At 72.1% G+C, this 110943-nt stretch carries 113 protein-coding genes, 1 pseudogene and 1 riboswitch (1 of these 115 only partly in view); of the genes and pseudogenes, 68 read left to right on the top strand and 46 right to left on the bottom strand.

Translation table 11 applies throughout. From position 1 onward, the window contains the following. On the bottom strand, positions 1-1310 hold the 5' portion of the coding sequence (locus ACLJQM_RS41405) for an ABC transporter ATP-binding protein (protein ID WP_410635792.1). The gene continues 361 nt to the left of window position 1, outside the view; the window shows 1310 of its 1671 coding nt (coding positions 1-1310); it begins with the start codon at positions 1308-1310; its stop codon lies off the left edge, out of view. 53 nt (positions 1311-1363) lie between these two features. Further along, positions 1364-2227, bottom strand: a complete 864-nt coding sequence (locus tag ACLJQM_RS41400) for a hypothetical protein (protein WP_247023128.1) — start codon at positions 2225-2227, stop codon at positions 1364-1366. A 44-nt stretch (positions 2228-2271) separates the two neighbouring features. Here ACLJQM_RS41400 and ACLJQM_RS41395 point away from each other — a divergent pair, with 44 nt between their 5' ends. Both ACLJQM_RS41395 and ACLJQM_RS41390 read left to right on the top strand, forming a co-directional pair. Next, complete coding sequence (locus tag ACLJQM_RS41395) at positions 2272-2784, top strand: DinB family protein (protein ID WP_247023129.1); 513 nt, start codon at positions 2272-2274, stop codon at positions 2782-2784. Positions 2785-3294: 510 nt separating this feature from the next. After that, positions 3295-4431, top strand: coding sequence for a hypothetical protein (locus ACLJQM_RS41390; RefSeq protein ID WP_410635791.1), 1137 nt, complete (start codon positions 3295-3297; stop codon positions 4429-4431). Here ACLJQM_RS41390 and ACLJQM_RS41385 read toward each other — a convergent pair. Then, positions 4387-4956: a TetR/AcrR family transcriptional regulator gene (locus tag ACLJQM_RS41385; RefSeq protein ID WP_247023131.1), complete on the bottom strand. Its 570-nt coding sequence runs from the start codon at positions 4954-4956 to the stop codon at positions 4387-4389. The genes ACLJQM_RS41390 and ACLJQM_RS41385 overlap by 45 nt on opposite strands. Before the next feature lie 81 nt (positions 4957-5037). Here ACLJQM_RS41385 and ACLJQM_RS41380 point away from each other — a divergent pair, with 81 nt between their 5' ends. Continuing rightward, positions 5038-6012 carry a zinc-binding dehydrogenase gene (locus ACLJQM_RS41380; RefSeq protein ID WP_360770908.1) on the top strand — a complete coding sequence of 325 codons (975 nt, stop codon included), beginning with the start codon at positions 5038-5040 and terminating at the stop codon, positions 6010-6012. Here ACLJQM_RS41380 and ACLJQM_RS41375 read toward each other — a convergent pair. Next, positions 5981-6580 carry a dihydrofolate reductase family protein gene (locus ACLJQM_RS41375; RefSeq protein ID WP_410635790.1) on the bottom strand — a complete coding sequence of 200 codons (600 nt, stop codon included), beginning with the start codon at positions 6578-6580 and terminating at the stop codon, positions 5981-5983. The two genes, ACLJQM_RS41380 and ACLJQM_RS41375, sit on opposite strands and share 32 nt — an antisense overlap. A gap of 111 nt (positions 6581-6691) precedes the next feature. Here ACLJQM_RS41375 and ACLJQM_RS41370 point away from each other — a divergent pair, with 111 nt between their 5' ends. The 6 genes from ACLJQM_RS41370 to ACLJQM_RS41345 all read left to right on the top strand — a co-directional run bounded on the left by ACLJQM_RS41370 (position 6692) and on the right by ACLJQM_RS41345 (position 12011). Further along, a complete protein-coding gene (locus tag ACLJQM_RS41370) occupies positions 6692-7564 on the top strand; it encodes a LysR family transcriptional regulator (protein WP_410635789.1) in 873 nt (290 codons plus the stop codon). A 10-nt stretch (positions 7565-7574) separates the two neighbouring features. After that, positions 7575-8285 (top strand): MBL fold metallo-hydrolase, encoded by a 711-nt coding sequence (locus ACLJQM_RS41365; protein WP_410635788.1) that lies wholly within the window; start codon positions 7575-7577, stop codon positions 8283-8285. A gap of 124 nt (positions 8286-8409) precedes the next feature. Next, the gene (locus ACLJQM_RS41360) at positions 8410-9225 is read left to right on the top strand and encodes an ABC transporter permease (protein ID WP_410635787.1); all 816 of its coding nucleotides are present in this window, start codon (positions 8410-8412) and stop codon (positions 9223-9225) included. Continuing rightward, on the top strand, positions 9210-9914 hold the full coding sequence (locus ACLJQM_RS41355) for an ABC transporter ATP-binding protein (RefSeq protein WP_247023137.1): 705 nt from the start codon (positions 9210-9212) through the stop codon (positions 9912-9914). Before ACLJQM_RS41360 ends, ACLJQM_RS41355 begins: the two co-directional genes overlap by 16 nt. Beyond that, positions 9901-10911 carry an ABC transporter substrate-binding protein gene (locus ACLJQM_RS41350; protein WP_360770924.1) on the top strand — a complete coding sequence of 337 codons (1011 nt, stop codon included), beginning with the start codon at positions 9901-9903 and terminating at the stop codon, positions 10909-10911. Before ACLJQM_RS41355 ends, ACLJQM_RS41350 begins: the two co-directional genes overlap by 14 nt. Beyond that, entirely contained in the window at positions 10908-12011 is a 1104-nt protein-coding gene (locus ACLJQM_RS41345) for an LLM class flavin-dependent oxidoreductase (protein WP_247023139.1), read from the top strand. The genes ACLJQM_RS41350 and ACLJQM_RS41345 overlap by 4 nt, the downstream gene beginning before the upstream one ends. On the opposite strand, the gene ACLJQM_RS41340 is transcribed toward ACLJQM_RS41345, so the two are convergent. The 5 genes from ACLJQM_RS41340 to ACLJQM_RS41320 form a co-directional block, all read right to left on the bottom strand. After that, entirely contained in the window at positions 12008-12607 is a 600-nt protein-coding gene (locus tag ACLJQM_RS41340; protein ID WP_410635785.1) for a class F sortase, read from the bottom strand. The genes ACLJQM_RS41345 and ACLJQM_RS41340 overlap by 4 nt on opposite strands. Further along, positions 12597-13445: a DUF4397 domain-containing protein gene (locus tag ACLJQM_RS41335; RefSeq protein WP_247023141.1), complete on the bottom strand. Its 849-nt coding sequence runs from the start codon at positions 13443-13445 to the stop codon at positions 12597-12599. Before ACLJQM_RS41335 ends, ACLJQM_RS41340 begins: the two co-directional genes overlap by 11 nt. Before the next feature lie 17 nt (positions 13446-13462). Beyond that, positions 13463-15286, bottom strand: coding sequence for a glycosyl transferase (locus ACLJQM_RS41330; protein WP_360770934.1), 1824 nt, complete (start codon positions 15284-15286; stop codon positions 13463-13465). 95 nt (positions 15287-15381) lie between these two features. After that, complete coding sequence (locus tag ACLJQM_RS41325; RefSeq protein WP_410635782.1) at positions 15382-16167, bottom strand: IclR family transcriptional regulator; 786 nt, start codon at positions 16165-16167, stop codon at positions 15382-15384. 52 nt (positions 16168-16219) lie between these two features. Beyond that, positions 16220-16810 carry a TetR/AcrR family transcriptional regulator gene (locus ACLJQM_RS41320; protein ID WP_410635780.1) on the bottom strand — a complete coding sequence of 197 codons (591 nt, stop codon included), beginning with the start codon at positions 16808-16810 and terminating at the stop codon, positions 16220-16222. Positions 16811-16925: 115 nt separating this feature from the next. On the opposite strand from ACLJQM_RS41320, the gene ACLJQM_RS41315 reads away from it, so the two are divergent. The 6 genes from ACLJQM_RS41315 (at position 16926) to ACLJQM_RS41290 (ending at position 24932) form a co-directional block, all read left to right on the top strand. Next, entirely contained in the window at positions 16926-17876 is a 951-nt protein-coding gene (locus tag ACLJQM_RS41315; RefSeq protein WP_247023145.1) for an oxygenase MpaB family protein, read from the top strand. Between the two features lie 9 nt (positions 17877-17885). Then, positions 17886-18911, top strand: coding sequence for an LLM class F420-dependent oxidoreductase (locus tag ACLJQM_RS41310; protein ID WP_410635779.1), 1026 nt, complete (start codon positions 17886-17888; stop codon positions 18909-18911). 314 nt (positions 18912-19225) lie between these two features. Further along, on the top strand, positions 19226-21226 hold the full coding sequence (locus ACLJQM_RS41305; RefSeq protein WP_410635778.1) for a neutral/alkaline ceramidase: 2001 nt from the start codon (positions 19226-19228) through the stop codon (positions 21224-21226). Positions 21227-21237: 11 nt separating this feature from the next. Beyond that, positions 21238-22182: a sphingomyelin phosphodiesterase gene (locus ACLJQM_RS41300; RefSeq protein ID WP_410635777.1), complete on the top strand. Its 945-nt coding sequence runs from the start codon at positions 21238-21240 to the stop codon at positions 22180-22182. Positions 22183-22216: 34 nt separating this feature from the next. Then, the gene (locus ACLJQM_RS41295; RefSeq protein ID WP_410635776.1) at positions 22217-23530 is read left to right on the top strand and encodes an MFS transporter; all 1314 of its coding nucleotides are present in this window, start codon (positions 22217-22219) and stop codon (positions 23528-23530) included. Then, positions 23517-24932: a pyridoxal phosphate-dependent decarboxylase family protein gene (locus tag ACLJQM_RS41290; RefSeq protein WP_410635774.1), complete on the top strand. Its 1416-nt coding sequence runs from the start codon at positions 23517-23519 to the stop codon at positions 24930-24932. The genes ACLJQM_RS41295 and ACLJQM_RS41290 overlap by 14 nt, the downstream gene beginning before the upstream one ends. 222 nt (positions 24933-25154) lie before the next feature. Here ACLJQM_RS41290 and ACLJQM_RS41285 read toward each other — a convergent pair whose 3' ends face one another. The 4 genes from ACLJQM_RS41285 to ACLJQM_RS41270 are packed head-to-tail and all read right to left on the bottom strand — an operon-like array spanning position 25155 to position 28278. Then, positions 25155-25427: a DUF6295 family protein gene (locus ACLJQM_RS41285; RefSeq protein WP_247023152.1), complete on the bottom strand. Its 273-nt coding sequence runs from the start codon at positions 25425-25427 to the stop codon at positions 25155-25157. Positions 25428-25439: 12 nt separating this feature from the next. Then, positions 25440-26180: a dienelactone hydrolase family protein gene (locus ACLJQM_RS41280; protein WP_360770953.1), complete on the bottom strand. Its 741-nt coding sequence runs from the start codon at positions 26178-26180 to the stop codon at positions 25440-25442. After that, a complete protein-coding gene (locus tag ACLJQM_RS41275) occupies positions 26177-27847 on the bottom strand; it encodes an MFS transporter (protein WP_410635772.1) in 1671 nt (556 codons plus the stop codon). Before ACLJQM_RS41275 ends, ACLJQM_RS41280 begins: the two co-directional genes overlap by 4 nt. Continuing rightward, positions 27844-28278 (bottom strand): MarR family winged helix-turn-helix transcriptional regulator, encoded by a 435-nt coding sequence (locus tag ACLJQM_RS41270; protein WP_247023155.1) that lies wholly within the window; start codon positions 28276-28278, stop codon positions 27844-27846. The genes ACLJQM_RS41275 and ACLJQM_RS41270 overlap by 4 nt, the downstream gene beginning before the upstream one ends. Positions 28279-28420: 142 nt before the next feature. Between ACLJQM_RS41270 and ACLJQM_RS41265 the strand changes: the two genes are divergently transcribed. Further along, a complete protein-coding gene (locus tag ACLJQM_RS41265; protein ID WP_247023156.1) occupies positions 28421-28717 on the top strand; it encodes a hypothetical protein in 297 nt (98 codons plus the stop codon). Positions 28718-28736: 19 nt separating this feature from the next. Here ACLJQM_RS41265 and ACLJQM_RS41260 read toward each other — a convergent pair whose 3' ends face one another. From ACLJQM_RS41260 to mrf, 4 genes are read right to left on the bottom strand one after another with little or no spacing between them, the layout of a single operon-like run. Further along, the gene (locus tag ACLJQM_RS41260) at positions 28737-29804 is read right to left on the bottom strand and encodes a GTP-binding protein (protein WP_410635771.1); all 1068 of its coding nucleotides are present in this window, start codon (positions 29802-29804) and stop codon (positions 28737-28739) included. Next, positions 29801-29950 (bottom strand): 50S ribosomal protein L32, encoded by a 150-nt coding sequence (gene rpmF / locus ACLJQM_RS41255; protein ID WP_247023158.1) that lies wholly within the window; start codon positions 29948-29950, stop codon positions 29801-29803. Before rpmF ends, ACLJQM_RS41260 begins: the two co-directional genes overlap by 4 nt. Beyond that, entirely contained in the window at positions 29950-30204 is a 255-nt protein-coding gene (locus ACLJQM_RS41250; RefSeq protein WP_247023159.1) for a type B 50S ribosomal protein L31, read from the bottom strand. The genes rpmF and ACLJQM_RS41250 overlap by 1 nt, the downstream gene beginning before the upstream one ends. Beyond that, positions 30201-31451, bottom strand: coding sequence for a ribosome hibernation factor-recruiting GTPase MRF (gene mrf, locus ACLJQM_RS41245; protein ID WP_410635769.1), 1251 nt, complete (start codon positions 31449-31451; stop codon positions 30201-30203). The genes ACLJQM_RS41250 and mrf overlap by 4 nt, the downstream gene beginning before the upstream one ends. A gap of 78 nt (positions 31452-31529) precedes the next feature. Here mrf and rpmB point away from each other — a divergent pair, with 78 nt between their 5' ends. From rpmB to cobA, 7 genes are all read left to right on the top strand, one after another. After that, positions 31530-31766 (top strand): 50S ribosomal protein L28, encoded by a 237-nt coding sequence (rpmB, locus tag ACLJQM_RS41240; RefSeq protein WP_086860064.1) that lies wholly within the window; start codon positions 31530-31532, stop codon positions 31764-31766. Further along, positions 31766-31933 (top strand): 50S ribosomal protein L33, encoded by a 168-nt coding sequence (gene rpmG / locus ACLJQM_RS41235; protein ID WP_003091682.1) that lies wholly within the window; start codon positions 31766-31768, stop codon positions 31931-31933. Before rpmB ends, rpmG begins: the two co-directional genes overlap by 1 nt. Beyond that, complete coding sequence (gene rpsN, locus ACLJQM_RS41230) at positions 31933-32238, top strand: 30S ribosomal protein S14 (RefSeq protein WP_247023162.1); 306 nt, start codon at positions 31933-31935, stop codon at positions 32236-32238. The genes rpmG and rpsN overlap by 1 nt, the downstream gene beginning before the upstream one ends. A gap of 5 nt (positions 32239-32243) precedes the next feature. After that, a complete protein-coding gene (gene rpsR / locus ACLJQM_RS41225; RefSeq protein ID WP_410635767.1) occupies positions 32244-32489 on the top strand; it encodes a 30S ribosomal protein S18 in 246 nt (81 codons plus the stop codon). 89 nt (positions 32490-32578) lie between these two features. Next, positions 32579-33640, top strand: coding sequence for an ATP-binding protein (locus ACLJQM_RS41220; protein ID WP_360770976.1), 1062 nt, complete (start codon positions 32579-32581; stop codon positions 33638-33640). Beyond that, entirely contained in the window at positions 33637-35508 is a 1872-nt protein-coding gene (locus ACLJQM_RS41215) for a DUF2201 family putative metallopeptidase (RefSeq protein ID WP_410635765.1), read from the top strand. The genes ACLJQM_RS41220 and ACLJQM_RS41215 overlap by 4 nt, the downstream gene beginning before the upstream one ends. A 47-nt stretch (positions 35509-35555) precedes the next feature. Beyond that, positions 35556-36782 (top strand): uroporphyrinogen-III C-methyltransferase, encoded by a 1227-nt coding sequence (gene cobA, locus ACLJQM_RS41210; RefSeq protein ID WP_410635763.1) that lies wholly within the window; start codon positions 35556-35558, stop codon positions 36780-36782. Here cobA and ACLJQM_RS41205 read toward each other — a convergent pair. Beyond that, entirely contained in the window at positions 36770-37648 is an 879-nt protein-coding gene (locus tag ACLJQM_RS41205) for an alpha/beta fold hydrolase (RefSeq protein ID WP_247023167.1), read from the bottom strand. The two genes, cobA and ACLJQM_RS41205, sit on opposite strands and share 13 nt — an antisense overlap. Positions 37649-37783: 135 nt before the next feature. Here ACLJQM_RS41205 and ACLJQM_RS41200 point away from each other — a divergent pair, with 135 nt between their 5' ends. Continuing rightward, positions 37784-38626 carry a crotonase/enoyl-CoA hydratase family protein gene (locus tag ACLJQM_RS41200; RefSeq protein WP_410635762.1) on the top strand — a complete coding sequence of 281 codons (843 nt, stop codon included), beginning with the start codon at positions 37784-37786 and terminating at the stop codon, positions 38624-38626. A gap of 35 nt (positions 38627-38661) precedes the next feature. After that, positions 38662-40365 carry an AMP-binding protein gene (locus ACLJQM_RS41195; protein ID WP_410635760.1) on the top strand — a complete coding sequence of 568 codons (1704 nt, stop codon included), beginning with the start codon at positions 38662-38664 and terminating at the stop codon, positions 40363-40365. A gap of 40 nt (positions 40366-40405) precedes the next feature. Here ACLJQM_RS41195 and ACLJQM_RS41190 read toward each other — a convergent pair whose 3' ends face one another. Together ACLJQM_RS41190 and ACLJQM_RS41185 are read right to left on the bottom strand one after the other, a co-directional pair. Continuing rightward, positions 40406-40795 (bottom strand): hypothetical protein, encoded by a 390-nt coding sequence (locus ACLJQM_RS41190; protein ID WP_247023169.1) that lies wholly within the window; start codon positions 40793-40795, stop codon positions 40406-40408. A 33-nt stretch (positions 40796-40828) separates the two neighbouring features. Further along, entirely contained in the window at positions 40829-41329 is a 501-nt protein-coding gene (locus tag ACLJQM_RS41185) for a hypothetical protein (protein WP_410635758.1), read from the bottom strand. A gap of 315 nt (positions 41330-41644) precedes the next feature. On the opposite strand from ACLJQM_RS41185, the gene ACLJQM_RS41180 reads away from it, so the two are divergent. The 8 genes from ACLJQM_RS41180 (at position 41645) to trxA (ending at position 46257) form a co-directional block, all read left to right on the top strand. After that, on the top strand, positions 41645-41854 hold the full coding sequence (locus ACLJQM_RS41180; RefSeq protein WP_360770997.1) for a hypothetical protein: 210 nt from the start codon (positions 41645-41647) through the stop codon (positions 41852-41854). A 467-nt stretch (positions 41855-42321) separates the two neighbouring features. Next, entirely contained in the window at positions 42322-42942 is a 621-nt protein-coding gene (locus ACLJQM_RS41175; protein WP_247023172.1) for a CDP-alcohol phosphatidyltransferase family protein, read from the top strand. 88 nt (positions 42943-43030) lie between these two features. After that, complete coding sequence (gene gcvH, locus ACLJQM_RS41170) at positions 43031-43414, top strand: glycine cleavage system protein GcvH (protein ID WP_247023173.1); 384 nt, start codon at positions 43031-43033, stop codon at positions 43412-43414. Between the two features lie 137 nt (positions 43415-43551). Beyond that, positions 43552-44022, top strand: coding sequence for a glycogen accumulation regulator GarA (garA, locus tag ACLJQM_RS41165; protein ID WP_086864865.1), 471 nt, complete (start codon positions 43552-43554; stop codon positions 44020-44022). Beyond that, positions 44019-44765 carry a MerR family transcriptional regulator gene (locus ACLJQM_RS41160; protein ID WP_247023174.1) on the top strand — a complete coding sequence of 249 codons (747 nt, stop codon included), beginning with the start codon at positions 44019-44021 and terminating at the stop codon, positions 44763-44765. The genes garA and ACLJQM_RS41160 overlap by 4 nt, the downstream gene beginning before the upstream one ends. A gap of 225 nt (positions 44766-44990) precedes the next feature. Further along, on the top strand, positions 44991-45464 hold the full coding sequence (locus ACLJQM_RS41155) for a bifunctional nuclease family protein (protein ID WP_004559569.1): 474 nt from the start codon (positions 44991-44993) through the stop codon (positions 45462-45464). A gap of 41 nt (positions 45465-45505) precedes the next feature. After that, on the top strand, positions 45506-45901 hold the full coding sequence (locus tag ACLJQM_RS41150) for a MerR family transcriptional regulator (protein WP_410635756.1): 396 nt from the start codon (positions 45506-45508) through the stop codon (positions 45899-45901). A gap of 11 nt (positions 45902-45912) precedes the next feature. Continuing rightward, positions 45913-46257, top strand: coding sequence for a thioredoxin (gene trxA, locus ACLJQM_RS41145; RefSeq protein ID WP_247023176.1), 345 nt, complete (start codon positions 45913-45915; stop codon positions 46255-46257). Here trxA and ACLJQM_RS41140 read toward each other — a convergent pair. Continuing rightward, positions 46238-46870, bottom strand: coding sequence for a TetR/AcrR family transcriptional regulator (locus ACLJQM_RS41140; RefSeq protein ID WP_360771002.1), 633 nt, complete (start codon positions 46868-46870; stop codon positions 46238-46240). The genes trxA and ACLJQM_RS41140 overlap by 20 nt on opposite strands. Before the next feature lie 278 nt (positions 46871-47148). Between ACLJQM_RS41140 and ACLJQM_RS41135 the strand changes: the two genes are divergently transcribed. After that, a complete protein-coding gene (locus tag ACLJQM_RS41135) occupies positions 47149-47727 on the top strand; it encodes a MerR family transcriptional regulator (protein ID WP_281506288.1) in 579 nt (192 codons plus the stop codon). A 42-nt stretch (positions 47728-47769) separates the two neighbouring features. Further along, positions 47770-47868, top strand: a riboswitch (glycine riboswitch). Positions 47869-48039: 171 nt separating this feature from the next. Then, positions 48040-50916 carry an aminomethyl-transferring glycine dehydrogenase gene (gene gcvP, locus ACLJQM_RS41130; protein WP_410635753.1) on the top strand — a complete coding sequence of 959 codons (2877 nt, stop codon included), beginning with the start codon at positions 48040-48042 and terminating at the stop codon, positions 50914-50916. A gap of 34 nt (positions 50917-50950) precedes the next feature. Here gcvP and ACLJQM_RS41125 read toward each other — a convergent pair whose 3' ends face one another. After that, positions 50951-51694, bottom strand: coding sequence for a response regulator transcription factor (locus tag ACLJQM_RS41125; protein ID WP_410635751.1), 744 nt, complete (start codon positions 51692-51694; stop codon positions 50951-50953). Positions 51695-51762: 68 nt separating this feature from the next. Then, on the bottom strand, positions 51763-52431 hold the full coding sequence (locus tag ACLJQM_RS41120) for a hypothetical protein (RefSeq protein ID WP_360771012.1): 669 nt from the start codon (positions 52429-52431) through the stop codon (positions 51763-51765). Between the two features lie 129 nt (positions 52432-52560). Here ACLJQM_RS41120 and ACLJQM_RS41115 point away from each other — a divergent pair, with 129 nt between their 5' ends. Together ACLJQM_RS41115 and ACLJQM_RS41110 are read left to right on the top strand one after the other, a co-directional pair. Further along, positions 52561-53508, top strand: a complete 948-nt coding sequence (locus tag ACLJQM_RS41115) for an NAD-dependent epimerase/dehydratase family protein (protein WP_410635749.1) — start codon at positions 52561-52563, stop codon at positions 53506-53508. Then, positions 53505-55679, top strand: a complete 2175-nt coding sequence (locus ACLJQM_RS41110; RefSeq protein WP_410635747.1) for a glycosyltransferase family 2 protein — start codon at positions 53505-53507, stop codon at positions 55677-55679. Before ACLJQM_RS41115 ends, ACLJQM_RS41110 begins: the two co-directional genes overlap by 4 nt. On the opposite strand, the gene ACLJQM_RS41105 is transcribed toward ACLJQM_RS41110, so the two are convergent. After that, on the bottom strand, positions 55609-56106 hold the full coding sequence (locus tag ACLJQM_RS41105) for a GtrA family protein (RefSeq protein ID WP_410635745.1): 498 nt from the start codon (positions 56104-56106) through the stop codon (positions 55609-55611). The two genes, ACLJQM_RS41110 and ACLJQM_RS41105, sit on opposite strands and share 71 nt — an antisense overlap. Positions 56107-56245: 139 nt before the next feature. On the opposite strand from ACLJQM_RS41105, the gene ACLJQM_RS41100 reads away from it, so the two are divergent. Beyond that, a complete protein-coding gene (locus tag ACLJQM_RS41100; protein WP_410635743.1) occupies positions 56246-57400 on the top strand; it encodes an NAD-dependent epimerase/dehydratase family protein in 1155 nt (384 codons plus the stop codon). Between the two features lie 47 nt (positions 57401-57447). Here the strand turns inward: ACLJQM_RS41100 and ACLJQM_RS41095 are convergent, their stop codons facing one another. After that, positions 57448-57810, bottom strand: a complete 363-nt coding sequence (locus ACLJQM_RS41095) for a nuclear transport factor 2 family protein (RefSeq protein WP_410635742.1) — start codon at positions 57808-57810, stop codon at positions 57448-57450. Positions 57811-58182: 372 nt separating this feature from the next. Here ACLJQM_RS41095 and ACLJQM_RS41090 point away from each other — a divergent pair, with 372 nt between their 5' ends. Beyond that, positions 58183-58992, top strand: coding sequence for a helix-turn-helix domain-containing protein (locus tag ACLJQM_RS41090; protein WP_410635740.1), 810 nt, complete (start codon positions 58183-58185; stop codon positions 58990-58992). Positions 58993-59035: 43 nt separating this feature from the next. Continuing rightward, the gene (locus ACLJQM_RS41085) at positions 59036-59815 is read left to right on the top strand and encodes an aldo/keto reductase (RefSeq protein WP_410635739.1); all 780 of its coding nucleotides are present in this window, start codon (positions 59036-59038) and stop codon (positions 59813-59815) included. On the opposite strand, the gene ACLJQM_RS41080 is transcribed toward ACLJQM_RS41085, so the two are convergent. The 5 genes from ACLJQM_RS41080 to ACLJQM_RS41060 form a co-directional block, all read right to left on the bottom strand. Continuing rightward, complete coding sequence (locus ACLJQM_RS41080) at positions 59812-60960, bottom strand: hypothetical protein (protein WP_410635737.1); 1149 nt, start codon at positions 60958-60960, stop codon at positions 59812-59814. The genes ACLJQM_RS41085 and ACLJQM_RS41080 overlap by 4 nt on opposite strands. A 716-nt stretch (positions 60961-61676) precedes the next feature. Then, the gene (locus tag ACLJQM_RS41075) at positions 61677-62549 is read right to left on the bottom strand and encodes a 3-methyladenine DNA glycosylase (protein WP_410635736.1); all 873 of its coding nucleotides are present in this window, start codon (positions 62547-62549) and stop codon (positions 61677-61679) included. After that, positions 62546-63589: a hemolysin family protein gene (locus ACLJQM_RS41070; RefSeq protein ID WP_360771041.1), complete on the bottom strand. Its 1044-nt coding sequence runs from the start codon at positions 63587-63589 to the stop codon at positions 62546-62548. Before ACLJQM_RS41070 ends, ACLJQM_RS41075 begins: the two co-directional genes overlap by 4 nt. Then, positions 63586-64932, bottom strand: coding sequence for a hemolysin family protein (locus ACLJQM_RS41065; RefSeq protein WP_410635735.1), 1347 nt, complete (start codon positions 64930-64932; stop codon positions 63586-63588). Before ACLJQM_RS41065 ends, ACLJQM_RS41070 begins: the two co-directional genes overlap by 4 nt. Positions 64933-65131: 199 nt before the next feature. Further along, on the bottom strand, positions 65132-65713 hold the full coding sequence (locus tag ACLJQM_RS41060) for a TetR/AcrR family transcriptional regulator (protein ID WP_247023191.1): 582 nt from the start codon (positions 65711-65713) through the stop codon (positions 65132-65134). 187 nt (positions 65714-65900) lie between these two features. Here ACLJQM_RS41060 and ACLJQM_RS41055 point away from each other — a divergent pair, with 187 nt between their 5' ends. The 5 genes from ACLJQM_RS41055 to pip all read left to right on the top strand — a co-directional run bounded on the left by ACLJQM_RS41055 (position 65901) and on the right by pip (position 70053). Next, the gene (locus ACLJQM_RS41055) at positions 65901-66302 is read left to right on the top strand and encodes a hypothetical protein (RefSeq protein WP_410635734.1); all 402 of its coding nucleotides are present in this window, start codon (positions 65901-65903) and stop codon (positions 66300-66302) included. 2 nt (positions 66303-66304) lie between these two features. Beyond that, complete coding sequence (locus ACLJQM_RS41050) at positions 66305-66928, top strand: DUF3558 domain-containing protein (RefSeq protein WP_410635732.1); 624 nt, start codon at positions 66305-66307, stop codon at positions 66926-66928. Between the two features lie 3 nt (positions 66929-66931). Next, positions 66932-68272, top strand: a complete 1341-nt coding sequence (locus ACLJQM_RS41045) for a WXG100 family type VII secretion target (protein ID WP_410635731.1) — start codon at positions 66932-66934, stop codon at positions 68270-68272. A 25-nt stretch (positions 68273-68297) separates the two neighbouring features. Then, positions 68298-69026 carry an ESX secretion-associated protein EspG gene (locus ACLJQM_RS41040; protein WP_360771155.1) on the top strand — a complete coding sequence of 243 codons (729 nt, stop codon included), beginning with the start codon at positions 68298-68300 and terminating at the stop codon, positions 69024-69026. A gap of 79 nt (positions 69027-69105) precedes the next feature. Next, complete coding sequence (gene pip, locus ACLJQM_RS41035) at positions 69106-70053, top strand: prolyl aminopeptidase (protein ID WP_410635730.1); 948 nt, start codon at positions 69106-69108, stop codon at positions 70051-70053. A gap of 152 nt (positions 70054-70205) precedes the next feature. Here pip and ACLJQM_RS41030 read toward each other — a convergent pair whose 3' ends face one another. Next, a complete protein-coding gene (locus ACLJQM_RS41030) occupies positions 70206-71405 on the bottom strand; it encodes a Glu/Leu/Phe/Val dehydrogenase dimerization domain-containing protein (protein WP_410635729.1) in 1200 nt (399 codons plus the stop codon). Positions 71406-71526: 121 nt separating this feature from the next. On the opposite strand from ACLJQM_RS41030, the gene ACLJQM_RS41025 reads away from it, so the two are divergent. The 7 genes from ACLJQM_RS41025 to ACLJQM_RS40995 all read left to right on the top strand — a co-directional run bounded on the left by ACLJQM_RS41025 (position 71527) and on the right by ACLJQM_RS40995 (position 79143). Continuing rightward, positions 71527-72453 carry a LysR substrate-binding domain-containing protein gene (locus ACLJQM_RS41025; protein ID WP_410635727.1) on the top strand — a complete coding sequence of 309 codons (927 nt, stop codon included), beginning with the start codon at positions 71527-71529 and terminating at the stop codon, positions 72451-72453. A 122-nt stretch (positions 72454-72575) separates the two neighbouring features. Then, complete coding sequence (locus ACLJQM_RS41020) at positions 72576-73844, top strand: glutamate-cysteine ligase family protein (protein ID WP_360771062.1); 1269 nt, start codon at positions 72576-72578, stop codon at positions 73842-73844. Then, positions 73841-75184 carry an ergothioneine biosynthesis protein EgtB gene (gene egtB / locus ACLJQM_RS41015; protein WP_410635725.1) on the top strand — a complete coding sequence of 448 codons (1344 nt, stop codon included), beginning with the start codon at positions 73841-73843 and terminating at the stop codon, positions 75182-75184. The genes ACLJQM_RS41020 and egtB overlap by 4 nt, the downstream gene beginning before the upstream one ends. Positions 75185-75189: 5 nt before the next feature. Continuing rightward, a complete protein-coding gene (egtC, locus tag ACLJQM_RS41010; RefSeq protein WP_410635724.1) occupies positions 75190-75945 on the top strand; it encodes an ergothioneine biosynthesis protein EgtC in 756 nt (251 codons plus the stop codon). Beyond that, the gene (egtD, locus tag ACLJQM_RS41005) at positions 75942-76919 is read left to right on the top strand and encodes an L-histidine N(alpha)-methyltransferase (protein WP_360771069.1); all 978 of its coding nucleotides are present in this window, start codon (positions 75942-75944) and stop codon (positions 76917-76919) included. The genes egtC and egtD overlap by 4 nt, the downstream gene beginning before the upstream one ends. Positions 76920-76965: 46 nt before the next feature. Continuing rightward, a complete protein-coding gene (locus ACLJQM_RS41000; RefSeq protein WP_360771158.1) occupies positions 76966-77388 on the top strand; it encodes a nitroreductase family deazaflavin-dependent oxidoreductase in 423 nt (140 codons plus the stop codon). A gap of 141 nt (positions 77389-77529) precedes the next feature. After that, positions 77530-79143 carry an alpha/beta hydrolase gene (locus tag ACLJQM_RS40995; protein ID WP_410635865.1) on the top strand — a complete coding sequence of 538 codons (1614 nt, stop codon included), beginning with the start codon at positions 77530-77532 and terminating at the stop codon, positions 79141-79143. Positions 79144-79189: 46 nt separating this feature from the next. Here ACLJQM_RS40995 and ACLJQM_RS40990 read toward each other — a convergent pair whose 3' ends face one another. After that, positions 79190-79765 carry a TetR/AcrR family transcriptional regulator gene (locus ACLJQM_RS40990; protein ID WP_247023202.1) on the bottom strand — a complete coding sequence of 192 codons (576 nt, stop codon included), beginning with the start codon at positions 79763-79765 and terminating at the stop codon, positions 79190-79192. Positions 79766-79855: 90 nt separating this feature from the next. Between ACLJQM_RS40990 and ACLJQM_RS40985 the strand changes: the two genes are divergently transcribed. Next, on the top strand, positions 79856-80710 hold the full coding sequence (locus ACLJQM_RS40985) for an alpha/beta fold hydrolase (RefSeq protein ID WP_410635722.1): 855 nt from the start codon (positions 79856-79858) through the stop codon (positions 80708-80710). A 198-nt stretch (positions 80711-80908) separates the two neighbouring features. Next, the gene (locus ACLJQM_RS40980; RefSeq protein ID WP_360771078.1) at positions 80909-81613 is read left to right on the top strand and encodes an MgtC/SapB family protein; all 705 of its coding nucleotides are present in this window, start codon (positions 80909-80911) and stop codon (positions 81611-81613) included. A gap of 354 nt (positions 81614-81967) precedes the next feature. On the opposite strand, the gene ACLJQM_RS40975 is transcribed toward ACLJQM_RS40980, so the two are convergent. Continuing rightward, the gene (locus ACLJQM_RS40975) at positions 81968-84799 is read right to left on the bottom strand and encodes an aconitate hydratase (RefSeq protein WP_410635720.1); all 2832 of its coding nucleotides are present in this window, start codon (positions 84797-84799) and stop codon (positions 81968-81970) included. Positions 84800-85072: 273 nt separating this feature from the next. Between ACLJQM_RS40975 and ACLJQM_RS40970 the strand changes: the two genes are divergently transcribed. Beyond that, the gene (locus ACLJQM_RS40970; RefSeq protein WP_410635719.1) at positions 85073-86443 is read left to right on the top strand and encodes an NlpC/P60 family protein; all 1371 of its coding nucleotides are present in this window, start codon (positions 85073-85075) and stop codon (positions 86441-86443) included. 44 nt (positions 86444-86487) lie between these two features. After that, a complete protein-coding gene (locus ACLJQM_RS40965; RefSeq protein ID WP_247023208.1) occupies positions 86488-87201 on the top strand; it encodes an SAM-dependent methyltransferase in 714 nt (237 codons plus the stop codon). On the opposite strand, the gene ACLJQM_RS40960 is transcribed toward ACLJQM_RS40965, so the two are convergent. Beyond that, a complete protein-coding gene (locus tag ACLJQM_RS40960; RefSeq protein ID WP_410635717.1) occupies positions 87188-87580 on the bottom strand; it encodes a DUF1801 domain-containing protein in 393 nt (130 codons plus the stop codon). The genes ACLJQM_RS40965 and ACLJQM_RS40960 overlap by 14 nt on opposite strands. Before the next feature lie 27 nt (positions 87581-87607). Here ACLJQM_RS40960 and ACLJQM_RS40955 point away from each other — a divergent pair, with 27 nt between their 5' ends. The 4 genes from ACLJQM_RS40955 to ACLJQM_RS40940 all read left to right on the top strand — a co-directional run bounded on the left by ACLJQM_RS40955 (position 87608) and on the right by ACLJQM_RS40940 (position 91401). Further along, a complete protein-coding gene (locus tag ACLJQM_RS40955) occupies positions 87608-88153 on the top strand; it encodes a molybdenum cofactor guanylyltransferase (protein ID WP_360771093.1) in 546 nt (181 codons plus the stop codon). Positions 88154-88321: 168 nt separating this feature from the next. Further along, entirely contained in the window at positions 88322-89395 is a 1074-nt protein-coding gene (locus ACLJQM_RS40950) for an AAA family ATPase (protein WP_360771096.1), read from the top strand. A gap of 7 nt (positions 89396-89402) precedes the next feature. Next, a complete protein-coding gene (locus ACLJQM_RS40945) occupies positions 89403-90347 on the top strand; it encodes a DUF58 domain-containing protein (protein ID WP_360771099.1) in 945 nt (314 codons plus the stop codon). 73 nt (positions 90348-90420) lie between these two features. Continuing rightward, positions 90421-91401, top strand: a complete 981-nt coding sequence (locus ACLJQM_RS40940) for a VWA domain-containing protein (protein ID WP_360771102.1) — start codon at positions 90421-90423, stop codon at positions 91399-91401. 1 nt (position 91402) lies between these two features. On the opposite strand, the gene ACLJQM_RS40935 is transcribed toward ACLJQM_RS40940, so the two are convergent. Further along, on the bottom strand, positions 91403-91912 hold the full coding sequence (locus tag ACLJQM_RS40935) for a hypothetical protein (RefSeq protein WP_360771105.1): 510 nt from the start codon (positions 91910-91912) through the stop codon (positions 91403-91405). A gap of 105 nt (positions 91913-92017) precedes the next feature. Here ACLJQM_RS40935 and fxsT point away from each other — a divergent pair, with 105 nt between their 5' ends. Then, positions 92018-94603, top strand: coding sequence for an FxSxx-COOH system tetratricopeptide repeat protein (fxsT, locus tag ACLJQM_RS40930; protein WP_410635715.1), 2586 nt, complete (start codon positions 92018-92020; stop codon positions 94601-94603). An 11-nt stretch (positions 94604-94614) separates the two neighbouring features. On the opposite strand, the gene ACLJQM_RS40925 is transcribed toward fxsT, so the two are convergent. The 7 genes from ACLJQM_RS40925 to ACLJQM_RS40895 all read right to left on the bottom strand — a co-directional run bounded on the left by ACLJQM_RS40925 (position 94615) and on the right by ACLJQM_RS40895 (position 100291). Beyond that, entirely contained in the window at positions 94615-95076 is a 462-nt protein-coding gene (locus ACLJQM_RS40925; protein ID WP_360771111.1) for a tRNA (cytidine(34)-2'-O)-methyltransferase, read from the bottom strand. Positions 95077-95079: 3 nt separating this feature from the next. Then, positions 95080-95502, bottom strand: coding sequence for an acyl-CoA thioesterase (locus ACLJQM_RS40920; protein ID WP_247023217.1), 423 nt, complete (start codon positions 95500-95502; stop codon positions 95080-95082). Between the two features lie 16 nt (positions 95503-95518). Then, positions 95519-96463 (bottom strand): TAXI family TRAP transporter solute-binding subunit, encoded by a 945-nt coding sequence (locus tag ACLJQM_RS40915; protein ID WP_410635713.1) that lies wholly within the window; start codon positions 96461-96463, stop codon positions 95519-95521. Then, complete coding sequence (locus ACLJQM_RS40910) at positions 96460-97845, bottom strand: sensor histidine kinase (RefSeq protein WP_410635712.1); 1386 nt, start codon at positions 97843-97845, stop codon at positions 96460-96462. The genes ACLJQM_RS40915 and ACLJQM_RS40910 overlap by 4 nt, the downstream gene beginning before the upstream one ends. Positions 97846-97849: 4 nt before the next feature. After that, complete coding sequence (locus ACLJQM_RS40905; RefSeq protein ID WP_247023220.1) at positions 97850-98518, bottom strand: response regulator transcription factor; 669 nt, start codon at positions 98516-98518, stop codon at positions 97850-97852. A 7-nt stretch (positions 98519-98525) separates the two neighbouring features. After that, a complete protein-coding gene (locus tag ACLJQM_RS40900; RefSeq protein WP_410635710.1) occupies positions 98526-99836 on the bottom strand; it encodes an MFS transporter in 1311 nt (436 codons plus the stop codon). A gap of 80 nt (positions 99837-99916) precedes the next feature. Then, complete coding sequence (locus ACLJQM_RS40895; RefSeq protein WP_410635708.1) at positions 99917-100291, bottom strand: hypothetical protein; 375 nt, start codon at positions 100289-100291, stop codon at positions 99917-99919. Between the two features lie 290 nt (positions 100292-100581). On the opposite strand from ACLJQM_RS40895, the gene fabG reads away from it, so the two are divergent. Both fabG and fabI read left to right on the top strand, forming a co-directional pair. Then, on the top strand, positions 100582-101286 hold the full coding sequence (gene fabG / locus ACLJQM_RS40890; protein WP_410635707.1) for a 3-oxoacyl-ACP reductase FabG: 705 nt from the start codon (positions 100582-100584) through the stop codon (positions 101284-101286). A 34-nt stretch (positions 101287-101320) separates the two neighbouring features. Then, positions 101321-102088, top strand: coding sequence for an enoyl-ACP reductase FabI (fabI, locus tag ACLJQM_RS40885; RefSeq protein ID WP_247023224.1), 768 nt, complete (start codon positions 101321-101323; stop codon positions 102086-102088). Positions 102089-102092: 4 nt separating this feature from the next. On the opposite strand, the gene ACLJQM_RS40880 is transcribed toward fabI, so the two are convergent. Both ACLJQM_RS40880 and ACLJQM_RS40875 read right to left on the bottom strand, forming a co-directional pair. After that, positions 102093-103253 (bottom strand): Cmx/CmrA family chloramphenicol efflux MFS transporter, encoded by a 1161-nt coding sequence (locus ACLJQM_RS40880; RefSeq protein ID WP_410635705.1) that lies wholly within the window; start codon positions 103251-103253, stop codon positions 102093-102095. A gap of 72 nt (positions 103254-103325) precedes the next feature. Next, positions 103326-103907 carry a TetR/AcrR family transcriptional regulator gene (locus ACLJQM_RS40875; protein ID WP_410635704.1) on the bottom strand — a complete coding sequence of 194 codons (582 nt, stop codon included), beginning with the start codon at positions 103905-103907 and terminating at the stop codon, positions 103326-103328. An 86-nt stretch (positions 103908-103993) separates the two neighbouring features. Between ACLJQM_RS40875 and ACLJQM_RS40870 the strand changes: the two genes are divergently transcribed. Then, entirely contained in the window at positions 103994-105037 is a 1044-nt protein-coding gene (locus ACLJQM_RS40870; RefSeq protein ID WP_360771131.1) for a ferrochelatase, read from the top strand. Here ACLJQM_RS40870 and ACLJQM_RS40865 read toward each other — a convergent pair. Further along, positions 104979-105485 (bottom strand): GNAT family N-acetyltransferase, encoded by a 507-nt coding sequence (locus tag ACLJQM_RS40865; protein ID WP_410635702.1) that lies wholly within the window; start codon positions 105483-105485, stop codon positions 104979-104981. The two genes, ACLJQM_RS40870 and ACLJQM_RS40865, sit on opposite strands and share 59 nt — an antisense overlap. A 13-nt stretch (positions 105486-105498) precedes the next feature. Next, the gene (locus ACLJQM_RS40860) at positions 105499-106296 is read right to left on the bottom strand and encodes a hypothetical protein (protein WP_360771136.1); all 798 of its coding nucleotides are present in this window, start codon (positions 106294-106296) and stop codon (positions 105499-105501) included. A 100-nt stretch (positions 106297-106396) separates the two neighbouring features. Here ACLJQM_RS40860 and ACLJQM_RS40855 point away from each other — a divergent pair, with 100 nt between their 5' ends. The 4 genes and pseudogenes from ACLJQM_RS40855 to ACLJQM_RS40840 all read left to right on the top strand — a co-directional run bounded on the left by ACLJQM_RS40855 (position 106397) and on the right by ACLJQM_RS40840 (position 110609). Next, positions 106397-107794, top strand: coding sequence for an ATP-binding protein (locus ACLJQM_RS40855; protein ID WP_410635700.1), 1398 nt, complete (start codon positions 106397-106399; stop codon positions 107792-107794). Continuing rightward, positions 107791-109755: a hypothetical protein gene (locus ACLJQM_RS40850; RefSeq protein ID WP_410635699.1), complete on the top strand. Its 1965-nt coding sequence runs from the start codon at positions 107791-107793 to the stop codon at positions 109753-109755. Before ACLJQM_RS40855 ends, ACLJQM_RS40850 begins: the two co-directional genes overlap by 4 nt. 222 nt (positions 109756-109977) lie before the next feature. After that, positions 109978-110085: pseudogene (locus ACLJQM_RS40845) on the top strand (transposase); the annotation flags it as partial. Next, positions 110037-110609, top strand: coding sequence for a transposase (locus tag ACLJQM_RS40840; protein ID WP_410635698.1), 573 nt, complete (start codon positions 110037-110039; stop codon positions 110607-110609). The pseudogene ACLJQM_RS40845 and the gene ACLJQM_RS40840, both read left to right, overlap by 49 nt. Positions 110610-110943 lie beyond the last annotated feature (334 nt).

The following is a 110943-nucleotide window of genomic DNA, read 5'->3' as shown; positions in this document are numbered from 1 at the left end:
GCGGCCGCGGTCATCGCTTCGGCCGTCCTGGGCCCGGTTTCCACGTTTTCGGCGACGGTTCCGGCGAACAGGTCGGCGTCGTGCGCGGCCACCAGCACCACCTCCCTGACCCGGCTCGGGTCCACAGTGGACAGATCGACGGCGTCGACCGACACCGAGCCGCTCGCGGGGTCGGCGGCGCGGCCGAGGCAGTCGAGCAGGTCCGTCGCGGCGGCCGGGTCGGTGGCGACCACGCCGAGCAGCTCGCCGGGCCGGGCTTCGAACCCGACGTCCCGCAGCGCGCCGCGGGTCAGCGCGGAGAGCTTGACGTGCCCGGCGGCCGGGACCGGCAGCGTGGCGTCCCCGGCGCCGACCGCGGGCGGTGCGTTGAGGACGTCGGCGATGCGCGCGGCCGACGCCCGGCCCTGCGCGAGTTCGCCGTTGACCCACGAGAAGATCGAGAACGGCGTGATCAGGTACTGCGCGAGCCCGACCGCGGCGACCAGGTCGCCGACGCTGATTTCGCCCGCCGCGGCGAGGGTGCCGCCGACGAGCGCGACCAGCGCGATGAAGACGCCGGTCAGCGCGAGCAGCGCGCCGTTGTGCCAGGCCTGCGCGCGGGCCGCCCGGAGGGTCGCCTTGAGCGAGTCCTGGCTGGTCCGGCGGTAGCGGTCGACGGCGGCGCGCTCGGCGCCGACGCCCTTGAGCACGCGCAGCCCGGCGACGAGGTCGGTCGCGATGCCCGAGGCGAACGCGGAGCGCTCCTGCTCGGCCTCGCTGCGGCGCTCCAGCGGCTTGCCGATCAGGTGGGCCAAGTAGAGCATCGGCGGCGTGCCGAGCAGCACGAGCAGCCCGAGCGGCAGCGACATGGTGAGCAGCACGACGGCGCTGACCAGCAGCCCGGCCAGCCCGGCGACGGCGAACGGCAGGACGCCGTTGACCGTGCCGACCCGCTTCGCGTCCGAGGTCCCGATGCTGACCAGTTCGCCGGCCAGCGCACTGGAACCCGCGACGCCGCCGGGGTGCAGCACCCGGCGTCCGACGCCGAGCCGGAGTTCGTGGGCCGCGCGCTCCGCGGCGCGCTCGCCGAAGCGGGCGCCGAGGCGGTAGCTGGTCGACAGCGCGGCGAAGAGGACTCCGAGCACCGCGAGCCAGAGCAGGAGCGTGCCCACCGAACCGCCCGCGACGGCCTGGTCGATGACCACGCCGATCACCACCGGCACCAGTGCTTCGCCGCCCTGGTGGCCCGCTGTCAGCAGGGCCGCGAGGGTCACCGATCGTCGTTGCCCGGCGATCGACCGGCGGAGGACTTCCCGTCCCGTCGTGCTCACCCGCGCCTCCCTGTCCGCGTCGTGGATAGGTAAGGCTAGTCTAAGTAAGGAAGTTACGGGAACACGGTCGGCTTCGTCTCATTCCGCGGCTCGGTGGCCGGTTCCCCGAACCGCGCGAGCGCGAGCGCGGCGGCCACGGCGAGCACGAACCCGGCCACGGCGACGACCGCGAACCCCGGCCGCGTGCGGTCGCCGAGCGCGAAGACGCCGATCAGCGACGGGAAGACCGTCTCGCCGAGCACCATCATCGCGGTGGACGTGGTGACGCTCCCGCGTTGCAGCGCGGTGGCGTAGAACAGCATGGCCATCCCGCCCGCGACCGCGACCGTGTAGGTCGCCGGGTCGGTCAGCAGGGCGAGCGGCGCGAGGCTCGGGATGATCCGCCCGGAGATGGCGACGACCCCGAAGCTCAGCCCGGCGACGAGCCCGAGCGCCGGCGTCCGCACCCGGCGGTTCGCCTTCCCCGCTGCGATCCCGGCGCCGGCCAGCACGACGACCGCGCCGATCAGGACCAGCCGGAACCCGAGCCCGACGGGATCGGACCCCTCGCTTTCCGCGGCGGCGCCCAGCAGGGCGAGCCCGGCACAAACGACGGCGACGGCGGCCCATTCGCGCCGCCCGAGCCGCACCCCGAGGAACCGCGCGGCTACGGCGGTGACGGCGAGGCTGGCGGCGAGCGCGGCCTGCACGACGAACAGCGGAAGGACGTGCAGGGCGGCGATCTGCGCGACGAACCCCAGGATGTCCAGTGCGAGCCCCAGCACGAACTTCCACTGGCCGAGCACGCGCACGAGCAGTCTCGGATCGACGCCGCCGTCGCCTCCGGTGTCGGTCGCCCGCGCGGCGACCGCCTGCATCACCGAAGCCACGCCGTACGCGATCGCCGCGCCGAGGGCGCAAAGCAGTCCCCACCACATGGCGATCACTCTATTTTGTCGGACCCGTGGGGTACGTTGCGGTCATGTCGAACACGAGTTCGAAGACGCACCGCCGCTGGCCCGCGAGGCTCGCGGCCGACGAACTGCGCCTCCAGCTGGACTTCCTGCAGTTCCTCCGCGCGACGGCGGTCAACAAGCTGGCGGGCCTGCCTCGTGAGTTGGCGGCGGCGGCCCCGTTGCCCACTTCGCCGCGGCTGAGCGCGTTGGGGGTGGTGAAGCACCTGACGGCGGTGGAGCGCTGGTGGCTGTGCATCGAGGCAGGTGGGGCGGACCTGCCGTCGTTGTGGGCCGGGTCGCCGGATCCGAGCTGGGATGTGGCGGAGTCGGACACACCGGAGTCCGTGGTGGCGGCGTACCGGGCGGAGTGGGGCCGGGCGGAGAAGGCGTTGCGGCGGCTGGGCCCGGACGACCGGACGCGGCGGCGGTCGGAGTTCACGGTCCGCTGGGTGGTGGCCCACGTCGTGCAGGAGACGGCGCGGCACGTGGGGCACCTGGACTTGCTGCGGGAGCTGGCGGACGGGGAGGTGGGTGAGTGAGGGAGGGATGAGCGGACGACAGGGGCGGTGAGGGCCTGGCTGCGGTAGAGGAAGGCGGGATCGGCGAGCGCGCCCGCCGACGGGGGTGTGTCCGCCCCTCGGAGGCCGGCCAGTGCGCGGGCGGGCGGGGAGCACGTTCAGCGGAGTCCCTCCCGGGCTTGGTCGCAGCCGGCGCGTGCGATAGCCGGCCCGCGTGCGGGACCGGTCGGTGACGAGCTCGGTCGCCGGTGTACCCGCGTCGGCTGACGTGGTGAACCCTGCCGCGGCCCCGAAATCCGCGTGACGCCAGCCCTATCCTGGGTGCGTGGCCGTCGTTGCGGAGTACCGCCGATTTACCGGCCCCCTGGCCCTTCGTGGGTGCCAGCGGGGTTCCGGTGCCACATCCGCCGTCAGCTCGACCTGACAGCGCGCGGCCGCGAGCAGCGGCCGCCGGAACGCACTGACCTCGCCGGGTGCCCGGGCCAGGGGGAGCCGTCCCGCCACCTCACCCGCTCACCACGGAGGTCCGTCATGCCCGAACCACTCACCCCCGCCCAGCTCGTGCGCGCTCTCGCCGTCCGGGATCTCACCGATCCGCGGGCCGGCGCGCACGCCGTTCAGCTCGTCGTCAGCCAGGCCGTCGAGGCCCTCGCCGACCTCTGGCCGACCGCCGTCCGGTGGTGGCCCGGCGATCGCGTCGTCACCATCGCCGACAACTACGACAACCTCGGCTACGACCCCGCCGACGTCACCCGCGACGCCCGCTACACCCGGTACGTCGACCAGGACCACGTCCTCCGCAGCCACTCCAGCGCCATGATCCCCGCCGCGCTCCGGGCGCTGGCCGCGAATCCGGCCGATGACGTCCTGCTCGTCTGCCCCGGCGTCGTCTACCGGCGCGACAGCATCGACCGGCTGCACAGCGGCACCCCGCACCAGCTCGACCTGTGGCGGATCACCCACGCCCGTGTCACCCGAGCCGATCTCGAGGACATGGTCGCCGCGCTCGTCCCGGAGCGGGAGTGGCGGCTCGAACCCCGCCGCCACCCGTACACAGTGGACGGTGCTCAGCTCGACGTCGAACACGACGGGCGCTGGGTCGAAGTCGCCGAGTGCGGGCTCGCGCACCCCGGCGTGCTCGCGCGGGCGGGGCTCGGGGCCGGGTGGTCCGGGCTCGCGCTCGGCATGGGTCTCGACCGGATGCTGATGCTGCGCAAGGGCATCCCCGACATCCGCCTCCTCCGCTCGGCCGAACCGGCCGTCGCCAGGCAGCTGACCGATCTCGCGCCCTACCGGCCGGTGTCCGCGCTGCCGTCCGTGCGCCGGGACCTGTCGATCGCCGTCGACGCCGGCGACCGGGCCGAAGACCTCGGCGACCGCGTCCGCGACGCGCTCGGTGACGACGCCGACGTCGTCGAGTCGGTCGAGATCCGGCAGGAGACGCCGTGCGCGCAACTGCCGCCGGCCGCGCTCGCCCGGCTCGGGGCCCACGCCGGGCAGAAGAACCTGCTCGTCCGACTGGTGCTCCGCCCGCTCGGCGCCACCCTGTCCGACCACGAGGCCAACGTCCTCAGGGACCGCGCGTACGCCGCCCTCCACCAGGGGAGCGGCCACCAGTGGGCGTCAGGCCCGGAGGCCCCGGATGGCAAGGGCGGCGAAGCGCCGTGAAGCCGCGACGTGCGCCGCCGGTGACGTGGCCTGGATGCCGCCGTTCGCCATGAGGACCAGGATCACGTCGTCGAGTTCGACGTCGGGGCGCAGGTAGCCGGCCTCCCGGGCGCGGCGGGTCAGCTCGGCGATGGACTTCACCGCGCGTTCGCGGGCCGCGGCGAAGTCCATCGCGTGCGGGAACACCGCCGTGAAGGCCGCGGTGAAACCCCGGTCGCGGGCGTGCAGCTCGCACAGCTTCGTGAGCACCGAAGTGAAGCCGCGCGCCGGGTCGGGGTCGGCGAGCCCGTCGTCGACGATCGCGTAGCACACGTGCATCTGGTCGGCGAACGCTTCGGTGGCCAGCGCTTCCTTGGTCGGGAAGTGGCGGTACAGGGTCGCCGGGCCGACGTCGGCGCGCCGGGCGATCTCGCGCATCGGCACCGCCAGGCCCTCGGCCGCGAAGATCGCGCGGGCGGCCTCGAGGATGCGTTCGCGGTTGTCCCGGGCGTCGGAGCGCAGGACCTGAGACAAAGCTTCGGTCACTCCCTCACTTTAGCGAACCGGACGGGGGCGTCCGTTAACGTCCGGCGTCGATCATCGACCCCGGAACGACGGAGAAGAACAGTGAAAGCAGTCGCGGTGCAGGCGTTCGGCGAACCCGGCGGGATGGCGGTCGTCGACCTCCCGGTCCCGAGCCCGGCCGGTGGCCAGGTGCTGATCACCACCGAGGCGATCGGCGTCGGCGGCGTCGACGTCCTGATCCGCCGGGGCGCGCTCGCCGCCTACGGCTTCCGGGAAGGGCACGTCCTCGGCGGCGAGATCGCCGGCACGGTGGCCGCGGTCGGCGACGGCGTCGACCCGGCCTGGGCGGGGCGCCGCGTCTGGGCGTTCGCCGGCACCGGCGGCGGTTATGCCGAGCAGGCGGTCGCGTCCGCCGAGACGCTCGTCCCGCTGCCGCCGGAGGTGTCGCCCGTCGACGCCGTGACGCTCGGCAGCTCCGGCATGGTCGCGCACTTCGCCCTGCGCCACGTCCACTTCGTCCCGGGCGAGTCGGTGCTGGTGCGCGGCGCGGCCGGCGGCATCGGGATCATGGCGGTCCAGCTCGCGGCCCGCAGTGGCGCCGCCGCGATCGCCGTGACGACGTCGTCGCCCGAACGCGGCGACCGCCTGCGCGAGCTGGGCGCGACCCACGTGTTCGGCCGCGACGGCGAGGGCGCCGAGGGGTACGACGTCATCCTCGACATCGTCGCCGGTCCGGACCTGCCGTCGTTCTTCGCCAAGCTCAACCCCAACGGGCGCCTGGTGACCGTCGGCCTGATGGGCGGCGACCCGCCCGCCGACTTCGGGAAGGTGCTGTTCGCGGGGTTCCGGCGCTCGCTGTCCTTCGCGACCTTCAGCGCGGACACCGTGCCGATGGCCGACCGCGCCGCCGCCACCGCCGACCTCTTCGCCGGCGGCCTGCGGTCGGTCGTGCACGAGGTGCTGCCGCTGGAGGAAGCGGCGTCAGCGCACCGCCGGCTCGACGCCGGCGACGTCTTCGGCCGGTTCGTCCTCACCACGGGCAGCTTCAGCGAAGCACGCGATACCGCAGGTGCGTGACCGACGGCGTCGGGCGCGCGTCGAGCTGCTCGAGGCGCAGCGGCGGCACGCCGTCGAACAGCCGGACGCCGTCGCCGAGCGTGTACGGCGAGATGTGCAGCCGCACCTCGTCGATCAGGCCGGCGGCGAGGTACTGGTTGACGGTGCTCGCGCCACCGTGGATGGAGATGCCGCCGTCACCGGCCGCTTCCCGCGCGCGGTCCAGCGCGGCCTCGATGCCGTCGGTGACGAAGTGGAAGGTGGTGCCGCCGGTCATCGGCTGCGGGTCGCGCGGGTGGTGGGTGAGCACGAACACCGGGCCGTGGTACGGCGGTTCGTCGCCCCACCAGCCGGTCCACGGCCGGTCCCACGCGCCCCGCACCGGGCCGAACATGTTGCGCCCCATGATGAACGCCTTGGCGGTGAGCATCCGGTCGAACTCGGCCGGGTGCTCGTCGCGGCCCTCGCCGTACCAGGCGTGCAGCCGGTCGCCCCAGCCGTCGCCGCCGTCGTCGCCGAACGGCCGCTCCTCGCTCTGGCCGTGCCCGGCCGCGTAGCCGTCGACCGTGATCGTGAGGTCGCAGGTCACCAACCCTGGGTCATCGTCGTGCCTCCCTCGTCGGATGGACACCAGGATGTCCCGGACGTCGCATGCCGTCCAATGCCAATTCCGGCGGCGAAGCATTGATATCGTCGATGAATGCTCAGCCTGGTCCAGCTCAAGGTCCTGGCCGCGGTGGCCCGCCACGGCTCGGTGACCGACGCGGCCCGCGAACTGCGCTATTCGCAGCCGTCGGTGAGCCACCACCTGTCCCGCCTGGAGGCGGCGACGGGCGCCCAGCTGCTGCAGCGCGTCGGCCGCGGCATCCGCCTGACGCCGGAAGGCCGCCTGCTGGCCGACCGCGCCGCGGAGATCCTCGGCCGCGTCGACGCGGCGGCCACCGAGCTGGCCGCCCAGGTGGGCCTGCGAACCGGCCGCGTCCGGCTGGCGGCGAACGCGTCGGCGCTGAGCACGCTCGTCCCGAAAGCGGCCGCCACCCTGGCGCGGGACCACCCGGGCCTGGAACTGAGCCTCGTCGACGAGCACCCGGTGGCGGCCCTGGACCTGCTGCGCCGCGGCGACATCGACGTCGCGCTGGTCTTCCAGCACGCCGGTTCGCGGCTCGAGGACGAGGGTTTCCGCTTCCGCCACCTCACCGACGACCCGATCCACCTGATCAGCCGCCACCCGGCCGACACCCTGGCGAACCACCGCGACTCCACCTGGATCGGCGGCTGCGAACGCTGCCGAGCCGAACTGGACGCCCTCTGCGCCGCGGCGGGCTTCACCCCGCGCGTCGGTTCCCTGAGCGACGACATGGTGGTGGTCCAGTCCCTGGTGGCGGCGGGCCTGGGCGTCGCGACGCTGCCCGGGCTCGCGCTGGAAGCCCACCGGCGGCCGGACATCCACGCGACCGAACTGCCGGGCGTCCACCGCCGCATCCACGCCGCCACGTACGGCGACCCACCGGACCCACCGGCGGTGACGGCGGTCCTGACGGCACTCACCCAGGCGGCGACCGGCGGACCGTAGGGTGTCCGGCATGACTGATCGGCTCTACTTCCGGCAGCTGCTCGCCGGGCGCGACTTCGCCGTTGGCGACCCCGTTGCCACGCAGATGCTGAACTTCGCCTACCTCGTCGGCGATCGCGAAACCGGGGATGCGGTGGTCGTCGATCCCGCCTACGCCGTGCAGGATCTGCTGGACGTGCTCGAGAACGACGGCATGCGGCTGACCGGGGTGCTCGCCACGCACCACCACCCCGACCACGTCGGGGGCGAAATGCTCGGCTTCTCGCTCCCCGGGATCGCCGAGCTGCTCGCGATCCGGCAGGTGCCGATCCACGTCAACGGGGCCGAGAGCGAGTGGGTCAAGCGGGTCACCGGGGTGTCCGGGACCGACCTGCGCACGCACGACCACGACGACGTCCTCGAAGTCGGCTCGATCCCGATCCGGTTGCTGCACACGCCCGGGCACACGCCGGGCAGCCAGTGCTTCCTCGTCGAGGACAAGCTCGTCTCCGGGGACACGCTGTTCCTCGAAGGCTGTGGCCGCACCGATTTCCCGGGTGGGGACACCGAAGAGATCTACCGCAGCCTGCAGGCGCTCGCCGGGCTGGCCGGGGATCCCGTCGTCTACCCCGGGCACCGGTACTCCGCCGAGCCGTCGGCCGCGCTGTCCGAAGTGAAGCGCAGCAACTTCCTCTACCGGCCGCGGTCGCTGGACGAATGGAAGGTCATGTTCGGCGGCTGAGCCAAGTCGTTCCACGGGCTGAAACACCGGGCGTTCACGGAGTGGGCGCGGATTGACTTCGCTTCCCGAGGACCGGAAAGTCGGGACCACGCAACCCCGATGTCCCCGTCCCCGGGAGAAATCCGTGTCGATTTCCACCACGGGCGTGCTCCCGCGCGCCCGGCCGGCCGCCGAGCGGCCACCTCGCAAGTTGCGGCGCTTCGACCTGCGGCGCTGGATCAGCCCGGTGGTGCTCGTGGCCGCCTGGCAGCTCGCGAGCGCCACCGGCGTCCTGCCCCCCGACAAGCTCAGTTCACCGTGGACGGTCGTGCAGGCCGGCGTCGAAGTCGCCCGCAGCGGCGAACTCGGTGACGCCTTCGCCGTTTCGCTCGGCCGGGTGGGCGCCGGGTTCGCGCTCGGCGCGATCGCCGGCGTGCTGCTCGGCATCGTGTCCGGGCTGTCCCGCTGGGGCGAAGCGCTGGTCGACCCGCCCGTCCAGATGCTGCGCACGCTGCCCTTCCTCGGCCTGATCCCGCTGTTCATCCTGTGGTTCGGCATCGGCGAGGAAACCAAGATCGTGCTGGTCGCCCTCGGCGTGGCCTTCCCGCTCTACCTGAACGTCCACTCGGGAATCCGCGGCGCCGACCCGAACCTCGTCGAAGCCTCGCGCGCGCTGGGTTTCAGCCGCGCCGAACGGCTCTGGCACGTCATCGTCCCCGGCGCGCTGCCGCAGGCGCTCGTCGGGTTGCGCCAGTCGCTCGGCCTCGCCTGGCTCGCGCTGATCGTCGGCGAGACGGTCAACGCCGACGCCGGCGTCGGCTACCTCATCAACAACGCGCGCGAGTTCCTGCGCACCGACGTCGTGGTCGTCGGTCTCGTCCTGTACGCCCTGCTCGGCCTGGTCACCGACGCGCTGGTCCGGCTGCTCGAACGGAAGGTGCTGCGGTGGCGAACCCGGTAGCCGAGGTCCGCGACCTCACCAAACGGTTCGGGGACCGGACCGTCCTCAGTGGACTCGACCTGACCGTGGAACGCGGCGAGTTCGTCGCCCTGCTGGGCCGCAGCGGCTCCGGCAAGTCGACGCTCCTGCGCGTCCTCGCCGGACTCGACGGCGACGTCGAGGGCGGAGCGGATGTGACCGGGACCGTCTCGGTCGCGTTCCAGCAGCCGAGACTTCTGCCGTGGCGGAAGGTCTGGCGCAACGTCGTCCTCGGACTGCGTCAGGACGGCGTCTCGAAATCCCGCAACCGGGCGCTGGCCGAGAAGGCCCTCGCCGAGGTCCAGCTGACCGAGCACGCCGACGACTGGCCGCTCACGCTCTCCGGCGGCGAGGCGCAGCGCGTGTCACTGGCCCGCGCGCTGGTGCGCGAACCCGACCTGCTGCTGCTCGACGAGCCGTTCGGCGCCCTCGACGCGCTCACCCGGATCGCGATGCACGGCCTGGTGCTGGACCTCTGGCGGCGCCACCGCCCGGGCGTGCTGCTGGTGACCCACGACGTCGACGAGGCCCTGCGCCTCGCGGACCGGGTCCTGGTGCTCGACGGTGGCCGGATCGTGGCCACCCACCGCCCGCGCGAGACCGATGACCACGACGACCTCCGCCGCCGTGTGCTGACAGACCTGGGAGTGACCGAAGATGCTGTGGCGTAGGGGAGTCGCGGTCGTCGCGGCCGCGTTCGCGCTGGCCGGGTGCGGCTCGGCGGCCGGTACCGACCAGGCGGCCGTGCCGGGTCCGGTGAGCGCGGCGGACCTGGCGAAGGTGACGCTCAAGGTCGGTGACCAGAAGGGCGGCGTCAAGTCGCTGCTCACCGCGGCCGGGCTGCTGGACGGGACGCCGTACAAGATCGAGTGGGCCACCTTCACCTCGGGCCCGCCGCTGCTGGAGGCCGCGTCGGCCGGCGCGATCGACACCGGCCGCGTCGGCAACACGCCGCCGATCTTCGCGGCCGCGGCGAAGGCGAAGATCAAGGTGATCAGCGTTTCGCGCAGCAACGTCGAGCGGGAAGCCGTCCTCGTCCCGCCGGACTCGGCGCTGCGCGGCGTCGCCGAGCTGAAGGGCAAGACGATCGGCGTCGCCAAGGGCACCTCGGCCCACGGCCAGCTGCTGAACACGCTGCACAACAACGGTCTGTCCACAAAGGACGTCAAGCTGAACTTCCTGCAGCCGGCCGAGGCCTACGCCGCGTTCACCCAGCACACGATCGACGCCTGGGCGATCTGGGACCCCTATACCGCGCAGGCGCAGATCGAGGCGCACGCCCGCGTGCTGGCCGACGGCCGCGGGGCCTCGAACGGCCTCGGGTTCCTGACCGCGGGCACGGCCGCGCTGTCCGACCCCGGCAAGAACTCGGCGCTTCGCGACTTCGCCGTCCGGGTGGTCAAGGCGCAGAAGTGGGCCGACACGCACCGGCGGGAGTGGGCGGCGGCCTGGGCCGAGGAGACCGGGCTGAAGCCCGAAGTGGCGCAGAAGGCCGTCGACGCCGGGCGGGACCTGCCCATCCCGCTGGACGACTCGGTGGTGGCTTCCGAACAACAGCTCGCGGACGCCTTCACCGAGGAGAAGACTCTGCCGGGCAAGGTGGACTTCGCCGCGTTCGCGGACCGGCGGTTCGCCCCTGACCTGGACCAGGCGAGGAGCAACGGATGAGCATCGGTCTGCACTGGTTCCTGCCCACCAGCGGCGACGGCCGCACGATCGTGGAACGCTTCCACGCCAACCGGTCCCAGGGCCCGTCGGCGCAGCGCCAACCGGATCTCGACTACCTCGCGCAGGTCGCCCGCGCCGCCGAGCGGCAGGGCTTCGAAGGGGTGCTGACCCCGACCGGTACGTGGTGCGAGGACGCGTGGCTCACGACGGCCGCGCTGATCCGCGAGACGACCCGGCTGAAGTTCCTGGTCGCGTTCCGCCCCGGCGTCATCTCGCCGACGCTCGCGGCCCAGATGGCGGGGACGTTCCAGCGCCTGTCGGAAGGGCGGGTGCTGCTCAACATCGTCACCGGCGGCGACGCCGTGGAGCAGCGGCGTTTCGGCGACTGGCACGACCACGACGCCCGGTACGCGCGCACCGACGAGTTCCTCACCATCGTGCGCGGGGTCTGGTCCGGGCAGCCGTTCACCTTCGAGGGCGAGCACCTGAAGGTCGAAGGCGCGACGACGCTGGCCGCACCGGACCCGGCGCCGCCGATCTACTTCGGGGGCTCCTCGCCGGCCGCGCTGCCGGTGGCGGCCCGGCACGCCGACGTCTACCTGACCTGGGGCGAGCCGCCCGCGCAGGTCGCGGAGAAGATCGGCAAGGTCCGCGCGCTGGCCGGTGACCGGGCGATCCGGTTCGGCGTCCGGCTGCACACGATCTCGCGCGACACCTCGGCCGAGGCATGGGCGGAAGCGCAGAAGCTCCTGGACGCGCTGAGCCCGGAGCAGGTCGCCAAGGCGCAGGCGCAGCTGGCCGCGAGCGAGTCGGTCGGGCAGCAGCGGATGGTCGCGCTGCACGGCGGCCGCACCGACGGCGGGGTCCGCGGGCTGGAGATCCACCCGAACCTCTGGGCCGGCGTCGGCCTGGTCCGCGGCGGCGCCGGGACCGCGCTCGTCGGCAGCCACGCCGAGGTCGCGGACCTGATCGAGGAGTACCACAGCGTCGGCGTGAGCGAGTTCGTGCTGTCGGGCTACCCCCACCTCGAGGAGGCGTACTGGTTCGGCGACGGCGTCCGGCCCGAGCTGGCGCGGCGCGGGCTGCTGAAGGAGTACTAGCCCCACCGCGTCGAGGCGTAGACGACGATGTTGTCGCGGTACGAGCGTTTCGCCGCGTCGAAGCTGCCGCCGCAGGTGATGAGCCGCAGTGCGCTGCCCGGCGCGGGGCCGTACACCGCGTCGGTCGGGAACGCGTCCTTCGGGTAGCGCTGGACGGCGTCCACGACGAACCGGGTTTCCTCGCCGTCGGAGCGCGCGACGAACACCTGGTCGCCGCCGTGCAGGTCGCGCAGCCGGAAGAACGGTGCCGGGCCGGAGCGGGAGTCGACGTGCGCGGCGATCACCGCCGGGCCGGCGTCACCCGGGACCGGCCCGGCGGCGTACCAGCCGACGTCCTCGAAGCGCGCGGGTGCTTCGAGCTGGTGGTCGGCGCCGAGCCCGAGCGGCACGAGCGCGGGCGCGTCGACGCCGATGGCGGGGATCCGCAGCCGCACCGGGCGGACGTCGGCGGCCGCGGGCAGCGGCAGGGGCCCGGTCGCCGACGGCGACGCGGGTGTGGTCGCGGCCGGGACGACGGGTGGTGGTGCGGCCGGGGCCGCCGAGCAGCCCGCGGCCAGCAGCGCCACGACGAGCAGCGCGCCGAGGTCAGCGCGCACGAGCCGCCCGGCGTCCCCAGAGCAGCGCGGCCAGCAACCCGGCCGCCGCCAGCGCCGGCCAGAGCGGGGTGCCGGACGACGGCGCGGTGCCGCCGCCCCCGGTCTCGACGCCGAGCTTCGGCGGTTCGGGCAGCGACGCACCGTCGGAGATGGGGTTCGCCTTCAGCGCCCCGGCGTTCTCGGTGACCAGCAGCGTCGTCGACGAGCCCGCCTTGACGTCGACGTCCGCGGCCGACTTCACCGCGCCACCGGAGAGCTGCAGCGGCCAGCGCCCTTCCGGCACGTCCACATAGGACGACGTCTGGCCGTAGGCCGCGTCCTTGGCGAGCGTGACGCCCTGCGGCCCGGCCACGGTGACCGGCGCGATCGCCGCCGACCCTTCGACGACCCGCACGCGGCCCTTGCCCGCGGCGGGCGCGCTGAGGTCGTCGTTCACCAGGTCGCCCTTGAGCGTGCCGTCCGGTCCGTTCGCGAACACCAGCAGCGAGTAGGCGCTGCGTTCGGCCACCTCGATGGTCGCCGACAGCGCGGGCGGGGTGCTCGACGCCGCGTCGGCGGGCCGCATCGAGAGCGTGTACTTGCCGGGGTCGAGCGAGGAGTACGGCGTCACGGCGCCGTAGCCCGCCTTGCGGATGACGACCTTCTCGGCCTGCCCGAAGGGGGCGAAGTAGATGTCCACCGGAGGTACCTTCGGGGAGAGGTGACCGACCCGGATCCAGCCGACGCCCGGGCCGGGGGCGGTCGCCGCCCCGGCCGTCACCGGCGTCAGCGCGACGAGCAGCAGGGCCGCGGCGATCAGCCCGCCGGGTCTGAGCGTTCTGGACGTGAGCGTGCGCATGAGTGGTCCTTTCGCCGTCAGGGGGAGGAGAACGGGACCAGCAGCCCCGGGGGTGCGAACAGCGGGTACGTGACGAGCACGCCGTCGGTGGTCTCGGCGACCGAGGACGGGCGGAACAGGTCGCGCTGGCCGGTGTAGAACGCCGCCACGGCGTCCTTGCCCGCCGTCAGGAGGACCCGGCGGCGCGGCTGGCCGGCGGGGTCTTCGCCGGGGACGGCGGGGAACGCCCCCACGCTGACCGGCCGGATCGCGGCGAGCGCGGCCAGGGTGGCGATCAGCCGCGGGTCGACGTGGCCCTCGCGCAGGACCGCGGTGGCGTCCGGGGGCAGGGTGATCCGGGTCGACGCGGCCAGTGCCTCGCCCGCGTGGGTGCGGGCGGACTCCTCCGACGGCGCGGCCGGGTCGGCGGCGGGCAGGCCGAGGCGGGAGACGGTGACCGCGCGGTCGCCGTCACCGAACACCGCCGTCACGCCGGCTTCGGCCAGGGTGATGCCGAGGGCGGGGTAGCGGCCGCGGGGATCGGTCGTGCCGTCCGCGAAGACCGCCCACTCGACCGGCGGGCAGCCGGCCGCGCACGCGGCGGGCGGGACGAGCAGGCCGGTCGGCCAGCCCGCCTTGGCGAGCTCCGCCCAGGCGCCGTCGTCGACCAGCACCCGGGCGCCGGAAGCGTTGGCCCGCAACCACTGCTGGGCTTCGGCCAGTGGCCCGCCGCGGTCGGTCGTCGGCCGCAGGGCCGGGTAGCCGTAGACCCAGCCGGCCGCGACCACGGCGACCAGGACGAGCGACACCAGCGCCGTCCCGGGACCGCGGCCGGGGTTCCAGCGGTGGGCCGGGGCGCGTTGCCGCGACGCGGTTTGGACGACCGCGGCCAGCAGCAGCGGGGTCAGCGGCAGCAGCAGCGCGAGCACGCCGGTGTCCGGCACGCCGGGCACGAACAGGGTCGCGACGAGGAGCAGGCCGGACACCGCGAACGGCCGCAACGCGGTCACGGCCAGCGCGGCCACCAGCGCCACGGTCGAGAGCACCGCCCACGCCGGGTCGAGGGCGACCCAGTCGACGATGGCCGGACGGCCGCCGTCGGCGAGGTGCGGCCGGAGGACGGCGGCCGCCGGGCCGAACGCGATGCCCAGCCCGAGGTTGAGCAGCACCGCCACCAGCGCCGCGCGGACGGGCGCGCGCCGCACCAGCAGCCAGCCCGCCGCGGGGAGGAAGACCAGCGCGAGCGGCGAAGTGAGCACGGCCGCGAGCAGGCAGACCGCGGCCAGCGCGTCGTGCCGGATCCGGGCGCCGGGCTTGGTGATGAGCACCAGCGCGCCCAGCGCCCAGACCGCCGCGAGGTGCTCGACGACGACCAGCCGCTGCAGGCCGAGCGCGAGCGGGGACGCCGCGAGCAGCACCACCGCGGCCGCCGCCGCCCACCGCGTCAGGCCGAGCCGGCGCGCCAGGAACCACAGCAGCAGGGCGCCGAGCACCGCGGCGATGAGCACGGCTTCGCGGACCGCCGCGAGCGCCGTCGCCGAGCGCCCGAAGGCGTCGGTGACCATCGTGTAGGCCGAGAGCTGCCACCACCCGAACGGGCTCACCCCGGCGCCGCCCGCGTCGGTGAACGGTGTGAGGTGCCCCAGCGCGTACGCGTGCGCGATGTTCGCGCCCTCGGCGGGCAGGGCCGGTGCGGGCGCGGCGAGGTACAGCACCCGCAGGCCGCCGGCCAGCGCCAGCAGCGCGAGCACGATGTCGAGCGACAACAACCGGTGCGCGGCGGAGGAACCGGCGGCGGCCGGTCCGGGAAGCGTCGCGGGGGAGCGGCCCGGGTCCGTCGTCCCCCGGCTGTGCTGGGCCATTGGACGGATCGTAGCCGCTTCCGATCACCGGTCCAGCTCGGGACGATTACGTCAGCCGGACGGCCTAGACACGAAGAAAGCGTTGTCCCGCAAGATTATTTCCGACTGTCCCGAGTGGATCCGGAGAGTGTCCGGGTCAACGCGAGTGCGACCGTCCGGACGGCGGGCGCGACCCGTTCGGTCCGCATCCGGTTGGCCCACCCCGAAATCGAAACGGCGGCGACCGCGACCCCGTGCGCGTCCAGCAGCGGGCTGGCCGCGCACACGACGCCGACGCCGGATTCCTCGCGCTCCAGCGCGATGCCGTCCTCGTGGATCCGCGTGAGCTGACGCCGGAGCAGGCCGGGCGCGGTGATCGTCTTCGGGCTCATCCGGGGTAATCCGGCGTCGATCACCTGGTTCACCACGGATTCCGGAGAAAACGCGAGGATCGCCTTGCCGACCCCGGTCGCGTGCGCGGGGAACCGGCCGCCGATGCGCGAGGGCAGGGTCGGCGCGTCCGGGCCGCGCAGGACGTCGAGGTAGACGACTTCGGTGCCTTCGAGGATGGCGAGGTGGACGGTGTTGCGCGTCGCCTCGCGCAGGTCGGCGAGGTACGGGCGGGCCGCCTCGACCAGTCCCCGGCGGGGCGAGGCCAGTTGGCCGATTTCGAACAGCCGCAGCCCGAGCCGCACCGCGCCGTCCTCGCGCTCGAGGAGGCCGGTGCCGGTGAGGTGCCCGACGAGCCGGTGCACCGTCGTCTTCGCCAGCCCGGTCCGGCGGGCCAGTTCGGAGACGCCGAGGGTCTCGTCGCCGGGCCGGAAGGCTTCCAGGAGCGCGGCGAGCCGGGCCGCGACGAGGCCGTCGCCGCTCGCGCCGTCGTTCCGCCCAGCGGTACGCATGGGTTGAGTGTGCCCGATCAGCCGCGCGACTGTCACCAGGTCGGAGGTGAGGTCAGTGGTCGTCGGCGCCGAGCACGAGTTTCATGCAGTGGGCGACGAGCCGCTCGCGCGAGACCTTCAGCGAGCCGTCGAGGTAGGCGATGAAGACGTTGCTCAGCGCGCCGACCAGCCCGACGGCGACCATCTGGCGTTCGGTCTCGTCGCCGTGGGACAGCTGCTCCCCGACGAGCGCGGCGAAGACGGGCAGCAGGTGCAGGCCCCGGCGGGTCAGCGCGGGGTCGGTCAGCGGGGCGAGCAGCAGCACGCGGCCCTGGCGCGGGTCGTCGACGATCAGCTCGACGAACGCGCGCACGGCGTTCTCGGCCCGCAGGACCGGGCTCGGCGCGTCCCGCACCGCGGCCACGAGCGCCAGCCGCGCCTGCTCGCCGACGTGCTCGTACACCGCCGCGACCAGCTCTTCGCGGTCGGCGAAGCTCTCGTAGAAGTAGCGCTCGGTCAGCTTCGCGTGCCGGCACACCGCGCGGACGCTCGTCGCGGCCGATCCCTCGGTGCCCAGCAGCTCGAGACCGGCGGCCACGAGCTGCGCGCGCCGCTGCGCCTTCCGGTCGTCCAGCGTCGTGCCCGCCCAGGTGCGGCCCGGCATGATCACTCCTCGGTTGACTACGTGTGTTGTCAGATCCTAGCCTGACAACAGCCGTAGTCAGTTCGACTCGACGAGGAGTGTGCCGATGACACCGGAACGCTTTGAGGGGGCCCGGGTGGCGAAGCCCCCGGCCCGGGGCGGAGCCCCGGATGTCACGGAGCCACTGGGTCCCGACTCGCTGACGTGGAAGTACTTCGGCGACTGGCGCGGCCTGCTCATCGCCCTCTGGGCCGGGTCGATGCAGAACATGCACCCGGGCCTCGGCGCCGGCGTCGAGCAGCACTCGCGGTTCTTCGAGGAGCGCTGGCAGCGGCTCTTCCGGTCGCTCTACCCGATCGGCGGCGTCGTCTACGACGGCCCGCGCGCCCACGCCACCGCGCTGCAGGTCCGCGGCTACCACGACCGGATCAAGGGCGTCGACGCCCGGGGACGCCGCTACCACGCCCTCGACCCGGACACCTACTACTGGGCGCACTCGACGTTCTTCGTCAGCACCATCCTCATCGCCGACCACTTCATGGGCGGGATCGGCGAGGCCGAGAAGCGGCGGCTGTTCGACGAGCACGTCACGTGGTGGCGGATGTACGACATGACCCTGCGGCCGGTGCCGGAGAGCTGGGAGGACTTCCAGCGCTACTGGAAGCACATGTGCGCCGAGGTCCTGGAGGACAACAAGGCCACGCGGGACGTCCTCGACCTGCGCGGGATCGCGAAACCGCCGTTCCTGCCGTGGCTGCCGGACCCGCTCTGGCGGCCGCTGAGCGCACTGATCGCGCGCAATTTCGTGTGGCTGACCACCGGGCTGTACGACCGCGAGATCCGCGACCTGCTCGGCCTGCGCTGGTCCGAGCGCGACGCGCGCCGGCACCGGCGGGCCGGGAAGCTGATCAACGCCGTGTTCAAGCTCGTCCCGCACGACCGCCGCTACCACCCGCGGGCCCGGGCCGGCTGGCGGCGCGTGCGCGGCGAGGTGGCTCCGGGCGCGCCGGTGGTCGAGACTCCACGGAGGAACCTGCCCCCGCTGTCCGAGCGGGGCAAGCCCGAGCACTACGCGCCGAACGTCTAGGAGGCATTCGTGAAGCTGGGATTCCACGTCGGGTACTGGGGCAGCGGCCCGACCCCGGGCGCGCTGGAGGCCGTGCTCAAGGCCGAGGAGCTCGGCTTCGACTCGGTGTGGACGGCGGAGGCGTACGGCTCGGACGCGTTCACGCCGCTGGCCTGGTACGGCGCCTCGACCAGCCGGATCCGCCTGGGCACGAACATCGTGCAGATGGCCGCGCGCACGCCGACGGCCACGGCGATGAGCGCGATGACCCTCGACCACTTGTCGGGTGGCCGGATGGTGCTCGGGCTCGGCGCGTCCGGCCCGCAGGTCGTCGAGGGCTGGTACGGCCAGCCGTACCCCAAGCCGCTGGCGCGGACCCGGGAGTACGTGGACATCGTCCGGCAGGTGATCGCGCGCGAGGCACCGGTGACCCTGGACGGCGCCCACTTCCAGCTGCCGCTGCGGGGCGGGACGGGCCTCGGCAAGGCGTTGAAGCCGACGGTGCACCCGCTGCGCAAGGAGATCCCGATCCACCTGGCCGCGGAGGGCCCGAAGAACGTCGCGCTGGCGGCGGAGATCGGCGACGGCTGGCTGCCGTTGTTCTTCTCGCCCAAGAGCGACGCCTTCTACCGCGCCGCCCTGGAAGAGGGCTTCGCGCGGCCGGGCGCGCGGCACACCCTGGAGACGTTCGAGGTGCCGTGCTCGATCCCGGTGATCGTGCACGACGACGTCGAGGAAGCGGCGTCGTGGATCAAGCCGTCGCTGGCGCTGTACATCGGGGGGATGGGCGCGAAGAGCGTGAACTTCCACCACGACGTCTTCGCGCGGCTGGGCTACGAGGACGTGGCGGACAAGGTGCAGGAGCTGTACCTGGCCGGCCGCAAGGACGAGGCGACGGCCGCGATCCCGACGTCGCTGGTGGAGGACACGTCGCTGATCGGCCCGCCGGCGAAGATCCGCGACGAGCTGCAGGCGTGGGAGGAGACGGTGGTGACGCAGCTGCTGCTGCGCGGGGACGCGGCGACTCTGGCGAAGATCGCCGGCGCGCTGGGCTGAACGCCATGGAGGGCACCGGCAAGTCTTGCGCGGTCTGCCCGGGGTCGCGGGTCGTCATGAACGGGTCGTTCATGTCGTCTGGCGAGGTGAACGACCCGTTCATGACCTTGCGGGCCGTCGGCGTTCGCGACCTTGGCGAGCCGTTGTCATCGGAGCGGGAACGCCGTCTTGACTTCGCCGGAGCCCTGGCTCCAAAAGTCATGAGGGTGCCCGGGCCGGCGCTTGCCGGAACTTTCGCCGGGTTGCCCGGTGCGCCGGGCTCACGTACGGTCCCCGACTAACGCGAAAGTCGTTCACGTTAGTCGGGAGACCGCATGCGGGTGAGCCGTCGTCACGTCCTGGCCGGAGCTGCCGCGCTCCCGTTCGCCGCCGCGCTCGGCGGGAGAGCGGCCGAAGCGGCCACGGCGCTGCAGGTCGGCGTCGGGATCGGGGACGTCACCGGGCCCGCCGCCGAGAACGGCATGATGGGCTACTCCATGCCGCAGCAGCAGACCGCCGGCATCCACCTGCGCACCCGGGCCCGCGCGTTCATCGTCGACGACGGCGCGAACCGGATCGTCTTCGTCACCGCCGAGCTGGGCGCGCTGTTCCAGTCCGTGCACCAGGGCGTCCTGCGGGAGCTCGCGAGGAAGTACGGCGACCGCTACACCGAGCAGAACGTCCTGCTCAACGCCACCCACACCCACTCGGCCTGCGGCGGCGACTCGCACTACGCGGCTTACGACCTGTCGATCCTCGGCTTCCAGCAGCAGACCTACGACGCCGTCGTCGCCGGGATCGTCGACGCCATCGGCCGGGCCCACGACGACCTCAAGCCCGGCGAGCTGTCCCTCGGCCGCACCGAGCTGACCGACGCCAGCGCCAACCGCTCCCGGGTCGCCTTCGAGCGCAACCCGGACAAGGGCCACTTCCCGCTCTCGATCGACCCCGCGGTCACCGTGCTGCGGTTCCGCCAGGGCGGCCGGGACGTCGGCGCGATCACCTGGTTCGCCACCCACGGCACGTCGATGAGCAACGGCAACCACCTGATCAGCAGCGACAACAAGGGCTACGCCGCCTACGCGTGGGAGCACGACCACGCCGGCGTCCGCTACCTCGACGGCCCGCCCGGGTTCGTCGCCGCCTTCGCGCAGACCAACTCCGGCGACATGACGCCGAACCTGAACCTCCGGCCCGGCACGCCCGAGACGGAGTTCGAGAACACGCGCCGGATCGGCGAACTCCAGTTCCAGGCGGCGAAACGCGCGTTCGACGCGGCGGACGAGAAGATCACCGGCGGCGTCGACCACCGGCTGACCTACGTGGACATGTCCGCCGTCGACGTGGCCCCGGAGTTCACCCCGGACGGCCGCCCGCACCGCACCTGCACCGCCGCCATCGGCGTTTCGATGCTCGCCGGCAGCACCGAGGACGGCCCCGGCCTGCCGCTGCCCGAAGGCGTCAAGAACCCCTTCATCGACTGGCTCGGCGGCATCGACGCGCCGATCCCGCGGGCGCTGGCCGACGCGCAGGCGCCGAAGGTCGTCGCCGTGCCGTTCGGCGCGATGAAGCCGTACCCGTGGGCGCCGGAGGTGCTGCCGCTGCAGATCGTCCGGATCGGGCAGCTTCACCTGGTCGCCGGACCCGCCGAGTACACGATCGTCGCCGGGCTGCGGATCCGGAAGACCGTCGCTTCGACGCTCGGCGTGCCGCTCGAGAACGTCCTCATGCAGGGCTACTCGAACGCCTACAGCCAGTACGTGACGACGCCGGAGGAGTACGACTCGCAGCAGTACGAAGGCGCGTCGACGCTCTTCGGCCGCTACACGCTCCCGGCGTACCAGCAGGAGTTCGGGAAGCTCGCCGCCGCGCTGAAGACCGGCGCGAGGGTGCCGCACGGGCCGGTCCCGCGTGACCTGCGCGGCAAGCTCGTCAACTTCCAGCCCGGCGTCGTCTTCGACAGCGCGCCCCTGCTCAAGAGCTTCGGCGACCTCGTGACCGACGCGAAGAGCAGCTACCGGCGGGGCGAGCAGGTCTCGGTCGCGTTCGTGACCGGCCACCCGAAGAACGACCTGCGCCGCGACGGCACGTTCCTGGAGGTCCAGCAGTACGTCGACGGCCGCTGGGTCCGCTACGCCGACGACGGCGACTGGGCCACGAAGTTCCGCTGGACCCGGACCTTCGTGAGCGAGTCCCGCGCCGAAGTCACCTGGGACATCCCCGCGAACACCCCCGTCGGCAAGTACCGGGTGGTCCACTTCGGAGCCTGGAAACACGGGCTCACCGGCGCCATCGCCCAGCTCAGCGGGACCTCCCGCGCCTTCGTCGTCTCCTGAAAGGACCCCGCGTGCGCAGGACCGCCATTCTCGCCGCCGTCGTCATCGCCGCTTTCACCGCCGCACCCGCCCAGGCCGCGGACGCCGCCGTGAGCGTGCTCAGCTTCAACCTCTGGCAGCTCCCCTGGATCGCCAACCCGAACACAGCCGACAAGGAAGCCCGGGCGCAGGCCGCGGAGGGCGTGATCCGCGCCCAGGACACCGACGTCGTCGTGCTCGAAGAAGCCTTCAGCGCCCAAGCCGAGGACCTGCGCGGCCGGCTCGTGGACGCCTACCCGTTCCAGACGCCGCTGGTCGGCCAGTCCTGCTCGACGTCGCCGGGCTGGACGTCGGTGAGCGGGAACTGCTCGAACTCGCCGTTCGTCGTCAACGGCGGGGTCACCGTGCTCAGCAAGTACCCGATCACCGAGAAGCACCAGCTCGTCTACCGGAACTCCTACTCCGGCACGGCGGACCACCTGGCGAACAAGGGTGCCGCGCTGGTCCGGATCTTCGCGCACGGCAAGGCGCTCTGGCTCGCGGGCACCCACCTGCAGGCCGACGAAGGACCCGAGACGCTGCCCAAGGCGCACGCCGTCCGGATGGCTCAGCTCGGCGAACTCCGCGACCTGACGGCAGCCCGCGTCCCGGCCGGGGACGCCGTGGCGGTCGCCGGCGACCTCAACATCGAGTACCGGGCGGGGCAGGGCCGCCGCGACGCCGCCGGCCGCACCCAGGCCGAGCAGGGCGAGGCGGCGCTCGGCGGCACGCTGCGGACCACCGGCGCGGGGGAGTACACCTTCGACGCCGCGACCAACCCGGCCGCGGCGAAGTCCGTCCCGGCGACCTACCGCGATTCGCTGGACTACGTCGGCTCGGTGCGACGCGCCGAGGTCGGCCCGGTACAGCTGGTGCATTACGACGGTGGCACGATTCCCTCCGACCACTACCCGGTGCGGGCCGAGATCCACTACTGATCGCAGCATCGGGATCCGCTCTGCGAGGAGGACCATGGCGACGCTGTCCGGCCGGACGAGGTTCCGCTATTCGCTCGGCTCGTTCGTCACGGGGTCCTTCGGCACGGTCCCGGGCCTGGTCCTGGTCAAGTACCTGACCGACACGATGGCCGTGCCCGCGGGCTGGGCCGCGGCGATCGTGTTCGTGCCCAAGGCCTGGGACGTGCTGTTCAACCCGATCGCCGGCCGGCTGTCCGACGCGGACCTGCTCAAGACCGGCAGCAGGCGGCGCTTCCTGCTGATCGGCGGCATCGGCGTCGCGATCCTGTTCGCCGCGATGTTCGCCCACCCCGGGTTCGGGAGCCCGCTGCCGGACGCGCTGTACGTGGCGATCGCCTTCGCCGCCTGCGCCACGGCGTACGCGCTGTTCCAGGTGCCGTTCAACGCGCTGCCGGCCGAGCTGACCGAGTCGGCGACCGAACGCACGAAGCTCACCAGCGTCCGGATCGGCGTGCTGGCCGTGACGATCCTGATCTGCGGCGGCGGCGCCCCCGCGATCAGCGCCGGCATCGGCGGGGTCACCGGCTACCGCGTGATGGCCGTGGTGATCGGGCTGATCGTGCTGGCCGCGACGCTGCTGGTGTACTTCGGGCTCAAGGACGCGCCGGTCGGCTCGCTGCGGCCCAACACGGTGAACCTGAGGGAGCTCGTGCGGACGCTGGCCGGCTGGCGGCCGTTCCGCTGGCTGCTCGGCACCTACTTCATCCAGGCGCTGGGCATCGGCACGGTGCTCGCCGCGATCCCGTTCTTCGCCCAGCGCATCCTCGGCAGCGAGGGCTACGGCACGATCCTGTTCGTCATCTTCGTCGGCCCGGCGCTGGTCACCATGCCGCTGTGGCCGCGCCTGGGCGACCGGGTCGGCAAGCTCAACGGCTTCCGCCTGGCCACCGCGGCGTTCGCGATCGGCCTGCTCGGCCTGGTGTTCGCGCAGTCGATCCCGCTGGTCGTGTCGTTCGTGTTCGTGGCGCTCTGCGGGGTCGGGTACGCCGGGATTTCGGTGTTCCCGCTGGCGATCCTGCCCGACCTGATCACCGCCGAGGAGGAGCGCACCGGCGAGACCCGCGCGGGGATCGCGGCCGGCGTGTGGACCGCGGGGGAGACGCTCGGGCTGGCCTTCGGCGGCGGTCTGTGGGCGCTCATCCTGGCGTTCGGCGGGTACGTGTCGAGCACGGACGCGACGACGGCCCAGCCGCACAGCGCGATCGTGGCGATCCTCGTCGGCGCGTCGATCATCCCGGGCGTACTGATCGCGCTGGCCCTGCCGCTGCTGCGGCGCAAGGTCCTGGAGCCGCGCCATGAACTCGCCTGAGGACGTCCTGGCGGCGCTGAGGGAGCTGCGCGCGGGCGACCTGCCGACGCACGGCGGCCGGACGCTCGCCTACGTCTACGACAGCGGTCTGTCCGAAGTGGACTCCCTCGGTGCGGCCGCGCACGCGCTGGCGTCGTCGGCCAACGGCCTCGACCCGACGGCGTTCCCGAGCCTGCTGCGGATGGAGAACGACCTCGTCGCGGAGGCCGCCGCGTTGCTCGGCGCCGTTCCGGGCGTGGTCGGTTCGGTGACTTCCGGCGGCACGGAGTCGTGCTTGCTGGCGGTTTTGGCGGCCCGCGACGCCCACCCTGAGATCGCTTCGCCGTCTCTGGTGATCCCGACGACCGCGCACGCGGCGTTCCACAAGGCGGCGCACCTGTTCGGGCTGCGCCGGATCGACGTCCCGGTCGACCCGGAGACGTTCCGCGCGGACCCGGCCGCGATGGCGGCGGCGATCGACGACTCGACGGTGCTGGTGGTGGCGAGCGCGCCTTCGTACGCGCACGGCGTCCTCGACCCGATCGTTCCGATCGCCGCGGCGGCTCTGGAGCGCGGCGTCCGGATGCACGTCGACGCGTGCATCGGCGGCTGGGTGCTGCCGTACTTCGCCCGTCTCGGCGCGGACGTCCCGCCGTTCGACTTCCGCGTCCCCGGCGTCACGAGCATCTCGGTGGACCTGCACAAGTACGCGTACTGCCCGAAGGGCACGTCCGTGCTGCTGCACGCTTCCGCGGAACTGCGGCGCTCGCACTACTTCGCGAGCGCGTCCTGGCCCGGCTACACGATGCTGAACACGACGATCCAGAGCACGCGTTCGGGCGGCCCGCTGGCGGCGGCGTGGGCGGTGGTCCGCCACCTCGGTCCGGAGGGCTACCTCTCGCTGGCGGCTTCGACGCGTACCGCCGTTTCGCGCATCCGCGAGGGGATCACCGACATCGACGGCCTGCGGATCCTGGGCGACCCGGTGTCGACGCTGATCGCGTTCACCGGCGACGACGGCTTCGACCTGTTCACGGTGGCGGACGAGATGAAGGCCCGCGGCTGGTACGTCCAGCCGCAGTTCGCTCACCTGTCGTCGCCGGCGAACCTGCACCTCACGGTGACGGCGGCGAACCACGGCAGCGAGAAGGAGTTCCTGACCGACCTCGCGGCTTCGGTGGCCGCGGCCCGCGCGGTCGGCCCGGTTCTCGTCGACGCCGCCGTGGCGGAGTTCGTGGCCGCGCTCGACCCGGCAACGCTGACGTCGGAACAGTTCGCGGGCCTCCTGTCGGCGGCGGGCCTCGGCGGCGAGTCGGGCCTGCCGGACCGGATGGCCCCGATCAACGCACTCCTCGCAACGGCACCGGCGCCACTGCGGGAGCGGCTGCTGCTGGAATTCCTGGGCGCGCTCTACACGCCGTGAGTCACAGATCGAACTTCGTTTGGTAGGCGTCTTTGACGAAAGCCGTGGCCGCTTCGGATGGCAGCTTGATGATTTCTCACGGCTCCGAGCTCGGCCGAGGGGAGTGCGTGCCCGCGATATTCCCTCGGCCGAGCCGAATCCCGGAAGATCAGGAGTACTCGACAAAAAACAACGGCGTAGCGGCGTTCTACCGCCAGCAACGCAAGCGCAACAGGTCGAACCTCACTGGTTCCGTGAAGCCAGCCCCGCGGGCGCCGATTTCACCGCCGCGTGGATCGCGTCCGCCAGGGCCAGCGCGTCTTCCTCGGTAAGCTCCAGGGCGACGCGGGCCGAAGCGCCCAGCTCCGGGTTGCGGAAGTCGATGTTCACCGTGTGCGCGTACGGCGCGTGGACCGGGTGGTCGACGTACACCGTCCCCTCGCTCAGCCGGAACCAGCCGCGGGCGCCTTTGCCGCTGCCTTCGAGGGCGAACTTCTCGGTCAGGTAAGTGCACATGCGCGAGTCCTCTCAGGCGGTCAGGGTGCGGGAGTAGAAGTCGAGGATGCGTTCCCAGCCGTCCTTCGCGGCCTCCGGCCGGTAGCTCGGGCGGTCGACCGCGAAGAACGCGTGGCCCGCGCCCGCGTACGTGTGAAACTCGTGTTCCTTGCCCAGCTTCTCCAGCTCCGCCGCCAGCACGGCGACCTCGTCCGGGCTCGGGAACTGGTCGTCCGCGCCGAAGATGCCCAGCAGCGGGCACGACAGCTGCGAGGACAGACCGAGCAGCGGCTTCATCTGCTTCATGGCCTCCGGCGGGTCGTTGACGACGAACGCGCCGTAGCAGTCGACCGCCGCGTCGACGTCCAGCGAACACCCGACGAGGAACGCCTGGCGGCCGCCGGAGCAGTGGCCGATGACGCCGACGCGGCCGTTCGAGTTCTCCAGGGCGCGGAGGTAGTCCGCCGCGCCGGAGACGTCGCCGACCAGGCGGTCGTCCGGGACGCCGCCGGAAGCGCGGACCGCCGCCGCCGCGTCGTCCGGGTCCGCGCCCGGGGCTTCGCGCGTGTACAGGTTGGGGCAGAGCGCGTTGTAGCCCTCGACGGCGAAGCGGCGGACCATCTCCTTCGTCGCCGCGTCGTAGCCGGGCATGTGGTGGATCACCACGACCCCGCCGCGCGGGGTGTCGTCGGTCGGTTTGGCCAGGTACGCCTCGAGCTCGTCCCCGCCGTGGCCGGTGATGGTGACGGTCCCGGCGACGATCTCGTCGGTCATCGGTTCTCCTTCGATCCCTCGGGGGTGTGGAAGTAGCGCTTGCCGCGCGAAGCGGACGCCACCGCGGCGACAACGGCCATCACCGCGGCCGCGGTGAACACGACCACCAGGCCGTGGTGGAACGGACTGGACACCAGTTGCGGGAAGAACTCCCCGCCGGTCAGGATCGACCGGTCGGCCGGGGAAAGCCCGGCCAGGACGTCCGGGCCGAGCAGGTGCCCGACCGGGTTGCTGCCGAGGAACGCCGCGAACAGCGTGCTCACCGGCGGCAGCCGGGCAACGCTTTCGGCGACGTTCGCCGGGACGCCGTGGGCCTGCAACCCGCTGGTCAGCGTCTGCGGCAGCGACGACGCGAGTCCGGCGATCATCAGCGAGAAGAACACGCCGATGGACAGCGACGTCCCGGAGTTCTGGAACGTCGCCCGCATGCCGGAGGCGACGCCGCGCTGCTCGGTCGGGACGCTGCTCATGATCGCCGAGGTGTTCGGCGCGGAGAACATGCCCTGGCCGATCCCGCTGAGCACGAGCAGCGCGGCGAACAGGGGATAGGAGAAGTCCACCGGCAACGCCAGGAGCCCGAGGAACGCGGCCGCGACCAGCAGCAGCCCGCCGGTCGAGAACAGCCGGGCCCCGAACCGGTCGGACAGGTAGCCCGACACCGGGCCCGCGATCAGGAACCCGACGGTCAGCGGCAGCATGGAGATGCCCGCCCACAACGGCGTGCGTTCGTAGTCGAAGCCGTGCAGGGGCAGCCAGATCCCCTGCAGCCAGATGATGAGCATGAACTGCATGCCACCACGTGCGACCGAAGTCAGCAACGCGGCGATGTTGCCCGCGGCGAACGCGCGGATCTTGAACAGCCCGAGGTGGAACATCGGCGCCGCCACGCGCGTCTCGATGACGCCGAACAGCAGGAGCAGCAGCACCCCGGCGCCGATGCCGCCGAGCACCCACGGGCTGCCCCAGCCGGTCGCCGCGCCGCCGTAGGGCTGGATGCCGTACGTGATCGCGGCCAGCAGCAACGCGGTCCCGGCGGCGAAGGTGACGTTGCCGCCCCAGTCGACCTTGGCGCGCTGGGGCGTGCCGGCCTCGCGGAGGCTGCGGATCGACCAGATCGTGCCGAGCAGTCCGAACGGGACGCTGACCCAGAACACCGCGCGCCAGTCGATTTCGGCGAGCAGCCCGCCGACGACCAGCCCGAGGAACTGCCCGGCCAGCGCGGTGATCTGGTTGACGCCCAGCGCCATCCCGCGCTGCTCGGCCGGGAAGGCGTCGGTGAGGATCGCCGCCGAGTTCGCCGTCAGCATCGACCCGCCGACGGCCTGCACGACCCGCCAGCCGATCAGCCACAGCGCGCCGCCGCCGGCGTGGAACGGGTCGAACGACAGCGCGACCGACGCGGCGCTGAACACGGCGAAGCCGAGGTTGTACATCTTGACCCGGCCGAACATGTCACCGAGCCGCCCGAGCGTCACCACCAGCACGGCCTGCACGAGCAGGTAGCCGAGGATCATCCAGAGCAGGTAACCGATGTTGCCCGGCGCGAGCGGGTCGAGGCCGATGCCGCGGAAGATGGCCGGCAGGGAGATGATGACGATCGAGCCGTCGAGCGCCGACATCAGCACGCCGAGCGTGGTGTTCGACAGCGCGACCCACTTGTAGCTCACAGGTGGTCCGCCAGCCGCTCGATGAGGGGGATGGCCGCGATCAGCTCGCGCCGTTCGGCGTCGGTGAACTGCTCGGCCAGCGCGGCCGCCATCTTCCCGGTGGTCGCGGAGCGGCGGTCGGTGAGCAGCTTGACCCCGGCTTCGGTCACCGACATCAGCACCTTGCGGCCGTCGGAGTCGTCCTTGCGCCGTCCGACGAGCCCGCGCTCGACGAGCCCGGCGAGGGTGACGCCCATGGCCTGCGGCTTGACGCGCTCGAGGTCGGCGAGGCAGCCCGGGGTGGCCGGTCCTTCGCGGTCGAGGCGGGACAGCACCGAGCGCTCGGGGAGCGTCAATTCGCCGACGACGTAACCCTGCCGCAGCCGCCGGACCAGCCGCCCGAGGGCGACGCGCAGGTCGGTGCTCGCCTGGAGGAGGTCCTCGTCCGTCACGATCGTCAACCTAAACTGATAAACCTGGGTTGATCAACTCGGACGGAGCGGCCGCTATCGGGTGAGCCGGGAGCTTTCGCCCGGCCTGCCGCGGACGCCCGGGTTAGCGTCCGAAGTGGACACCACCCGGGAGGGGAAGCCGATGTCGATCCCGCACGTCGCACACGCCGGCCACGACCACGTGCACCGCGAGGGCTGCGGCCACCCGGCGCTGCCGCACGGCGACCACGTGGACTACGCCCACGACGGCCACCTGCACCGCGCGCACGACGGCCACTTCGACGAGTGCGAGATCCACGGCCACGTCCCGCACACCGGCCACGAGCACGCCCACGGCGAAGGCTGCGGCCACGTGGCGGTGCCCCACGGCGACCACGTGGACTACCTCCACGACGGCCACCGCCACGCACCCCACGAAGACCACTACGACGACCACTGAGCCCGGGGCGGCAGACTGCTTACGCTTGGTGCTCGCGGACGTGGACCGGGTCCCACTCCGGGAAAGGGTCGGGGCCGGTCGGGTCGCCGAGGCAGTCGCGCAGGGCCGCCAGGAGCGCGTCGCCGGCCAGGTCGACGCCGATGAACACCAGCTCCTGCCGCGGTGCCGCCGCCACGCCCTGCGGCTCGAACCGCGCCACCGCGCCCGCCTGCGACCACAGCCCGGTCACCCCCGGCCGGGACGCCAGCGTGAAGAACCCCTTGGACCGCAGCACGGTCCCGAACTCGCCCGAGTCGAACCGGCGCGTCACGAAGTCCCACAGCGCCGCCGGGTCGAACGCCTCCGAAGCGCGGAAGACCACGCTGGAAATGCCGTACTCGTCGGTCTCCGGCACGTGGTCGCCGTTCAGCTCGGCCACCCAGCCCGGCGCCTCCCGGGCCCGCTCGGCGTCGTACCGCCCGGTCCCGAACACCCGCTCCAGCGGCACCCGCCCGAACTGGCCGGTGACGACGTCCGCGGCGGGGTTGAGCCGCCGCAACGTCGCCACCAGCCGGTCCAGCTCGGTGGCCGGGACCAGGTCGGTCTTGTTCAGCAGCAGGACGTCGGCGAACTCCACCTGGTCGACCAGCAGGTCGCTGACCGTCCGCTCGTCCCCGGAGTACTGGCCCAGCCGGCGCTCCACGAGCGAGTCGCCGGCCGCCAGCTCGCGGGCGAAGTTCGCCGCGTCCACCACCGTCACCATCGTGTCGAGGTGGGCGACGTCCTCCAGGAACGTGAACGTCGCCGCCACCGGCATCGGCTCGGAAATCCCGCTCGACTCGATGAGCACGTGGTCGAAGCGGTCGTCCGCGCACAGCGCCGACACCTCCTCGAGGAGGTCCTCCCGCAGGGTGCAGCAGATGCACCCGTTGGTCAGCTCGACGAGACGCTCCTGCGAGCGCACGAGGCTTGCATCGATGTTGACCTCGCTCATGTCGTTGACGATCACCGCGACCCGCGGCCCCGCCCGGCCGGCGAGGATGCGGTTGAGCAGCGTCGTCTTGCCGGCCCCGAGGAAGCCGGAGAGCACCGTGACCGGAACGCTCACGAGTGGAAGTGCCGCATCAGCCGGCGGGGGACCAGCCGGACCTCGCCGCCGACCTTGATCGGCACCAGGTCCGGCACGGCGGCCTTCCACTGCGCGCGCCGCGATCGCGTGGTGCTGCGGGACTTCTTGCGCTTCGGGACGGCCATCAGCGCGTACCCCGCTTCCCGTAGCGGCGGTGGAACTTCTCGACCTGCCCGGCGCTGTCCATGATCCGCTGGGTGCCGGTCCAGAACGGATGCGACCACGAGCTGATGTCGACCACGACGAGCGGGTAGGTCGCGCCGTCGGTCCACTCGATGGTCTTGTCGGAGGTGATGGTGGAGCGGGTCAGGAACGCGTCGCCGGTGGACGAGTCCTTGAACACCACGGGGTGGTAATCGGGGTGGATACCGGTCTTCATCGATCTTCCTTTCGGTTCGCCGCGGTCGCGTCGTGGCGCGCCGGGTCGGGTTCGGTGTCCTCGCACGGCTCTTCGTGCCAGTCGCCGAACGGGTCCGGGTAGTGCTGCCACTCCCCGGGTCCGGCGGCCAGTTCTTCGTCGGTCAGTAGAGCGCCGCGCAGGGCCGCGTCGATCTCGTCGGGCGTTGTCTGGTCCGTCACCACGACGAGCTCCTGCGCCCGGTCGCCGTGCACCGGGTGCCAGCGCAACGACGCCAGGGTGCGGCGCTCGGGGGAGACGTCCGTCCACTCGGGACCGTTCGGCGCCGCGAGCCACGGCCCGGCGTGGCCGATGCCCAGCCCGCCGCCCGCCGACTCGATCCAGAACGCGACGTCGGGCCGGCTGGCCACCCACGCGCGGCCGCGGGTGCGGACGACGCCGTCCAGGAGGACGTCGAGGGCGTCGTGCAGGCGTTCGGGGTGGAACGGCCGCTGCGCGGTGAAGGTCACCAGGCCGATGCCGCAGTCGGCGTGCAACGGCGGCTGGCCGCGCAGCAGCGCCCCGTGCATGTCGGTGACTTCGCCGCGGCGCGCGTCCGAAGGCACGGCGTCGAGGACGCTGTGCCCGTCGATGCGCGAGAGCTCGACGCGCGGGACCGACGGCGCGACCCGGTCGAGCACCGCGGACGCCTTCGCCGCGCTCCACGCGTCGGTGGCCGCGCCGGCCAGCACGAGGACGTCGGCGAACTCGACCTGCGAGAGCGCCACCTGGGCGACCGTGCGCTCGTCTTCCGGGCTGGCCTGCAGGTTCCGCTCGGCCAGGACGTCGTCGCCCGTCGCGTCGGCCAGGAAGGTCGCGCAGTCGACGACCGTGAGCACCGCGCGCAGCTCGATGTCGTCGCTGACCGGGTGGTCGCCGACCAGGACGCTGCGGATCGCCCAGCTGACCGGCTCCGGCTCCATGGCTTCGTCGAGCCGGACGACGATCCGGCGGACCTGCGGCAGCCGCGCGAGGTGGCGCAGCAGCGGGAGCAGGTCCTCGCGCAGCGTGCAGGACACGCAGCCGTGGGCCAGCTCGAGGACGGTCAGCTGGTCGCGCTGCTCCAGCCGCAGCCGGCGGCGGACGACGCCGGAGTGGATCTCGCGCAGGTCGTGGTGGACGACGGCCGTGCCGGGCCCGGCCACACGCAGCAGCTCGGCGAGCTCGGCGTTCGGGCCTGGGGCGAGGCCGCTCACGAGGACGAGCGGGACGCGGGGGTGTGGGGTCACTGGTGCTCCAGGAATACGGGCGGGGTACGGTGCGTAGAGTAGATGAAAACGACAACCACTATCAACTCAGGAGGGTCCGTGTCCGCCGTGTGCCAGGTCACCGGCCGCAAGCCGGGCTACGGCAAGCAGGTTTCGCACTCGCACCGCCGCACTTCGCGGCGCTGGGAGCCGAACCTGCAGAACCGTCGCTACTTCGTGCCCAGTCAAGGCCGCTGGGTGCGGCTGCGCGTCTCCGCCAAGGGCATGAAGACGATCGACAAGCGCGGCATCGAGGCCGTCGTCGCCGAACTGAAGGCAAGGGGAGTGAAGCTGTAATGGCGAAGAGCACCGACGTCCGCCCGATCATCAAGCTGCGGTCCACGGCGGGCACCGGCTACACGTACGTGACCAAGAAGAACCGCCGGAACGACCCCGACCGGATGGTCCTGCGCAAGTACGACCCCGTCGCGCGCAAGCACGTCGAGTTCAAGGAAGAGCGCTGATGGCCAAGAAGTCGAAGATCGCGAAGAACGAGCAGCGGAAGGTGATCGCGGCGCGGTACGTCGAACGCCGCCGCGCGCTCAAAGCCGTCATCGCCTCGCCGTCGGCGTCCCCGGAAGCGAAGGGCGAAGCCGTCGTCGCGCTGCAGAAGCTGCCGCGCGACGCGAGCCCGACGCGCATCCGCAACCGCGACGCCGCCGACGGGCGTCCGCGCGGGTACCTGCGGAAGTTCGGGCTGTCGCGGGTGAAGGTGCGCCAGGCCGCGCACAACGGCGAGCTGCCCGGCGTCACGAAGTCGAGCTGGTGAGCCGGATGCCGAAGCCGGAGCGGGGCCGCCCCGCCAAGCGCAAGGTGAACCTGTTGCGCGCCAACCGGGTCACGCACGTCGACTGGAAGGACGTCGAGCTGCTGCGGAAGTTCATCTCCGACCGCGGCAAGATCCGCGCCCGCCGGGTGACGGGATTGACGCCGCAGCAACAGAAACAGGTCGCCACGGCGATCAAGAACGCGCGTGAGATGGCCATGCTGCCGTACCCGGCATCGGGCCGCGCGAGCTGAAATTCGGGTGCGCCCGCCGGGCGGGTGCGCGATCATGGGCGCACGAAAGGGGGCGTCGCACGAGGATGTCCTGACTAGGAGGTCCACGCTTGCACGCCCAGCTCACGGTCACGCCCGCCCGGCTGCCCGAAGTCCTGCTCACCACCGCCGTCGTCCGGCCGGTGTTCCTCTGGGGCGCCCCCGGCATCGGGAAGTCCTCGCTCGTCCGGGACTTCGCCGCCTCGCTCGGGCTCGACTGCGTTTCGCTGCTCGGCACCCAGCTCGCGCCCGAGGACCTCATCGGCGTCCCGCAGATCGTCGACGGCCGCAGCCGCTTCTGCCCGCCGGAGCAGATCGCGCGCGACGAGCCGTACTGCCTGTTCCTCGACGAGCTGAACGCCGCCGCGCCCGACGTCCAGAAGGCGTTCTACTCGCTCATCCTCGACCGCCGGATCGGCTCGTACGAGCTGCCGGCGGGCTCGGTCGTGATCGGCGCCGGCAACCGCGCGACCGACCAGGCGCTGGCCCGGCCGATGGCCTCGGCGCTGGTGAACCGCCTGGTGCACGTCCACCTGCGCGCCGCGCCGGGCGACTGGCTCGCGTGGGCGGCGGGCCACGACATCCACCCGTGGGTGATCGAGTACCTCACGCAGCGCCCGGACCACCTGTGGAGCCCGCCGCCGAAGACCGAGGAGCCGTTCTCGACGCCGCGGTCGTGGCACATGCTCTCGGACCTGCTCCGCTCCGCCGGCGACCCGGCTGACGACGAGACGATCGCGCTGCTGGCGTACGCGACGCTCACCCCGGCGCACGCGGGCGCGTTCCGCGCGTACCTCAAGGTGGCCCGGCACGCCTTCGACCTGGAGGCGATCCTCAAGGGCGACGCTCGCTGGCCCGCCGAGCCCGGCGACCGCGACCTGCTGTACTTCCTCGCCGAGACGTTCCGCGCCCGGCTGGTCAAGGACCTGCCCGCGGACAAGCGGCACGCGTCGGCCTCGGTGCGCCAGTTCGCCTTCCGCGCCAAGGGCCTGCTCGTCGAGCTGGCCGAGATCTCGCTCGAGATGGCGCAGCTGGTCATCGCCGACGACGAAGCCGGGCACCCGCGGCTGCCGTCGTGGTTCCTCGTCGAAGCCGCCCGCGACCTCCCGCGGCTGGTCGCGGCCCGGGCATGAGCACCGCTCGCGTCGAAGCCCAGCGCCGTGAGCGCCGCGCCAAGGCGATCGCCGACGGCTGGGCCCTGGCCCGGTCGCACACCGTCCTGGACCACCTCGTGCGGGGAGCGAGCCTCAGCCCGGCGAGCGGCACCGGGGGCTGGGCCGCGGTCACCGATCGCGGTCTCGTCACGCCGAACCGCGGCCGCGACGCCGAACCGGCCGAGTGGGCCTGGGTGTTCGCGCACCTGCTGCTGCACCTCGGCCTCGGCCACCTCGACGAGGACCAGCTCACCGAGGCGGCGGCCGTCAAGCCGGGCCGCGAGGTCGAACCGGTCTACGCCGCCGCGTGCTGTGTGGCCGTGCACCGGTTCGCCGAAGCCGTCCACGTCGGGACGCCGGTGCTGGACCTGCCCGAGCTGCCCGGCACCGACGAGCTCGCGCTGACCCGCGCCTGGCGCGAAACGGGCGTGCCGGCGCCGTTCGCCGACCTGGGCACCGGCCGGCCGTGCCTGGTGCTCGCGGAGCCGATGAGCCGCTGGCAGCTGCAGTACCACGGGAAGCCGGAGCCGTGGACCGAACGGTTCGCCCGCGGCCTGATCGCGTCGGCGACCGAGGCGATGGAACGCGCCGCCGACGCGCGCGGGCAGACCCGGCACCGGCGCGCGCTGGGGGAGTGGGACCGCGCGCTGTCGTGGTTCGTCTCGTCGTTCCCGCTGCTCGGCGCGATGGCCGCCGGGTTCACCCTCGTCGTGGACGCCGAGGTCGTGCGTGCCTGGGACATCGCCGTGGCCGCGGTCGACGCCGGGCACGGCGAGATCTACGTCAACCCGAACGCGGCCCTGACCGCCGAGGAGTGGCGGTTCGTGCTCGCCCACGAGATGCTGCACGCCGCGCTGCGGCACGACCGGCGGGCACTGGGCCGCGAGCCCTACCTGTGGAACGTCGCCTGCGACTACGTGATCAACGGCTGGCTGGTCGCCATGGGCGTCGGCGAACTGCCCGGCGACGGCCTGCACGACCAGCAGCTGACCGGGATGTCGGCGGAGTCGGTGTACGACACGCTGACCACCGACCTCCGCCGGGCCCGCAAGCTCCTGACGCTGGGGTCGCGCGAGGCGGGCGACGTGCTGGGCGGCTGGCTGTCCGAGCCGGAGGCGGCGCAGCGCCGGTCGTCCAAGCGGGGCGCGCGGCCGGTGCCGTGGGGTGACCGCGTCCAGGGCGTCGACCTTGACGAGTTCTACCGCCGGGCGCTCACGCAGGGGCTGGAGTACCACCACGCCCAGGGCCGCGGCCTGCTGCCGCTCGGGCTGGAGCAGGAGATCCGGGCCCTCGACCACCCGCCGCTGCCGTGGGACGCGCAGCTCGCCCGCTGGTTCGACGAGCACGTGCGCGCGGAGCTGCCGGTGCGCAGCTACGCGCGGGCGTCCCGCCGCCAGTCGGCGACGCCGGACATCCCGCGCCCGGGCCGCATCCGCCCGGAACGGCTCGACCGGCGCGCGACCTTCGGCGTCGTGCTGGACACGTCCGGGTCGATGAACGCGGAGCTGCTGGGCAAGGCGCTGGGTGCGATCGCGTCGTACGCGCTGGCCAGGGACGTCCCGGCGGCCCGGGTGGTGTTCTGCGACGCGGTCGCCTACGACGCCGGGTACCTCGCCGTGGCGGACATCGCGGGCCGGGTGAAGGTCCGCGGTCGTGGCGGCACGATCCTGCAGCCGGGCGTCGACCTGCTGCAGCGGGCTCCGGACTTCCCGGCCGACGGCCCGATCCTGATCATCACCGACGCCCAGTGCGATCACGTCCGGCCCCGGCGGGAGCACGCGTACCTGGTGCCGCGGGGCGCGCGGCTGCCGTTCGTGGCCCGCGGGCCGGTCTTCCGCGTGGCATGACCCACGCCGGGCTGGCGCTGAGGTGAACCGCCAATAAACTCCCGCGCATGGACGACCCGCACTACCTCTCCGGCCTCCAGCTGACCGGCCGCCGCGTTGTCATGTTCGGCGGCGGGTCGGTGGCCCAGCGACGGCTGCCCCGGCTGATCAGCGCGGGTGCCCGCGTCGAACTGGTGTCGCCGCACACGACGCCGTCGGTGCAGGGGATGGTGGACGCGGGCGAGCTGGTCTGGCACGAGCGCCGCTACGCCGAGGGCGACCTGCGCGCCGCCTGGTACGCGCTGGCCTGCACCGACGACCCCGAGGTGAACGCGGCGATCTGCGCCGAGGCCGAGCGTGAGCGCGTGTTCTGCGTGCGCGCCGACGAAGGCGAGTCCGGTTCCGCGGTGACGCCGGCGTCCGGCCGCCACGGCGGCCTGCTGTTCGGCGTCCTCTCCGGCGGCGAGCCGCTGCGTTCGGCGGCCGTGCGCGACTCGATGCTCGACGGCCTCCACAACGGCACGATCGAGGACGGCCGTCAGCCCCACCCGGAGGGCACGCTGCCCGGAGTGGCACTGGTCGGCGGCGGTCCCGGCGACCCCGAGCTGATCACGGTCCGCGGCCGCCGGCTGCTCTCGCGCGCGGACGTCGTGGTGGTCGACCGGCTGGCGCCGCGCGAACTGCTCGACGAACTGGCGCCGGAGGTGGAGATCGTCGACGCGGCGAAGATCCCGTACGGCCGCGCCGCGAGCCAGGACGTCATCAACCGGACGCTCATCGACAAGGCCAAGGAAGGCAAGTTCGTCGTCCGCCTCAAGGGCGGCGACCCGTACCTGTTCGGCCGCGGCTTCGAAGAGGTCCTCGCCTGCGCGGAGGCCGGCGTCCCGGTCACGATGGTCCCGGGCATCACGAGCGCGTTCGCGGTCCCGGCGGTGGCGGACGTCCCGGTCACCCACCGCGGCGTGGCCCACGAGGTGGTGGTGGTCTCGGGCCACGTGGCCCCGGGCGACGACCGCTCGCTGGTCGACTGGGAGCTGCTGGCCCGCATGCGCGGCACGATCGTGCTGATGATGGGCGTGGAGCGCCTCCCGCAGTTCGCCAAGGCCCTGCTGGACGGCGGCCGCCCGTCGGACACCCCGGTGGCGATCGTCGAGGACGGCACGATGCGGACCCAGCGCACGCTGCGCTCCACATTGGACACGGTGGTCACGGACGCGGCGGCGTCGGGGGTGCGCCCGCCCGCGGTGATCGTGATCGGCCCGGTGGCGGGTCTGGCGCCGGTTCAGTCCGCGTAGCAGCTCGCCGCGAAGTCCCGGATCGCGTCCGACAGCCTGGTCGGGTCGAGCCTCAGCTCGACCGGGCTGCGCGCCTGGACGAACTCCGCCGCCGGCATGTCCACCGCCAGCGTGTCCGCGTCGCCGAAGGGGTGGATCGGGTCGCCCTGGTGGCCGATCACCAGTGCCCGCGTCGTGATCCGGCGGCGGACCGACTTCGGCGGGGCGATCCGGCCGAACAGCACGCCGTGCAGGAGGGCCGCCATCGGGGCCGGGCGTTGCGAGAGCGTGTCCGTCACGACGTCGACCCACTGGTTGCCGTGCGGGACCAGGGAGGCCACCAGCGCCACCGCCTGGACCGTGACCGGCAGGAAGCGGGCCGCCATCAGCAGCGGGGCGAACGTGAACAGGCCCGCGACGATCGCGTTGTCCAGCACCGGCATCTCGACGATCAGGCCGCGGGCGCGCCCGGGCGCCTGCACCGCCACCTCCAGCGAGACGTTCGCGCCGAGGGACGTCCCGCCGATCACCGCCGACTCGACTTCGAGGTGGTCGAGCAGCGCCAGGGTCTGCTCGGCGAACGACGGCATCGAGTACAGCCACGACTCGGTCGGGCGGTCGGAGTCGCCGTGGCCGAGGAGGTCGAGCGTCACCACCCGGAAGCCCGCGCGGGCCAGCCGGCGCGCCAGCGGGGCGTGCATCCGGCGGGTCAGCATGATGCCGTGGGTGAGCACGACGACGCGGTCGCCGCTGCCGAACTCCGTGTACCAGAGCCGGTGGCCCTCGTGGTCGAACGAGCCGGTCAGCTCGATCGGCCGGGACGCGCGCCGCGCGGGCGGGGCCGGGGGCTCGGGCTCGATCAAGGTCGCGCTGCTGGCCGGGCTCATGTCCCACCGTCCTCCCCGCGTCGTGGTCGCCTACGTCCAGGAAAACATCCCCTGACCACGTTGGCACAGTGACTCGCGCGTCAATTGACAACGTGCCAATGGCGGCTCGTCGCGGGCATGGGTCAAGATGACCCCATGACCGCTACTGCTGACAGTCTGCCCGACCTGGTCTCCCTCAAGGTCGACGTCGACGGCCACGTGGCCGAAGTGACGCTCCTCGGCCCGTCCAAGGGCAACGCGATGGGTCCCGACTTCTGGCGCGAGCTGCCGCTGGTGTTCCGCGCGCTCGACGCCGACCCGCAGGTCAGGTCCGTCGTGCTGACCGGCAGTGGCCGGCACTTCTCCTACGGCCTCGACCTGCCGGCGATGATGGGCGATTGGGCGCCGATGCTCGGCGGCGACAGCCTCGCGGGCCCGCGGACGGCGTTCCTCGACCAGGTCCGGTCGCTGCAGGCGGCGGTCAGCTCGATCGCGGAATGCCGCAAACCGGTCGTAGCGGCCGTTTCGGGCTGGTGCATCGGGGGCGGGGTGGACGTCGTCGCCGCCGCGGACATCCGGCTGGCCAGCTCCGACGCCAAGTTCAGCGTCCGCGAAGTGCGCGTCGCGATCGTCGCGGACCTCGGCAGCCTCCAGCGCCTCGCCTCGATCATCGGCGAAGGGCACCTGCGGGAGCTGGCCCTGACCGGCAAGGACGTCGACGCCGCACGCGCCGAGAAGATCGGTCTCGTCAACGACGTGTACGAAGACCAGGACGCGCTGCTGAAGGCCGCGCGGGAACTCGCCGTCGAGATCGCTGCGAACCCGCCGCTCGTGGTGCAGGGTACGAAGCAGGTACTGGCGGCGAACACCGAGCGCCAGGTCGCCGACGGCCTCCGGTACGTCGCGGCCTGGAACTCGGCGTTCCTGCCCAGCAAGGACCTCGGCGAAGCGGTCCAGGCGTTCATGGAGCGACGCGCGCCGGAGTTCAAGGGCGAATAACTTCCCCGTCGGCCGGTGAAGAACTAGGAGGCAGCGTGACCGCTTCGGAAGTCCACCACGCGTTCCGCGTGGCCCGGGATTACCTGCAGGCCCACCGCGAGGACTACGACACGGCCTACCGCGACTTCGCCTGGCCGGAGTTCGACGAGTTCAACTGGGCCATCGACTGGTTCGACGTGGTCGCGCACGACCCCGACAACGCGCAGCGGTACGCGCTCTGGATCGTCGAGGAGGACGGCACCGAGAACCAGTGGACCTACCCGGAGCTGTCCGGCCGGTCCAACCAGGTCGCGAACTGGCTGCGGAGCCTCGGCGTCCGGCGCGGCGACCGGCTGATCCTCATGCTGGGCAACCAGGGCGAGCTGTGGGAGACGATCCTCGCGGCGATCAAGCTCGGCGCCGTCATCATCCCGGCGTCGACGCTGCTCGGCCCGGCCGACCTGACCGACCGGGTGGAGCGCGGCGCGGCCAGGCACGTCGTGGTCCGCTCGGCCGACGCGCCGAAGTTCGCGGACGTCGAAGGGGACTACACGCGCATCGCCGTCGGGGAGCCGGTCGAGGGCTGGCAGCAGTACTCGGCCGCGTTCGCCGAGTCGCCGGAGTTCGCCCCGGACGCGCCCACGAAGGCCACCGACCCGCTGCTGCTCTACTTCACCTCCGGCACCACGGCGAAGCCGAAGCTGGTGCAGCACACGCACGTCTCCTACCCCGTCGGGCACCTGTCGACGATGTACTGGATCGGGCTGGAGCCGGGCGACGTCCACCTCAACATCTCCTCGCCGGGGTGGGCGAAGCACGCGTGGAGCAACTTCTTCGCGCCGTTCAACGCCGAGGCGACGGTCTTCCTCTACAACTACAACCGCTTCGACGCGGGCGCGCTGATGGCCCAGATGGACCGCTGCGGCGTGACGAGCTTCTGCGCGCCGCCGACGGTGTGGCGGATGCTCATCCAGGCCGACCTGACGGCGTTGAAGACGCCGCCGAAGAAGGTCGTCGGGGCGGGCGAGCCGCTCAACCCCGAAGTGATCGAGCAGGTCCAGAAGTCGTGGGGCGTCACCATCCGCGACGGCTTCGGGCAGACGGAGAGCAGCGTCCAGATCGCGAACACGCCGGGCCAGGACGTCGTGCCGGGCTCGATGGGCCGCCCGCTGCCGGGGTTCGTGGTGGCGCTGGTCGACCCGGTCAGCGGCGAGCGGGCTTCGGAAGGCGAGATCTGCCTCGACCTGCAGCACCGCCCGGTCGGCCTGATGACCGGCTACGCCGGCGACGACGAGCGCACGTCGGCGGCCTTCGGAGGCGGCTTCTACCACACCGGTGACGTCGGTTCGGTGGACGAACGCGGCTACATCACCTACGTCGGGCGCACGGACGACGTGTTCAAGGCGTCGGACTACCGGATCTCGCCGTTCGAGCTGGAGAGCGTGCTGATCGAGCACGAGGCGGTGGCGGAGGCGGCGGTCGTCCCGGCCCCGGACCCGATCCGGCTCGCGGTGCCGAAGGCGTACGTCGTGCTGGCCACCGGCTTCTCGCCGGACGCCGGAACGGCGCGGTCGATCCTGGCGTACTGCCGCGAGCACCTGGCGCCGTACAAGCGGATCCGGCGGCTCGAGTTCGCGGAGCTGCCGAAGACGATCTCGGGCAAGATCCGCCGCGTCGAGCTGCGCGGCCGCGAAAGCGACCCCGCTCGGGGCGCGGGCACCGAGTTCCGCGAAGAGGACTTTCCGGACCTCAAGGCGTGACCGGGAGCGCCCCGGGGCCGGTCGCCCCGGGGCGCTTTCGTCAGCTGCGGGTGCCCTCGACCTGGCGGCCGTCCTCGGTCGAGCACGCCGTCACGGGGTCGTTCGCGCCGCTGCCGCAGGTCCAGTCGTCGAGGACGACCGGGCCGGGGCCGTCGGGCGAGCTCGCCTCGGCCGGGGTCAGTTTCGCGAAGTAGTCGGTCAGCAGCTGGGTGGCCGCGGCGCAGTCGACCTTGCCGTGGGCCACGACCGCCGTCTTCGCGCCGCCGGCACCGGTGACGTCGCCGCACGGGACGCCGGGCGCGGTGGACTCCGCCGCCGCGGCGGCCGCGGGGGCGGGGGACGGCGCCGCGGGGGCCGGGTCACCGCCACCGCACCCGGCCAGTGCGGCGGACGCGGCGACGAGCAGCAAGGGGTACGCGAAAGTCTTCATGGGCCCTTCAGGAGCGGGACGGGTCGACGGGGATCACTCGGACGGCACGACGGCGGCGAAGACCGTCTGCTCGCCCTTGGTGCAGGTGGTGCCGCCTTGCGCGGCGGGCGGCCCGGAGGTGCACAGCCAGCCGTCGACGGTCTCGTTCACCGCGTCGTTCGAGCCCGCGCCCTGGCGGCCGGCGATCTTGCGGTGGAAGTCGCCGACGAGCTTCGTCGCCGCGGCGCAGCTGACGCCGGCGGAGCCGCTGTCGAAGACGTAGAGCGTCAACCCGCTGGCGGCGGTCACCGTCCCGCAGGCCCCGGGCACCGAGGGCGGCGCCCCGGACGGCTTGGGCGCGGACGGCACGGCGGAGGAGCTCCCCGCGGCGGGCGGCGGCGGGGGAGTACCGGTGGACGTCGTCGCCGGCGCGGTGCTCGACACCGAGGGTGACGGCGCCGGAGCAGGGGCCGCCTGTTCGGCGGAGCAGGCGGCGAGCACGGGCAGCGCGAGGCAGGCCACGAGCCACGTCTTCGTGGTGGTCGGGTGGGGCACCGCGATCCTTCCTCCCCGGCTGGCTGGCCCGGTCATTCTGGCCCATCCGGGCGAGGCCCCGAGGGGCGACGCGCCCAAGGGTGTGCCGGAGATTACTCCAGCCGGGTGGCGCCCCGGTCCGGTGGCCGTCGGAAGAATGTCCACAATGGACGATTAACATTCCTTTCACGCTCCGAAACCTCAGGCTGCCATCTCGAATCGATCGGTCTAATTCGCGCCGCGCCGGTTAACAAACCGGCCCCGCGTGCCGAAGATCTTGGTGGGAGGCAAGAAGAGCTCCCGTCCCCGAAACCCGCCCCGAGCCCGTAGAGAGCCATGAACGCCAACGCTGTGACCAGCACCGAAGACCCGTCCAGTCCGCCGACCGCCCCGTGCACCGTCGTCTGGTGCTGCGGCCGCCCGTACGTCCTCGAGGGACGAGCCGGCCGAGCCCGCTGGATGGGCACCGACTACCGCGGCCGCCCCGAGTCGCTGACCAGCGCGGAGCTGCAGCGCCGCGGCTGGAGCCACCGCCGCGCGAGCTGACCCCATGCCGGGCCGCCGTGCGTCGGCGGCCCGGCATCGGGACGTCGACGGGCGGTGGCTGCGCACGGTGACCGGTTCGGCGCCGCCCGCCTGGGGGCAAGCGCCCCGCCGCCGGCCAACCGGCGGCGCTCGACACCGGCGCGTGGCAACCCGGCCTGCCGCCCGGCGCCAGGCCGCAGTGCTCTGCCGGAGGTCGCACGGCGCCCGAGTTGCGCCGGCTGACGCGTGGCAGTCCGGACTGGCGCCAGGCCGCGGTGCTCTGCCGGCGGTCGCTCGGCACCCGAGTCGCGCCGGCCGGCGCGTAGCTCAGCCAAGTTGCAGGTTCCGCCCCAGGTCGCCGCGCGTGCCGACCTCGCCGCCGGGCCGCCCCGCTGCCGGGTCATCCCGGCTGCCGGCCCCGAGCCGTTCACCCGAACCCCCACCGCACCACCCGGCGCCGCCACCCCGCTCCGCTGTTTAATGGCCCGGTGAGCACAGCCGCGCCCGAACCCGCCGCTCCGGCGGGCGCCCCCGAGCCGTCCCTGCTGCGGCAGGCGATGAACGTTCCCAACATCCTGTCCCTGCTGCGGCTGGCCGGCGTGCCGGTGTTCCTCTGGCTGCTGCTCGGCCCCGAAGAGGACGGCTGGGCGCTCGCCCTCCTCGTCTTCAGCGCGCTCACCGACTGGCTGGACGGGAAGCTCGCCCGCTGGCTCAACCAGATGTCGCGGCTCGGGCAGCTGCTCGACCCCGCCGCCGACCGGCTGTACATCCTCGCCACCCTCATCGCGTTCCTCGCCCGCGAGATCATCCCCTGGTGGGTGGTCGTGCCGCTGCTGCTGCGCGAAGCCGTCCTCGGCGTGTGCGTCCTGACGCTGCGCCGCCGCGGGTTCGCGCCGCCGGAGGTCACCTACATCGGCAAGGGCGCCACCTTCGTGCTGATGTACGCCTTCCCGTTCCTGCTGCTCGCGCAGGGCGGCTCGGACGTCGCCGCGATCGCTCGGCCGATCGGGTACGCCTTCACGATCTGGGGCGGCGTCCTCTACGTCTGGTCCGGCGTGCTCTACGTCCTCCAGGCGCGCAACGCCCTCCGCGGGGCGCGGGAAGCCTGAGCCGGGCCCGGGCCCGGCGGTTGCGCCGTGTGGGTGTAAGACTTCGCCCAGCACGTTTCGCCAGTGAGGGCATGAAAGGGGACCGGCGGTGTCCGCTCCTGAAGAGCTTCGCTACACCGAGGAACACGAGTGGGTCGCCACCCGCGAGGAGACGCTCGTCCGCGTGGGCATCACCGAGTACGCGCAGGACCAGCTCGGTGACGTCGTGTTCGTCGACCTGCCCGAGGTCGGCCGCCAGCTCAGCACGGGCGACGTCTTCGGCGAGGTCGAGTCGACCAAGAGCGTCTCCGAGCTGTTCGCGCCGGTCGACGGCGAGATCGTCGCGGTGAACGACTCGGTCGCCGACTCGCCCGAGCTGATCAACAGCGACCCCTACGGCGAAGGCTGGCTGATCGAGATCCGGCTCGACGACCCGGCGGGTCTGGAAGCGCTGCTCGAAGCCGAGGCCTACGACGCCCTGACCAAGGGCTGAAGCCCGCTCCCACCCGGTCGGACCAGCACTGCGCCGGTTCGGGGAGCCGGGGCTCGGAGAATCGATCAGGCACGGTACGTTGGCAGCTACACGTTCTTGAGTACTAGGCAACACAGCATGTGTGGAGGAGAGCTCAGGTGAGCACGAACGACGGGCCCGGCGGCGTTCCCCCGGAGCAGTCTCCGGAGCGGACCTCTGTCTTCCGGGCCGACTTCCTGGCCGAAGTCGAAGGTCACGAGCCCGCCCCCGCCGCGGAGGCGCCCGTCCAGGGTGTCGACGCCCTCCCGGCGGGTTCGGCGCTGCTGGTCGTGAAGCGCGGGCCCAACGCGGGCTCGCGGTTCCTGCTCGACCGCGACACCACCAGCGCCGGGCGGCACCCGGACAGCGACATCTTCCTGGACGACGTCACGGTCTCCCGCCGGCACGCCGAATTCCGGCGTGAGGGCGGCGAGTTCGTCGTCATCGACGTCGGCAGCCTCAACGGCACCTACGTCAACCGCGAGCCGGTCGACCAGGCCGTCCTCGCCGGGGGCGACGAAGTGCAGATCGGGAAGTTCCGCCTGGTCTTCCTGACCGGCCCGGGGCACGGGGGCCAGGGGGCGCAGTGACGGCGGCCGGACGGCCACAACGCGACGGGTTGAGCATCGGGGCCGTTCTCGCGCAGCTGCGCGGCGACTTCCCCGATGTCACCATCTCCAAGATCCGGTTCCTCGAAGCGGAAGGCCTGGTCACCCCGGGCCGGACGCCTTCGGGCTACCGGCAGTTCGCCGCGGCGGACGTGGAGCGTCTTAGGTTCGTCCTGGCCGCCCAGCGGGACCACTACCTCCCGTTGAAGGTCATCAAGGAACAGCTGGACGCGGCGGACTCGGGTGCCGGACCCGTCGCGGACCTGCCCCGCCCGCCGCGCCGGCTGGTGCCGATCGACGCACCGGCCGAGAACGTCGGCCTGCCCGTGGCGGACGACTTCACCGCGGGCAGGGAGCTGCGCCTGACCCAGGAGGAACTCCTGGAGCAGGCGGGCATCGACGCCGCCGCGCTGGCCGAGCTGCAGCAGTACGGCCTGGTCCGGCCGGGCCCCGCCGGGTTCTTCGACCCGGACGCGGTGCTGGTGGCGCGGACGGTGCGGGCGATGACCGAATTCGGTATCGAGCCGAGACACCTGCGTGCCTTTCGCGCCGCGGCCGACCGCGAGGTCGGGTTGCTGGAGCAGATCGTGACCCCGGTGTACCGGCATCGTGACCCGGAGGCCAAATCGAGGGCCGACGAAGTGGTGCGCGAGCTGGCGGCACTGTCCGTGACGCTGCACACGCTCCTCGTCAAGGCCGGAATCCGTGGCGTCGCCGGGTGTTGATCACCATCGAGACCGCAACGGGGGAGTGAGATCCTCTTTGCGGTCCCATGTCAATGACTGAATGTTCGGCACCGCATGCCGTACCGTGAAGGCACGGGTTTGCGGCAGGCGAACCGAGAGAGTCCGGACAGCGAGCACAGCGCGCGGATGACGGGTAGCGTCGACAGTGGCGGCGCGAAGCCGTTCCACCGCTGAAGCCCGTGCACGAGAGGGAGGCGAAATCCGATGAGCGAGATGCGCGTCGTCGGGGTGCGGGTCGAGCTGCCCGCGAATCAGCCGATCTTGTTGCTGCGGGAAACCGAGGGCGAACGGTACCTGCCGATCTGGATCGGCTCGGTCGAAGCCACCGCCATCGCCTTGGAGCAGCAGGGAGTCCGCCCGGCCCGCCCGCTCACGCATGACCTGCTGAAAGAGGTCATCGGGGCGCTCGGCCGGGAACTCGAGCAGGTCGTCATCACCGACCTCAAGGAAGGCACGTTCTTCGCGGAACTGGTCTTCGACGGCGACATCCGGGTGTCCGCCCGGCCGAGCGACTCGGTCGCGCTGGCCCTGCGGATCGGGGTCCCCATCCACGCCGTGGACTCGGTGCTGGAAGAGGCCGGCCTGATCATCCCGGACGAGCAGGAGGACGAGGTCGAGAAGTTCCGCGAGTTCCTCGACTCCGTGTCGCCGGAAGACTTCCGCGGAGCGGACACCTGAGTACTTGCCTTGACGCGGACGTCAACGTCTAGCGTCGGGGTATGCGGATCGGAGAGCTTGCGCAGCGCACGGGTGTCACCACCCGTGCGCTGCGTTTTTACGAGCACCAGGGCCTCCTCGCGGCCCGTCGTTCGGCGAACGGCTACCGCGAATACGACGAGGACGACCTCCAGCTGGTCAAGGAGATCCAGACCCTGCAGACGGTCGGGCTGACCCTGGAGGAGACCCGGCCGTTCGTCGAGTGCCTGCGCAGCGGCCACGAAACCGGTGACTCCTGCGCGAATTCGATCGAGGTCTACCGCCGCAAGCTCGAAGAAGCCGACGCGCTCCTGGCCCGCCTCGGCGGCATCCGCGGCGAACTGGCCGCGAAGCTCGCCGGCGCGCTCGCCCGGCAAGCGCCCGACCCGTGTGTCGTGCCCGAATCCCCGCGCCCGTGAAGGAGACCGCCGTGTCCGAAGACGCCACCGTCAGTGCTGTCACCGATGCGACCTTCGCCGAGGTCCTCGGCAGCGACGTTCCCGTGCTCGTCGAGTTCTGGGCCACCTGGTGCGGCCCGTGCCGGATGGTCGGCCCGGTGCTGGCGCAGCTGGCCACCGAGCGGGCCGGCGGACTCGTCGTCCGCAAGATCAACGCGGACGAGAACCCCGAGACGACCCGCTCCTACCAGGTCATGTCGCTGCCGACCATGATGCTGTTCCGGAACGGCGAGCCGGTCGAGACGATCGTCGGCGCGTTCCCGAAGGCCCGCATCGAGGAGCGGCTCGACCGCGTGCTCAAGGCGCCGTCGCTTTGACGAAGGTGTCGGCCACCTCGCGGCCGTACTTCTCCAGGTCCAGTGCCGGGTCGGCGGCGTAGGCCGCGGCGACGCCGTCGATGGCCTGCGCGATCGACATCGCCATCACCTCGGGCGTGAACTCGCCGAACGCGCCTTCGGCCTGGCCCTGCTTGAGCTGGCGGGCCAGGCCGTGCACGCGCAGGTCGTCGACCAGCACCTTCGTCATCACCCAGCCGTCGACGTCGTCGGTGTTGGCGGCCAGCTCGGTCAGCACCCGGACGCATTCCGGGTACGTGCGCAGGAACGCGATCGACGTCTCGATGTGCGCCCGCAGGTAGCCGGGCCGGTCGGCGGGGTCGAGCCCGCCGCCGGTGCGCTCCTTCAGGTAGCCGTTCCTGGTCTCGACGACCGTGCTGAGCACGGCCTGCATCAGGCCGGCCTTGTTCGTGAAGTGGTAGGAGATCAGCCGGGTGCTGCTGAGCCCGGCCCGCTCCTTGATCTTGGCGAACGTGGTCCGGCGGTACCCGAGGTCGGCGAGGACGCCGATGGTCGCGCCGATGATCTGCGCGCGGCGCGCGGCCTCGGTGGGGCTGAGCCCCATCTCGGCCATGATGTCGGTGCTTACTTGCATGAGTAAAAAGTTACTCGGCTGAGTAAAACACGTCAAGGAGTTTGAACCGCCGCGTACGGGGTACGGCGAACGGCTCAAAGGCTCATCCGACCGTTGAGGCTTGCCGCGCGTCGCGTTGACCGGTGTTCTCCTGACGCTTACCGTCGAGAGAGGTAAATCGCCACGATGTGATTCACGGTCTGGGGCCGGATCGTGGCGGTTGATCTCCGGTGGGTCCCGCTCCTGGGACTCCCCGGCTGTCATTCGCCGGCCGTCCGGTCGGGCGAGGGGAGGCTTGCGTGGTCGAGGCTGGTTCCGAGAAGCAGCCTGTTGGGGTCGCGGGTGGCGAGCAGGGTGAGCTGTTCCCCGACGACTCGCTGCCGGACGAGCTGGTGGGTTACCGCGGCCCGGCCGCGTGCCAGATCGCCGGGATCACCTACCGCCAGCTCGACTACTGGGCCCGGACGAAGCTGGTCGCACCCAGCATCCGCACGGCGCACGGCTCCGGCTCGCAGCGGCTGTACTCGTTCAAGGACATCCTGGTCCTCAAGGTCGTCAAGCGGCTGCTGGACACCGGGGTCTCGCTCCAGAACATCCGGGTCGCCGTCGACCACCTGCGCCTGCGCGGGGTCCGCGACCTGGCCAAGGTGACCCTGTTCTCCGACGGCACCACGGTCTACGAATGCACCTCGCCGGAGGAGATCGTCGATCTGCTCCAAGGCGGCCAGGGCGTCTTCGGCATCGCGGTCAGCGGCGCGATGCAGGAAATCAGCGGGACGATCCACGAATTCCCGGCCGAGCGCGCGGACGGCGGCGTCGTCGAGACGCACGAGCCGGACGAGCTCACCCAGCGCCGCAACGCACGCAAGACCGGTTGATCACCGCTGCGGCGGACGGAGTAAGGTTCTCCCTGCGGTCGACGAATCCGCGCGGGAGAGTCCGAGCCTCATATTGAGCTCGGCGCCGAAGGAGCAAGTCCTCCCCGGAACCTCTCAGGCACCCTGGACCGCGCGGACGAGACGCCTCTGGAAAGCGGGTCGTCAGGACACCACCTGATGGCCCCGCCGACGGTGCAAGCCCGGTTCAACCACGCGGGCGAAACTCTCAGGCGCCCCTCGGGGTACGGACAGAGTGGGGAGGGCCAGGACACCGTCGTCCCGGCCCCGCCCCGCCGTCCCCAGGAGGCCTTCGTGAATCCGTCACTCGCCTCCCTGGAGCAGGGGGTCCCGTTCGCCGAGCGGCACCTCGGGCCTGGTCCGGACCAGCTGCGCACGATCCTCGACGTCATCGGCGTCGCTTCCCTCGGCGAACTCGCCGAACACGCCGTTCCCGAGTCGCTGCGCGCGTCCGCCGAGCCCCTCGAACTGCCGCCGGCGGCCTCCGAAGCCCAGGCGCTGGCCGAACTGCGCGAGCTGGCCGCCCGCAACCGGCCGACCGCCGCGATGATCGGGCTCGGCTACCACGACACCGTGACCCCGCCCGTGATCCGGCGGAACGTCCTCGAGAACCCGGCCTGGTACACCGCCTACACGCCCTACCAGCCGGAGATTTCCCAAGGGCGGCTCGAAGCGCTGCTCAACTTCCAGACCATGATCGCGGACCTGACCGCGCTCCCGGTCGCGAACGCCTCCCTGCTCGACGAAGCCACCGCGGCCGCCGAAGCGATGACGCTCGTGCGCCGGGCCGGCCGGGCGAAGTCGAACCGGTTCGTCGTCGACCAGGACACCCTGCCGCAGACCCTCGCCGTGCTGCGGACGCGAGCCGAGCCGCTGGGGATCGAGCTGGTCGTGGAAGACCTGTCGCAGGGACTCACCGGGCTGGGGCTCGGCGGCGACTTCTTCGGCGTGCTGCTGGCCTACCCCGGTGCGTCGGGGGCCGTGCACGAGCTCGACCTGACCATCGCGGAAGCCAAGAAGCACGGCGCCGCGGTGGTCGTCGCGGCCGACCCCCTCGCCTTGACGCTGCTGCGGCCGCCCGGCGAGCTCGGCGCCGACGTCGCCGTCGGGTCGACGCAGCGCTTCGGCGTCCCGCTCGGCTTCGGCGGCCCGCACGCCGCCTACCTCGCGGTGCGGAAGGGCCTGGAGCGGCAGCTGCCCGGGCGTCTGGTCGGGGTCTCGAAAGACGCCGGCGGCGCACCCGCGTACCGGCTCGCGCTGCAGACACGTGAACAGCACATCCGCCGCGAGAAGGCGACCTCGAACATCTGCACCGCGCAGGTCCTGCTGGCGGTGATGGCGTCGATGTACGCCGTGTACCACGGGCCCGACGGCCTGCGCGCGATCGCGTTGCGGGCCCACCGGATGGCCACCGTGCTCGCCGCCGGCCTGGCCGAAGGCGGCGTCGAGGTCGTGCACGGCGAGTTCTTCGACACCGTGACGGTGGCGGTGCCCGGCCGGGCGGACGCGGTCGTCGCGGCGGCCCGCGACCTCGGCGTCACCCTGCGCCGGATCGACGGCGACCACGTCGGCGTCGCCTGCGACGAAACGACCACCCGGGAGCGGCTTTCGTTCGTGTGGAAGGCGTTCGGCGTCTCGGTGTCCGATGTGGACGGCCTGGACGCGGACACGGCCGACGCGCTCCCGGCCCCGCTGCGGCGCACGAGCGCGTTCCTCACCCACCCGGTGTTCCACGAGCACCGGTCGGAAACGGCGATGCTGCGGTACCTGCGCCGGCTGTCCGATCAGGACTACGCGCTCGACCGCGGCATGATCCCGCTCGGCTCGTGCACGATGAAGCTCAACGCCACCGCGGAGATGGAACCGGTCACCTGGCCGGAGTTCGCCGGGCTGCACCCGTTCGCGCCCGCCGAGGACGCCGCCGGCCTCCTCGAGGTCGTCGCCGACCTGAGTGGCTGGCTCGCGCGGATCACCGGCTACGACGCGGTTTCGCTGCAGCCGAACGCCGGGAGCCAGGGCGAGTTCGCCGGCCTGCTGGCGATCCGCGCCTACCACCGCTCGCGCGGCGAGGACGCGCGAGACGTCTGCCTGATCCCGGCCAGCGCGCACGGCACGAACGCGGCGAGTGCGGTGATGGCGGGCATGCGGGTGGTCGTCGTCCGCTGCGACGACGACGGAAACATCGACCTCGCGCACCTGAAGTCCACTGTGGACGAGCACCGGGGCGACCTGGCGGCCATCATGCTGACCTACCCGTCGACGCACGGGGTGTACGAGGACACCGTCGGCGAGGTGTGCGCGGCGGTGCACGACGCGGGCGGGCAGGTGTACGTCGACGGCGCCAACCTGAACGCGCTGATCGGCGTCGCCCAGTACGGCCGGTTCGGCGCCGACGTTTCGCACCTGAACCTGCACAAGACCTTCTGCATCCCGCACGGCGGCGGTGGTCCCGGCGTCGGCCCGATCGGCGTGCGCGCGCACCTGGCGCCGTTCCTGCCGAACCACCCGCTGCAGCCGGCGGCCGGGCCCGGGTCCGGCGTCGGCCCGGTCAGCGCGGCGCCGTGGGGGAGCGCGTCGATCCTGCCGATTTCGTGGGCCTACGTCCGGATGATGGGTGCCGAGGGCCTGCGCCGGGCGACGCTCGTGGCGGTCGCCAACGCCAACTACATCGCCCGCCGGCTCGGCGAGCACTACCCGGTGCTGTACGCGGGCCGCTCGGGTTTCGTGGCCCACGAATGCATCCTGGACCTGCGGCCGCTGACGAAGGCCACGGGCGTGACCGTGGACGACGTCGCGAAGCGGCTGGCGGACTACGGACTGCACGCGCCGACGATGTCGTTCCCGGTCGCGGGCACGCTGATGGTCGAGCCGACCGAAAGCGAGGACCTGGCCGAGCTGGACCGCTTCTGCGCGGCGATGATCGCGATCCGCGCGGAGATCGACCGCGTGGCGTCGGGGGAGTGGCCGCTGGCGGAGTCCCCGCTGCGGCTGGCCCCGCACACGGCGGGCTGCCTGGCCGGCGACTGGAACCGCCGCTACAGCCGCGAGACGGCGGCGTTCCCGGCGGGCCGGACAGCGGCGAAGATCTGGCCCCCGGTCCGCCGCATCGACGGCGCCGCCGGCGACCGCAACCTGGTCTGCTCCTGCCCGCCCCCGGAAGCCTTCGCCTGAGTGGTCGTGAGTGCGTAACAGTGTTCTGACACTGTTACGCACTCACGACCCCGGCGCCGGACAGGTGGAGCAGCAGCTCGGCGCGGCTGGTGAGGCCGAGCTTGCGGTAGATCTGCTGCAGGTGCTTCTGGACCGTCCGCGGGCTGATGCCGAGCCGCCGGGCGATCTCGCGGTCGGACGCCGCCCGCGCGACCAGCGCGGCCACCTCGTGCTCGCGGGCCGTCAGCTCCGGGGCCGTCCCGGCGACCGGCCGGACCGCCGGCCGCTCGTGGCGGGCGAACGCCTGGGCCAGGTGCGGCGTGAGCAGCTCGACCAGGTCGTGGTCGCGGGCGGAGAACCCGGGCCGCGACCGGCTGAGCGTGAGGACGCGCCCGTGCCGGTCGTCGACCTGGACCACGCACAGCAGCTGGTCGACCGTGCCGCGCGGGCGGTAGAAGTCGGTGTAGAACGGCAGCCCGCGCAGCGTCCGGAGGTCGGCCAGCTCGGTCAGCGCGGCCGCCGTACCCAGCCGCAGCGCTCCCGAGCGGTGGGCCGCGAACCCCGGGTGCTGGTGCGCCAGCGCCCGGAACTCCGCGTGGCGCATCAGGTTGTGTTCCGGCCGGTCGGTCACCGTGCCGGTCAGGCGGCGGGTCGTGTGCTCGGTGCTCGTGCACGAGACGACGTCGCAGCCGACCAGACGGCCCAGTCTCGCCAGGCCCTCGGCCGGCCCCGCCGCCTTCAGCTCGCGCACCACTTCGAGGGCGCGGTGCAGGCACCGCGCCGTCACTTCACTGCTCACCCGGAATCCCCCTCGGCTCGTCCGGTCAAGAAAGACCCGGAAGCGCCGAGGGAGATACGAACCGGGTGTTACCGGGCGATCCGGACGTTCAGCGTGGTGTTCGAACCGGCGCTGACCATCGACTGCGCGATGCTGCTGATCCCGGCCGGCGCGCTGTAGGAGTTGTTGTTGCTGTCGTCCTCGTCGTCGGTGTGGAAGAAGCCCGACGAATCGACCCCGGAGAACACGAGGTAGCCGAAGCCGACGTTCGGGAACGCCGTCGTCGTGGCCACCCCCGGGGCGAACAGGCAGAACCGCAGCAGCGTGTTGCTGTCGCTCACGTTCGGGAAGATGTTGCCCGAGAACGAGTTGTTGTTGCTGTCGTCCTCGTTGTCGAACCGGCGCGAGAACTCCTGGGAGCCGTTCGGGCAGTTCGCGCCCAGCTTGAGCACCGAGTAGGGCCGGAACGAGCCGGACTGCGTGACGCCCCGGAACGCGGCGCCGTCGACCCGGCAGAAGAACAGCTCCGTGTTGCTCGTGCTGCCGACCGCCCCGATGAAGCCGCCGCGCGAGTTGGCGTTGCCCGAGTCCTCGTCGTCCATCCGGATGACGATCGCTTCGGTCCCGGCCGGGCACGACCGGCTCGACGGGATGACGCCGACGTCGGTCGTCGCCGCCTGGGCGGGCGCGGCCGACACGGTGAGGGCTCCCGCGAGCGAGGCCAGGAGCAGTGCCGGAACGGTGAAGAGTCTTTTCATGGCTGGTCTTCCTCCCCATTGCTGTGTGACCGCTCAAGGACACCAAGCCGGCCGGGCGCGCGGCCATACGCACTTCTGCGTACGCGGGTCCACGGCGTGCGCACAGGAACGGGAGGTAGGTTGACCGCCATGGCGAGTGCGCACGGTCCCGATCGGACGTCCGTGGTCGTGACCGGCGGCAGCGGCTTCATCGGCCGGGCCGTCGTGCGCGCCCTCCTCGACCGGGGCGTCCCGGTCACCGTCGTGGACCGGGTGCCGTTCCCCGAGGACCTCGACGGGGTCCGCGTGGTGACCGGCGACCTGCGCGAGGCCGCCGTCCGCGAGGAGGCCGTGACCGCCGGGACCGCGGGGATCGTGCACCTGGCGGCGCTGACGTCGGTGCTGAAGTCGGTCGAGCTGCCCGAAGACACCTTCGCCGACAACGTCCTGGTCACCCAGGAACTGCTCGAACTCGCCCGCCGCCGCGAGGTGCCGAAGTTCCTGCTCGCCTCGACCAACGCGGTGATCGGCAACGTCGGCACCGCGACCATCACCCCGGACCTGCCGCTGCGGCCGCTGACGCCCTACGGCGCCACGAAAGCGGCGTGCGAAATGCTGCTCTCGGGCTACGCCGGCGCGTACGGCATGACGACGTGTGCCTTGCGGTTCACCAACGTCTACGGCCCGGGAATGTCCCACAAGGACAGTTTCGTGCCGCGCATGATGCGGGCCGCGCTCACCGGCGGCAGTGTGAAGGTCTACGGCGACGGCCGCCAGCGCCGCGACCTCGTCCACGTCGACGACGTCGTCCGCGCGATCCTCTCGGCCTTCGACAGCGGCCACACCGGCCGCGCGATCGTCGGCGCGGGGCGCTCGGTGTCGGTGCTCGAGATGGTCGAGGCCGTGCGCGAGGTGACCGGTGCCGAGCTGCCCGTCGAGCACGTCGAGGCGCCGGCGGGGGAGATGCCCGCGGTCGTCGTCGACGTCTCGGCCAGCGCGGAGACCATCGGGTACCGCCCCGAAGTCCCGCTGGTCGACGGCCTCGCCACGGCGTGGAAGTACTTCTCGGGCCTCGACCGTCCGAACGCGACACCGTGACGGCGTTCCCGCGCCGCCACGGGCTGCTTCTCCTGCTCCTCGTCCCGGCGATCGTCCTGCGGGTGCTGACCTGGCTGGCCTACCGGCCCGCGCTGCTGTACATCGATTCGTTCCGCTACCTCGACAACCTGCACGCGCTGCGCGCCGACCAGCTCGACCCGATCGGCTACGACCTGGTGCTGCGCCCGTTGCTGGCCGTCGGCGGCCTGGCGTGGGTCGCGGCGGTCCAGCACGCCGGCGGGATCCTCATCGCGATCGGCGTCTACGCGCTGGTGCTGCGGCTCGGTGGCCGCCCGTGGGTCGCCGCGCTCGCCGCGGCGCCGGTGCTGCTCGACGCGTACCAGCTGCAGATCGAGCAGAACATCATGTCCGAGGTGACGTTCGAGGCGGTGCTCCTCGGGCTCCTGTGGCTCCTGCTCGGCCGGGGCGCGCCGGGCTGGAAGCGCGCCGGCGCCGCGGGCCTGCTGCTCGGGTTCGGCGTGCTGACCCGGCTGATCGGCATCTCGCTGGCCCTGCCGCTGCTGGTCTTCCTGGTCGTCACCGGCGGAGCGTGGCGGCACCGGGCGGGCTGGCGCCGGGCTGGCGTCGCGGTGCTGGGCCTGCTCGTCGTGCTCGTGCCGTACTCGGCGCGCGTGCACGCGGAGACCGGCAAGTGGGGGCTGACCGGGCCGTCGGGCAACATGCTCTACGGCCGCACCGCCGCGGTCGCCGACTGCGCGAACCTCGAGCTTTCGGCGGAACTGAAGGTTTTCTGCCCGGCCGAGCCGCGCGAGACCCGGCTCGTCGACAACTACACGCACGCCGATCTCGACCCGAACTGGCCCGGCCCCCTCCCGCCCGGCGCGGACAAGGCCGCGCTGGCCCGCGAATTCGCGATCGACGTCCTGAAGGAACAGCCCGGCGACGTCGCCGCGGCGATCTTGGACGACTTCGCCAAGAGCTTCGCTTGGAGCCGCGAGCAGGACCCGACCGACGTGCCCCTCGACCGGTGGCAGTTCCAGCTGTCCTACCCGCAGTGGGCCGACCAGTCGCTCATCGACCTGGTCACGCAGCAGAACGACGGCGTCGTGGCGAGTGCCGACCAGCCGCTGGCGAAGGTCCTGCGCGACTACCAGCTGGGCGGCGGGTACGTCTCGGGCGGCGTGCTCGGCCTCGGCGCGCTGCTCGGCCTGCTGACGATCTTCCGGCGCAAGAAGCCCCTGGACCGAGCACGGGCGGGCGCGCTGCTGGCGGCGTCGAGCGGGCTGGTCCTGCTCTTCGCGTCGGCGGTGTTCCAGTTCTCGTGGCGCTACCAGATCCCGGCGCTGGTGCTGTTCCCGGTGGCCGGGGCGCTCGGCTTCACGACGCTGACCTCGGCCAGCCGGAAGCGGCTCGCCGCGTTCCCCGACGACATCGATTCCGGTGCCCTCGGCGACTTCCGGCGCCGCCACCCGGACGCCGGGTTCGCGCCGCTGACCGTCGTCATCGCCGCCTACAACGAGGCCGGCGGGATCGGCGAGGTCCTGGAGAAGATGCCGGACCGGTGCCTCGGGATGCCGGTGGACGTCCTCGTCGTCGTCGACGGCGGGACCGACGACACGGCCGCGATCGCCGAAGCGCACGGCGCGTACGTCTGCGTGGCGCCGCGCAACCGCGGCCAGGGAGCGGCGCTGCGCCTGGGTTACCACCTCGCGGCGGAGCGTGGCGCCGGGTACGTCGTCACGACCGACGCCGACGGGCAGTACGACAACAGCGAGCTGGAAGCGCTGGTCAGCCCGGTCGTCGAAGGCAACGCGGACTTCGTCACCGGGTCGCGGCGGCTCGGGCACGAGGAGGCCGACAGCCGCGTCCGGTGGCTCGGCGTGCGGGTGTTCGCCGTGCTGGCGTCGGTGCTGACCGCGCGGCGGATCACCGACACGTCGTTCGGCTTCCGCGCGATGCGGGCGGAGCTGGCCTGCGCGGTGCCGCTCAACGAGCCGCAGTACCAGTCGTCGGAGCTGATGCTCGGCGTGACCGCGCGCGGCGCCCGCGTGCTGGAGCTGCCGATGAGCATGCGGCTGCGCAAGGCGGGCAAGAGCAAGAAGGGCGGCAGCCTCGTCTACGGCGCGAACTACGCCCGCGTCATGACCGGGACGTGGTGGCGGGGGTACGTGCTGCGCCGCGGCCGAACACGACCCGGTCGAGCAGCGTGAACTTGAGGACGAACACCAGCGCGTAACTGCCGACGTACGCGCCGTCGACGAGCACGACCCACCAGAAGTGCGGCAGGTCCGCCCGCGCGAGCAGCGAACCGGCCAGCGTCGTCAGCCCGATCGAAACGAGCCCGCCGAGACCGATCACGGCCAGGTACGGCAGCAGCTCGCGCCGGACGCGCGGCCGGCCGGTGCGGCCCCACACCCAGCGGCGGGTGACCAGGAAGTTCAGCACCGCCCCGGCGGCCCAAGCCAGCGTGCCGGCGAGCGCGGCGGCCCCGCCGGTGGCGAGGACGGCGAGCAGGACGACCTGGCTGAGCACGGTGGCGGCGACCGACGTCGTGGCCGCCCGGGCCAGCCGGGCCCAGCCGCGGCGGCGCGTCTTCTCCGTTGTGCGGGGCCGCACGCCGTTGGTTACGGTCGTCATGTCCCCATCCTCCCCGCGGGCCGGCCGCCGCGCCGTCCGACCCCCCCTACGCATAGGAGATTCACAGCCGATTGCCAGGTCTTCATCAGCAGGTGGTCGATAGCGTCGGGGGGCGTAAACGAGCAGGAAAGGCGGCACAATGCGGGTGCTGGTTCTCGGCGGTGACGGATATCTGGGCTGGCCGACCGCGTTGCACTTATCGGACAAAGGCCACGAGGTGGCCGTTCTCGACAATTTCGCCCGCCGCGGTTACGACGAAGAACTCGGCGTCGAAAGCCTGGTTCCGATCGAATCGCTGAAGGACCGGATCGCGGCCTGGCACGAAGTCTCCGGACGCGAGATCGCCAGCTACGAAGGTGACCTGCTGGACGCGGAGTTCCTGTTCGGGGCGGTGCGCGAGTTCGCGCCCGACGCGGTCGTGCACTACGCCGAGCAGCGGTCGGCGCCGTATTCCATGATCGACCGCGAACACGCGGCGTACACGCAGCACAACAACGTGATCGGCAACCTGAACCTGCTCTACGCGATCGCGGAGATCGATCCGGCGATCCACCTGGTCAAACTGGGCACGATGGGCGAATACGGCACGCCGAACATCGACATCGAAGAAGGCTGGCTGGACCTCGAGCACAACGGGCGCAAAGACCGCGTGCTGTTCCCGAAACGGCCGGGCTCGTTCTACCACCTGACCAAGGTCCACGATTCGCACAACATCGAATTCACGTGCCGCGCCTGGGGGCTGCGGGCCACGGACCTCAACCAGGGCGTCGTGTACGGGCAGCAGACGCCGCAGACCGCGCTGGACTCCCGGCTGGCCACCCGGTTCGACTACGACGCGGTGTTCGGCACGGTGCTGAACCGGTTCGTCATCCAGGCCGTGCTCGGCCAGCCGCTGACCGTGTACGGCAAGGGCACGCAGACCCGCGGCCTGATCGACATCCGCGACACCGTCGAGTGCATCCGGCTCGCCGTCGAGAACCCGGCCGACGCGGGGGAGTTCCGCGTCTTCAACCAGATGACGGAAAGCCTTTCCGTGGCCGCGATCGCCGAGCTCGTCGCCGACCGGTTCCCCGGCCCGGTGCAGATCGAGCAGCTGGAGAACCCGCGCACCGAGGCGCCGGAGCACTACTACAACGTGAAGCACACCGGGCTGGTCGGGCTGGGGTTGGAGCCGCACCTGCTGTCGGACACGCTGATCGAGTCGATGTTCGACATCGTCGGCGCCAACAAGCACCGGGTGAACCCGGAGAAGCTGCGCCCGACCGTGCGGTGGCGCGGCGCGCTCAAGAGCTAGCGGCGTGCGGGCTCCCCTGCCCGGGAGCCCGCACGCCGTGCGTCGGTTCAGCCCGGCATCTTGTCGAGGAAGCCGTGCACCTTGGCGATCTTCCCCTCCCGGAGTTCGACGACGTCGAACCCGATGGCGACCGGCTCCGCCGCCCCGGGCGTCCCGAGGTACCACTGGAACCGCGCGAGGTCGTGGTGCGCGTCGGGCTCGGCCGGCAGGCTGAAGGCGAGCCCGCCGAACTGCGCCTGCGCCCCGGCGACGAACTGGTCGATCCCGTCGTGCCCGGCGACCGCCCCGAGCGGATCGGTGTAGCCGGCGTCGGCGGTGAAGACGTCGGCGATGAGGGCCCGCCGCTTGTCGCCATCGGTCTCGTTCCAGACGGCGATGTACTGCTCGACGAGGCCACGGACGTCACTCATGGTGGTTCCTTTCGTTGGGGGACAACGGCTTCCGTCGTCCTGCGCTGGACCCACTCTGACGCCGCGGCGGCGGCCCGTCGATTACGCGGCAGGTAATGCGGTGGCCTTCCGTCGCACGTTTCGCGAGACTCGCCGCGTGGAAGAAGATCCGCCGGGTTCGGCCGGGGCGTGACACCCGCCGACCTCATGCGCGCGTGCTACGCCGCGCGCCAAGTGATCGATGCCGAGGCCCCGGCGGGAACCGAGGACCCGGCCGAAGAGGAGGTCTGCGGCCTGATGGACCGGCTCAGCGGCTGTTGCCACTCGTCGTCCCGGCTGCCATTACCCCCGAAGTAATGGCAGCCACCCCGTGATCGCCGTAGCGTCGCTCGCGTGACGACTACGGTGCAGGCGGCCGCGCGGCAGCGGCCGGTGGGCGAGCTGCTGCGGGAATGGCGGGACCGGCGGCGGATCAGCCAGCTCGACCTCGCGATCTCGGCGGACGTCTCCACCCGCCACCTCAGCTTCGTGGAAACCGGCCGGTCCAAGCCGAGCCGGGACATGGTGCTGCGCCTCGGCGAGCACCTCGAAGTCCCGCTGCGCGAACGCAACCGGCTGCTGCTCGCCGCCGGGTACGCGCCCGCCTACACCGAAAACGCCCTGGGGGACCCCGGGATGGACGCCGTCCGCCGGGCCGTCCGGCAGCTGCTCGCCGGGCACGAGCCGTACCCGGCCGCCGTCGTCGACCGGAACTGGGACCTCGTCGACGCCAACGCCAGCATCGCGCTCTTCGTCGCCGGGATCCCGCCCGAGCTGACCACCAACGTGCTGCGCGCGACGCTGCACCCCGACGGCATGGCACCGCACATCCTGAACCTGGGGGAGTGGCGTGCCCACCTGCTCGGCCGGCTGCGGCGCCAGGTCGGCCAGACCGCGGACGCCGGGCTCGCCGAACTCCTGGACGAGCTGCGCGGCTACCCGTGCGACCAGCCGGTGCCCGAGGTGGAGGTCCCTGGACCGGGTGACATCTTCGTGCCGCTGAAGTTCCGCCACGAGGGCACCGACCTCACGTTCTTCAGTACGGTGGCCACGTTCGGCACCCCGCTGGACATCACCGTCGCGGAACTGGTGATCGAGTCGTTCTACCCGGCCGACCCGGCGACGGCGGCGCATCTGCGCGAGCGGGCCGCGTCGGTGGGATGATGGGGAGCACCCGCGCAGCATCCGAAGTGAGGATCACCGGTTGATGGCCGTCCCGCCTTCGCTCGCCCTGTCCGACGGAATCCGCATCCCCCAGCTGCTGTTCGGTGTCGCGGGCCTGTCCGCGGCCGAAACCGGCCGGGCCGTCCGCATCGCCCTCGACACCGGTTACCGCGGTATCGACACCACGCCCGGTACCGAGACGGCGGTCGGCACCGCCCTCGCCACGGCGGACGTGCCCCGCGAAGAACTGTTCGTCAGCGTCAAGGTGCCCGCGCAGGGCTACGACAGCGCCCGCCGCGCCGCCGACGAGGCGCTGGCCGCGTTGCAGCTCGAACAGGTGGACCTGTGCCTGCTGGACGGCACGAAGGGCGCCTTCCCCGACACCTGGCGCGCGCTGAGCCGGCTGCGCGCCGACGGCCGCGTCCGTGCGGTCGGCGTGGCCGGGTTCGGCGTCGCCGAGCTGCGCCGGCTGATCGACGCGACGGGGGCGGTCCCCGCCGTCAACCAGGTCGAGCTGCACCCGTGGCTGCAGCAGCTGCCGCTGCGGGAGTTCCACGCCGAGCGGGGCATCGTGACGGCCGCGGCCAGCCCGGCCGCGAACGCCGGGCTGCTGGCCGACGAGACGGTCACCGCACTCGCGGCGAAGTACGGCAAGACGCCGGCCCAGATCGTGCTCCGGTGGCACCTGCAGGCCGGCACGGTCGCGGTGGCGGCGTCGGCGACCACCACCCGGACCCGCGAGCAGTTCGGGATCTTCGACTTCGAGCTGGCCGACGACGACCTCACCGTGGTGGAAGAGCTCGACAACGGCACGCGCGTCTAGGTGGACTTGATCCCGGCGGCGGCGAAGTCGGCCTGCTGGGCGGGCTGCTCGAGGTACTCGCGGAAGGTCTGGGCGGCGCGCAGCACGGTGTCGTCGATGCCCTGGCCGGAGAGGCCGACGAACGGGTAGTCCGCCGAGCGGGCGTTGGCCACCGACTGCGCGGCGGAGCCGATCATCTCCGGCTTCTTGGTGGTCAGCTCGCTGACCCAGTACGACGACTCGGGCAGCCAGGCGGCGGGCAGCCCGCCGATGGAGTCCAGGTTGGCCCGGCCGACCAGCGCGTCGAGCACCTGCGACGACGGCTTGGCCTCGATCATCACGTGCACGCACTGCCCGTGCACGACGGTGGCCGCCTGGTTCCACCGATCCGCCGCGGCGGTGAGCGGCTTCTGCACGCTCGGCGTGACGACGATCCGCATGTGCGACGTACCACCGGAGCAGCTGGCGGCCTGCGCCTCGGCGCGGTTGTTGAGCTCGCTGTCGGCCCAGTTCCACCCGACGATGCCGAGCCCGATCAGCGCGGCGAGCACGAGACAGGCGATCGGCCAGGTGGCGATCCGGCGCCGCGGCGCCTTCTTGCCGACGATCCGGTGCGAGCCGGTGGCCTCGCCCTTCCCGAGCGTCCGGTGCGAGCCGGTGGCTTCACTGCGCTTGGGTGGGGCGGTGTTCTCGCTGGTCTCGGTGCTTTCGGCGCGCCGCTTGGCGCGGGTGGACCCCCCGCGGGTGAGGGTGCGGGCGGAGTCGGCCGGCTCGGTGCGCGTGGCGGCGGGGTAGTCGCCTTCGTCGGGCCGGGTGATGACCTCGGTCCGTTCGGCCGCGCTTTCGGCCTTCCGGGCGGCGCGGGACGCGCCCCGCCGGGTGGTGGTGCGGGGACCGGCGGCCTGGGTTACGCCGCTCGCTTCGGCGTCGACGTGGCCGACCGCCGGATAGGCACCGGACGCTTCGCCCCGGCGGGAGGCAGGTTCACGGCGTGCGGTGATCGGGTAGTCGCCGGACGCTTCGCCACGACGGGCAACGGACGGTTCTTCGCGACCGACGACGGGGTACGCGCCGGATCGCTCGCCACGCCCGGTGGCCGGATACACGTCGGTGACGTCGTTGCGTGCGGAAGCGGGGTAGGCGCCGGAAGCCTCGCCACGGCCCACGGCGGGATCGTTGCGGCCGGCGGCGGGGTAAGCACCGGAGGGGTCGTTGCGACCGGCGGCCGGGTACGAACCGGAGGCCTCACCGCGGCCCACGGCGGGGTAAGCGCCACTGGCTTCGCCGCGCCCGGCGGCCGGGCGGGCGGCGGTGGGGTCGTTGCGTCCGGCGGCCGGGTACGAACCCGACGCCTCGCCACGGCCCACGGCCGGGTGAGCGCCGCTGGCTTCGCCGCGCGCGGCGGCCGGGTGGGCTGCGGGGTAGGCGGTAGGGTCGTTGCGTCCGGCGGCCGGGTACGAACCCGACGCCTCACCACGGCCCACGGCCGGGTGAGCGCCGCTCGCCTCACCACGCCCCGCGACCGGGTACGCGCCAGAGGCCTCGCCGCGGCCGGGAGCGCGGGAGCCGGTGGGGCGGCCCGCGATCCCGAACGCCTCCGAGATGGAGCTGCGCTTGGGCTTCCGGACAGCGCCCGAAGTCTCGCTGCGGCCCTCGACCGGGTGTGAACCGGAGCTCTCACCGCGGGGAGTCCCCGGGCGCGAAGTGCGGTCCTGAGGGTGCGGCACCGGCTCCTCGTCCCGGTAGTGTCGCCCCATCGTCATCCTTTCGAGGGTGAGCGCATGACAAGCACGCGCTGCGATGCAACCAAACCGTTATCACCCTAACAGGTGAGTATCGGAGAGAGAATAATCTGACTCACAGTTGCACGTGCTGCGGGTGGTCACCTGACCAGGCGATGGCAATGCGCAATCAGGCGATGACGCACCGGTGCCGCCCGGCGGGCGAACGAAGCCTGGGCGCGGGCGTATTCGGCCCTTCCCTCAGCCGTTTCGATGCGCACCGGCCGGTAGCCGAGCGCGGCCAGGTCGTACGGGCTGGCCCGCATGTCGAGCTCGCGGATCTCCACCGCCAGCTCGAAGCAGTCCGCCACCAGCTCCGCCGGCACGAACGGGTCCAGCTTGTACGCCCACTTGAACAGATCCATGTTCGCGTGCAGGCACCCGGGCTGCTCCGACGAGACCTGCGTCTCCCTCGACGGCGTCAGCTCGTTGCGCGGCCGCGCCGGGTCGGTGAAGAAGCGGAACGCGTCGAAGTGCCCGCAGCGGATGTCGAGCGATTCCACGACGGCGTCGGTGCCGCCCGAACCCAGCCGCAGCGGGACCTGGTTGTGCCGCACCGAGTCCGCCGGCTCGCGGTAGACCATCGCCCACTCGTGCAGCCCGAAGCAGCTCAGCCGCGGCGCGCGGGACGCCGTCGCGGTCAGCAGGGCGAGGACGAACTCCGCCGTCCGCGCCTTCCCCGGCGTGAAGCCCGCGGGGTCCAGCACGACGCCGTCGCCGGTGAGGACGTAGCCTTTGCGGTCCAGGAAACGCGCCGCCGCGGGCCCGGCGAGCGCTACGCCGGGCCCGGGCTGCCACCGTTCGAGGTGCGACGGCCGGTACGAGTAGTAGGTGAACAGGAAGTCCAGCACCGGGTGCTTCTCGCCGCGCGAACGGCGCTCCTGGTGCGGTCCGGTCCACCGCCGCATCCGCTCGACGTGCGCCGCCTCCCGGGCCAGCCAGTCCGGTTCGGCGAGCACTTCGACGTCGGTCATGCGCCCACGTGCGTGCCGTCGCGGACCGTGCCCACGTACTCCTCCACGAGGTCCTCGAGCGCGACGACGCCGACGGCGCTGCCGCTCGTGTCGAGGGCCCGCGCCAGGTGGCTGCCTTCCTTGCGCATCGCCGAGAGGGCGACGTCGAGGCGGGAGTCGGCGCGCAGCTCGGTGAGCTGGCGCGTCTTGCCGGACGGTACGAGCGTCGCCGGGTCCTGCCCGGCCAGGTCGAGGACGTCCTTGACGTGGATGTAGCCGGTCAGGCGACCGTCGTCGGTGCAGACCGGGAACCGCGAGAACCCGGTGGACGACACCGCCCGCTCGACGTCGCCGAGCGTCGGCGCGCACGGCAGCGTCGTCAGCTCGGCGGTGGGCACCAGCACGTCGGCGACCGTCTTCTGCGTCGAAGACAGCGTCTGCGCGAGCCGCTGGTGCTCGGACTGGTCCAGCAGACCCTCCCGGCGCGACTCGCTGAGCAGCTCGGCCAGCTCGTCGGACGTATAGGCCGTCTCCAGCTCGTCCTTCGGCTCGACCTTCACCGCGCGCAGCAGCGAGTTCGCGACGAAGTTCAGCAGCCAGATGAACGGGTTGGCCAGCTTGACCCACCCCACGTGCACCGGCACCAGCCACAGCGCGAGCCGCTCGGGCTCGGCGATGGCGAGGTTCTTCGGCACCATCTCGCCGATCAGCACGTGCAGCACGGTGATGAACGCCAGCGCGATGGCGAACGAGACGGCGTGCAGCAGCGCCTCGGGCAGGCCCAGCAGGTCGAAGAACGCCGACAGCCGGTGCGCGATCGCCGGCTCGCCGAGGCGGCCGAGCAGCAGCGAGCAGATGGTGATGCCCAGCTGCGCGCCGGCGAGCATCAGCGAGACGTGCTTGCTCGCGTTGATGACGATCTTCGCGCGCGTCTTTCCCTGCTCCAGCAGTGCTTCCAGCCGGTCGCGCCGCGAGGAGATCAACGTGAACTCCGCGCCGACGAAGAAGGCGTTGGCCAGCAGCAGGACCGCGACGAGGGCGATGTTCAGCCAGTCGCTCACGAGACCACCTCGGCCACCGGGGTTTCTTCGGGGACGCGGACCGGTGCCACTTCGACCTCGGCGATGCGCCGCTTGTCCATGGTGGTGACGGTGAGCCGCCAGCCGTCGACGTCCGCGGCGTCACCCTCGGCGGGGATCTTGCCCAGCCGTTCGAGGATCAGCCCGGCGATGGTTTCGTAGTCGCCGTCGGGCATCCGGAACCCGGTGACGTCGGTGACCTCGTCCGGGCGCAGCTGGCCCGACACCAGCCAGCTGTCGCTGCCGACCTGCTGCGAGGCGGGCGCCTCCCGGTCGTCGTGCTCGTCGCGGACGTCGCCGATGATCTCCTCGACGACGTCCTCCAGGGTGACCAGCCCGGCCGTGCCGCCGTACTCGTCGACGACGATCGCCAGCTGGAAGCGGGAGTCGCGCAGGCGGTTGAGCAGGTCGTCGCCCGGCAGCGACTCGGGCACGGTCGGCACCGGCCGCATCACCGAGCCGATCGGCACGGCGGCCCGGTCCGCGGCCGAGACGGCGAACGCCTGCTTGACGTGCACGGCGCCGCGGACGTCGTCGAGGTCCTCGGCGTGCACCGGGAACCGCGAGAACCCGGTGCGGCGCGAGAGCTCGATGAGGTCCTCGACGGTGTCGTCGACGCCGAGCGATTCGAGCTGCACGCGGGGCGTCATCAGCTCCTCCGCGGTGCGTTCGCCGAACCGCAGCGAGCGGTCCAGCAGCTCCGCGGTGGTCGTGTCGAGCGTGCCGCTCTCGGCGCTGGAGCGGACGATCGAGCCCAGCTCCTGCGGCGAGCGCGCGGACCGCAGCTCTTCCTGCGGTTCGACGCCGAACTTGCGCACCAGGAAGTTCGCGCTGTTGTTCATCAGCGTGATGAGCCAGCGGAACAGCGCCGAGAACCGCGAGTGGTAGCCGGCGACGGCGCGCGCGGTCGGCAGCGGCCGCGCGATCGCGAGGTTCTTCGGCACCATTTCGCCGAGGATCATCGACAGCGACGTCGCGATGACGAGGGCGAGCACGATCGACGCGCCCCCGGCGAACGCTTCGGGGAGCCCGACGCCGGTGAGCAGCGGCCGGACGAGCTCGCCGATCAGCGGCTCGGCCAGGTAACCGGTGATCAGCGTGGTGAGCGTGATCGCGACCTGGGCGCCGGAGAGCTGGAACGAGAGCGTCCGGTGCGCCTTCTGGACGGTGAGGGCCCGGCGATCGCCCACTTGGCGGACGTTGGCGTCGACGGTGCTGCGTTCCAGCGCGGTCAGCGAGAACTCGGCCGCGACGGCGAGCCCGGTGCCGACCGTGAGCAGCACGAAGAGGAGGACGCCGAGGACGGCGAAAAGGGTCTGGATCATTCCGCATCCGCCCTGGTGGCGGGGGAAGAACCTATCGGACAGCCGGGTCGGTCACCCGGCCCGGTACTGTCACCGGGTGACTGCGCTGCGCGCACGAAACGGTCACTCCTAGCACTGAATCGGCGTGTACTGCGGATATGCGGACAATCCTAACGTGTCCTTCGCGGTCACCGCTGGCGATATCGGTGTGTCGGACAGCTCAAACCGTCGTCTGGCGATGCCGCCGCACGGTCTCCTCGACGAGGTCGAGCACCGGTCCCAGGCCGGCGGCGGGCAGGCCCATCGCCAGGTGGGAGACGAGCCCCTCGAGGACGAGCTCGAGGAACGCGGTGAGGACGTCGACGTCGACGTCGTCGCGCAGCTTCCCGGCGTCGCGCTGGCGCAGCAGCCGCAGCCGGGTGGCGGTGGTGAGCTGCTCGGACCGCTCGGCCCACCGGCCGCGGAACTCCGGATCGGTGCGCAGCCGCCGGCTCACCTCGAGCCGCGTCCCGAGCCAGTCGGCGGGGTGGTCTCCGCCGGCGAGCAGATCGCGCATCACCTGCACGAGCCCCTGCTCGGCGACGACGTCGGCCATCCGGATGGCGTCATCCTCCGCGAGGGCGAGGAAGAGCGACTCCTTGTCCCGGAAGTGGTGGAAGATGGCCCCGCGCGACAGCCCGGTGGCTTCCTCCAAGCGCCGGACTGTGGCACCTTCGTAGCCGTAGCGCGCGAAGCACACGCGCGAGCCGTCGAGGATCTGGCGCCGGCGTGCGTCGAGGTGATCCTGGCTTACGCGTGGCATCCTGAAATCCTGACACCGCGGACCGGAGTTTCGCAATCCGTACGTACGTACTGTGACCCGGAGTGCCCAGGGAACCGGATCCCCACCCTCATCGTCTGAACGTTGCGGCGATTCGCTGACACGGAGTGAGACGGTTGGCTAGTCTTTGCCACATCACCGTGGGTGAACTGAGGGGAAGGTGCGGGTCGTGATCATCGGCGAAGCCGGACAGGCGGTCCAGGCGGTCTGGGGTGGCGACATCCTGGGCGAGCGAGGACGGGTCTACGGCGGCGGAGGCGGCGGGGGCGGTCAGTTCAAGATGGACCCCGAGGAGCTCGCCTCGGTGATCGGTCTGTGGGAAGACGAGCTGGACAAGATCGTCGACGACGCGCGCCGGATCGACATCATCATCGGCGCGATGGAGGCCCCGGGCAAGGACGTGGTCAGCAGCGGCTATGTGTCCACGAGCATGGATTCCCTCACGGCGCTCCAGGCACAGAACGACTCGATGCGGAAGTACGTGCAGGAATACGTGAAGAAGCTCAAGGAAGCGCAGACTAAGACGGTGGCCACGGACCAGGGGATGGCCGACCCGTTCCGGACGGTGTGACGGTGCGCCTTCCGATCCGCGCCGCGGCCGTCGCCGCCGCGACCGCTCTGACACTCGCCGGGTGCACCTCGGAGAAGCCGGGTACCGCGACGCCAGTACCGAGCGAATCTTCGTCCCAGAGTGCGTCGGCCAACCCGGACGTCCCGAAGGTGTCCACTCCGCTGGACCCGTCGAAGTACTCCTCGGACCCCTGCACGATCGTCCCGGCTTCGGCCTTATCGGCGCTGAAGTTCACGGATCCCGGAACTGCCCAGCAGCAGGACGACGGGTTGGGTGCGGCCGGGCCCAGCTGTGGCTGGAAGATCCGCGGCGAGGGCCAGAGCATGGTCGTCATCATCGGCACGGGCAACCGCGACCGCGGCGCCGGCGGTCTAGCCGGGCTGTACACGGCGCACGAGACCGGGCAGTTCCCGTTCCTGGAGCCCGCTCCCGAGGTGGAGGGCTACCCGGCGGTCTACGTCGACAAGCGCGACCGGCGGCCGATCGGAAACTGCAGTCTCGACGTCGGGATCGCCGACGACCTCGTGCTCGCCGTGCATTCCGGTGGCTACGAGGGCGCGGATGACTCCTGCGCCGCGGCCGCGCAAGTGGCCGCCTCGATCATCACCACACTCAAGGGGGCCTGACGAGTGGACGGCAAGCAGATCTACGACAACTTCAGACAAGGCGACACCAGCGGCCTCCGCAACGCCGCCGACGAGGTCGCCAACCTCTCCAGCGCCTACATGGACCGGGCGCAGGGCATCAAGTCCCTGCAGGACCGCATGAAGCAGGCGTGGACCGGGGATGCCGCCGACGCCGCCAACGCCGGGGCCGGCCCGCTCGAACAGGCCTTTGCCGAAACCGCCGCGCCGCTCGACGTCACCAAGTCCTCCGTCGACACGCAGGCCGCTGTCTTCGACACCTCCAGCAACTCCGTGGTCGAGATCCCGCCCAAGCCCGACAAGCCGAATCCCTGGACCACCGGGCTCAAGGCCGCCATCCCGGTCGCCGGGCCCTTCATGGCCGCCGACGACATCGACAACTACCAGCAGGGCATGGCCAAGTACAACGCGGCCAACGAGACCAACGTCCGGGTCATGGACCAGTACAGCAACATCACCAGCGGTACCCAGGCGATCCTGCCCACCGACTACGGCGTCCTCGAATCCGACGGCGCCGCCATCGCCGTGAACACCCCCAAGGGCCCCGGCGGCATCAACGAGCCGACCGACAAGAACAAGTGGTACCCCGAAGGCGGGGGCGGTGACCCCGGCAACGGGACCACCGACCACACCTCGACCAGCAGCGTCGACCCGGGCCGTACCGGGGGCCACGACCAGCCCGGCGGCACCGACCGCCCCGGGGGCACGGACCGCCCCGGGGGCACGGACCGCCCCGGGGGAACCGACCGTCCCGGCGTCATCACCGACAAGCCCGGCGACGACACGCACACCACCGGCACCGGCCGGCCGCCCACGACCACCACGCGGCCCGGGCAGACCACCGAACGGCCGGGGGGTACGCCGCCCGGGACCGGGGGGATCGAGTTCTACCCCACCGGCACCGGTGGGGGTGGTGGCCAGAACTACTCCAACACCTCCTTCGGGGACGACCCCACGCCCGGCGGTCGCGGGCCGGCCAGTGGCAACGCCGGCAGCCGGCTGCTCGACTCGAACGGACGTCCCATCGGGGGCGGGAGCGGCAGCGGGACCAGTGGTGGCGGGAACGGCGCCGCGGGGGAGCGAGGGCTCGGCAGCGGGCGCGGTTCCGGCATGGGCAGCCTGGGCAACGCCGCCGCGGCGGAGGCCGCCGCCGCGCGGTCGGCGGCCGGCCGGAGCGGGCAGATGGGGCCGATGGGCCCCGGGGGCCGGCGCGGCGAGGGTGAGGAAGATGATGAGCACCAGCGGCCGGACTTCCTGATCGAAGCGGACCCGGACGCGATCTTCGGTACCGACCAGCGGACCAGTCCGCCGGTCATCGGCGAGTAGGCGGGTGGACGTGGCAACAGGCCGGGTGGACGTTCCGGTCGAGGCGTTGGCCGCGTTGGCCGAACGCGAACAGGCGGGTCAGCTGCACATCACCCTGCGCCCGGAGCCGATCTGGCTGTCGGACGTGGAGCGCGACGAGGCGGGCAAGCGGATCGACGCCGCGCTGGCGGAAGCCGGGCTCGTCGACGTGCGCGGGCGGGTCACCGTCGACTTCCTCGACTGGCTGCCGCTGCTGGTCAACCCCGCGCGGGAGTGCTACGGCTGGGTCGGTGTCGACGGGCAGACCTACGGCGTGCTCGCCGCGGCGAAGGGGCTGCAGGCGATCCTCGCCGTCTCCGACGGGACCCACATCGGCGTGCAGGAGATCGACCGGAACCGGCTCGCCGAGTCCCTCGTCGAGCAGCTGCCGCCGGTCGGGCCCGGCGGTGGGCACCCGCGTTCGGTCCGGGTCGCCGACCTGGCCGAGGCCGCGCGCCGCGGGCAGGAGGCGTACCCGCTGGCCCCGGCGATCGCCGATGTCGTCAGCCTCGTGCAGCGGCCGGTCTCGGGCAGCGGCGAGCTTTACGTCGGGCGGCGCGACGACGTCGGCCGCCACACCTGCCTGCAGCAGCCGCTGCACTACGCCGACACGGACTGGGGCCGCTACCTCAGCTACACGACCGGCTCCGGCGACGACGCCGTCATCCACATCGGACCGGCGGGGCCGCGCGAGCTGGCCGAAACGCTCGACGAGCTGGCCGGCACCCTCGGCTGAGCGGAAAAGACCGCGCGCGAACTCCTCGTCCCGGCTAATGTGACAGCGCTGTTGCATTCCGAGGTGGAAGGACGCGCCGATGCGGTACCCCGAGATCGAACCGTACGAACACGGCATGCTCGACGTCGGCGACGGGCACGAAATCCACTGGGAGACCTGCGGGAACCCGGACGGCAAGCCCGCGCTGGTCGTGCACGGCGGGCCCGGCTCCGGCTGCTCGGCCGGCGTCCGGCGGTTCTTCGACCCGGCGCGCTACCGGATCGTCCTGGCCGACCAGCGCGGCTGCGGGCGCAGCACCCCGCACGCGGGCGCCCCGGTCGCGGACCTCTCCGCCAACACGACCGGCCACCTGGTGGCGGACTTCGAACGGCTGCGCACGCACCTCGGGATCGGGAAGTGGCTGCTGTTCGGCGGTTCCTGGGGTTCGGTGCTCAGCCTGGCCTACGCCCTGCGCCACCCCGGCCGGGTCAGCGAAATGGTCCTGATGGGCCTCGCGACCGACCGCCACCTCGAGATCGAACTGCTCATCCGCGGGCTCGGCGCGTACTTCCCGGACGCCTTCGCGAAGTTCCGCGAAGGAGTGCCGGAAAGCGAGCGCGACGGCGACCTCTCGGCCGCCTACCACCGGCTGCTCATGGACCCCGACCCGGCAATCCACCACAAGGCGGCCGACGACTGGTGCGCCTGGGAAGACGCCATGCTCCCCGGGGTGCCGCCGCACGACGTCTTCGAGGACCCGGCCTACCGGCTCTGCTTCGCCCGGCTCGTCACGCACTACTTCAGCAACCGCGCGTTCCTGCCCGACGGCGAAATCCTGCGCCGGGCCGGCGAGCTCGCGGACATCCCCGCCGTGCTGGCCCAGGGGGTGCTGGACACGAGCAACATCGTCGGCACGCCGTGGCTGCTGCACCACGCCTGGCCGGGCAGCGAGCTGGTCATGCTCGACGACGTCGGGCACACGGTGTCGGCCGCGTCGATGCAGGACGTCCTGATCGGCGCGACCGACCGCTTCGCGAACCGTGGCTGACCGCCAGACGATCTGACCACGAACCCCACCTGCTCACCGAGCGCGGGGTCCGGCTGATTTACCGCCGCCATCCGGCACAACCGCGCCGGCAGCCAGCCCATCACCTGATCCCTGACCGCTTACGACCATTGACCGGGTTGCGCATTGCTCGTCTAGGGGATGAGCAGCTGCGGCTCACCTTCCGGGGCGAGCGCGGCTTCGGTGCGCCGGACCCGGTTGGCCTCGGCCAGCCGGAGCCCGGTGACGCGCAGCGGCAGCCGGTCCATCCGCCACTCGGCCAGCAGGAGGGCGACCTTCGCCTGCATTTCGGTGCGCAGCCGCAGGAACGAGTCGGCCGGATCGGCGCCGACCTCGCCCAGCAGCAGCCACCACGCCCACGCGGCCGCGCCGGCGTTCGCCACGAAGTCCGGGACCACGGCGACCCCGCGCGCGGACAGCGCCGCTTCCGCTTCCGGGGTCGTCGCCGCGTTGGCCGCTTCGACGACCACCGCCGCCTTGACCAGGTTTTCGTTGTCCGGGCGCAGCGCGTAGGAGATCGCGGCCGGCACGAAGATGTCCGCGTCGATGCCGACGATCGTCTCGCGGGGGAGCGAGCGCACCCCGGCGGGCAGCCGCGACCGGTCGACCTCGCCGAAGCGGTCGCGCAGCTCGAGCAGCGCCGGGACGTCGAGCCCGACCGGGTCGTAGAGCGTTCCCGTGGCGTCGGCCACCGCGACCACCTTCATCCCGGCTTCGTGCAGGTACCAGGCCGCGCCGCCGCCCATGGTGCCGATGCCCTGGATCGCCACCGTCGTCTCGCGGGCGTCCCAGTCCCACGCGGCCGCGACGCCGAGGCACGACTGCGCCACGCCGTAGCCGCCCACGACGTCGCCGAGCAGGAGCCCGCCGGGCACCGGGGCGTTGAGGCCCGCCTGCACGCGACGCAGGGTGCGGGCCGGGTCGGCCGAACGGCGGATCGCGGCGTGGTACGACTGCTCCAGCCCGAGCTCGGCGAACACCTCGTCGATCAGGTGCTGCGGGACGCCGAGGTCCTCCGCGGTCACCCAATGGGCGTCGAGCCACGGCCGCAGGAACGCGCAGAACCGCTTGAGGACGCCGAACGCGCGCGGGTCCTTCGGGTCGAAGTCGATGCCGCCCTTGGCCCCGCCGACCGGCAGGTTGAAGGTCGCGGTCTTGTTGGCCATGCCCCGGGCGAGGTCCTCCACCTCGGACATCGTGCAGCCGGCCCGCATCCGGGTGCCGCCGGTGGCGACGCCCGAGACCAGGCTGTGCACGACCAGGTAGCCGGTTGCGCCGGTTTCGGGATCGGTCCACGTGAGCCGCATCAGCGGTCCGGGGTTGCGCGGGGTCATCAGGCCACTCACCTCCAGGGAAGTCCGGGGCGGCCCGTCCCGGCCGCCTCCACGAGCGTGCGCCCGGGGTGGCCGTCCCGTCCATTTAACGAACCTGCACGATCTCGTTTAGGTTTTGTGTATGGAGCTTTCGTTGCACCGCTTGAGGATGCTTCGCGAGCTGCACCGCCGGGGAACCGTGACGGCGGCCGCCGCCGCGCTGCACTACACCGCTTCGGCGGTATCGCAGCAGCTCGCGCAGCTGGAACGCGACGTGGGCGCGAAGCTGTTCGAACGGCTCGGCCGCCGGGTCCAGCTGACCGAGCTGGGCACCCTGCTCACGGAGCACGCGGAAGAGATCCTCGGATCGGTGGAGCGCGCGACACTCGCACTGGAGGAGGCGCAGGAGGCCCGCACGGTCCGGCTGACCGCCGGGGTGTGGGCTTCGGTGGCCTCCGGCCTGCTCCCGACGGCGCTGACCGCGCTGGCCGGCGACCACCCCGGCATCGAGGTCCGCACCCGCGAGCTGGCGCCCGAGGACACCGCGGAGGCCGTCCGCGACGGCAGCCTCGACCTGTCGTTCGTCATCGACTACTCCGATTCGCCGATGGCGTGGGACGTCGGGCTGGAACGCGCGGTCGTGGCCGTCGAGCGCCTGCACGCCGCGGTGCCGCGGGGCGCGTTCCCTTCGGGATCGGCGTCGCTGGACGACCTCGCCGAGCACCCGTGGATCCTGGCCAGCGCGAAGTCGCAGTTCGGCCGCGCGATGCGCACCGCCTGCCAGCGCCACGGGTTCGCCCCCAAGATCAACCACGAGGTCGAGGAGCAGTCGACGGCGATGGCGATGGTGGGCGCCGGGCTGGGCGTCACCCTGGTCTCGGACCTCGGCCTGCGCCTGCTGCGGCCGCCGGGGATCGACGTCGTCACCCTCACCACGCCGTTGCTCCGAACGGTTTCGATCGCCTACCGGCGCACCGCGTTCCGGCGGCCCGCGTTGCACCTGGTGATCGAGGCCGTGCGCGCGTCCGCGGCCGAATTGGGACTGGGCACCGAGTCCGCTTTGCCCTGATCCGGGGGTTCTTACGGAGTGGTGAAACCGTCCTGCGGGGCAAGACGAGCCCTGAATTTGTCGTACCCCGCGTGTAGCGTCCGAAGTCGAGAAGTTCCACCACACGGGACTAGGAAACGGACATGACAGAAGCGTCTACGGTGCACGATTTCCCCGAGAAGTCGGGTAGTGCGTCGAACCAGACCGCGCGGCTCCTCGCGGACCGCGCGGCCGGGGAGGCGTACGTGGCATCGGTGTGCTTCAAGCACGGGCCACCCCGCCTGACCGGCGTGGAGCTGGAGTTCACCGTGCACCACGCCGACGACCCGGCAAGACCGCTCGATCCCGACGTACTCGCCACGGCGCTGGGCCCGCACACCCCGCGGACCCTCCGCCCCGACAGCCCCGCCGTGCCACTCCCGGCCGGCAGCCCGGTCAGCCTCGAACCCGGCTGCCAAGTCGAAATATCCGCGCTTCCCCAGGCCACGCTCCGCGAACTCGACGCGGTCGTCTCGGCCGATCTGCGCCACCTGCGCACCCTCCTCGCCCGCCACGGGCTCGAACTCGGCGAAACCGGCATCGACGCGCACCGCGCGCCGCGCCGGCTCCTGCGCACGCCGCGCTACGCGGCGATGGAACGCCGGTTCGCGCCCATCGGGCCCGGCGGCATCACGATGATGTGCAGCACCGCCGGCCTGCAGGTGTGCGTCGACGCGGGGGAGGCCGACCAGCACGCCTTCCGCTGGGCGGCCGCCCACGCCATGGGCCCGCCCTTGCTGGCCCTCTTCGCCAATTCCCGCGTCCACGCCGGACGCGACACGGGGTTCGCCTCCGCCCGCTGGCTCGCGGTGCACGACACCGAAGCGGTCCGGTCGCGCACCGAACGCGTCGCGGGCGAGCCCGCGGCGGAGTGGGCCGCCCGCCTGATGGACACGCCGTTGCTGGTGCTGCCCCGCGGCGACCGGCCGTGGGACGCGCCCGAGGGGCTGACGTTCGCCGACTGGATCGACGGCAAGGGCGCCGGCGCCCTGCTGCCGAAACCCACGTCGGTGGACCTCGACTACCACCTCACGACGATGTTCACCCCCGTCCGCCCGCAGGGGTACCTGGAGATCCGGTACCTCGACGCCCAGCCGCCGGGCGCGTGGCTGCCGCCGGTCGCACTGGTCTCGGCGCTGCTCGCCCGCCCGTCCACGGTGGACAAGGTGCTCGACCTGTGCGGGCCCGTCTCGGGCCGGTGGCGCACCGCGGCGCGGCGTGGCCTGGCCGACCCGGAGCTGGCCGCCGCGGCGGCCGCGCTCGCCGACCTCGGCTGCGCCGAGCTGGGCGAGACGGGGCTGGCGGACGAATCGATCACCGAGATCAGCGAGAGCGTGCAGGGGCGCGTGTCCCGATCGAGGAGCGAAGCATGAGCACAGAAGCCGAAGCACTGGACGACCTGAGCGCGCAGGACCTGCGCGCCCGTGCCGCCGAAGCACTGACGAGGGCCCGGGCGCGCAGCGAGGCGCTGACCGACGCCGTGGACGACGAAGACCTGGTCCGCCAGCACTCCAAGCTGATGTCGCCGCTGGTCTGGGACCTGGCGCACATCGGCGTGCAGGAGGAGCTGTGGCTGGTCCGCGACGTCGGCGGCCGCGAGCCGCTGCGCCCGGACATCGACGACATCTACGACGCCTTCCAGCACGCCAGGGCCGACCGGCCGGAGCTGCCGCTGCTCGGCCCGGCCGAGGCCCGCGCGTACGTGAAGCAGGTTCGCGAAAAGGCGTTCGACGTCCTCGAACGCGTGCCGCTGCAGGGCAGCAAGCTGACCGAGCGGGCGTTCGCGTTCGGCATGATCACCCAGCACGAGCAGCAGCACGACGAGACGATGCTGGCCACCCACCAGCTGCGCAAGGGCGACCCGGTGCTGCACGCGCCGGAGCCGCCGCCCGCCCGCTCCGGCGCGCTGCCGGCCGAGGTGCTGGTCCCGGGCGGCGCGTTCACCATGGGCACGTCGGCCGAGCCGTGGGCGCTGGACAACGAGCGCCCGGCGCACGAGCTCGCCCTCGAGGCGTTCTGGCTGGACACCGTCCCGGTCACCTGCGGGGCGTACGCCGAATTCCTGGACGGCGGCGGGTACGACGACGAGCGGTGGTGGAGCCCGGCGGGCTGGGCCTACCGGACGGAGCACGGCATCACCGCGCCGCGGTTCTGGAAGCGGGAGCAGGACGGCTGGTGGCGGACCCGGTTCGGCGTCTACGAACGCGTCACGGCCGACGAGCCGGTCGTGCACGTCTCCTACCACGAGGCCGAGGCCTACGCGGCCTGGGCGGGCCGGCGGCTGCCGACCGAAGCGGAGTGGGAGAAGGCGGCGCGGTTCGACCCGGCGACGGGCCGGTCGCGGCGGTTCCCGTGGGGTGACGACGAGCCGTCCGCCGAGCACGCCAACCTCGGCCAGCGGCACCTGCGCCCGGCGCCCGCGGGCGCGTACCCGGCGGGTGCGTCGCCGACCGGCGTGCACCAGCTGATCGGCGACGTCTGGGAGTGGACGAGCACCGACCTGCACGGGTACCCGGGCTTCGTGCCCTTCCCGTACCGGGAGTACTCGGAGGTGTTCTTCGGGCCGGAGTACAAGATCCTGCGCGGTGGCTCGTTCGGCACCGACTCGGCGGCGATCCGGGGCACGTTCCGCAACTGGGACTACCCGATCCGGCGGCAGATCTTCGCCGGCTTCCGCACGGCGCGCGACGCGGCACCCGGCGAGGTGGGCTAGGCACCATGTGCAGGCACATCGCCTACCTCGGCGAGCCGGTTCCACCCGCCGAGGTGCTCTTCCGCGCGCCGCATTCGCTGCTGGTGCAGTCCTACGCGCCGGCGGACATGCGCGGCGGTGGCTCGGTGAACGCCGACGGGTTCGGGCTGGGGTGGTACCCCGGCCCGGGCTCGCCGCCGCTGCGCCACCGCCGCTCGACTCCACTGTGGACGGACGAGACGCTGCCGCCGCTGGCGGCGGCGGTGACCACGGGCGCGTTCGTCGCCGCGGTCCGCAACGGCACCACCGGCCTGCCGGTGACCGAGGCGGCCGCGGCGCCGTTCACCGCCGGGCGCTGGCTGTTCAGCCACAACGGCGTCGTCCGCGGCTACCCGGACTCGCTGGCCGGCCCGGCCAAGACGCTGCCGATCACCGAGCTGCTGACCTTGGAGGCACCGACGGACTCGGTGGTGCTCTGGGCGCTGCTGCGCGCCCGGCTCGCCGCGGGCGAGGATCCGCTTCGGGCGGTGGCGGAACTGACCGCCGAGGTCGAAGCGGCCGCGCCCGGCTCCCGGCTCAACTTCCTGCTCACCGACGGCGAAACGCTGATCGGCACCACCTGGACGCACGCGCTGTCGGTGTTCGAAACGCCGTCCGGCGTGCTGCTGGCCTCCGAACCCTGTGACGGCGACCCGCGCTGGCGGCCCGTCCCCGACCACCACGCCGTGCGCGCCACCGCGGCCGGCGTCGAACTGCTTCCCCTGACCCAGGAGAACCCATGACCGAAGTCGATCTCGACCACCACCGCTCCGGCGACGCCGTCACCGCGGAACTGCGCGCCGACGTCGTCGCCGGCCTCACCGCGGACCGCAAGTGGCTGCCGCCCAAGTGGTTCTACGACGCCGAAGGCAGCGAGCTGTTCGAGAAGATCACCCAGCTGCCGGAGTACTACCCGACCCGCAGCGAACGCGAGGTGCTGGCCGCGCACGCCGCCGACGTCGCGGAGCTGACCGGCGCGCACACACTCGTCGAGCTGGGTTCGGGCTCGAGCGAGAAGACCCGCCTGCTGCTCGACGCGCTCACCGCGCACGGGACCATGGAGGCGTTCGTCCCGCTCGACGTGTCCGAGTCGGCGCTCGCCGAGGCCGCCGAAGCCATTTCGAAGGACTACCCGGGGCTGACCGTCCGCGGGGTGGTCGGCGACTTCACCCAGCACCTCGGCCTGCTGCCCGGCGGTCAGCCGCGGCTGGTGGCGTTCCTCGGCGGCACCATCGGCAACTTCCTGCCCGCCGAGCGCGCGGCCTTCCTGCGGTCCGTGCGGGAGGTCCTCGACGAGGGGGAGTGGCTGCTCCTCGGCACCGACCTGGTCAAGGACGCGGGCATCCTCGAACGCGCCTACGACGACGCCGCGGGCGTGACGGCGGAGTTCGACAAGAACGTCCTGCGCGTGATCAACGCCCGCCTCGGCGCGGACTTCGACACCGACGAGTTCGACCACGTCTCGCACTGGGACGCGGAGAACGAGTGGATCGAGATGCGCCTGCGGGCCCGCCGCGCGCTCACCGTCGAGATCCCGGGCGCGGACCTCACGGTGAGCTTCGCCGAGGGCGAGCACATCCGCACGGAGATCTCCGCCAAGTTCCGGCCGTCCGGCGTCGAGGCGGAGCTGGCCGCGGCCGGGTTCGAGCTGGCGCACTGGTGGACCGACTCCCAGCAGCGGTTCGGGGTGAGCCTGGCAAGATCTGTGCGTGGCTAATCCTCTCCGGGCACTCGCCCGGGCTGTCGGCACGAAGCCGTGGCTGATGCGCACGGCACGCTTCGTCGTGTGGGCGGACAAGAAACTGCACAAGGCGTTCGGCGGCCGGGTGAGCCTCGTGGCGCTCGCCGGGCTGCCGTCGCTGCGCCTCACGACGACGGGCCGCAAGAGCGGGCTGGCGCGCAGCACCAACCTGCTCTACTACCCGCATGGCGACGACTTCGTGCTGACGGCCTCCAACTGGGGCCGCCGGCACGACCCGGCGTGGGCGCTGAACCTGCGCGCGAACCCGAAGGCGGAGGTCGCACGGGCGGGACGGCCCACGGCGGTCGTCGCGCGGGAGCTGACCGGCGAGGAGTACGCCGCGATGTGGCGGGAGCTGCTGCAGTTCTGGCCGGGGTACGCGATGGAGCAGCAGGAAGCCGGCCGCCCGTTGCCGGTTTTCCTGCTGACCGCGGTCGTCGGGTAGGTTCCCACCATCCTTTTGGCCGGTGACGGCTTTCGCCGGTTTGTGCCAGTCTCTCCCGGGTAACGCGCCGTGACGTCTTGGACGCGCGGTGGATGCGTGACCTACGGAGGAGTCGTCTTGCGGAGATCCACCAGGGGCCGGATACGCTCGTTCGCGCTGGCCGGAGCGCTCGTGGCCGGGCTGGGCACGGCCGGGACGGCGGGCACCGCCGCGGCCGCCACCGATGTCGCCGGAGCCGCCGTCAAGCCGGCGGTCGTCGGGGCGACCGCCGCGCCGAACTGGGGCACCTGCTCGGCCGCCACGCTCGCGGGAGTGCCCGCGGACCAGGTCAAGTACTACAGCTGCGCCCGCTACCGGGTGCCCATCGACCACGACAACGCCACGCTCGGCACCATCGACATCGCCCTGCTCAAGCGCGCGGCCCGGACGCCGGACCAGCGGGTCGGTTCGCTGTTCCTCAACCCGGGCGGTCCCGGCGGGTCCGGCCTGCGGATGCCGATCAGCGGCCAGTACTACTTCCAGCCGCAGGTCGTCGACCGGTTCGACCTCATCGGGTTCGACCCGCGCGGGGTCGGGCAGAGCAACCCGCTGCGCTGCTTCACCACCCAGGAAGACGCGGACGAGGTCTTCGGCGCCCAGATCCCGGTGCCGCTGTCGCGCACCGAGATCTCCGGGACGCTCGCCAGCTACCGCGACTACGGGCAGTTCTGCAAGAACAACGCGGGTTCGCTGCTCAACCACATGTCCACGAAGGACGTCGTGCGCGACCTCGACACGCTGCGCGCGGCGGTCGGCGACCAGAAGCTGACCTACGTCGGCTTCTCCTACGGGACCCTGATCGGCTCGACCTACACCTCGATGTTCCCGAAGCAGTCGCGGGCCATCGTGATCGACGGCAACGTCGACCCGGCGCTGCGCACCAGCGACGGCGTGCAGTACGACCGCGAACGCGCGCAGGGCTTCGAGATCTCCCTCGACGGCTTCCTCAAGCGGTGCGACCAGGCCGGCGCCAAGTGCGCGTTCAGCGACGGCAACCCGCGGGCGAAGTTCGACGAGCTCCGCGAGTACCTGCGCAAGCAGCCGATCACCATCCCCGGTGGCGGCACGGTGGACATCAACCAGTTCACCGGCGGCGTTTCGAGCGTCCTGTACTCGCCGTCGGCGTTCCCCGGCCTGGCCGAGGACCTGCAGGCGCTCTACGGCGCCCTCCACCCGACCGGCGCGCAGGCGCAGGCGCTGCAGGCCAAGCCGCTGAAGGCGCTCACCCCCGGCAAGCGGGGCCTGGCCGACCAGAACCCGGACAGCCCGTACACCAGCGACGACTCGTACTTCGCGGTCAACTGCTCGGACAAGCCGTTCAAGATCAAGCAGGACCAGGTGCCGGGCATCGCCGCCCAGTGGGAGCGCGAATCGCGCACCTTCGGCCGCTACCAGGCGTTCGCCGACACGGCGGGCTGCCCGGTGTGGCCGGCGAAGAAGCCGGACGTCTACCGCGGTCCGTGGCGGGCCAAGACCGACGTCCCGGTCGTCGTGGTCGGCAACTACTACGACCCGGCGACGCAGTACAAGTTCGCTCAGCGGATGGCCGCGGAGCTGGGCAACGCGCGGCTGCTGTCGGTCGACGCGTTCGGCCACTGCATCCTCGGTGACGCCCTCGGCGTCGACAAGGCCGTGGCCGACTACCTGACCGACCTCAAGGTGCCGGCGGGCGGCCAGGTGTTCCAGCCGAACGTCCAGCCGTTCGAAACGCCGTAGCGAACCCGGGAAACGGGCCGGGGTGACGTCGTCGCCCCGGCCCGTTTCACGTCCCGAGCAGGCGGTCGAGCAGGTCGGCGGCGGCGGCCTCGGCTTCGGCGGTGCTCGTGGGTTCGCCGGTGCGGGCGGCGAGCAGCGCGACTTCGTTCATCCCGGCGAGCAGCACGTGCGCGAAGAGGTCCACGCGCGCGGCGGGGATCCGGCCGTCGCGCCGCAACGCGGCCTTGATCTTGCCGAGCGTGCGCCGCTCGTCGAGCTGCCGCCAGCGTTGCCAGCCGAGCACCGCGGGCGCGTCGACGAGCAGCACCTGCCGCACCACGGGGTCCGCGGTGCTCCGGATCCACGCCAGGCAGGCGGCGCGCAGGGCGGCCGCCGGCTCGGTCAGGCCCTCGACGGCCCGCGCGCTCTCCGCTTCCACCCGCTCGTAGACGGCGTCCAAGACGGCCGTGAACAGCGCGTCCTTGCCGGGGAAGTGGTGGTAGAGCGCGCCCCGGCTGACGTCGGCGGCTCGCAGGACGGCCTCGATCGACGTCGCGTCGTAGCCGTGTTCGGTGAACAGGTCCGAGGCGACCGCGACGAGGTGCTCGCGGGTCGCCTGGCCGCGGTCGATCTTCTTGTTCATGCCGGTGGGCTGCCTCCGTCGTTGACAAACCGACTGTCGGTCTGTTGATACTAGACCGACAGTCGGTCTACTTCCGGAGGAACTCTACCGATGGACCTGCGCACCTGGGAGGACCAGCGCGGACGCGTGTCGACGGCGTCCGGCGAAGTGAGCTACGTCGACGTCGGCGAAGGACCGGTCACGCTCTTCGTCCACGGCGCCGGGACGAACAACCTGTTGTGGCGCAAGGCGATCGCCGAGCTGGCGGGGGAGCGGCGGTGCGTCGCGCCGGACCTGCCGGGGCACGGCGGCTCACCGGTCACGGCCACGCAGGACCTCAGCCTCAACGGACTCGCCCGGCTCCTCGAAGACTTCTGCGAGTCGCTGGAGCTCGGCGAGCTCGACCTGGTCGCCAACGACACCGGCGGCGCCGTCGCCCAGGTCTTCGCCGTGCACCACGCCGGCCGGCTCCGGACGCTCGCCCTGACCAACTGCGACACGCGGGGCAACCTGCCGCCCGCCGCGTTCCGGCCGATCGTGGAGCTGGCCGAGCGCGGGGAACTCGCGCCGCGGTCGGTCCGGCTCGCCGCGCACCCCGGGCGGATGCGGGCCGGTGCCCTCGGCGGCGGCTACGAACGGCCGGACGAAGTGCCCGGCGAAGTCCTCGAAGCGTTCGTCCGGCCGGTGTTCGGCACCCTCGAAGCGGCCCGGCAGTTCGAGCGCCTGTTGACCTCGGTGCGCGGCGAGGAGCTGGACGCGATCGAGCCGCTGCTCAAGGCGTTCACGGTGCCGACGCTGCTGGTCTGGGGCACCGGCGACCCGAACTTCGGCGTCGAGTGGGCGCACCGGTTCGCCGAGACCGTCCCGGGCGTCACCGAAGTCGTCGAGGTCCCGGGCGCGAAGCTGTTCTTCCCCGACGAGCGCCCCGCCGACCTCGTGCCGCACCTGCGGCGGCACTGGGCGTAGCGATCATCACAGCGCCGGGAGCGGACCAGGCGCTACAGTGGTCCGGTTGATCAAGACGAGCACGGAAGCGAGGTGAGCGGCACATGCCAGCGGACAGTCATCGGACGGCCGGGCGCGCGCTCACCGGGGGTTTCCCGCTGGGCTGAGTCCGGCCGCCCCCTGTCCGGCAGTGCGCGCACGCCGGAAAAGAGCCGGATCATGACCATCTTCGAAATGCTGCTGCGCGTGGGCGCCGGCGTCGGCCTGGGTGCCGTCATCGGGGTCGAGCGCCAGTTCCGGGCCCGGCTGGCCGGGCTGCGCACCAACGCGCTGGTCGCCGTCGGGGCGACCCTCTTCGTCCTGCTGTCCGCGCACGGCTTCGGCGGGCTGGCTTCCAGCGGTGACGCCGATCCGACGCGGGTGGCCGCGCAGATCGTCTCGGGCATCGGGTTCCTCGGTGCCGGGGTGATCATGCGCGACGGCCTCAACGTCCGCGGCCTCAACACGGCGGCGACGCTGTGGTGCTCGGCCGCGGTCGGTGCGCTGGCCGGAGCCGGGCTGTACGTCGTCGCGGCGGCCGGAACGGCGGTCGTGGTCGGGGTGAACGTGGTGCTGCGGCCGCTGGGCCGCGTCGTCGACCGCCGCCCGGACGCGGGGGGCGAGACGCCGACGCGGTACGCGTTCCAGGCCGTCACGCGCGACGCGACCGAGGCCCACGTGCGGGCGCTGCTCGTGCAATCGTTGACCCGCACGGACTTCCGGCTGCTTTCGGTGCTGAGCACGGACCGCGAAGACCGCACGGTCGAGGTCCGCGCCGAGCTGGTCGGCGACCAGCGCGACGACGCCCAGATGGAGGCGGCGGTTTCGCGGCTCTCGCTGGAGCCGTCGGTGTCGAGCGTGCGCTGGGAAGCTGTGCCCGCGTAACAGGTGTGGACGAACTCGCGCAGCAGCTCGTCGAGCTGGGCCGGCTGCTCGCGGTTCACCAATGGCCGGGCACCCTCGATCGGCCCGCGTGCGGGGCCCCGCGGCCGACAAGGGCCGCCACCGCGAAGATGTCTGGCGGGTCGCCCGTCACCAGCGGCGCGTGGTCGCGGACTTCGCCGACCTTTCGGCGGGCGAACGGTGCGGGCCGTTCAGGTCGTGGAACTCCGCCCGCTGATTTCCGGCGAGCCGAAGTCGCCGTCGCCAAGGTCGAGCGTGCGCTGGGAAGCCGTGCCCGCGTAACGGAGAAGGCCTCCCCGCTCACCGAGCGGGGAGGCCTTCTCCGAGCAGAAACCCTTACGCCTGCGTCATCTTCCGCAGCACGTACTGCAGGATGCCGCCGTTGCGGTAGTAGTCCGCCTCACCCGGGGTGTCGATGCGGACGTCCGCGTCGAACTCCACCTTGGTGCCATCGGCCTTGGTCGCCGTGACGTGCACCGTGCGGGGCGTGTCACCGTCGTTCAGCGCCGTGATGCCCGTGATGTCGAACGTCTCGGTGCCGTCCAGGCCGAGCGACGAGGCCGACTCGCCCTGCGGGAACTGCAGCGGGATGACGCCCATGCCGATCAGGTTCGAGCGGTGGATGCGCTCGAACGACTCGGTGATCACCGCGCGGACGCCCAGCAGCGACGTGCCCTTGGCCGCCCAGTCACGCGACGAACCGGAGCCGTACTCCTTGCCGCCCAGCACGACCAGCGGGGTGCCCTGCGCCGCGTAGTTCTGCGCCGCGTCGTAGATGAACGCCTGCGGGGCGTCGTCCTGGGTGAAGTCGCGGGTGTAGCCGCCCTGCACGTCGTCCAGGAGCTGGTTGCGCAGCCGGATGTTCGCGAAGGTGCCGCGGATCATCACCTCGTGGTTGCCGCGCCGCGAGCCGTAGGAGTTGAAGTCCTTCTTCTCCACGCCGTGCTCGGTCAGGTACTGCGCGGCCGGGGTGCCCGGCTTGATCGCGCCGGCGGGGGAGATGTGGTCGGTGGTGACCGAGTCGCCCAGCTTCGCCAGTACGCGCGCGCCGGTGATGTCGGTGACCGCGGCCGGCTCCGGCGTCATGCCCTCGAAGTACGGGGGCTTCCGGACGTAGGTGGACTCGGCGTCCCACTCGAAGGTCTTGCCCTCGGGGGTGGGCAGCGACTTCCAGCGCTCGCCGCCGTCGAAGACGTCGGCGTAGTCCTTGGTGAACATCTCCTGCGTGATCGCGTAGTCGATGGTCTCCTGGATTTCCTGCGCGGTCGGCCAGATGTCCTTGAGGAAGACGTCGGTGCCGTGCTCGTCCTGGCCCAGGGGCTGGTTCGCGAAGTCGAAGTCCATCGTCCCGGCCAGCGCGTAGGCGATGACCAGCGGCGGCGACGCGAGGTAGTTCATCTTCACGTCGGGGTTGATCCGGCCTTCGAAGTTCCGGTTGCCCGAGAGCACCGAAACCGCGGTGAGGTCGTTCTCCTGGATCGCCGCGGAGATCTCGTCCGAGAGCGGGCCGGAGTTGCCGATGCACGTGGTGCAGCCGTAGCCGACCAGGTGGTAGCCCAGCTTCTCCAGGTACGGCCACAGGTTGGCCTTGGTGTAGTAGTCGGTGACGACCTGCGAGCCCGGCGCCATCGACGTCTTCACCCACGGCTTGACCGCGAGGCCCTTGTCCACGGCGTTGCGCGCGAGCAGCGCGGCGCCGAGCATGACCGACGGGTTCGAGGTGTTGGTGCACGAGGTGATCGAGGCGATCACGACGGCGCCGTGGTCGAGCACGAACTCGCCGCGGTCCGCCGTCGAGACCTTGACCGGCTTGCTCGGGCGGCCCGACGCGCCGTTCGCGGCGGAGCTGGTGACCGGTGCGGCGTCGTCCTCGGCGAACGACAGCGAAGGGGCGTCGCTGGCCGGGAAGGACTCCTCCGAAGCCTCGTCCATCTTCGTGTGCGGGGTGGAGTCCTCGCCGTCCACGTAGTCGTGGATCGACTTGCGGAACGCCGACTTCGCGTCCGACAGCTCGATGCGGTCCTGCGGGCGCTTCGGGCCGGCGATCGACGGGACGACCGTCGAGAGGTCCAGCTCGAGGTACTCGGAGTAGGCCGCCTCGCGCGAGGAGTCGTGCCAGAGGCCCTGCTCCTTGGCGTAGGCCTCGACCAGCGCGACCTGCTCGGCCGAGCGGCCGGTCAGCTTGAGGTAGCGGACGGTCTCCTCGTCGATCGGGAAGATCGCCGCGGTGGAGCCGAACTCCGGGCTCATGTTGCCGATGGTGGCGCGGTTGGCCAGCGGCACCGCGCCGACGCTCTCGCCGTAGAACTCGACGAACTTGCCGACCACGCCGTGGCGGCGCAGCATCTCGGTGATCGTGAGGACGACGTCGGTGGCGGTGACGCCGGCCGGGATCTCCCCGGTCAGCTTGAAGCCGACGACGCGCGGGATGAGCATCGACACCGGCTGGCCCAGCATGGCGGCCTCGGCCTCGATGCCGCCGACGCCCCAGCCCAGCACGCCCAGGCCGTTGACCATGGTGGTGTGCGAGTCGGTGCCGACGCAGGAGTCGGGGTAGGCCTGCCCGTTGCGGGACATGACCGTGCGCGCGAGGTGCTCGATGTTGACCTGGTGCACGATGCCGGTGCCCGGCGGGACGACCTTGAACTCGTCGAAGGCGCCCTGGCCCCAGCGCAGGAACTGGTAGCGCTCGCGGTTGCGCTCGTACTCGATCTCGACGTTGCGCTCGAAGGCGTCGGGGCGGCCGAAGACGTCGATGATGACCGAGTGGTCGATGACCAGTTCGGCGGGGGCGAGCGGGTTGACCTTGTCGGGGTCGCCACCGAGGTCGGTGACCGCCTCGCGCATGGTGGCGAGGTCGACGACGCACGGCACGCCGGTGAAGTCCTGCATGATCACGCGGGCGGGCGTGAACTGGATCTCGATCGACGGGTCGGCGTTGGGGTCCCACGAGCTCAGCGCGCGGATGTGGTCGGCGGTAATGTTCGCGCCGTCTTCGGTGCGCAGCAGGTTCTCGAGCAGGATCTTCAGGCTGTAGGGCAGCCGCTCGGCGCCCTCGACCTTGTTCAGGCGGAACACCTCGTACGAGGCGTCGCCGACCTTCAGCGTGTCTTTGGCGCCGAAGCTGTCCTTGCTGGCAGGTGCGGTCACGTCTAACTCCAGTGGCATGGACTTCCGCGCCGGTGCGGCGGTCGAGTCCCGGGTCAGTTCGGTCGGGTTCGGTGGTGGCGAGTCTTGCGCACCCCCACCGTAGGACCGGATCGGGGATGGCACACCTCGCGGTGCCTCAAACAGTACGCGCGTCCTGTTTGGGGGACAAGACGACGCGCGGTGTGGGCTGCGCCATCCGCGACGGGGGTCCCTCAATGAGGGGAATTGGCGCCTACGGTGTGTAAGTTTCCGGTGATGCTTGTGATAGTGGTGTGACTGCAGTGACGCGCGATGTGCGCAGGTGAGCGGAGGTGGACGGTCGTGGCGGGACGGCGTGGGGGTCCGGGGGTGCCGCGGACCCGCCGGGGACTCACCGTGAGCGCGCTCACCTTGGTGATCTTGTTCGGGGCCGGCGGCACCGGCCTGGCGGCGCCCCCGCCACCGCCGAACCCGAGCGACTCCGACCTGAACAACAGCAAGGCCGACGCCAACGCGAAGGCGGGCGAGGTCGGCCGGCTGACCAACCAGCTGGCCCAGGCCGAGCAGAAGCTGTCGCAGCTGCAGGACGACGTCGAGCTCAAGCAGGAAGAGGCCAACAAGGCCCTGGTCGACCTGCAGTCCGCGCAGGACGCCGCCGCCCAGGCCGAGAACGACGCGAAGGCCGCCCGCACCGAGGCGGACGCGGCGGCCGCGGCGATCGAGAAGGCCCGCACCGACCTCAAGACGTTCGCCGCCGCGAGCTTCCAGCAGGGGAGCACGGTCGGCTCGCTCTCGGCGTACCTGAGCGCCGACAGCCCCAAGGACATGCTGGCCCGCGCGCAGCTGCTCGACGCCGTCGGCGGCGACCGGCTCAACGCCCTCGACCGGCTCCAGCAGGCGCAGACGGCGAAGGCCAACAAGGACTCCGCGGCCCGCAAGGCCGCGGAGATCGCGCAACAGAAGCAGGACGCCGCCCGCGAGGCCAAGCACTCCGCCGATTCCGCGCAGGCCAGGGCGATCAGCGCGCAGGACAGCCAGGCGACGCAGAACACGCAGCTCGAGAAGAACAAGTCCGACGTCGAACAGCAGCTCTACGCCGCGCAGGCCAAGGTTAGCGGCCTGCAGGGCCAGCGCCAGCGCTACCAGGACTGGCTCGCCCAGAAGCAGCGCGAAGACGACGAACGCGCCCGCCAGGCCGCGCTCGGTTCGTCCGGTGGCGGCGGTGGCCGCCCGGCGAGCAAGCCGGCGTCGGGCCCGGCCGGGTCGTCCATCGAGGCGGTCATCGCGCGGGCGCTGTCCAAGGTCGGTCTGCCCTACGCGTGGGGCGGCGGCAACGCGAGCGGCCCGACCCGCGGCATCCGCGACGGCGGTGTCGCCGATCGTTACGGCGACTACAACAAGATCGGCTTCGACTGCTCCGGCCTTATGATCTACGCGTTCGCCGGGGTGACGGGCTTGCCGCACTACAGCGGCTACCAGTACACGGCGGGACGGCGGGTCCCGCTGTCCCAGATGCGCCGCGGCGACATGCTGTTCTACGGCGGCGCGGGCGGCATCCACCACGTCGCGCTGTACCTCGGCGGCGGCCAGATGGTCGAGGCGCCGCAGTCCGGTCTGCGCGTCCGGGTCGCGCCGGTGCGCTACGGCGGGATCATGCCGTACGCGACCCGCCTGATCGGCTGAAACTCGCTCGACGCGGGAGTCTTCCGGGCTTCAGGATCACCACGGTGGACGACGAACTGAACGCGCTGCGCCGCTCGCGGATGCGCTGGAACACGCCCCTGTCCGAACCGCACGCGGAGCTGCTGCTCGACCGGATGGCCCTGCGTGAGGGTCACCTCGTCGACCTCGGCTGCGGCTGGGGTGAGCTGCCGCTGCGGGCCGCCGCGCGGGCGCCCGGCCTGCGAGTGACCGGCGTCGACACCGACGTGACCGGCCTCGACCGCGGCCGGGCCGCCGCCACGACGCGAGGCCTGTCGATCGACTTCACCGAGGCGGACGCCGCGAACTGGGACGTTCCCGTCGAGCGGGCCTTTTGCATCGGCTCCGCTCACGTCTTCGGCTCGACGAAGGCCGCGTTGGCGCGGCTGGCGCAGGTGGTGCCGTCGGGCCGGCTGCTCTACGGCGACGGCTTCTGGGCCGCGCCGCCGAACCCGGCGGCGCTGGAGATCTTCGGCCCGGACACGCTGACGCTGCCGGAGCTGCTCGACGCCGCGGTCGACGCCGGCTGGCGCGTCCGGCACCTCAGCACGGCCGACCAGCTCGAATGGGACGACTTCGAGTCGACCTCGCGGGCCGGTTGGGAGGAGTGGCTGGCGGCGCACCCGGACGACCGGCGGGCGGGCGAGGTCGGGGAGTGGCTCGACCGGCGGCTGCGCGAGTACGTGGGCGTTTACCGGGGTGTGCTCGGCCTGGCCTACCTCGTGCTCACCCGCGCTTGAGCTTGCGCCAGCCGCCGGCCCGGTTGTTCGCGATGATCTGCCGGAACATGGCGGTGAGCGCGGGGGCGTTGATGGTCTCGCCTTCGCGGAAGGCGACGGTCCGCGCGGTCTTGTTGCCGTGCCCGGCGGTGATGATGCCTTCGGGGTCGGGGACGATGCCGCCGTCGTAGACGAAGACGTTGACGTGGTCCTTCGCCGCCAGGAGGGCGCAGATGTTGCCTTCGAGCACGAAGTAGGGCTGCCGGGTGCGCTTGATCGTCTCGACGACGTCGGGGTCCGCCGCGTGGACCAGCTCGCGGACCTCGCGGCAGATCGCCCGCTGCCACTCGGGCAGGGCGGCGAGGTAGGCGTCGACGCGGGGCTCGACGGTGTACGACACGCGCTCAGTATGGGCTAGATTCCCCGGATGCGGTACGCGGGGATCGTGGTGGCCGGGGGTTCGGCGCGCAGACTGTCCGGTGTGGACAAGCCGGCCCTGTCGGTGGGCGGGAAGCCGTTGCTCGCCCGCGCGATCCACGCTCTCTCCGGAGCCGAGCGCGTGATCGCCGTCGGCCCGCGGCGGCCCGGCTTCGACGTCGTGTGGACCCGGGAACCGGTCCCGGGCACCGGCCCGGTGGCGGCGCTGGCGGCGGGACTCGCGTTCGTGCCGGCGGAGGTCGACGTGGTCGCGGTGCTGGCCGCCGACCTCCCGGGCGTCCGGCGGTCCACTGTGGACCGCCTGGTCGCGGCTCTCGGTGACGGCGATGGCGCGGTCCTGGTGGACGCGGCGGGATCCCGGCAGTGGCTGCTGGGGGCGTGGCGGGTCCCGGCGCTGCGGGCGGCGTTGCCGGACGAGGTCGAGAACGCGGCGCTGCGGCGGGTGCTGGGTGGGCTGGCGGTCGCGGAGGTCCCGGCGGAACTGGGCGAAGCGGACGACATCGACACGCCCGAGGATCTCGAGCGGCACCGCTGAGAACGGGAACCGGATCAGCTTCACAGATGTCACACCAGGGAAGGTGTTGGCTACTGACGGGGCAACCCGTGTCCGCGTGCCGGACGGACGAACGGCCGGGGGACGCAGTACGGTCGCACCGCGTGATCACCGTCGCGGGGGCGGCGCACGAACTTTCGAGGAGGCAGAGTGACCGAGCCCGGCTACGCCGAGGGCGGGAACGGCCAGCAGGCGGCGACACCGGCGCGGGACGCCCAGTTGCTGGAGCGGACCGTGTTCGAGGTCAAGCGGATCATCGTCGGCCAGGACCGCCTGGTCGAGCGGATGCTGGTCGGCCTGCTGGCCAAGGGCCACCTGCTGCTCGAAGGCGTGCCCGGCGTGGCGAAGACCCTCGCCGTCGAGACGTTCGCGCGGGTCGTCGGCGGCTCGTTCTCCCGCGTCCAGTTCACCCCCGACCTGGTGCCCGCGGACATCCTCGGCACCCGGATCTACCGGCAGGGCGCCGAGCGGTTCGACGTCGAGCTCGGCCCGGTCGTGGCGAACTTCGTGCTCGCCGACGAGATCAACCGCGCGCCCGCCAAGGTCCAGTCCGCGATGCTCGAGGTGATGGCCGAGCGGCACGTGTCGATCGGCGGGCAGACGTTCCCGATGCCCGACCCGTTCCTCGTGCTCGCCACCCAGAACCCGATCGAGAACGAGGGCGTGTACCCGCTGCCGGAAGCGCAGCGTGACCGGTTCCTGTTCAAGATCCAGGTCGAGTACCCCTCCGCCGAGGAGGAGCGCGAGATCATCTACCGGATGGGCGTCACGCCGCCGACCCCGCACGAGGTGCTCAGCCCGGGCGAGCTGGTCCGGCTGCAGGGCGTCGCGGCGCAGGTGTTCGTGCACCACGCCCTCGTCGACTACGTCGTGCGCCTCGTGCTGACCACCCGGACGCCGAACGAGCACGGCCTCGCCGACGTCGCCGGCTGGGTGTCCTACGGTGCTTCGCCGCGGGCGAGCCTCGGCATCATCGCCGCCGCGCGGGCGCTGGCCCTGGTCCGCGGCCGTGACTACGTGCTGCCGCAGGACGTCGTCGACGTCGTGCCGGACGTGCTGCGCCACCGGCTCGTGCTGTCCTACGACGCGCTGGCCGACGGCGTGCCGATCGACCACATCATCACGCGCGTGCTGCAGACCGTGCCGTTGCCGCAGGTCTCGGCCCGGCCGCAGGGCGGGGCCGGCCAGGGTGGCCCGGTCCCGGCGGGCGCGCCGGTCAGGTAACCCGGCGATGGCGAAGAACGAGAAGGATCTCCGTCCTTCGTGGGCGCCGCCGGTGCTGCGCGGCGACCGGCTGGAGGCCGGGCTCCGGACCCTGGAGCTCGACGTCCGCCGCCGGCTCGACGGGCTCCTCCAGGGCAACCACCTCGGCCTCGTGCCGGGGCCGGGCTCCGAGCCCGGCGAAGCGCGGCCGTACCAGCCCGGCGACGACGTGCGCCGGATGGACTGGGCGGTCACCGCCCGCACCACGACCCCGCACATCCGCGAGACCGTGGCCGACCGCGAGCTGGAGACGTGGGTCGTCGCCGACCTGTCGGCGAGCCTCGACTTCGGCACGGCGCTGTGCGAGAAGCGCGACCTGGTGGTCTGCGCGGTCGCGGCGGTCGCGCACCTGACCGGGGGCGGCGGCAACCGGATCGGCGCGCTGGTCTCCACCGGCGCCGACACCGCCCGCATCCCGGCCCGCGGCGGGCTGGCGCACGCGCGCGGTCTGGTGCGGAAGCTGGCCGAGACGCCGCGCGCGGCCGAGGGCACGCGCGGCGACTTCGCCCAGGCGCTGGAGGCGCTGCGCCGTCCGCCGCGCCGCCGTGGCCTGGCCGTGGTGATCTCCGACTTCCTGGGCGACAGCTCGTGGGAGCGGCCGCTGCGGGCGCTGGGCGGGCGCCACGAACTGATCGCGATCGAAGTACTCGACCCGCGCGACGTCGACCTGCCCGAGGTGGGCACCGTCGTGCTGGCCGACCCGGAGACAGGGAAACAGCGCGAAGTGCACGCTTCGGCCTTGCTGCGCAAGGAGTTCGGGGCCGCGGCCCACGCCCACCGCCAGAAGGTGGCAGCCGGCCTGCGGCGCGCGGGTGCGGCCCACCTGACGCTGCGCACGGACGCCGACTGGATCGCCGACATGGTGCGGTTCGTCGTCGCCCGCAAGCGCCGCTGGTCCGGGGGTGTCGCGTGAGGGAGCTTGCGAACGAACCGTTCAACGCTGCGTTTTCGGCTCAGGCCGCACCGAGCGCCGGCGAGGTGTGCGCATGAGCCTGACCGGATTCACCGCGCCTTGGTGGTTCCTGCTCCTGATCGCCGTGGCGGCGGTCGCCGTCGGGTACGTGCTCGCGCAGCGAGCGCGGCGGAAGCGGACCATGCGGTTCGCGAACCTCGACCTGCTGGAGCGGGTCGCGCCGAAGAGCCAGGGCTGGGTCCGGCACGTGCCGGCGGTGCTGATCGTGCTGTCGCTGCTGCTGCTGACCGTGGCGCTGGCCGGGCCGACCGCCGAGCAGAAGGTGCCGCGCAACCGGGCCACCGTGATGCTGGTGATCGACGTGTCGCTGTCGATGGAGGCGACCGACGTCGCCCCGACGCGGCTGAAGGCGGCCCAGGACGCGGCGACGCAGTTCGCGCAGAACATGACCCCGGGCATCAACCTGGGCCTGATCTCGTTCGCGGGCACGGCGACGGTGCTGGTCAACCCGACCACCGACCGCAACGGCGTGATCAAGGCGATCGAGAACCTGAAACTGGCCCAGTCGACGGCGACCGGCGAGGGCATCTTCGCGGCCCTGCAGTCGGTGGAGAGCTTCTCCACCGTCGTCGGCGGCGCCGACGGCCCACCGCCGGCCCGGGTGGTCCTGATGTCCGACGGCAAGCAGACGGTGCCGGAGGACCTGTACGCGGCCCGCGGCGGCTACACGGCGGCCCAGGCGGCGAAGCAGGCCGGCGTCCCGATCTCGTCGATCTCGTTCGGCACGACGCACGGCTCGGTCGACATCGACGGCAAGGCCCAGCCGGTGAGCGTCGACGACGAGTCGCTGCGCGAAATCGCCCGGCTGTCCGGCGGCGACTTCTACAAGGCGGCCAGCGCCGAAGAGCTGAAGAAGGTCTACGCGGACCTCGGCGAGCAGATCGGCTACGAGATCAAGGACGCCGACGCGAGCAAGCCGTGGCTGGTAGCGGGCACACTGATCCTGATGATCGGCGCGGCGGCCAGCCTGTTCTTCGGCCAGCGACTCCCGTGACTCAGGCTCGGCGGACGCCGTAGAGGCTTCCGCCGAGCAGGGTCGCCCCGGAGAGGACGCCGCTGACGAACGGCACCCACTCCGTGGCGCTCCCGAGCAGAGCGAGACCGACGACGCCGAGCACGGTCAGGACCGCGCCGACCACCAGGATCGACCGGGTCTTCCACGCCGACGCGAGCGCGACGAAGTGCAGCCCGACGATCGTGGCGATCCAGGCGACGTTCGCCTCCACCGGTGCTTCCAGCAGGCTCAGCACGAAGAACCCCGCGACCAGCAGCACGACCTCGCCGATGACGACGACCCGGTAGCTGGGCCCGAACACCGGGCGGTCGTCGAGCGTCGGGCGGCCGCCCGCGCGGAAGCCGAGGACCACCACCGCCGCGAGGGCGAGGACGGCGAGGACGCGCAGCACCCAGCCGATCGCCGCCGGCAGCGGGGCACCGGAGTTGACCAGGACGAACACCGTGCCGAACGCGGCGCCGATGAGCGCCCCCAGGAACTGCTGTCGCATCCGGCGAACCTACCGGATGGCGATCATGACGCTTCGCGGTCACCGTAACGCCCACGTGGATGGAGAAGACTGTTCCCAGGTACGGCGAACGTGAGGAGACGGGGGTTGGCGGTCGGGGAGCAGGGGCGGAAGCTGCCGGCGCGGCGGGTGTTCCTCAGCCACACCAGTGAGCTGGGTGAGTGGCCGAAGCCGCGGTCGTTCGTGGCGGCGGCGAAGGACGCGGTGGCCGCGGCCGGGGATGCGGTGGTGGACATGTCCGCCTTCACCGCCCGGGACGCGACACCGGAGCAGCTCGATCGGGAGATGCTGGCCGAGGCGGACATCTACGTGCTGATCGCGGGTTTCCGCTACGGCACGCCGGTGCGGGGCCGTCCGGAGGTCTCCTACTGCGAGCAAGAGTTCGAGTTCGCCACCGCCGCCGGCATGGAGCGGCTGGTGTTCGTGCTGGCCGAGGACACCGAGGGGCCACCGGCGCTGATCCGGGACCTGGAGCACGGCCGCGAGCAGGAGGCGTTCCGCAAACGGCTGCCCGACAGCGGTCTCACGATCACCAGGGTGTCCTCACCTGGCGAACTGGCAGCCAAGCTTGAGCGTGCGCTGAATCGGGTTCCTCGCTCCCGGCCGGAGTCGAAGCTCGCGGGCCGGATCTCGAACATCCCCGCGCGTACGGCGACCTTCACCGGTCGCGACGAGCTCCTGAACAGCCTGCGGGCGGCGTTGTGTTCGGGGCAGCCGGCGGTGGTGCAGGCACTCAACGGGATGGGCGGAGTCGGCAAGACCACGACGGCGATCGAGTACGCCCATCGTCACGGCGAGGACTACGACGTGGCGTGGTGGGTCCCGTCGGAAGACCCCAGCCTCGTCCTCGGACACCTCGCTGACCTGGCGCAGTCCCTGGGCCTGACCACCGGGCAGGATTCGCCGGCGGTCGCGGTGTCCCGGCTGCGTGGGGCGCTACGGTCTCGCGGCCGGTGGCTGGTGGTGTTCGACAACGCCGAAGACCCCGCCGCCCTGCGACCGCTGCTGCCCACCGGGGGCGGGCACGTGATCATCACCTCCCGCAACCCCGACTGGGACGACATCGGTGCTGCGCTGCCGGTGCGGCAATTTACCCGCCCCGAGTCGATCCAGCTGCTGCGAACCCGTTGTGACCGACTCACCGAATCCGACGCCGACCGCATCGCGAATGCCCTGGGCGACTTGCCCCTGGCTGTGAATCAGGCAGCACGCCTGCTGGCGACAACCGGTCTGACCGTCGAGGACTACCTCGAACTGCTCTCCGAGCGCACCGATGAACTGATGGCCCGCCAGGAGATGGGCAGCAGCTATCCCGTCTCGCCGGCTGCGGCGTGGACGCTGTCGTTCGACCAGCTCGGCAGGGACCACCCCGCCGCTTTGAGCACGCTGACGCTGGTGGCCTGGCTAGCCCCTGAGCCGGTGCCACTCGCCCTGCTCACCCACCAGGACGGCGACGCCGGGGCTGCCGCGAGGGATCCGCTGGCCTTCGCCGACGCCACGGCCGCGCTGCGCGGCCGGGGGATGGCCGAGGTCACTACGACGACCATCCAGCTCCACCGGGTTCCCGCCGCGCTCCTGCGGGCCCGCACCCACGACGACATCGTCATCGAGGGCGACCGAGACTCGACGTGGCCGGTCTCCGCGGTCCGGCTGCTGAATGCCGGGCTGCCCGACGATCCCTGGAGCAACCCGCCGAGCTGGCCTCGCTGGCGGGAGCTACTCCCGCATCTGCTGGTCGTGTGTGACCCCGACCGCGCATGGCAGCCGGCAGCGGACGAAGTCGCTCACCTGCTCGACCGCACCGCGACCTACCTCCAGACCCGTGGTGACCCCCGCGTGGCACTGCCGCTGTTCCGGCGGGCGTACGCACTTCGCAAGGAATTCCTCGGCGAGGACAACCCCGGCACCCTCGCCTGCGCCAACAACCTCGCCCTCGGCCTCAGCGATCTCGGCGAGCACCAGCAGGCCCGTCAGCTGAACGAAGACACCCTCGCCCGCCGTAAGCGCCTCTCCGGCGACGACGACCCCGGTACCCTCACCGCGGCCAACAACCTCGCCCTCGGCCTCAGCGATCTCGGCGAGCATCAGCAGGCCCGTGAGCTGAACGAGGACATCCTCACCCGTCGCCGGCGGGTCCTTGGCGACGACGACCCCGGTACCCTCACCGCGGCCAACAACCTCGCCGTCAACCTCGGCAACTTGGGCGAGCATCAGCAGGCCCGTGAGCTGAACGAGGACACTCTCTCTCGCCGCAAACGCGTTCTCGGGGAGGACCACCCCGACATCCTCACCTCCGCCAGCAATCTCGCCCTCGACCTCAGCAACCTGGGCGAGCATCAGCAGGCCCGTGAGCTGAACGAGGACACCCTTGCCCGCCGAAAACGCGTTCTCGGCGACGACCACCCCCGCACCCTCACCTCCGCCAGCAGACTCGCCGTCGACCTCAGTAATCTGGGCGAGCACCAGCAGGCCCGTGAGCTGCACGAGGACACCTTCGCCCGCGCCAAACGCGTTCTAGGCGAGGACCACCCCTATACCCTCATCTTCGCCAGCAATCTCGCTGCCGACCTCAGAAACCTGGGCGAGCACCGGCAGGCCCGCGAGCTGGCCGAAAACATCCTCGCCCGTCGCAACCGCCTCCTAGACAACGAAGACTCCGGCGAAATCACGTAGCTCCGGTCAGGTCAGGCGCCCGCGAAGCCGTTCTGCCGCCAGGCTTCGTAGACCGTGATCGCCGCCGTGTTGGCCAGGTTCAGCGACCGGCTGGTCGGCAGCATCGGCAACCGCACGCGGTCGGTCACCTCCGGGGCTTCCTGCACCGAAGCCGGCAACCCCACCGACTCCGGCCCGAACAGCAGCACGTCTCCCGGTCCGTACGCGACGTCCGTGTACAGCCGGGTCGCGTTGGCGCTGAACGCGTACACCTTCGCCGGCAGCAGCGCTTCCCAAGCGGCGGCAAGGGAAGCGTGGACGTGCACCCGGGCGAGGTCGTGGTAGTCGAGCCCGGCCCGGCGCAACTGCTTGTCCTCCAACGTGAACCCGAGCGGCTCGATCAGGTGCAGTTCGCAGCCGGTGTTGGCGGCCAGGCGGATCGCGTTGCCGGTGTTCGGCGGGATTTCGGGGTGGTAGAAGAGAACCCGGAACACGGCTCAGCCCTCGAGCAAGGCCGCGTAGACCTTGCGGACCGCGTCCGGCGGCGGGGCCGGCCGCAGCGTCGCGGGATCGATGAACACGTACCGGAGGGTCGCCGCCTGCAGCAGCGTCTCGCCGCGGTGGATCTCGAAGTCGAAGATCAGCGATGTCGTGCCGAGGTGGTTCAGGTACTGCGAGACGACCAGTTCTTCGTCGTAGCGCGCGGGCGCGCGGAACTTCAGGTTCGCCTCCGCGACCACGACATCGGTGCGGTGGGCCAGGAACTCGTCGTGCGAACCGAACAGCGCCTTCTCCGCCTCGAACGCGCACATGTCCACATAGGCCAGGTAGTGGGCGTTGAAGACGATGCCCTGGCCGTCGCACTCGTGGTAGCGCACGCGCAGCGGCATCCGGACGATCGGTCGGCGGGGTTCGGTCACGAGCCCAATCTAGCGCTCAGCCGTGCAGCGCCCGGTAAGCGGCCGCCGCACCCGGCTGCAGGGGGACCGGCTGCGTGCCGATCAGCGTCCGCACGTCGAGGAACTGCGTCCCGACGGCTTCGGCGGGCACCAGCGCGGTCGCGCGCTCGACGAGCAGCCGGACCACCGCCGCCGCGACGTCGTCGGGCAGGGCGGGGGAGCAGACCAGCAGGTTCGCCACGCCGATCGTGCCCAGCGCGCCGACCCCGCGGTAGGCGCCGTCGGGCACCTGGACCTGGTCGTACACCGGCCCGTACGCGGCGCGCAGCGCGGGCACCACCGGATCCAGCGGCAGCAACGCGATCGGCGTGGTGCGGGTGAGCTCGGCGAGCTTGGGCGTCGGCACGCCGCCGGACCACAGCATGGCGTCGATCCGGCGGCCGGCCAGCGCCCGGACGGCGTCGTCGAACAGCAGGTGCCGCGCGTCGACCACGACCCCGGCCTTCGCGAACAGGCGCTCGCCGAGCTGCGCCGCGCCGGAGCCGCCCGCGCCCAGCGACACCGGACGGCCCGCGAGGTCGGCCAGCCGGCGCACCGGCCCGTCGGCGCGCACCACCAGCTGCAGGTAGTTCTCGTAGACGCGGCCGAGCGCGAGCAGCGGTACCTTCGCCCCGAACGGCGCCCCGCCGGTGATGGCCGTCTGCGCGACGTCGGTGAGCGCCAGCCCGAGGTCCGCCTGGCCGCGGCGGACGAGGTCGACGTTGGCGACGCTGGCCTCGGTCGGCACGGCGGTGGCGTGCAGCAGCGGCTCGGCGCGGCTGAGCTCGGCCGCGAGGAGCTCGGCGAAGGCCAGGTAGAAGCCGCCGCGTTCGCCGGCCGCGATGGTGACCGTCCGCTCCGCGCCGCGGTACCCCGACGTCGAACACCCGGCCAGGGCGAGGCCGAGGCCGCCGAGCAGGGCGGTGCGCCGTCCGACGGTCATGGCGCCTCCGGCAGCGTGACACGGACTTCGAGGCCGTGCGGCTCGGCCCGGCGCAGTTCGAGGACGCCACCGCGGGTGCGCACCTGCTGGTGCGCGATGGCCAGCCCGAGGCCGGTGCCGCGCGGGGCGCCTTCGCCACCCGCGCGCCAGAAGCGTTCGGTGGCCCGCGCGCGATCCTCAGTGGACAGTCCGGGGCCGTCGTCGCGGACGACGAGGGTCGCCGTCTGCGGGCCGGCTTCCCAGTCCGTCGTGATCTTCGCGCCGCGGCCGGCGTAGTGGACGGCGTTGTCGAGCAGCACGTCGAGGATCTGCGCGAGTTCGCCTTCGGGGCAGCGCACGGTGACCGGCTCGTCGTGCCCCGGCGGGGGGACGATCACCGAGCCGGCGTCTTCGGCGGCCGGCCGCCAGGCGTCGACGCGCTCGGCGAGCACGGAAGCGAGGTCGCACGCCTCGTCCGCGCCCCCGGCCGCCACGCGGGTCGCGGTGCTCTCGGCGAGCGCGAGGGCCAGCAGCCCGTCGAGGAGCTTTTCCAGGCGCTCGACCTCGGCGACGGTGGCCCGGTAGGTGGCGCCGTCGCCCTCGACCTGGTGGGCCAGGGAATCGACGCGCAGCCGCAGCGCGGCCATCGGGTTCCGCAGCTGGTGCGAGGCGTCGGCGACCAGCCGGTGCTGCTGGTCGGCGGCCTCGAGGACGGCCTCGGACATCCGGTTGACCTCGGCGGCGAGCGACCGCAGCTCACGCGGTCCGGCCTTCTCCGGGACGTGCGCGCGGTGCCCGGCGGCGACGGCGAGCACGCCGGTCTCCAGCTCGTGCAGCGGCCGCACCATCCACCGCGCGAGCACCACGGCCAGCAGCACGAACAGCACCGCGACCAGCAGCGCGCCGGCGGCGATGGTGCCCCAGCGGGTGGCGACGTCCGCGGCCGCCGCCGTCACCGACGCCCGCAGCACGACCACGCCGGAGACGCGGGTGCCGGTGCCGACCGGGCGGGCGAAGTAGGCGGGGTCCGCCGACCACGGCGAAAGACCGTCGACGCGCGGCGCCGGCTCGTTGCGCATGGTCGCTTCGACCAGCGCGTGCACCGCCGGGTCGGCCGCGGTCAGCCCGCCCGCCTGCACCAGCGGGACGCGCCGGGCGTCGACGATGACCACACCTTCGCCGTACAGCTCGGCATAGCGGGCCGCGTCGGCCGCGAGGGCCGCCGGGTCGCGGGTGTCGACGGCCTGCTGGGCCAGCACGACGAACCGGTCGACGTCGGCGGTGCGGGAGATGACCAGCTGCTGGGTGCGCTGCTCGGCGGTGGCGGTCAGCAGCGGCACGGCGAACGCGGCGACGACGGCGAGCGCGAGGGCCACCAGGACCACCAGCAGCCGGGTGCGCACGGCGTCAGTCCCGGCCGAGCCGGTAGCCGAAGCCGCGGATGGTGGTGAGCAGGCCGGGCCGGTCGAGTTTCGCGCGCAGCCCGGTCAGGTGGACGTCGAGCGAGCGAGAGACGGCGAGGTAGGCGTCGCCCCAGACCTCGTCCATCAGCTGCTGGCGGCTGACCGCGGTGCCCGGGCGGGCGGCGAGGACGGCCAGGATCTCGAACTCCTTGGTGGTGAGCCCGGCGTCGTGCCCGGCGACGAGCACCCGGCGCGCACCGAGGTCGATCTCGACGTCCTCGACGCGCACGACGTCCCCGGCAGGGGCTTCGCGGGCGACCGCGCGCCGCACGACGGCGTCCATCCGGGCCAGCAGCTCGGCCAGCCGCACGGGTTTGGTCAGGTAGTCGTCGGCGCCCAGGCGCAGGCCGCGCACGACCGAGCGTTCGTCGCCGCGGGCGGTCAGGACGATGACCGGAACCGGCGACACCGCGCGGATCTTGCGGAGGACGTCGAGCCCGTCGAGGTCGGGCAGGCCCAGGTCGAGCAGGACGAGATCGGCGTCGCGGTGGCGGTGCAGCGCGTCGGCACCGCGGCCGACGCTGGTGACGGGATGACCGCGCGCGTGCAGCGACTCGGCGAGCGCGCCGGCGACACCCGCGTCGTCTTCGACGAGGAGCACGCGCACGGTCATCCCCTTGTCAGCGCTCTTCCAGCTCGGAGGTCTTCGAGGTTTCCCGCATTGTGCCGTAGACGATCAGGGAGACCAGGACACAGCCCGCGACGTACCAGAAGAACACCGTCTCGTGGCCCGCGCTCTTCAGCGCCTGCGCGATGAGCTCGGCGGTGCCGCCGAAGATCGCCACGGTCAGCGCGTAGGGCAGGCCGACGCCGAGCGCGCGGATCTTCGTCGGGAACAGCTCGGCCTTCACGATGGCGTTGATCGAGGTGTACCCGGCGACGATGACCAGCCCGGCCAGCACGAGGAAGAACGCGCCGACGGGGTTGCGGGTCGAGCCCATCACGGTCATCAGCGGGACGGTGAGCAGCGTGCCGCCGATGCCGAAGAACAGCAGCAGCGGGCGGCGGCCGATCCGGTCGGACAGCTTGCCGGCCAGCGGCTGCAGGATCGCCGCGACGAGGATCGCGCAGAACAGCACGATGGTGACCTGCCGCCGCGGGATGTGCGCGGTGTTTTCGAGGAACTTCTGGCTGTAGGTGGCGAAGGTGTAGAAGCCGACCGTGCCGCCGAGGGTCAGGCCGACGACGAGCGCGATCTCCTTGGGGTACTTGGCGAGTTCCCGCAGGGTGCCGCGGCTGCCCTTGTTCTCGCCGGCTTCGCGGACGTAGCTCTCGGACTCGTCCATGCCGCGGCGCAGCCACATGACGGTGAGCGCGGCGAGCGTGCCGACGACGAACGCGATCCGCCAGCCCCACGACGTCAGCTGCTGTTCGGTGAGGATCGCCTGGAGGATCAGCTGGAGGCCGAGTGCGAGGAGCTGACCGCCGTAGAGCGTCACGTACTGGAAGCTGGAGTAGAAGCCGCGTTTGCCGGGAGTGGCCACTTCGGACAGGTAGGTCGCGGAGGTGGAGTACTCGCCGCCGACCGACAGGCCCTGGATCAGCCGCGCGATCAGCAGCAGGATCGGCGCGGCGATCCCGATCGTGTGATAGCTCGGCGTCACGGCGATGAGCAGCGACCCGCCCGCCATGAAGGTCACGGAGAGCACGAGCGCGCTGCGCCGCCCGAACCGGTCGGCGAACCGGCCGAGCATCCACCCGCCCAGCGGCCGCATGAGGAACCCGACGGCGAACACGGCGGCGGTCCCCAGGAACGCGGCCGTGGTGTCGGTGGTGGGGAAGAACGACTTGGCGAAGTAGGTGGTGAAGGCCGCGTAGGCGTACCAGTCGTACCACTCGATCAAGTTGCCGATGGAGCCGCGCAGCACGTTGCCGATCACGCGCTTCTCGCTCACGGCCCCGCCGGCGGTGGGGCTGATCCGGGTTGTCATCGTCGACCTCCTGTGTTGCGACTCACGGTGACGAAGGGGTGAGCGGGCAGCAAGGTCGGCGGCGGGTTCCTAACACGGCCTTAGGACGGTCGTGGGCCAGGTGGCGTGCCGGCCCGCGCGCCACCATGCTCGGCGAACGAGCCGATCCTGTGCCCGGCTTCTTCCGGCCGCGCGTACGTGCCGCGCGGGCCGGTGGCAGCATCCTCGATGGCGGTGTCGCGAGGGAGCCGCGAAACCGAGAGCCGGACCACGAGCCCGGCGGCCCGCAACGCTCGGTCCCGGACGGTGACCTCGGCGATGGCGAGCGAGCCGGCCACCCGCGCACCGGCAGGCTTGAAGCGGACCTCGATGGACCTCGACGGCGTGAAGCCGACCTCCGCAGCGTCGGCGAGGTGGGCGCTGCGGCCGCGTTCCCGGGCTTCGCGGGGCAGCCATGACCCGGCGGTGCGCGACAACCCCTCCGGCTGAGCCGTCCCGGTGACGCTCTGTGGCCCACATCGCACCTCGCCAAAAGTGAGAGCAAGAACGCATCCGCGTCCCGATCGGCCCCCGCCCGCCCGACTTCGTCACGCTCCGTTCATCTACCGACGGGTACTTTCACCGTCCTCTTACGTCCCCGCCCGCCGGCGCGAACCAACCCCGCCTCCCGCCCCCGCACGCACGCAGGCACCCTGCGCGACCCGCGAGCACTGCCGATAGCCTCGTGCCCGACATCTGCGCACGGGCGACGAAGAGGGAGAACACTGTGGGACGGTCGGTCTTGGTCACCGGGGGCAACCGGGGCATCGGGTTGGCGATCGCCCGGGACCTCGCGGAGCAGGGGTACCAGGTCGCCGTCACGCACCGTGGTTCGGGGGCGCCCGAAGGGTTGTTCGGGGTGCAGGCCGACGTCACCGACACCGAGCAGGTCGACGCCGCCTTCAAGCTCGTCGAGGAGCACCAGGGGCCGGTCGAGGTGCTGGTGTCCAACGCCGGGCTGACCGACGACACGCTGCTGATGCGGATGAGCGACGAACAGTTCGAGCGCGTCATCAACGCCAACCTCACCGGCGCCTACCGGGTCGCGAAGCGCGCCTCGCGCGGGATGCTGCGCGGCAAGTGGGGCCGGTTCGTCTTCATCTCCTCCGTCGTCGGCCTCTCCGGCTCGGCCGGGCAGGCGAACTACGCCGCGTCGAAGGCCGGCCTCGTCGGCTTCGCGCGGTCGCTGGCCCGCGAGCTGGGCTCGCGCAACATCACCTCGAACGTCATCGCGCCCGGTTTCGTGCACACCGACATGACCGACGAGCTGCCCGAGGACCGCAAGAAGGAGATCCTCGCGCAGGTGCCGTCCGGCCGGTACGCCGAGCCGTCGGAGATCGCCGCCGCCGTGCGGTACCTGGCTTCCGACGAGGCCGGCTACGTCAACGGGGCCGTGCTGCCCGTCGACGGCGGCCTCGGCCTCGGCCACTGATTCCCGTTACCCGAACACCAGACCTGGAGGACCCGTGCCCGGACTGCTCGAAGGCAAGCGCCTGCTGATCACCGGCATCATCACCGACGCCTCGCTCGCCTTCCACGCGGCCAAGATCGCGCAGCAGGAGGGCGCGACCGTGGTGCTGACCGGTTTCGGTCGCATGTCGCTGGTCAAGACCATCGCGAAGCGGCTGCCGGAGCCGGCGCCGGTGCTCGAGCTCGACGTCACGAACTCCGAGCACCTCGACAGCCTCGCCGACCGGATCCGCGAGCACGTCGACGGGCTCGACGGCGTGCTGCACTCGATCGGCTTCGCCCCGCAGAGCTGCCTCGGCGCGCCGTTCCTGGACGCGCCGGCCGAGGACGTCAAGACCGCGGTCGACGTCTCCGCGTACTCGTTCATGTCGCTGTCGAAGGCGTGCCTGCCGCTGCTGGGCCGCGGCTCGTCGATCGTCGGCATGGACTTCGACGCCCGCGTCGCGTGGCCGGTCTACAACTGGATGGGCGTCGCGAAGGCCGCGCTCGAATCGGTCAACCGGTACCTGGCCAAGGAACTCGGCCCGCAGGGCATCCGGGTCAACCTGGTCAGCGCGGGCCCGATGAAGACCATGGCCGCGAAGTCGATCCCGGGCTTCTCCGACCTCGAGGACGGCTGGGGCGACCGCGCCCCGCTCGGCTGGGACAGCTCGGACCCGGACCCGACGGCGAAGAGCGTCTGCGCGCTGCTGTCGGACTGGCTCCCCGCCACCACCGGCTCGATGATCATGGTCGACGGCGGGGTCCACGCCCTCGGCATCTGACCCGTCACACCGCGATCGGCTCGCGGTCGTCGTTCCGCTGGACGACGGCCGCGGCCGTGAGCGCCACCAGGGTCGCCGCGCCGAGCGCCATGCCGGTCCAGGCGACGCTCGGGTAGCCGAGCCCGGCGTCGATCGCCACGCCGCCGAGCCACGGGCCGACGGTGTTGCCCACGTTGAACGCCGCGGTCGTGCTGGCGCCGGTGAGCGTCGGCGCGTCGCCGGACACCTGGTAGGCGCGCACGTTCAACGCCGGGTTGGCGCCGAACCCGGCGACGCCGAAGGCCAGCACGGCCGCGACCGCGACAACCGTGTCGGTGGTCGAGGCCAGTACGGACAACGCCGCCAGCGCGAGGCCGATGCTGCCGTAGAGCGTCGCGAACGGCCGCCGGTCGGCGAGCCGCCCGCCCACCGTGATCCCCAGCAGCGCGCCGACGCCGAACAGCGCCAGGACGCCCGGTACCCACTCCTCGGGGAGGCCGTCGGTCTCGGTCAGCAGCGGCGCGAAGTAGCTGAACGCGGCGAAGACCATCGCCTGGCACAGCGCCACCACGCCGAGCGCCAGCCAGACCCGGCCGCTCCGGTACATGCGCAGTTCGCCGCGGACGCCGCCGGTGCCGCCGGTCGTGTCCGGCACGAGGGCCGCGACGCCGGCCGCCGCGAGCAGCGTCACCACCGCGACCGCCCAGAACGCCGTCCGCCAGCCGGCGTGCTGGCCGAGGAACGTCCCCGCGGGGACGCCGGCGATGTTCGCCACGGTGAGGCCGCCGACCAGGACCGCCATCGCGCGGCCGCGGCGGCCGGCCGGCACGAGCGCGATCGTCGTCGCCGCCGCGACGGCCCAGAACCCCGCGCAGGCGAGCGCCGCCACGACCCGCGTCGCGAACAGGAGCGCGTACCCCTCGGCGAGCGCGCCGACGACGTGCGCCACGACGAAGACGGCGAGCATCGCGAGCAAGGTCCGTCGGCGGGGGAGACGCAGGGTGCCGATGGCCAGCAACGGCGCCCCGACGACCATGCCGACCGCGAAGGCGGAGATGAGCAGCCCGGTGTCGGGGATGCTCACGCCCAGGTCGGCGGCCATCCCGGGGAGCAGGCCGGTGATCATGAACTCGGACGTGCCCAGCGCGAACACGCTGAGCCCGAGGACGAAGACGGCCAGGGGCACGGGCCCTCCTTGGTTGTGTATCGATCAGTTCAAAACTGCGGCAAACGAAAGGGAACTCGGTCCAGAACGGGGTCAGTGCGCGACGATCGAGGCGAGCGCGAGATCGGCGACGGCGTGCATGGCCTCGCGGCTCGTGCCCCGGCGGGCCATCACCCGCAGGCCGGAAATCGTGCTGAGCAGGAACTCCGCCACGTCGGCCGGCGCCAGGCCGTCGCGCAGGCTGCCGTCGAGCACGCCCTCGCGGGCGCATTCGGCGAACATGGCGAGGTTCTGGTCGGTGTCGCTGCGCAGCGCGGCCCCGACCTCGTCGTCCGGCAGGCCGAGTTCGGCGAGGGTGTTGACCACGAGGCAGCCGCGGGGGCGGTCCCGGTCGGCGTCGACGGCGGTGTCGAGCACCGCCGCGAGCCGCTCGGCCGCGGTGCCCGGGCCGTCCAGGATCGCCTTCCGCTTGCCCAGTTCGCGGTTCGTGTAATGCGTCAGTGAACGCTGGAAGAGCGCCCGCTTGCTGCTGAACGTGTTGTAGACGCTGCTGCGGCCGAGCCCGGTCGCCGTGCACAGGTCCTGGGTCGACGTCGCCTCGTAGCCGTGCTCCCAGAACGCTTCCATCGCGCGCTCGACGGCGGCGGACTCGTCGAACTCCCGTGGCCTGGCCATGGCACCACCGTAGCAGGGTTTTGGACCGATCGATTCACAACCGGGCCGGGTCAGCGTGCGGGCCGCCACATCGGCAAGATGGCGGGGTGGGATACGACGCGTTGCTGTGGCTTTCGTTCGGCGGTCCGGAAGGGCCCGAGGACGTCATGCCGTTCCTCGAAAACGTCACCAGGGGCCGGGGTGTCCCGCGGGAGCGGCTCCTCGAGGTCGCCGAGCACTACCAGCACTTCGGTGGGGTTTCGCCGATCAACAAGCTGAACCGCGACGCGATGGCCGCGGTCGAGAAGCAGCTTTCGGCCGCCGGGCTGGACCTCCCGGTGCACTTCGGCAACCGCAACTGGCACCCGATGGTCGAGGACACCCTCGCCGAGCTGACGGCGGCCGGGGCGAAGCGGGTCCTGGTGTTCCCCACGAGCGCGTACGGCGGCTATTCGGCGTGCCGCCAGTACGACGAGGACATCGAACGCGCCCGCGCGGCGGTCGGCGACGGCGCGCCCGAACTGGTGAAGCTGCGCCAGTTCTTCGACCACCCGCTGTTCGTCTCGGCGGTCGCCGACGGGGTGCGCGCGGCGCACGCGTCGCTCGGTGACGTCCCCGGCGTCCGCACGGTGTTCACCGCGCACTCGGTACCCGAAAGCGCGGACAAGGCGTCCGGTCCGCCCGCGGAAGGCGGCCGCCGGTACTCGCGGCAGATCGCCGAGGCGGCCCGGCTGGTGGCGGCCGAAGCGGGCATCGCCGAGTACGATGTCGTGTGGCAGTCGCGGTCCGGGCCGCCACAGGTGCCGTGGCTGGAGCCGGACATCGTCGACCACATCGACGCGCTGCACGCCCAGGGCGTCCCCGGGGTCGTCGTCTCGCCGATCGGGTTCGTCTCCGATCACCTCGAGGTGATCTGGGACCTGGACAACGAGGCGGCCGAACGCGCGGCCGAGCACGGCATGGCCTTCGCCCGCGCGGCGACCGCGGGCGGCGACCCGCGCTTCGCCGAGCTGGTGGTCGAGCTGATCCGGGAGCACACGAACGACGTGGCCCCGCGCAAGCTGTCGCCGTTCCCGGTGGGCGGCTGCACGGTCAACGGCGCGCCGTGCGCGATCGGCTGCTGCGAACCGGCGAAGCGCCCGGCTCGCTGAGCCGGACCTGCATCAAGTGGGGTGAGCGCGCGAAGCCGTGGCGCTCGTAGGCCGGGATGGCGCGGGTCGACGAGTGCACGGTGACCCGCTCCAGCCCCAGTTCCCCGGCCAGGCGCAGGGTCTCGCGGATCAGCAGGCCGCCCAGGCCGCCGTCGCGGGCCTCGGGCACGACGTACACCGACTGGACGTCGCCGCACGCCCGCGAGAAGGCCGGCGGGGTGGGCACGCGCGCGATGATCGCGAGGAACGCCATCCCGAGCACCTCGCGGTCGCGGACGAGAACGAGGCACCGGTGGGTGGCCGCGTTGTCCCGCGTCCACGCGGCGAACTCCCGGACGAACCGGTCGCGGCCGGTCGCGGGCAGCCCGTCCTGCTCCGCCACCCACCGCCACCGCAGCGCGGCGACGGCTTCGAACTCTTCGGGACGGGCGAGGCGGACTTCCGGCATGCCGTCCGCCCGGTCAGGCTTCGCGCGCCGGTTGTTCGGCGAACACCCGCACAGCTTCGTTGACCGCGGCGCACCGGGCCGTGCGGACCGCGTCCGACAGCGGCCGCAGCGCCTGGGCGCGCAACGTCGACGCCGAGGCCGACAACGCGCCGCCCGGGTCGTCCGTGGAAGCGACCACGAGGATCGCCGCGATCTCTTCGGCCCGCTGCAGCACCCGCAGGGCACGCCCGGGCGTGCCGGCCGGCCAGTCGACGTCCGGGCGGGAACGCAGGTGCGCCGACAGCTCCGCGCGCACGCCGGGCCGGTCCGAAGCCACGTCGAGCGACTGCAGGGCGCCCGCGCTGGCCCGGATCGCGTCGGTCAGCCCGTGCTCGGCCTCGGCCAAGCCGAAGTACTCGGGCCGGGCGGGCGAAGCCAGCGAGTAGACGGTCCACCGGACCAGGCCTTCGGCGATCGGCTCCGGCACCAGGCCGAAACCGAGGTCCGCGAGCACCACCGCGTCGCCGGCGCGCACCGCCGCGTCGGTGAACGGACCGCCGCCGCCGAGGCCGCGGACGTCGCCCGGGACCGGCAGGACGAGCTGGAGGGATTTCGCTCCCTGCGAACGCAGCGCCATCAGCAGCTGGACGGGGGTAGCGGCCCGGTTGAAGGCCAGCGGCAGCTGGAACGCCTCGGCGGCAGCTGCGTCGGCGGCCACGACATCGTGGGCTTCACCCCACGCGAGCAGGGCGTCGAGCACATCGTCGGACGCGGCGGCTCCGTTCAGCCACGCGCTGGACCACACCGCGAAAGTCGCACTGGGACGGCACACGACGCCCTATTTTACCGGCTCCGCCCGAACCGGCAGAGCGCGCCCACGCTGGAGTCGCTCCACATCGACGCACCGCCGATCCGGCAGTAGCGTCGAGCGGGTGAACGCTGTTCCAGACGCTCTTCCCCGCACCGCCGGGGCCCTGCGCGCGGCCGGGTACGAGCCGCGCCCGATCGCGCGAGAGATCCACGACAACCTGCTGACCGCCCTCAAGAACGGCGAGGACGCGTGGCCCGGCATCGTCGGGTTCTCGCGCACCGTGCTGCCGCAGCTCGAACGCGCGCTGCTGGCCGGCCACGACGTCGTCCTGCTCGGCGAGCGCGGGCAGGGCAAGACCCGCCTGCTGCGCACCCTCGCCGGCCTGCTCGACGAGTGGACGCCCGTCATCGAAGGCGCCGAGCTGGGCGAACACCCGCTCCAGCCGATCACCCCCGCGTCCCTGCGCCGGGCCGCCGAGCTCGGCGACGACCTGCCGGTGGCCTGGCGCCACCGCTCCGAGCGCTACACCGAAAAGCTCGCCACGCCCGACACCTCCGTCGGCGACCTGATCGGCGACGTCGACCCGGTCAAGGTCGCCGAAGGCCGCAGCCTGGGCGACCCCGAGACCATCCACTTCGGCCTGGTCCCGCGCGCCCACCGCGGCATCGTCGCCATCAACGAGCTGCCTGACCTCGCCGAGCGCATCCAGGTCGCGCTGCTCAACGTGATGGAGGAGCGCGACATCCAGGTCCGCGGCTACACGCTGCGGCTGCCGCTGGACGTCCTGCTCGTCGCCACCGCGAACCCCGAGGACTACACCAACCGCGGCCGGATCATCACCCCGCTCAAGGACCGCTTCGGCGCCGAAATCCGCACCCACTACCCCCTGGACGTGGAGTCCGAGATCGCGGTGGTCAAGCAGGAGGCCAACCTCGTCGCGGAAGTCGGCGAGCCGCTGCTCGAGGTGCTCGCCCGGTTCGTCCGGAACCTGCGCGAGTCGACCGTGATCGACCAGCGCTCCGGCGTCTCGGCGCGGTTCGCCGTCGCCGCGGCGGAAACCGTGGCTGCGGCGGCCCTGCGGCGCGCGGCGCTGACCGGCGAAGAGCCGGCCGTGGCGCGGCCGGTCGACCTCGACGCCGTCCCGTCCGTGCTGCGGGGCAAGATCGAGTTCGAGCCGGGCGAGGAGGGCCGCGAGGTCGAGCACCTCGTGCACCTGATGCGCCGCGCGGTCGCCGAGACCGCGCGCGGCCGCTTCGCCGGGCTCGACCTGCGTCCGCTGGCCGACGCCGTCGAGGACGGCCACCTGGTCGCCACCGGCGAGCGCGTCCCGGCCAAGGACGTCCTCGCCGCGCTGCCGGAACTGCCGGTGCTGCACGAGGTCGCCCAGCGGGCCGGCGTCGGCGCCGACGAACCCGCCGGACGGATCGCGGCGGCCGTCGAACTCGCCCTCGAATCGCTGTTCCTGGCCCGGCGGCTCGCCAAGGACTCCGACGACGCGACGACCGTCTACGGCCGATGACCGCGGTCCCGCTCCCCGACGGCTACTCCTACGGCCCGTGGCACGACGGGCCGGACCCGCTCGCGCCGCCGGCCGACCTGCGTGACGCGCTCGACGAGATCGGCCGCGACGTGATGGCCGGGGCGTCGCCGCGGTCCGCGCTGGAGGAACTGCTCCGGCGCGGCACCGAGCGCACGTCCGGCCTGGACGAGCTGACTCGGCGGCTCTGGCAGCGCCGGTCGCAGATCCAGCGCCGCAACAACCTGGACGGCACCCTGCAGGAGGTCCAGCGCCTCCTGCAGGAGGCCCTCGACGCCGAACGCCGGGACCTGTTCCCCGACCCGGACGACGACGCCCGCTTCCGCGAGGCCCAGCTGGACGCGCTCCCGCCGGGTACCGCGGCGGCGGTCAACGAGCTGGCGAACTACGACTGGCGCTCGGCGCAGGGCCGCGAGAACTACCAGCAGATCCGTGACCTGCTCGGCCAGGAGCTGATGGAGTCGCGGTTCCAGGGCATGAAGCAGGCGCTGCAGAACGCCGGGCCCGAGGACGTCGAGCGGATCAACGAGATGCTCGCCGACCTCAACGACCTGCTCGTCGCGCACGCCCGGGGCGCCGACGACATCCAGCAGCGCTTCGACGGCTTCATGGCGAAGCACGGCGAGTTCTTCCCGGAGAACCCGCGCAACGTCGAAGAGCTGATCGACGCGCTGGCCGAGCGGTCCGCGGCCGCCCAGCGAATGCTGAACTCGATGTCGGCCGAGCAGCGGGCCGAGCTCGCCGAGCTGACCCAGCAGGCGTTCGGCGACCCGCGGCTGGCGCAGCAGCTGTCCCAGCTGGACTCCCAGCTGCGCGCGGCGCGCCCGGGCGAGGACTGGACGGGCTCGGAGCGCTTCCGCGGCAAGAACCCGCTGGGCATGGGCGAAGGCGCGCAGGCGATGGCCGACCTGGCGGAGCTGGACGCGCTGGCCGAACAGCTGGGCCAGTCCTACCCCGGCGCGAGCCTGGACGACGTCGACCTGGAGGCGCTCGAACGCCAGCTCGGCAAGGACGCCGGGGTCGACGCCCGCCGGCTGTCCGAACTGGAGCGTGAGCTGCGCCGCCAGGGCCTGTTCGAACGGGCCGCCGACGGCACGCTCCGGTTGTCGCCCAAGGCGTTGCGGCGCCTGGGCGAGACGGCGTTGTCCGACGTCGTGAACGCGTTGCGCGGAAAGACGGGCGACCGCGATACCGAGTCGGCGGGCGCGGCGGGCGAACCGACCGGCGCGTCGCGGCCGTGGCGGTTCGGGGACATGCAGCCGTGGGACGTCCCCCGCACGATCCGCAACGCCGTGCTGCGCTCGGTTTCGGTGGGGGAGCGCCAGGTCCGCCTGGACGTCGAGGACGTCGAGGTGGTGGAGACCGAGCACCGGTCGCGGGCGGCGGTCGCGCTGCTGGTCGACACGTCGTGGTCGATGGTGCAGGAAGGCCGCTGGCTGCCGATGAAGCGCACGGCGCTGGCACTGCACCAGCTGATCAGCACGCGCTTCCGCAACGACGCGCTGCAGCTGATCACGTTCGGCCGCTACGCGATGCCGGTGGAGCTGCCGGAGCTGATCGGCCTGGAGGGCGCGTGGGAGCAGGGCACGAACGCCCACCACGGCCTCCTGCTGGCCGGGCAGCACCTGCGCCGCCACCCGGACGCGCAGCCGGTGGTGCTGATGGTCACCGACGGCGAGCCGACCGCGCACCTGGAACCGGACGGCGAGGCGGTCTTCGACTACCCGCCCCAGGACCGGACGCTCCACAAGACACTGTCCGAAGTGGATCGGCTGGCGAAGCTGGGCGCGTCGATTTCGGTGTTCCGGCTCGGGGACGACCCGAGGCTGACGTCGTTCGTGGACCTGATCGCGCGGAGGTCGGGTGGCCGCGTGGTGGCCCCGGACCTCGACGGCCTCGGCGCGGCGGTGGTGGGTGACTACCTGCGGACGCGGCGCCGCTGAGGTTCCGGTCCGCCGGCCGGCCGCACCTCGGTCGAGGTGCGGCCGGCCGGCGGGCTAGGCGCGTGTCTGACAAAAGTTTCGGCTGGTGGCTGGGATGCTGCTGGTCGTGTCGCGGTTTTAGTTGCTCTCGGATGCCCAGTGGGCGTTGATCGAGGATCTTCTTCCGGTCCGTACCGGTAAGCGCAGGCGTCCGTTTTCCGATGCGCGAGCGATGGTCGAGGAATCATCTACCGCTATCGGTGCGGGATCGCCTGGCGCGACGTGCCGGCGGTGTCCGGTCCGTGGCAGACGATCTGGACCTGGCATCGCCGGACGGCCGGCGACGGAACCTGGGACACCGTCCTGCGGCGCCTGAGCCGCCTGAGCATGCGATCGGCCGCTCCCGCGGCGGGTGGAGCACCAAGGTGCACCATCTCGTCGACGGCAACGGCCGACCACTGGTCAGTCTGGTCGGTCCCGGCCAGGCCGGGGGCTCGTCGATGTTTCCGCACCTCATGCGGCACCTACGGATCCGCCGAGCCGGACGCGGCCGGGCTCGCACCCGACCCGACCGTGTCTGCGGCGACAAGGCCTGCTTCTCGCGGGCGATCCGCGGGCATCTGCGCGACCGCGGCATCACTGCGGTGATTCCGGAGCCTGCCGATCAGGCCGAGCATCGCAAACGCCGCGGCTCCCGCGGCGGGCGTCCACCCGCCTCCGACTCGGTCGACTGCCGAGGGCGCGATGTGATCCAACGACGGTTCACTTGCTCAAACAGTGGCGCGGGGTGGCCACTCGCTACGACTGTGAGGATGATCGGGTGCCGTCCGGTGCTCGGGTCTGACCCGCGATACGACCGGCCTTGGGTGCCTTGAGTTTGATCTGTCGACTCGGGTTCCGGGCGGTGCTTGCTGCCGCCGGACCAGCAGGATCGTGTCCCGATAGGGGCCTTGCCGCTAACAAGGCGCCATCACAGTCCTGACCGTCCCTGCCGGCCCGGCGACGGCCATCCGTTCCCGAGCCCTCAGGAGCCGAACAACCGTGCCCAGCATGACCCACCCCACAACGACCGGCCAAGACGACAGTTCGCCTGATGTGATCCTGGGCGTCGACACACACAAGGACATCCATGTCGCCGCCGTCATCAGCATTCACGGCGTCTTCCTCGGTAGTCGCAGTTTCCCCACCACCGCCGAGGGCTACCGCGAG

The organism is Amycolatopsis sp. cmx-4-83 (assembly GCF_046548815.1).
Taxonomy (GTDB): domain Bacteria; phylum Actinomycetota; class Actinomycetes; order Mycobacteriales; family Pseudonocardiaceae; genus Amycolatopsis; species Amycolatopsis pretoriensis_A.
Note: the sequence above shows the minus strand (reverse complement) of the source record. Positions and strands in the feature narration are given on the sequence as shown.

What these genes read in the sequence shown, in the direction of transcription:
- ACLJQM_RS41000 (WP_360771158.1), top strand. Translation starts at nt 76,966, where the DNA reads ATGCGCACGGCACGCTTCGTCGTGTGGGCGGACAAGAAACTGCACAAG.
- ACLJQM_RS41330 (WP_360770934.1), bottom strand. Translation starts at nt 15,286, where the DNA reads ATGGCCCAGCACAGCCGGGGGACGACGGACCCGGGCCGCTCCCCCGCG.
- ACLJQM_RS41365 (WP_410635788.1), top strand. Translation starts at nt 7,575, where the DNA reads ATGACTGATCGGCTCTACTTCCGGCAGCTGCTCGCCGGGCGCGACTTC.
- ACLJQM_RS40900 (WP_410635710.1), bottom strand. Translation starts at nt 99,836, where the DNA reads ATGACAACCCGGATCAGCCCCACCGCCGGCGGGGCCGTGAGCGAGAAG.
- ACLJQM_RS40905 (WP_247023220.1), bottom strand. Translation starts at nt 98,518, where the DNA reads ATGACCGTGCGCGTGCTCCTCGTCGAAGACGACGCGGGTGTCGCCGGC.
- pip (WP_410635730.1), top strand. Translation starts at nt 69,106, where the DNA reads ATGCGGTACCCCGAGATCGAACCGTACGAACACGGCATGCTCGACGTC.
- ACLJQM_RS41115 (WP_410635749.1), top strand. Translation starts at nt 52,561, where the DNA reads ATGGCGAGTGCGCACGGTCCCGATCGGACGTCCGTGGTCGTGACCGGC.
- cobA (WP_410635763.1), top strand. Translation starts at nt 35,556, where the DNA reads ATGGACGACCCGCACTACCTCTCCGGCCTCCAGCTGACCGGCCGCCGC.
- ACLJQM_RS41370 (WP_410635789.1), top strand. Translation starts at nt 6,692, where the DNA reads ATGCTCAGCCTGGTCCAGCTCAAGGTCCTGGCCGCGGTGGCCCGCCAC.
- ACLJQM_RS41395 (WP_247023129.1), top strand. Translation starts at nt 2,272, where the DNA reads ATGTCGAACACGAGTTCGAAGACGCACCGCCGCTGGCCCGCGAGGCTC.
- rpsR (WP_410635767.1), top strand. Translation starts at nt 32,244, where the DNA reads ATGCCGAAGCCGGAGCGGGGCCGCCCCGCCAAGCGCAAGGTGAACCTG.
- ACLJQM_RS41345 (WP_247023139.1), top strand. Translation starts at nt 10,908, where the DNA reads ATGAGCATCGGTCTGCACTGGTTCCTGCCCACCAGCGGCGACGGCCGC.
- ACLJQM_RS41030 (WP_410635729.1), bottom strand. Translation starts at nt 71,405, where the DNA reads ATGACCCCGCGCAACCCCGGACCGCTGATGCGGCTCACGTGGACCGAT.
- ACLJQM_RS40875 (WP_410635704.1), bottom strand. Translation starts at nt 103,907, where the DNA reads ATGGCCAGGCCACGGGAGTTCGACGAGTCCGCCGCCGTCGAGCGCGCG.
- ACLJQM_RS41150 (WP_410635756.1), top strand. Translation starts at nt 45,506, where the DNA reads ATGCGGATCGGAGAGCTTGCGCAGCGCACGGGTGTCACCACCCGTGCG.
- ACLJQM_RS40915 (WP_410635713.1), bottom strand. Translation starts at nt 96,463, where the DNA reads ATGACCGTCGGACGGCGCACCGCCCTGCTCGGCGGCCTCGGCCTCGCC.
- ACLJQM_RS41320 (WP_410635780.1), bottom strand. Translation starts at nt 16,810, where the DNA reads ATGCCGGGCCGCACCTGGGCGGGCACGACGCTGGACGACCGGAAGGCG.
- ACLJQM_RS41250 (WP_247023159.1), bottom strand. Translation starts at nt 30,204, where the DNA reads ATGAAGACCGGTATCCACCCCGATTACCACCCCGTGGTGTTCAAGGAC.
- ACLJQM_RS41105 (WP_410635745.1), bottom strand. Translation starts at nt 56,106, where the DNA reads ATGACGACCGTAACCAACGGCGTGCGGCCCCGCACAACGGAGAAGACG.
- ACLJQM_RS41120 (WP_360771012.1), bottom strand. Translation starts at nt 52,431, where the DNA reads ATGAAAAGACTCTTCACCGTTCCGGCACTGCTCCTGGCCTCGCTCGCG.
- ACLJQM_RS41390 (WP_410635791.1), top strand. Translation starts at nt 3,295, where the DNA reads ATGCCCGAACCACTCACCCCCGCCCAGCTCGTGCGCGCTCTCGCCGTC.
- ACLJQM_RS41025 (WP_410635727.1), top strand. Translation starts at nt 71,527, where the DNA reads ATGGAGCTTTCGTTGCACCGCTTGAGGATGCTTCGCGAGCTGCACCGC.
- ACLJQM_RS40935 (WP_360771105.1), bottom strand. Translation starts at nt 91,912, where the DNA reads ATGCGACAGCAGTTCCTGGGGGCGCTCATCGGCGCCGCGTTCGGCACG.
- ACLJQM_RS41180 (WP_360770997.1), top strand. Translation starts at nt 41,645, where the DNA reads ATGAACGCCAACGCTGTGACCAGCACCGAAGACCCGTCCAGTCCGCCG.
- egtC (WP_410635724.1), top strand. Translation starts at nt 75,190, where the DNA reads ATGTGCAGGCACATCGCCTACCTCGGCGAGCCGGTTCCACCCGCCGAG.
- ACLJQM_RS40985 (WP_410635722.1), top strand. Translation starts at nt 79,856, where the DNA reads ATGGACCTGCGCACCTGGGAGGACCAGCGCGGACGCGTGTCGACGGCG.
- ACLJQM_RS41280 (WP_360770953.1), bottom strand. Translation starts at nt 26,180, where the DNA reads ATGACCGACGAGATCGTCGCCGGGACCGTCACCATCACCGGCCACGGC.
- ACLJQM_RS41265 (WP_247023156.1), top strand. Translation starts at nt 28,421, where the DNA reads ATGTCGATCCCGCACGTCGCACACGCCGGCCACGACCACGTGCACCGC.
- rpsN (WP_247023162.1), top strand. Translation starts at nt 31,933, where the DNA reads ATGGCCAAGAAGTCGAAGATCGCGAAGAACGAGCAGCGGAAGGTGATC.
- ACLJQM_RS41200 (WP_410635762.1), top strand. Translation starts at nt 37,784, where the DNA reads ATGACCGCTACTGCTGACAGTCTGCCCGACCTGGTCTCCCTCAAGGTC.
- ACLJQM_RS40970 (WP_410635719.1), top strand. Translation starts at nt 85,073, where the DNA reads ATGTGCGCAGGTGAGCGGAGGTGGACGGTCGTGGCGGGACGGCGTGGG.
- ACLJQM_RS41095 (WP_410635742.1), bottom strand. Translation starts at nt 57,810, where the DNA reads ATGAGTGACGTCCGTGGCCTCGTCGAGCAGTACATCGCCGTCTGGAAC.
- ACLJQM_RS41335 (WP_247023141.1), bottom strand. Translation starts at nt 13,445, where the DNA reads ATGCGCACGCTCACGTCCAGAACGCTCAGACCCGGCGGGCTGATCGCC.
- ACLJQM_RS40850 (WP_410635699.1), top strand. Translation starts at nt 107,791, where the DNA reads ATGACCGCGGTCCCGCTCCCCGACGGCTACTCCTACGGCCCGTGGCAC.
- ACLJQM_RS41020 (WP_360771062.1), top strand. Translation starts at nt 72,576, where the DNA reads ATGACAGAAGCGTCTACGGTGCACGATTTCCCCGAGAAGTCGGGTAGT.
- ACLJQM_RS41205 (WP_247023167.1), bottom strand. Translation starts at nt 37,648, where the DNA reads ATGAGCCCGGCCAGCAGCGCGACCTTGATCGAGCCCGAGCCCCCGGCC.
- ACLJQM_RS40990 (WP_247023202.1), bottom strand. Translation starts at nt 79,765, where the DNA reads ATGAACAAGAAGATCGACCGCGGCCAGGCGACCCGCGAGCACCTCGTC.
- rpmG (WP_003091682.1), top strand. Translation starts at nt 31,766, where the DNA reads ATGGCGAAGAGCACCGACGTCCGCCCGATCATCAAGCTGCGGTCCACG.
- rpmF (WP_247023158.1), bottom strand. Translation starts at nt 29,950, where the DNA reads ATGGCCGTCCCGAAGCGCAAGAAGTCCCGCAGCACCACGCGATCGCGG.
- ACLJQM_RS41400 (WP_247023128.1), bottom strand. Translation starts at nt 2,227, where the DNA reads ATGTGGTGGGGACTGCTTTGCGCCCTCGGCGCGGCGATCGCGTACGGC.
- ACLJQM_RS41290 (WP_410635774.1), top strand. Translation starts at nt 23,517, where the DNA reads ATGAACTCGCCTGAGGACGTCCTGGCGGCGCTGAGGGAGCTGCGCGCG.
- ACLJQM_RS41325 (WP_410635782.1), bottom strand. Translation starts at nt 16,167, where the DNA reads ATGCGTACCGCTGGGCGGAACGACGGCGCGAGCGGCGACGGCCTCGTC.
- ACLJQM_RS41155 (WP_004559569.1), top strand. Translation starts at nt 44,991, where the DNA reads ATGAGCGAGATGCGCGTCGTCGGGGTGCGGGTCGAGCTGCCCGCGAAT.
- ACLJQM_RS41305 (WP_410635778.1), top strand. Translation starts at nt 19,226, where the DNA reads ATGCGGGTGAGCCGTCGTCACGTCCTGGCCGGAGCTGCCGCGCTCCCG.
- ACLJQM_RS41215 (WP_410635765.1), top strand. Translation starts at nt 33,637, where the DNA reads ATGAGCACCGCTCGCGTCGAAGCCCAGCGCCGTGAGCGCCGCGCCAAG.
- ACLJQM_RS40945 (WP_360771099.1), top strand. Translation starts at nt 89,403, where the DNA reads ATGGCGAAGAACGAGAAGGATCTCCGTCCTTCGTGGGCGCCGCCGGTG.
- ACLJQM_RS41085 (WP_410635739.1), top strand. Translation starts at nt 59,036, where the DNA reads ATGGCCGTCCCGCCTTCGCTCGCCCTGTCCGACGGAATCCGCATCCCC.
- ACLJQM_RS40980 (WP_360771078.1), top strand. Translation starts at nt 80,909, where the DNA reads ATGACCATCTTCGAAATGCTGCTGCGCGTGGGCGCCGGCGTCGGCCTG.
- ACLJQM_RS41075 (WP_410635736.1), bottom strand. Translation starts at nt 62,549, where the DNA reads ATGACCGACGTCGAAGTGCTCGCCGAACCGGACTGGCTGGCCCGGGAG.
- ACLJQM_RS40955 (WP_360771093.1), top strand. Translation starts at nt 87,608, where the DNA reads ATGCGGTACGCGGGGATCGTGGTGGCCGGGGGTTCGGCGCGCAGACTG.
- ACLJQM_RS41285 (WP_247023152.1), bottom strand. Translation starts at nt 25,427, where the DNA reads ATGTGCACTTACCTGACCGAGAAGTTCGCCCTCGAAGGCAGCGGCAAA.
- ACLJQM_RS40865 (WP_410635702.1), bottom strand. Translation starts at nt 105,485, where the DNA reads ATGCCGGAAGTCCGCCTCGCCCGTCCCGAAGAGTTCGAAGCCGTCGCC.
- ACLJQM_RS41065 (WP_410635735.1), bottom strand. Translation starts at nt 64,932, where the DNA reads ATGATCCAGACCCTTTTCGCCGTCCTCGGCGTCCTCCTCTTCGTGCTG.
- egtD (WP_360771069.1), top strand. Translation starts at nt 75,942, where the DNA reads ATGACCGAAGTCGATCTCGACCACCACCGCTCCGGCGACGCCGTCACC.
- ACLJQM_RS40975 (WP_410635720.1), bottom strand. Translation starts at nt 84,799, where the DNA reads ATGCCACTGGAGTTAGACGTGACCGCACCTGCCAGCAAGGACAGCTTC.
- ACLJQM_RS41190 (WP_247023169.1), bottom strand. Translation starts at nt 40,795, where the DNA reads ATGAAGACTTTCGCGTACCCCTTGCTGCTCGTCGCCGCGTCCGCCGCA.
- egtB (WP_410635725.1), top strand. Translation starts at nt 73,841, where the DNA reads ATGAGCACAGAAGCCGAAGCACTGGACGACCTGAGCGCGCAGGACCTG.
- ACLJQM_RS41295 (WP_410635776.1), top strand. Translation starts at nt 22,217, where the DNA reads ATGGCGACGCTGTCCGGCCGGACGAGGTTCCGCTATTCGCTCGGCTCG.
- ACLJQM_RS41060 (WP_247023191.1), bottom strand. Translation starts at nt 65,713, where the DNA reads ATGCCACGCGTAAGCCAGGATCACCTCGACGCACGCCGGCGCCAGATC.
- ACLJQM_RS40940 (WP_360771102.1), top strand. Translation starts at nt 90,421, where the DNA reads ATGAGCCTGACCGGATTCACCGCGCCTTGGTGGTTCCTGCTCCTGATC.
- ACLJQM_RS41140 (WP_360771002.1), bottom strand. Translation starts at nt 46,870, where the DNA reads ATGCAAGTAAGCACCGACATCATGGCCGAGATGGGGCTCAGCCCCACC.
- ACLJQM_RS41100 (WP_410635743.1), top strand. Translation starts at nt 56,246, where the DNA reads ATGCGGGTGCTGGTTCTCGGCGGTGACGGATATCTGGGCTGGCCGACC.
- ACLJQM_RS41350 (WP_360770924.1), top strand. Translation starts at nt 9,901, where the DNA reads ATGCTGTGGCGTAGGGGAGTCGCGGTCGTCGCGGCCGCGTTCGCGCTG.